This is a genomic window from Ruminococcus sp. 8Y-12, assembly GCF_058119865.1.
Genome location: NZ_CM176623.1, coordinates 634,383 through 749,725 on the forward strand (window position 1 = coordinate 634,383; position 115,343 = coordinate 749,725).

Genomic DNA, 115,343 nt, shown 5'->3' on the forward strand with positions numbered 1-115,343 from the left:
GCACCCAGCTTGCTGCTGGCCCAGATCTTTCCTCCGTGGTCCTCCACGATTTTTTTTACAATGGACAGCCCAATGCCGCTTCCGCCCTTGGAAGAGTTTCTGGAGGCGTCCGTCCGGTAAAAGCGGTCAAAGATATTGGGCAGATCCTTGGCCGCAATGCCTTTTCCGTTGTCCTCTATCTCCACCTGTATAAAATCACCTACGTCTTTTACGCGGATGCTGATATAGCCCTTGGGTTTGTCAATATATTTTACAGAATTTCCGATAATATTATTGATGACCCGCTTCAGCTGTTCCGCATCTGCGATGACCATGGTGTCTTTATCCGCATAGTTGAAATAAGAGAGCTCAATTCCCTTGGCTTCCAGATCCAGCCCAACCTCCTCAATGCAGTCGTCGAAATAGTCCGTCACATTGATCTTACTGAAGGTGTAGGGAATGCGGTTGGTGTCAATCTTGGAGTAAAAAGTCAGCTCATTGATGAGCCGGTCCATCTCATTGGCCTTATTGTAGATGGTTCGGATATACTTGTCCATCTTCTCCGGCGTGTCCGCCACCCCGTCCATGATCCCTTCTACATACCCCTTCACAGCCGTGATAGGCGTCTTCAGGTCATGGGAAATGTTGCTGATCAGCTCCTTGTTGTCCCTGTCATACTGCACCTTCTCCTCCGTGGAGTCCCGCAGCCGCTGGCGCATCTCCTCAAAGTCCTGGCAAAGCTCGCTGATCTCATCCTCTCCCTGGACATCCAGCACAAAGTCCAGATTGCCTTCCTTGATATTCTGGGTGGCTGCCTTCAGATTCTTCAGCGGGGTACTGATACCGTTGTAAATCCAGGTGGTCAGCATCAATGCGGTAAATATCAGGATTACAATGATGGTGACAATCATATCGCGCACCAGGGATTTCACCTGCGGGATAATATTCTCCACTCCTGTGATAATAAATGCGCTCCCCTGCGTTCCATCCGAAAAGTTCATATCCAGTTGTTTTACATAAGACTTTACATCCTTGCCAATATAGATCCCGCTGTCCGAGGCCTTTCCGAAATCCCCAAAGGCCGGAAGCTCTTCAAACAGCTTATCAATCTCCGCCTGGGTCCCCACATAGTAGGGCGCATCTTGCTTTCTCACGATCAAATAGGAGTCTCTTCTCTGAAGCTCCTTGTTCATGGTATCCAGATACTGTTCATCCAAAAATTTATCCGCGTCCGCCTGAACCTGCTTCTGCATATCCCCAAAGGTCTTCTCGGTGAGCTTATTCATCATCTGAAGGGAATTGGACAGAGACTCATAGGTGACATCCGTGATATCGTAGCTCTCCTCAATGGACTTGAGCTGATATTTTCCAAATCCTACAAACGCGATGCAGGTGAGCATAATGGGGACACAGATGATCACAAAAAATGAAATAATCAATCTTGTCTTTAATTTCATGTTTCAAACTCCTTTGTTTCAATCCACGCTCGGTGATTTAACAGAGTACGGCCACATCTTTCGATGCGTTGATTAACTTCATTATCAGTGGGGGATACCGATTTCTCTCCGCCCGCCACTTCCGTTAATCTTGTTTTAGGTGATTCCGCTCGCCAGGCTATAGAGGCCGGAGAATCCCACTTATTCTTGTTGATTACTACTATACCATAAAAGTGTGCCCGTTTCACGTAAACAAAGCGTGGGGTTTCTAAATTTTTTATAAAGGGTAATGGTTTTGGTAGGGCGTTTTGGGCTGAGGGGGACGCTCCCTCCGGCGCAGGGCTATGCTTCGGGGACGCGTGCAACATTCCGATGGACTATCTGCTAACTACAACTACAGAAAACCTGCCACTGGCAGCTTTTCTGCATACTGAGGCATAAGAGACTCAGGAGAACCTTCGTCTCTAAGTTTCCGTAAGCAGAGGATTCCATCTCCACTAAAAACGCACGCTAATTGTCCCCGAAGCATAGCCCTGCGCCGGAGGAAGCTGTTTCCCGTAGGCGGGAGATGGTGCCACTCAGGCGATTTTCTAACAAGCTTTGGGAAATCTCTAGGTTCCAGAACACAGTCACCCGGGCGTTGGCAGCTCTCTAAGCAAACATTTTACGTGCGTTTTTAGCGGCGGGGAAATGAACGTTTACAGAAACTTGGACGCGAAGGCTTTCCTGAGCGTCCTTAGTTGCAGTTAACGGTTAGTTCCCCAGAGCGTTGCACGTGTTTGCGTGAGAGCTGCCAACGCCCGGGTGACGTCCGGGAATTATACAAGTAACTCACCTGACCCGCCTAAACTGTTTCTATAAAGGTGCAGCGAAAAAGACGGCATCTCTGCCGTCTTCCTGTTCTTGCGCATTTAAGGATTTGTTTACAGGTATTTCTTCAGCACATCCACCCTGTCCAGTTTCTCCCAGGGCAGATCCAGATCATTGCGCCCGAAGTGTCCGTAAGCAGCCGTCTGCTTGTAGATGGGCCTGCGCAGATCCAGCATTTTGATAATTCCTGCTGGACGCAGGTCGAAGTTCTCGCGCACGATTTCCGTCAGCTTTTCATCCGAAAGCTTCCCTGTTCCAAAGGAATCTACCATGACAGAGGTGGGCCTTGCCACACCGATGGCGTAGGAGAGCTGAATCTCGCACTTGTCTGCCAGTCCCGCAGCCACCATATTCTTTGCCACATAGCGGGCCGCATAGGCTGCGCTCCGGTCCACCTTGGTGCAGTCTTTTCCTGAGAAAGCGCCGCCGCCGTGTCTGGCGTATCCGCCGTAACTGTCTACGATAATCTTTCTCCCGGTGAGTCCGCTGTCCCCGTGAGGCCCGCCGATCACAAAACGCCCTGTGGGATTGATGAAAAACTTGGTATCCACGTCCACCATCTCAGATGGCAGCACTGGGTCAAACACGTATTTTTTGATGTCCTCATGGATCTGCTCCTGGGTCACCTCCGGGTCATGCTGTGTGGAGAGCACCACTGCATCCAGCCGAAATGGCTTGCCGCTCTCATCGTACTCCACGGTGACCTGGGTCTTTCCGTCCGGTCTTAAATATGTGAGGGTACCGTCCTTGCGCACCTTGGTCAGCTGAAGCGCCAGCTTGTGAGCAAGTGAGATGGGGTAGGGCATAAGCTCCTCTGTCTCATTGGAGGCATAGCCGAACATCATTCCCTGATCCCCTGCGCCGATGGCCTCGATCTGGTCATCCGTCATAGTATTTTCCTTGGCCTCCAGAGCCTTGTCCACGCCCAGTGCAATGTCCACGGACTGTTCGTCAATGGCTGTGATCACTCCGCAGGTATCTGCGTCAAAGCCATATTTTCCTCTGGTGTAACCGATCTCGCGCACGGTGTCACGCACGATCTTCTGAATATCCACATAGGCATTTGTGGTGATTTCCCCCATCACCAGCACCATTCCCGTGGTGGTGGCTGTCTCGCAGGCCACACGGCTCATGGGGTCCTGGGCAAGCAGCGCGTCCAGGATGGCGTCAGAAATCTGATCGCACATTTTATCCGGATGCCCCTCGGTCACTGATTCGGATGTAAATAATAATTTTTCCATTTCTTCCTCCTTTATTTCAATCCATGCTCGGTAATTTAGCAGAGTACGACCACATCTTTCGATGCGTTGATTGTCTTCATGTCAGTGGGGGGATACCGATTTCTTTCCGCCCGCCACTGCCTTTAATCTTGTCTAATGAAGTCCAGAGGACTTTTTTTAGATAAAAAGAATCCTGCGCGCAGGATTCTCCGCCTGCGGCGGGGCTGCCCCGGCAGCCATCTTCCACTCCGCCGCAGTGCGATCCCGCCCGGAGGGCTTTTTATATCATAGGGAATTCCGAAGGACTTTCCTATGATATAAAAAAAGTCCGCAATAAGCGGACCTTCCTATCTATGCTGATAAGCAAATCCTCTTATTGTTCGATTGCTCGCTCAGGTTGGCACCTTCCGTTTAGGGGTTGCCGTGGTTTCACAGATCCTTTGTATCTCCACCACTCTGAATAAGAGAAAATATATTCTATATTTGGTTTACGGATATAATCATATACCTTTTTACAATATACGTCAAGTAAAATATTTACTTTCTCTAAAAAGGAAATAAGACTCTCTGGTACTTTTCATCAAACATGTTCTCTTTCGTGATAAGTGAGGTTGCAGTATCTACCTCTGTTTCTTCAATCGGGAATCCATAGATCAGCTTATAGGCACACTCCACTCCAAGATAGCCCATTGAATACGGGTTCTGTACAATCAGAGCATCCACCTCTCCCGTTTCCAGCATCCCAACCGATATCACATTGCTGTCAAAGGCCACTACCATTGTGCTTTCTGCTAACTGCATATCCTGAACCGCGTAGCCAACCCCAAGGCTTGTCCACTCATTAAAGGTTACAATCACATTGATATCCGGATGTCTGTTCAGCAGGCTGACAGTGCCCTCCCTGGCCGCCGCTGCGGTAGATATGACATTGATGGTTTCAATAATAGTGACACGATCATCCTTTTCCACCCGATCCCGAAATCCCTGTTCACGCTGCTGGCCGTTTGCAGTATTCTTGTCAAAATTTACAATTCCTACATTTAGCTTTTCTTCCCTGCTGGCCAGCACCGCATCTCCTGCCATTCCCCCTGCTTTATAATTGTCAGTGCTAATGCGGCAGCTGACACCATCACTGTTTACCTCACTGTCAACCACCACCACCTTAACCCCCTTTTTAATTGCCGCTTCGATAGGCGGGCGATTTGCATTGTAGTCAATGGCGGAAATAATAATGGCCTCTGCTCCCGCTTCCACCACCTCATTGATCATCTCATTTTGAACCTCATAGTCTTCCTCATTTTCCGGTGCATTCAGCGTCAGATTAAGATTATATTCTGTGCAGGCGGCCCTGGCTCCGGCATAGACGGACTTCCAAAAATCAGAATTACCCGACTTTGTAATAACAGCCGCATAATGCTTTTGTACCTCCCCCCCAACCAGGTCCGTACCCTGGATCATTCGGGTTATGTAAGAAATCCCTAAGTAATAGCTGAAAAAAACGAACACAACCCCCAATGAAAATAAGCATGTTTTACACTTATTCCGTTTCATATTCCTCCCTCCGGATTTTTGGAATCTCGATTATAACACTCGTTCCTTCGTCCAGCTCACTGTGGATGGTAAGACCATACTGGCTCCCAAAATAGATCTTAATCCGATCATTTACATTTTTGATACCGATCCCGCCGTTGTTGCCGCACTCTTTGTGGAGAATTTCCCGGCACATCTTTTTATCCATCCCAACACCGTTATCCCTCACCTCCAAAATGATATCCTCGTCTTTTTGATGGATTCCAATATAGATTTCACCCTGATCTATCATACGGTTCAGGCCATGGTAAATAGCATTTTCAATCAGCGGCTGAAGAGTAATCTTATTGCAGTAGTACCCCAGACATTCCTGATCCGCATCAAGAACATAGACGAACTGGTTTTTATAGCGGAAGCTCTGAATTTTCAGATAGCATTCCGCGTGCTGCAATTCTTTTTCAAGGGGAATCAATTCATGTCCTCTGCTGATGCTGATCCTAAACAGCCTGGCCAGTGTATTGACCATTTCTATCGCCTCACTGGTACGCTCAGCTTCACACATCCATGCGATAGAATCCAGCGTATTATACAGAAAATGCGGGTTGATCTGTGACTGCAGGGCATTCAGCTCCGTCTTTCTCAGTGTCACCTCCTCCTCACGCACCTGCTCCATCAGCTGCTGGAGCCTTATTACCATATGTGCAAAAGAATCGGACAGTTCCGCTATCTCCTTAGTTGTCCCCACGGACTCAAAGTTAAAGGTTTCCGCATTCCCCTCAAATTTCCGCATGGCTTCAATCAGGCGGTTCACCGGTTTAGAAAAAATCCTCGTAAAAAAGAATCCCATGACCACAGCGGTGAGCAGAACCAGATAGATCAGAACATAGGATGTCCGTTTCATTTTCTCCACTTTACTTGTGATCATCTCATCAATATAGGAAACCCCCACTATTTTCCATCCATAGTCTTTCAGTGTCCTGGTATTATAGATAATATCCTCCTTTACCACAGAACCATCCATTGATTTTGCCAGCTCTCTCATATCATCCTCCCGCATTTCCTTTAACCCCGAAAAGATGAGCTGCTGCTGGGGATGATAAATGATATTTCCCTCCTGTTCCATCAGAAAACAATAACCATGCTGGCCAATCCCCACATCATCAATATAACTGGCAATAGAATCAAAGCTGATATTCATAAATACATAAACATCCTCCCCAGCTTCGTTTTTCAGCCTCTGATAGATGGTTACCACCCAGGGGTAATAATTGAGCAGCCCCGTTTCCACATGTGGCTTGGAAATCATCATCTTCCCGTCTAGATCGGTCATATCTTCAATTGGAACGCTCATATCAAACCGGCTTTTCAGCTCATATCTCTCCGCCCAGGAATTGACCAGACGATAATTCTCATCATAGATCAAAATAGATACCAGATCCCCTCTGATTTTAACCAGATCCCTGAAAAACATCTGCTGTTCCTGCTTAGAAGTTTTCATATTTTTACCAATCATTCTCATAATGTTCTTCATGTCATCCAGATAGTTTCTCACTGTATTCTGAACCTGCACTACTGCCTGCTCTCCGCTGGTAACCGCATTTTCTTCTGTAGAGTTCTGATACAGCTGAATAAATATAAGCACAGCGCTTATCCCGGCAATTGTCACAATAATGGTTACCACACCCGTCAGAAGGACTGAGATTGATACTTTCGTATATCTGTATTTCTTATCTTTTTTCCTCATTTTGTCTCCTGCAGCTGTTCGGCGAATACCCGGTGTACTTTTTAAAACTATAGCTAAAATACTGCTGGTCACTGTAACCGCAGAGCTCCGAAATCTCTTTTACCTTCAGGGAAGTGCCCAGAAGTAATTCCCTGGCCTTTTCAACCCGTTTTCTGGTCAGCAAATCAATAAACCTGTTTCCGGTTTCTTTTTTAATCAATGCGCTTAGATAATTCGGGCTGATCCCGATCTCGGCTCCAATATAATTCAGGGATAAATTCACATCCGAATACTGCGTTTCAATGATCTCCAGTGCTTTTTCAATTATCACCGCAGTGCTGGTCTTTCGCTGATTCAAAATCAGCTCCCTGGACCTGAGGCAAAAGTCCATATATTCACTCCAGATATTTTCGTAACTGTCGTAATGAATCTTCCCCTGCATGGGTGATATAAACTCTAAACTCTGTATTTTCTCACTGTCCAAAACCGTGTAGCTGATCCGAAAAACCACTGCCAAAAGCTGAATCATGACAAACTGTACCAGAGCCGGCGATATTTCCTTGCTCACCAACTCTGCAAAAAAAGCCTTCAGATACTCCTCCAGTTCATCCATAGTTCCGCTGCGGAATACTCTCTCAAAACCCTCTATCCTCAATAGCAGTTCTTCGTGCTTAAAGCTGTCACGATACTCTACATCCGCTATAAATGAGATGCTTTCATCGCTGTGCATAGAATACTGGAGTGCATACACCGCCTCCACGTATGCCTCATGGCAGTCTCCCAATTTCTGAATAGGACGGCTTACCCCTATCCTGCCATCCAGTCCCAAAATACGTTTTATATTCTGGATGATGTCTTCTACCAGAATGTGTGCATACCTCTCGTATCCGGAATTGGTCACCACCAGTACAGACACAACTCTTCCTTTGACATAGAAGCTATAATAATATTTGTAATACTTTTTAATAATACTGTTTACAGCCTGTACGCTTCCGGCAATTTTACAGTCTTTCCCCTCCTTATCTAAAATGGAGGTCACCATAATCAAATACTGCTGACCTTCTATGCTTCCCTTTATCAATCCCGTGGAAACTGCCTCCTCGATCCATTCTTTTTCCTCTCTCCCGCTCAGCATGTTGTCCAACACCAGGGGAATCAGGAAAGAATGGATAGATTTCCGCTCTTCTCTCACCTCCGTATAAGCAAATTCATGAAACTTCTGGTCGATCTTCTCCTTAATTTTTCTTAACTCAGCCGTTATCTCCTGTGAAGAAATAGGTTTTAACAAATAGCTGACTACATTGTACTGAATTGCCTGTTTGGCATAGGTAAAATCATCGTAGCCGCTCAGAAAAGCAATCTGGATTGCGGGCCTGATCTCTCTGGTCATTCTGGCCAGTTCAATGCCACTGATAAACGGCATTTTGATGTCCGTAAGCAGCAGGTCAGGCTCCAGCAATTCCACCATCTCCAGCGCTTCTGCTCCATTTTCTGCTTCTCCAACCACTACAAATCCGATTTCTTCCCAATCCACTTTCCGGATCAGTGCACGGCGAATTTCTTCTTCATCATCTGCCACGACCACTGTGTACATTTTTCGCCTCCCGATCATTTACGCATCTGCTGCATACAATACCGGGCGCTGCTCTACCGGCTCCCGCCAGAAGTACAGCGCCCCAAGCAAGCTACTTAACTACTATTTTGATTTTTACAGCTTTTTTATTCATGCATTTTACAGTGATTGTTGCTGTTCCCTTCTTTTTTGCTGTGACCTGTCCATAATTGTCAACCGCTGCAACCGACTTTTTACTCGATTTATAAGTAACCCTTCCTGCCGTGCGAAGCGGCGAAACTTTCGTTTTGATCAAGGCTGTTTTTCCGCGTCTTAAGTTCAGTTTTTTACCGCTGGTTACCTTAAATGATTTTACCGAAGGCACCTTTTTTACAACCTGTATGGTAATTGCTTTCTTCGCCTTTTTATCCGCGGATGTTATGGTAATCTTAGCGGTTCCGGGCCTATTGGCTTTTATCACGCCGCTCTTGCTCACAGCTGCCACTGATTTTTTGTTTGATTGATAGGTCACCTTGGGATTGGCATCCGCTGGACTCACCATCCCTTTTACCGTCAAACGCTTACCCTTCTGCATATAAATTTTGGTCGTTTTCTGGTTGGAAGCAAGTCCCTGTGCTTTTACCTTGATACTTTTAGCATAAGGGTATGTGACCGTTATCTTACATGTACCGGTAACCTTTGATCCGTCTTTTGCGGCAGCTGTGATTATAGTATCCCCAATCCCCTTGGCCGTCACATTTCCATTCTGATCCACTGTCGCAATCCTGGTATTGGAAGAACTCCAGGTAACCGATGGATTGGCTGCATTTGCAGGCAGTACCGTCACCGTAAGCCGCAGTGTATCGTTTTTGTTTAACTTAACAGAGGTTTTGCTAATCTGGATGCTTGTCACTTTAACCGCAGGATTTTCCACATCCGGTTTCTTTTGAATGGAATCCATGGCCTTTTTCAGAACATTTGCCGCAGCATTTACTTCTGATTGGGTAATTGTCCCGGTATTTATTTTACCCATCAGCTCTTTCGCGGATTTCAAAGCACTGTTTACTCTTTGGACACTCTCTTCGGTTGCGGATTCCATGGTACCATCCGCGATCATATTCTCTGCCTGGCTGATCAATTTTTCCAGAGTGCTTGTGTCGGGCCGGTTCTCACCGTCCTGAACAAACTGAATGGTATAAGTTTTTTTATCTAACTGGCTTCCGTTCTCCGGTAAAATCATAATCTTGGCCTGGCCGCCGGGATTTGCTGCCGGCAGAATGGTCACTGCCGCATTCTGATCCACATCCACCGTTATATCTGGCAGCTGATTCTCCGAATGATGGTATGTCATTTTCAGATCCTGATCAAATTTGTCCAAAACCTCTTCATTTCCAATCCTTATTTCGCGAACCGAAAAATCGCTGTGGGCGCTGGCTTCCTGACCATAAACCTCCAGTTCATTCACCCCGAGACATTTGCCCGCCTGAGCGTCCATACGAACCCGGACAAGGTTTGTCTTCACCGGCTTAAAGGTTATATCCGTCATGCTGGTACTGCTCAGAGAGGAGGGAGACGGCTTATTGCTGTAATCCACTTCCTTCCAGTTGGCCGGATCGTTTAAAGGACTGTTCTGCCAGGATTCCACCTGCCCGTTGGTGTCTTGGATTTCATAATCAATGGGTCCGGTATAGTATTCCACATAGTATTCTGCCGGGGTCCGTATCATTTGATTTGCACCTTCCTGGCAGAATCCCACGGAGATCTTATCCACATAGCGCAGTACCCGGATTCCTTCGTATGCGATCACTGCAGACACCCAGTCCCCGGAGCGCTGTGCAGCACCGCCTACCCAATTGCTCCAAATCTTCTTTGACGGCACCATCTCAAAGGACTTTATACTGTCATTCAAGTAATTAGCCCGGTCATATCCGGTATCACTGATGGCGTTATCATTTGTATAGGAGGCAATTCCAATGGGCAAGACATAACCGTTACGGCTTATTACATAACTGGGGCTTTGGTACGAATCCGAAATGCGCACGGATGCTGTTGCGGTTAAACTGGTATCATCCGCTTTTACCGTCCCCTTCACATACACAACTGTATCTTTTTCTTTATTAAAATCAGCTTCCGAAACGTTCTCCCACTGGACAGGAATGTTTTTCAGTTCCGTTCCATCGGAATAATAAGCAGACAATGTTTCCGGCAGCTCGGGAACCATATTTCTCGGTGTGGCTATAGAAACTGCCTCCAGCGCAGTCAAATCCCTGACCACCACTTTCAGCTTTGGCCTGATTGCCGAACCGTTCACATCTCCCTCAATCACGATTTCTCCAAACTGTTCCAGCTGTTCTGCATGTATACGATCCCATGTAACGTCCAGATCCCGCGGGTGTCCGGTATCATAATATGCCCGGATCGTCTCCGGCAGCGCCGGTGCGATCCCTTTTTTTGTATATACTGTAACTTCCTCAAAAGAGACGATTTTTTTGACAGCAGTGTTCTTCGCAATGGTAAAGGTAAGCGCTTCGGAATCCACTGTCTGATCTAAATAGGTCATATGAGCAGTTACTTCCACGGTTCCTGCGTCATATGCCAGAAGGCTGCTTCCCTGGATCAGCGCATATCCGCTGCCTGGTTCTACGGAATAAGTGACCGTGGCCTCCTCCTCCGACAATACCCGCCCGTCCTGAAGTACACCGGTAACGGTCAGCGGTACGGTATCGTCCTCTGTTACCTCAGTGGTTTCCGCAGATATTTCAACGGTTTCAAGGGCCGGTGCCTTTTCCGTAAACTCAACCGTATAATACGCCGTATTCCGGCCATCCTCCGAGAACACTTTGATCTGAGCTGCACCGTTATTCTCCAGCGCCTGCCACACGAATAAAGAGGCGTGATCCGCTGCCTGGGCTGTCACCTTTGGAACCTGTCCCCCATATGGCACTTCCAGAGAATACGAATAATTTTCCGGATCAAATCCTTCCAATTCTTTACCGTCTACTTTTAAAGAGGATAGCCGGGCAGATTTTCCCTTGGAAATACCCTTACCCCAGACCTCCACTTCTGTAATTTTCATCATGTCTTTGCCAGCATTATAACCATTTACAGAAAATTCCAATCGCAGCTTGTTGGTTTTTACGCTGTCAAAAGTGATATCCTCACCGGTATAGCCAGCGCCGCGGCCGCCGAACCCGGTTGTTTTGCTCTGGCCCGGAACATTCACGTACTCTGTGCCATTCCAATATTTAACCAAAATCTGATCCGGTATCTGCCAGGTATTCATGCTGGTCAGCCAGGCAGTAATCCGGTTAATATCATATTCCTTGGCAAACTCAAACGTAACCGCATCGCTGGTCCGGTTATTTATCTGCCAGTTTCCCCATCCGTTTGAGTCACTGGTATCTCCGTCATTGATCTCAGCTACCGGATGTTTGCCTGGCCCCTCCTCATAGGTTGCTGTCACCGTCGTTCCCTGTGCGGCAAGGGCAATATTGACATCATCATCTTCCGCCGCTACCCGTATCACAGCATGGGCCGGCAGGTCTGTGCCATCTACCTCTCCCACTGCATTTACAATGCCCAACTCGCCAAACGCACCCGGATCCAACGTCTCCCATGACACATTTCTGGATTCTGTCACACCATCTGACCAGACGGCTGTCACCATATCCGGCAGTTCTGGCAAGGTGTCTTTTGCTATGGCCAGAGTCACATCCAGGATGCCGATAAGCCCCCTTACCGTCAGATGCAGCTTGACCTTCTCCCCCGTCTCCGTCTGTCCCTGTACGGTAATGATCTTGGGCGCACTTACATCTTCCGGTGTTATTTTATCCCATACTACATGGACCTCGGTATTGCTCTCATCAGCAAGCACCCCTTTGATTGTATCCGGCAATTCGGGCACTTTTCCCACTTCCGTCACAATATCAGGTGTCTCATATCCCAGGATGCGGTCCGGATCTGTCTGTTCGGTCTTTGTGTAGACCGTCACGGAATCTCTGTTTAAGCCCACACCGTTTGCCGTCAGTGTAAAACTGCCCTCTTCCTTGGTGGACTGTACGATCACCAGAGCCTTGCCGTTAAAAGCTTTCCTCTTCCAGATGCCATTGTAGTCTTTATACCGTTCCCAGCTGGAGCCGTCACCGTTGTCGACCCCTACAATTTTACCATTGCCGGTAATATTAAAATTCAGCTGATTCATAGCAGTGGGCATAAAGTTGCCGCTGGCATCCGTCACGTCAACGGTAATATAACAGAGATCCTGTCCGTCCGCCGTGATCACCGAACGGTCCGCAGATGCCTTTAAATTAGCTGCTTCCCCTGCGGTTGTGATCAAATCGGTGGCGATCAAGTTTCCTTCCCTGTCTTTTGCCTTTGCGGTGATCCTGGTCCCGGGAATATACTCATACTCCAAAAGCCACTCCAGATACAGACGGTCACTCTCATCGGACTGCTGCTGATACGTTCTGCCGTCTTCGGTAGTCTTTTGTGCAAAACTCTTTTCACCTAAGGATTCATCATTCAAAAACAACTCCACACTGGCCGCATTGGAGTAGACGCGGACCGGTATTTTCCCATCAATTAAAACCTTGTTTTTTAGGCTTTCATTTTCCCAATTCCAATGCGGGAAAATATGGACCATGGGATCCGTCTCTGCATCCAGCCACTGGCTCTGGTACAGATAGTAGTCGTCCTTTGCAAATCCTGCGGTATCCACAATCCCGAAGTAGGAGCTCTTTGGGATGGATTCCTGGTTAAACGCATAGGGTGTAGGTTCACCAATGTAGTCAAAACCTGTCCAGACAAACTGTCCGCCAATCCACTTCCGATCCCGGTCCGGAATCAGGGAGTTGGTAGCTGTAGACCCCCAGGGTACCGCCCGGTTGTCAAAAGAGGATACCTGATACTGCACCACATCACCTGCGTCTGTGGTACGGTTTGGTTCGGAGTAATAGCCCCGGCTTTTAAGGGCAGAAGAGTTCTCCGACCCATAGATAATCCAGTCCGGATACATTTCGTGATATCCGTCATAGTTCTTTTCCCCGTAGTTGATACCAACCACATCCACTTCCTGGGCGATCTTCACGTAGGGCTGTCCCACACTGTCAGCAGCCGAATAATCCCTCAGTTTATCCTCACCCATGGTTGTGGGCCTTGTTGTATCCACATCCTTCGCCCATTTAACAAGCTTTTTAGCCGTCTCTATGGAATGATCATAACGGCTTTCGTAAACCTCATTTCCCATACTCCACATGATAATGGATGGAAAATTAATTCCTCTGCGGATCATCTGCTGAAGGTCATACTGCGCCCATGGAACACCCTCACCTGCTTCGGGATGGGTACACGGCTGAAAAAAGAACCGGTGATAATCGTTGTTTGTCTTACCTCTGTCCCAGGTATCAAATGCTTCGTCAATCACCATAAGCCCCTGCTCATCACATTGTTTCAGTAAAACATCTGAGGCCGGATTGTGGCTTACGCGGATGGCATTTGCTCCCATTTCCTTCATAATCTTCATCTGCCGGGCAGTTGCAGCTTCGTTTGCAACTGAGCCAAGCGCCCCCTGGTCATGATGCATGCAGACGCCCTGCAGTTTCATATACTGGCCGTTCAGGCTGAATCCTTCATTATTGTCAAATGTAAACCAGCGGAAACCAAACCTGGCATCATAGCAATCCACAACCTGATCGTCCACAAGGACTTCCGTGCGCATGATGTACAATACCGGATTATCCGTTGACCACAGCTGGGGATCTTTGACTTTCATCTCTGATTCAAAGTCCTGTTTTCCCCCTGATGCCACCTGTGATGAGCCAGATTCTACGGATTGGGAGAAGACGCTTTTATCGGCATAGTTTAATATGGTATAGCGAACCTTTGCGTTTACCCGCTCTTTTCCCTGGTTGCGCACATCCGTTTTCATTTTTACCGTAACCTGGCCACTCTCGTATTCCTTTTCGATATCCGGTGTGGTCACAACCGTGCCGTACTGGGCCACATGTACAGGTTCTGTCACTGACAGCTTTACATCCCGGTAAATACCGCTGCCGGCATACCATCTCCCGGTATGCTGACCGGGATCAGTAATATTCGTCGCTTTTACTGCAAGGATATTATTGGTTTTTCCGTCACAGATCAGATAGTCCGTAAGATCAAAGGAAAACGGCAGATATCCATAGGGATAGTTTCCCACTAATTGGCCGTTTAAGTAGATATAGCTATCCATATAAACGCCCCCAAAGTCAATCGATACCCGCTTATCCTTATACTCTTTCGGCAATGTAAATGCCTTTCTGTACCAGCCCGTTCCCCCAGGCAGATGTCCGATCTCAGAACTGACACTGTGGGTGAAATCCTGCTCAATACTCCAGTCATGGGGTAGTGTCAGACGGCGCCATGCACCGTCATCAAAATCCATCTTTTCTGCACCGGAGACATCCCCCAGCTGGAAGGACCATCCCTCATTAAAATCCATACTGCGTTTCACACTCTCACTCTGCGCTTCGCTGCTCTCATCTTTTGCAAATACAGACAGATCAAAAGATGTGCATAATAGTAAAACAATCATGCATAAAGAAACTATCTGTTTAACTTTCTTTTTCATTTCCCACCCTGCTTTCTCTTTCTTGACATGCATACTATAGTAGCTGTTCAGTTCCTTTCTTATTTTCTTACGGTCTGTGCAGTAAATGCACAGACCTGCTGAATCGTTACTCTTTACAGTAATCTCACCTGACCGTAATTTTTACGCTGGCTTTTTTACCGTTAAATGCAGTGATCGTAATGGTTGCCCTCCCTCTTTTCTTTGCTTTTACAATACCTGTTGAGGAAACCGTTGCAATTGACTTTTTACTTGACTTGTATTTCAATTGATAGCTGGCCGTCTTAGCCGGGAATTTAACTTTCACCTTAAAGGTCTTTCCTCTCTTTAAGGTCTTGCTCTTTACAGCCGGGCTTATCTTTTTGGGCGCATTCTTCACCGTAACGGTTATAACCGCTTTTTTGCCATTGGCTGTCACTGCTGTTATCCTGGCTTTTCCTGCTTTCTTTGCAGTTATCTTGCCCTTTGACGTGATGCTTACAACTGACTTTTTACTTGTCTTCCAGCTAACCTTCTGGCTTGCTTGCCGGGGCAGTACGGTTGCTTTTAACTGCAGCTTTTCATTTTTGCCCAGGACAATCCCAGACTTCACATTGAGCTTGACACTGGCTGGATGTTGCACGATCGGATTGATTGATGTATCCTTCTCCGTTCTTACCAGAAGATCCGCAGTCTTAGTCCCTGCCCTGTGTGACCCGGTTGCCCCTATTCTTTGATAAAATTTATATTCCGTATCTGCTTTTAAACCTGTAAATACCACTGTGTTTTTAAATTCCAGCGCTTTCCCCGGAACTTCAACTGCATATTCATAACCCGGCACTGCTTTTAAAGTGACACTGTTTTGTGTCTTTGACGACACGATTGGTTTCACCGGTGTGACTTCTGATACACTGAAACTCACCTCACACGCGATCTCCTCGTCAGCCAGCCATACCTTTACCTGCACTTTTGCCATCCCTGCGTTTTTCGCAGCCACCTGGCCGTTTTCATTCACGCTTATCACATTTGTATCTGTACTCGTATAGGTGATCTTTGCCTCCGACAGGTCCATCTCCTGACCGTTGGAATCCACCGCTGTCACCTCTAATATCTGCGCCGTTTCATCCCACACCAGGACCTGCTTGGAAGCTTTTGCCGTAACGGTTACAACCGGTATGGGGGCTGGTTTTTTCAGTCCGTCAATTGCATCCAGAAGATTTTGCAAAGCCTCATCCACTTCATTCTGTTTCGCATTGTTTTTGTCCATAACCGTCTGCGCCTTTTCAAGGGCTTCTTCGAATTTATCCCAGCTGTCGGCGGTGTAGTCCGCTTTATGGTATTTTCCGGCATCTGATATGGCTTCTTGCAAAGCATCTTTTTCCACCGGTATCTCTACCATTACCTCATCGAGCCAGGCAATCAGCTTATTGGCATTCTCCTCTGAGAAAAATTTCTTAACTGCATGGTTGTACCCTGGGAACAGATCCAGTTTATTTCTGGAATCACCCGTAACTTCCACGAGTTTCTCATACAGGGCAATGCTGTCATGATAATCCACTCCGTCATCAGCCATACCATGCTGCAGATAGGTAGGCGGTGCGTCTTTCGTCACCTGGTACAGGGGACTGGCATTTCGCTGAGCCTCGATGTCATTCTGGGCACCTCCCAATAATGCCGGACGATACTGGGCATTTCTCTCCGTTGTCATATCGGTGATGGCATAGTGGGATACGACTGCCTGCACTTTGCTTGAGTACTCTGCATTTCCCATGGACGGATCATCAAACTCCTCTCTGCCTCCTGTCAGCGCCACATAGTTGGCCAGGTGTCCGCCTGCGGATTCCCCCCAGATGGCAAAACGGTTTTCATCCAGCCCGTACTCATCCGCGTTTGCTCTGAGATAACGGATAGCAGCCTTAATATCTTGCACAGGTGTGGGGAAATAAGAATCCCACGCACAGCGGTAATCAACAAATGCGACCGCGTATCCTTTTTCTACCGCATGCAGAGGTCCCTGAGCTGTGAAAATAAGTCCCTCATCTGAGGAATTTCCGACTTGGAATCCGCCTCCATGGATAAAGATAATCAGCGGATAATTCTTTTCCTCCTTATTTTCCGGCAACACGAGATGGAGCTTCTGTACGGGTGACTGGTTGGCATATGCCACATTCATATACTTGTTGGTATATTTATCCAGGGTGATGGTGCCGCCCGGGTATACGTTATCCTCTGCATCGATCAATTCCGTGGGTCTTAATTGCTTAAATAAAAAGTCAAATGGCTTTTTCTCAGCCTCCGGCAGTCCCCAGTAAAAGTCATTATGTCCCGCATCCGCAGGATAGTAGGTATCAATCATTTCTGGTTTCAAGTATTTTCTTAGCTCTTCCTCCAACATTTTCGTCTGTTCATCCGGAACTAAGTCATCTTTTCCGCCATGTGTGATCAGCATAGGAACCGTATTTTCACTCACATAGCTGATTGGGCTGGCCGCCAGTGCATCTTCTACTGTATAATTGTCTCCCAGCAGCAATTCGGTGGGCGTCTTTCCCGTGGCTGTCAAACCCCGCAGCGCCTCTGTATCCGTATCCCACTTAGACACGTCCGAAATACCGAAGTAAGAGATTGCTGCCTGGATATCACTGGAAACCTCCGCATTGCCCATGGACAGGTCTTCCATATCCTTGTTTCCGTTGGTGGTAGCCAGCATCTGGGCCAGGTGTCCCCCTGCCGATGCCCCCCACACCGCAATCCGGTCCGGATCAATATGATATTTGTCAGCATTTGCACGGATATAACGGATAGCCGCCTTTAAGTCATAGATCTGTGCCGGCCATTGTGCATTCTGAGCCAGTCTGTAGTTCACATTCACCACCACATACCCTTTTTTCAAGGCGTCATCCTGGCCTGAATAAAAGCCTCCCTCGGACTTATCACCCTGCACCCAGGCTCCCCCATGGATAAATACAATTGCCGGATACTGTCCCTGGGCATATTCCGGAAGTACGATATCCAGCATCTGCTCAGAATTATCACTGTTTTCCACATAGGGAATATCCCATAGATTTGGAGCTCCTGACTCATCCAGGAACGTGAATGAATGAAAAGCGAATCCTCCTTCTATCAATTCCACTCTCACATCCCGTACGCCTGTTAAACCGGCATTTTCCGGAATCGCCACATCCACGTCCCGGTCATGGGCGGCATCCCAGCCACCGGTCTTCCTCAGTACAGTATCCACATAATCGTTTTCTCCCTCGCCGTACCAGAATCTCACTTTGGCGTTTGCTTTATTTCCGGCCCACGGATTTCCGTTGGCTCCCCGCAGTCTTAGCTTTAAGGGCTGTTCTGTACCGAAATCCAACCCCCTGAAGACCAGCACTTCTCCTTCGGTAAAACCGCCTATAACCTGGTCCTCTGTCCGCTCAAGAATCACATCTCCCACTGCCACTTCGTCATAGTTTCTTGCATATGTAGTCGTAAAAGCAGACTTTGCTTTGCCAGTGGCTTCCAGATTGTCTATGGCTGTCCCCAGTGTTTCAAATGCCGTCTCAATGGCTGAGATATCATATAGATCTACGGTCCTTGCAGCTTCGTAAGCCTCTTTTAGAACTTGAACGGTTTCTTCTGTATACATCAGAGGGCGGGTCTCAAGTTCTTTCAGAATTCCCTTTGCCTCCTCCAGCTTCTCATAATATCCCTGCAGATAATCGGGCGCTTTTGTAAAAATCAGGGATTCAAAATCAAAGCGGGTTCCAGCATCAAAGGCTATCACGAAATTCTGCACATCCCGGATTCCGATGGCCAGGATTTTTTGACTGAAAAATGCTTCTGCCCCTGCTTCATACGTATCGCCTTCTCCCGCCTTAAATGCAAACAGCAGGGACTGCTCTGCGCCTCTGGCATCTCTATAACGGATTTGTCCGGTTACATTTTCTTTCGACAGGCATCTGCCGCCCATTGTCAGCATGTAACTTCCCTGTTCCTCAAAGTCCATATCCTGAAAGGTAATCTCAACACGGTCTGTGATATTTGCCACATAATCCTGTTTTATTTCATAGGTTCCGCCATCTATGCCTTTGATATCTTCAGCATCTGCCGTTTCCGGCTCAATCCGTTCATAGGGAGTCAGATAAGGAACTTGTGTGCTTTTGAAGACTCTGGCCGCTTCCTTTAATGTTTCCGCTGCCTGCTCGGATTCAATCTGTGTAATCGAGATATTTGCGGCTGTGGTTCTGGCCTCCTCCACCGCCTGCCGAAACACACGGACCCCTTCCTCTGTATACTGACCCCTTTCAGAGCCAATCACCGCATTTTTAAGGAGAGCTTCCGCTTTTGTCAGCGCCTCCCACAAGTTTTTGTGGGTAATATCCGACGTCTCTATATTGATCTCTGCACAGGACGCAAAGGATTCATACCCCTCCAGTTTGATATATCTTGCCTGTACAGCGGAAAAGGATGCGGTCTTTTCCGTTTTATCCTTATTCCATACACCCTCGTCCACTTTTTCAAAATCCCTGCCGTCCATACTGACGGAAACTCTGTAGTTGGTTATGGTGCCATTGTCGTTGTCCTGCCGGGGCAGATAAAATAATTTCTGCACCGACATGGTGTCTCCCAGATCCAGCACAATCCAGTGTGGGGGTGCCGGTACTGCTCCGCTCCACTGAGAATGCCATATGGTACTGTCCTTCCCATCCAGCACATTGGACCCAAGGCTTGCATCCGTGGTTTCCTGACTGGATACTGCTTCCACCTTCATCCGAAACTGCGGGATCAAAACCCCTTCCACGCCGTCTGCATCACCCTTCAATCCTCCTGACGCCAACACGTTGTTCAGCGGTATTGCTGTAAAAATCATCAATAAACTTAGGACTAAAGCCGCCAAACGTTTCCAATTCATCTTCCTCTTTTCCTTCATTGCCGCATCTCCCTCTCCATTGTTTTTACCGGTTATCATAGTGTGAAATGTAACTAGACTAGCATACATAAATGGTATCATTTACACATTTTAATACCAATGTGATTTTCAAAGATCTTTTTTCGAATTTTAACGGTAAATAATACTATTTTTCCCCTTTTAAATAAAAAACTCCACTGGCTGCACCAAACGGATACAGTCAGCGAAGTTTTCTATTTTCTTCATCAATTATCTTCATATATTTATGGTTTATATATTTTCAGGCACTCCAAAAACCTCTCCCCATACTTCTCATACTTAAACTCCCCGACCCCGGACACCCCCAGCATCTCGTCCCTGGTCCCGGGCTTCACAATGCACATATGTACCAAGGTCTTATCCGAAAACACAATGTAAGGCGGCACCTTCTCAGCCCTGGCAATCTCCATGCGCAGGGCGCGCAGGCGCTCAAACAAAGCTTCCTCCCCCTCCCCAAGCTCGGCTCCCGCCGCAGGCCCCTTCTTTTTCTTGGCTTCACCCTTAACTTTGGCGGCATGTTCCTGCTCCTTTGCCATCTTCATGGTAAGCGTCTGTCCGTCCTCAAGGATCTCCCCGGACTTGCCCGTCAGTTTCACAATGGCATACTCATCGTTTGTCACAGTTAAATACCCATTCAGCATCAGGTAGTTCATCACCTGACGCAGCTTGTATGTGGGGATCTTTGCCAGAGCTCCATAGTGGGGATTCTCGTCCATATGATAGTTCCGGATCTTGACCGTGTTGGCTCCGTGGACCGTATCAATCACCACATTCACTCCGTACCTCTGGCGGCAGCTCTGCACACAGCCGGCAAGATGAGCTGCGATCTTAGTCACGTCCACGGTCTCAAACTGGCTCAGACAGTTGGAACAGTTTCCACAGTAGTTGCTGCCGTACTCCCCAAAATAGCGGAGAATATAATCCCTCAGGCATTCATTTGTAAAGCAGTAAAAGGTCATCCTGCGCAGACGTTCCCGGTCCCGCTCCTGGACAATGGTCCTGGTGACCTCATCCAGCTCCTGATTATCCTGATTATTTCCTATGAAAAACTGGTTGGTGATTACATCCTGACCTCCGTACAGAAGGATGCAGTCTGCCGGCTCCCCGTCCCTTCCGGCCCGGCCTGCCTCCTGATAGTAGGACTCCATATTCTTGGGCATGTTGTAGTGGAGCACAAAGCGTACATTGGACTTGTCAATGCCCATTCCAAAGGCATTGGTAGCCACCATCACCGGGCTGCGGTCGTAGATGAAGTCATCCTGGTTCTGTCTGCGCTCCTCATCGTTCAGGCCCGCATGGTATCTGGTAGCCGATACGCCGTCCTTTATCAGCCTTTCGCACACCTCCTCCACAAGCTTTCTGGTTGCGCAGTAAATGATCCCGCTGGTGCCGGGATGACACTCCAGATAATTCTTCACCGCAGCAAACTTATCCTTCGGAGACTGTACCCCGAAATACAGATTGTTTCTGTCAAATCCGGTGGTGAGCACCGTGGGATTCTGAAGCATCAGAATGTCAATGATGTCATCCCTCACCTCCCTGGTGGCTGTTGCCGTGAAGGCGCTGACCACAGGGCGCTGAGGAAGACGCCGGATGAACTCTACGATTTTCAGATAGCTAGGTCTAAAGTCCTGCCCCCACTGGGATACGCAGTGGGCCTCATCCACTGCGATCATGGAGATCTTCACCCTGGAATCCAAAGCAAAGTCCAGAAACTCCTCTGTGGTAAGCCGCTCCGGCGCCACGTAGATGATGGGGTAGCGTCCCGCTTTGGCGTACTCCAGCGCCTTATAATACTGGGCAGCACTTAAGGAGCTGTTTAGGAATGCGGCGTGAATCCCCGCCTGGTTCAACGCCCCCACCTGGTCTTTCATCAGGGAGATGAGCGGGGAGACCACCAGGGTGATCCCCCCAAAGATAAGCGCCGGAATCTGATAGCACAGGGACTTTCCCGCTCCGGTGGGCATGATCCCCAGGGTATCCCTTCCCTCCAGGATGCTGTCAATCAGCACTCTCTGCCCTTCCCGGAATTCATCGTATCCGAAATATTTCTTTAGTATACTCTCACAAGTCATGTGAAGTGAACCTCCTTGAATATCTGCTGTACTCGTTGTAATTACAACGGAATTGATTTACTTATGGTATTATACTGAAGCTGCAAAGTCAACCAAACACTGTGCTAAGGGAAAAATGATACGGAAAATAATTTAGAAAAACGCAGAAAAATCACGCGGTTTGCACCGTAAGGCTTGCAGAAGCTTTTAGAAGAAATGAAATTCAGAATATCACTGTGGTCATATCTGTGATAAATACAATGGCCCTTTACCTATTTATTACCTGTTTTAATACTGCTTCCCATGTTATGGAAGTACCCTCAAGCAGGTTGAAATTTCCGACTTGAGGATACAGTAGTTTATTATATTTATGCTAACATTTTAATTATATATCACCTGCGGCAATTCTGCAACACTAAAAACAGCCGTTCCGGCTCTATTGGCTTCGGAACAAAATCGTTCATTCCCGCTGCTCTGGCAGCCTCCATATCCTCGTTGAAAGAGTTTGCTGTCATGGCTATAATAGGTATGTCCGAATCCTGCCGCCCACTGGCCCGAATAGCGCGTGCTGCCTGGTGTCCGTCCATAACAGGCATGCGTATGTCCATAAGGACTGCCTGGAAATCTCCCGGTTCACTGGCACAAAACAAATCCACCGCTTCCTGCCCGTCAGCGGCACGGCTTACGGCAATACCCTGAGTTGCCAGGAGCTCCTGCGCAATTTCCGCATTGATCTCATTGTCCTCAGCCAGCAAAATTCGCATACCAGCCAGGCTCCGCTGCTGTTTCACCTCTGTGTTCTCAAGCTTTTCCTCTTCCTCCCCCAAAGGAAAACATAGCGTCATATAGAATTCAGACCCTTTCCCCGGTTCACTTTTCACCTGGAGGTCTCCCCCCATCATCCTGGCAAAGCTGCGGCTGATGGGCAGGCCAAGGCCAGTACCTGCACTATTTGATGTAAAAGATACTACTTGTTCAAAAGCTTTGAAAATCCGTTCCTGGTCATCCCGGGCGATGCCTACACCTGTATCCCGTACAAAAAAATGATATTCTGCTTCTTTTCCATCGCAGCCAGTTTCCTCTGCATACAAAATAACCGTTCCTCCTGCCGGAGTAAATTTCAATGCGTTTGAAAGCAGATTGAGCAATATCTGACGCAGACGGATGGCATCTCCCACCAGCCACTCATGCCCGATTTTACATTGTGCCTGAAACTGAATCCCTTTCTGTTCAGCCTGAACTTCGATCATCTCCCGGATATCGGCCAATACAACAGATACTGAGAAATTTTTCTGCTCGACCTCTATTTTTCCGTTTTCAATCTTTGACATATCCAGAATATCATTTATCAGTGAGAGAAGGTACCTGGAAGAACTGCGGATTTTTTCCAATTTTTTCTCCACCTCAGGTGGTATGTCCTTCTCTATCCTAACCAGATCAGTCAGCCCTATGATTGCATTCATGGGGGTTCTTATTTCATGGCTCATCTGCGACAGAAACTCACTTTTTGCCCTGCTCTTCGCCTCTGCTGCCTCTAGCTGGCTCTGCATCAGCGAGTTCTTCATCCTGCTCTTGATAATAAGTAAAAACCCAGCGCCGGAGAGCAGCAGCACTGCCCCGAAAATCAGAACAAATGCAACAGGATTCGCATAAAGCATATCCTGAAGTGACATACTGGTAAAGCCTACAGATACCATATTCCGATTGAGCATATCATTCTTTTCTTCTGTGGAGATACTACCAATTGCTTTATTTAAAATTGTAAGCAGCTCCGGTTCCACCGGCCTGGCTGCAGCCAGAGCAACATCCGTATTGCCAATGACCCGGGACACCTGCTGGACATTCAGATAGCGGTGCTTCTGCATCTCCTGTTCCAGCATAGCAGACATACCGTATATATAATCTACTTCTCCGGCATTGACCGCCGCAATCATCTCCCGGACCGTTTCATAGCGTTGTATACTCTCTGCCTCCAAGCCGGCGGGCAAAGCCCGGCCGTTTAGTATTCCACAGGAAAGCCCCTGGCCGGGATAACTGACTTTCTTATTTTTCAGTACAATATTATTTAGATTTATGTAGGGCGCCGTCAGCGCCAGACCATAAGAAAATGCTTCTTCCTCGTCTCCCAGAAAACCTCCCAGGATATCGGCCTCTCCCCGCTCTACCATTTTGATGCTTTCCCAATAGCTGTCAGCATAGACATAGGAAAACTGCAGACCCGAATATGCACTGATTTTTTCCAGTATTTCAGGCAGTATCCCCTTAGGCTGATCCGGCGGACTGTCAGGGCAGTGAATAGGACGCCAGTCTGCTTGCACCACTACAATAATGGTTCCTTTTTCAGAAATGTATTGAAGCTCCTTATCATTGAACTGGACATCTGCGAACTTCACATCAGGGAAATTGGCATTATAGGACTCCTCCGCAAAATTTGGCGTGGACTCCAAAATATGTTGAAGCGCTGTGTTCAGCTCATCCAAAACCTCATTGTTTCCTACGGTAGTAACAATATAATAGGGCTGTGCCAAAAAAGAAGTCACCATACGAAATTCTCCGCCAATTTCCTGTTCATTTCCCAGCAGCATATCCACTTCGCCATCCCGAAGCTGGCGGTATAGATTTCCAGCGCCTTTCATATCTTCATAGGTAAAATATTTTAGTTTGCAGTCCAGTCCATTGCTGCTGAGAAATTCCTGCAGATACCGAATCTTATCTACAGCCTTCTCATAAACACCAATCGTCTTTCCATTCAGTGTGGATAAATCATATCCCCGCAGATTATCATCCTCTCTTCTGCAAAGAAGTACCGCACGGCTACTTCCTGTGCTATAGTCGGGATAAGCAAAATATTTCTCATATTCAGGGGAGTAAAATGCGCCTCCCATCAGATCATACTGTCCATCCAGGAAATTAGGAACCACCTCCTCATTGTCCACTGGTATATACTCATATTCCCAGTCCGTATATTTTGCAATTTCGTTGAGATAATCCACCAGTAGCCCTGTGTGTCTGCCGTATTGATCTGTTTGGCTGATTCCTTCCAGTTCTGGGAACGCTACCTTCAATGTACGTATCTCTAAAGCCTGGGCATTTGCATTCCCTGCGCTGAGGCAAACAAAGAAGCAAAGCATTATTCCCGCTGCAACATACTGAAACAAAAGAAACCTCTTATTATTCATATTGTTTTCCCCATTCTATTCTCTAGCATTTTGACAGACGGTAACGAAGTCCGTATTTACCTTTTTCATATTCATCTTTATTTCAGTATAACAAAGGAATAAAAAAAGGGCAACTACCGTTATACACATCGGAAAAATTATTAGTAAAACCTTACTTTCTATGATATTATGAATAAAAGAGACAAGCTGCAGCCCGATAAACCATAATGTTTTCATAGGGGATAGATAATAAATGGAATTGCATAAAATCATTTTCGACTTATTAGTAACGCAGATCCAATTCGGAACCTATCGATATTTAGATCTGCTGCCCAAGATGGAAGATGTCAGCCAGTGGTTTTCTGTTTCACTGGATACCGTTAAAGCAGCGTATCACCAGTTGAAAAAAGAGGGTTATATCACTTTAACCAAAAGGACTGGAGCTATAGTAGACATTCAGCTTGAGGAAGCGGAGTTGGAGAGGAATATTCAAACATTTTTTGCACTGCGCAGAGATGCGATTGCGGATCTGTGCCAGTCCTTTGTCCCACTGTTCAGCTGCGCCCAGTGGTATGGCCTGAAAAATGCCAGCCCGGAACAGCTCGACGAATTAGAGCGCCTCTGCTCACAGTCCAAAATACTCAGGCCATACATTATGGTTCAGCATATTCGTCTCATCTACGGCTCGCTCAACAACGTGCTGCTGCTGCGGTTAATCTGGCAGTCGTTCCTTTTTTATCAAGCTCCTTTTATGAGCCTGCCGGCAAACTTAGCGGCTTTCGAGGATTCCGATGCCCCCCTGCTCAACATGGTCCGCCTATGCCGGCAAAAGGATTGGAACGGACTTTGGGAAACGGTTGCATCCTGCCAGGAACAGATTACAACTGCAATCCACTGGTTTTATGCGTACCGCATCACCTCAGTGCCAAACGATGCACCTGTCGCCTTCAATTGGAACGCCTATCAGAACTCTTCCCAGCGATGTTACTCCTTAGCAATCGATATTTTGAAGGGTATCCGCCAGGGCATTTTTGCACAGGATGGTTTTTTGCCATCCCCTGCAAAAATAGCAGAATATATGCAGGTCTCTACCATTACCGTCCGCCGTACCATAAAGCTGCTCAATCAGCTAGGGGTTACCCAATCCATTAACGGAGTAGGCACCAAGCTTTTAAGTATGGAGCAAAGTATGGAGAATTGCGACTTTACCCAGCCATTGGTTCAAAAGCGCCTGCTGAACTTTACACAAAGCCTGCAGATCCTGGCAATGACTTGCGGGGCCTGTATAAAGAGTATCCTGACAAACCCTTCCGCTGTTGACATGTGGAAAAAACGGTTAGCGTACACAAAAGAAAGCTTCCGGTATGAATCAGTAGTGTATGCCTCCATCGAGATTATCCCCCGTTACGCCCAAAATCAAACCATCCGCCAAATATATGAGCAGTTAGTTTGTTTTCTTCTTTGGGGCTATCCCCTGCGCTGTATGCACGGCTCCCGGGAGGACATCAACAGATTTTATCTCCCTTATATTAATTTCTTTTTGGAAAGCCTTGAAAGCTGCGATTGGGATGGGGCGGCTGAATCCTTGGAAAGCCTGCTGTTCTATGAGCTGCAATTTGCGGCAACCCGTTTGGATGAGCTGGGTGTAAAAAATATCACCAGTCTTTTATTTACAGAGCGTGAACCATCCTCTTTTACACCGTCAAATCATTAAGCCATTCTAATCTGCTATATATGTAAGTACCAAAATCTGCAAGAAAAGGTTTTGGTGCTTTTTTAATATGAAAGTTTTTTATTCATTGCTATTTTTATATTCTATTGTTATAATAAAACAATACAGTGGTATGTGATAAAGGTATGGCTTGCCCCATTGCCCATGTCTGAGACAGCACACATTCCCGTTTCGTTACAGAATTGTACAGAAAATGAAAGTGAGAAGTTTCATGATGAAAAATATGAAAATACGTTCCAGACTATTGTTATCTTATGCTGTCATTATCTTCATCAGCATGTTTGCCAGTATCATCTCCTTTTTTTTGCTCAATAAGCTTGGCAATAATTTGACCAGCTTTTATGACAACAATTATACGGTCACAATTAATGTATCAATAGCCAGAAGGGAGATGCAATCAGCACGGGCCTATATTTTGGAAGCAGTCATTGAAACGGACAACAATACTGTAAAAGAGATGGTTGACAAGGCCAGTAACAGTCTGGCTAATATGAGGGCAACCTTTCCAGTTATAAGAGAAAGATTCAAAGGTGACAAAGCACTAGTGGATGATGTGGATGAAATTTTGTCACAGGCAATAATATATCGAGACAAGGTATTTGATCTGCTTCTGGCATTAAAAAGCGACGAGGCTTTTGAGGTGACAATAAACAGCTATATACCACTTCTCGATCAGATGGGTGATAAGCTGCAGGAAATCGCAGATGTTGCGGGACAAAATGCCTTAAAAATGGTACAAAGCGGCCAGCAGGCACAAACAGCGGCGGTTGTGACGATTCTATCAATCACCGTATTAGGAGGGGCTCTTGCTGGGTTTCTTGGAATTTATATCTCAAACGGCATACGAAAGCCAATCAATGAAATTGAACTGGCTGCCCAAAAATTGGCAAGGGGTGAATTGGATTCCATCGAAATCATCTACACGTCTGAAGACGAATTGGGTAAATTATCCGACAGCATCCGCAGCTTAATCTATACACAAGAGAAAATCATACGGGATATTGCGCATATAATGCACGATTTATCAAAGGGTGACTTTACAACCCATTCTAATGCTTTAGAATTTTATGCTGGAAATTATGGTGAAATTATCACATCCATGAGAACCCTCAGGGACAATTTAAGCCAAACCCTTCATCAAATCAACATGGCCTCTGACCAGGTATCTGCTGGCAGCGAACAGGTGTCCTTTGGTGCGCAGGATCTTTCTCATGGGTCCTTTGAGCAAGCTGCCTCAGTGGAAGAGCTTGCAGTTGCCATAGATCAAATATCCTCACAAGTAAACGGAACCGCTGTTAATGCAGAGGCAGCCAGCGGTCAAGCCAATATGGTTGGCAAAGAAATGGTGGATAGTAATCAGAAAATGCAGGATATGATTGAGGCAATGGAAAAAATAAACAAATGTTCCAGAGAAATCGTACATATCAATAAGACCATAGAGGAAATTGCTTTCCAAACGAATATACTGGCACTCAATGCCGCAGTGGAAGCCGCACGCGCCGGAGCAGCGGGCAGGGGATTTACTGCAGTCGCAAGTGAAGTTCGCAATCTTGCCAACAAGTCTGCAAAGGCTTCTAAAAATACAGCCTCATTGATTAACGGGTCTTTAGCTGCCGTTGAAGAGGGGACGAAAATTGCTGATGATACTGCAAAGGCTTTGCATATCGCTGTAAAAGGAGTTCATCAGGTAATTGATAAAATTGATAAAATATCCTTGGCTTCCAAAGAGCAGGCAGATGCAATTTCTCAGGTAACACAAGGAATTAACCGAATCTCTGATGTAGTACAAACAAATTCGGCCACGGCCGAGGAAAGCGCAGCTGCCAGTGAGGAGCTTTCAGCCCAGGCCCAGATGTTAAAAAATCTTGTAGACAGATTTAAGATATCCGATATCAAAGCTCTGGAACGATAGTATTTTATAGATTTTATCCCTTGTTTTTTGCCCAAAAAGTGATATATTTATTATATGGCTATCTATAGTCTGACAAATTGGGGCTTACTGAAAAGGAGATGGGGATATGACACAGTTAAATTTTGAGAATGAAGAAATCGAGAAATACTATCGCCAGATGCGCAGAAATCTGGGGATTGGCCATCCCAGCCACTGGGACCATAAACCAAAGATCACAAAGGAAGATGTGGACAATTACGTGAAGGATGCAAAGAATATCCTGGCCTGCTGAACGTGTCAGGTCTGTTACTAGCGTTACTGCCCGAGCGGTACGATCTTCCGGCTAAAAGAAACAGCTTCCTCCGGCGCAGGGCTATGCTTTGCGCCGGAGGAAGCGTCCGTCTTAGCTTGTAACAGCCCGCCCCAGTCTGAATTGTTACGATTCTATTGGCTCCCCTTTAACTCTGTTTCTTCTTTGAAACAACATCAAAGGCAACTGCCGCTAAAAGCACAAGTCCCTTTACCAGCTTCTGGTAGTTTGCATCCACTCCCATAATATACATCCCCAGGTTTATAACTCCCATCAGGGTTGCTCCAATGATCACTCCGGGTACCGTTCCGGTACCGCCATAGGCCGATGCTCCTCCGATAAAGCAGGAGCTGATGGCATCCATTTCATAGTTTCCTCCAGCGGTAGGATTTGCGGAATTCAAACGTGCTATAGTAACCATGGCTGCAATCGCTGCTAAAAATCCCATATTCATATAGGCCAAAAAGTAGACTCTGTTTGTGTTAATTCCCGATAATGCCGCGGCTTTTTCATTTCCTCCAACAGCATAAAAGTATCTTCCGGTTGTTGTCTTTGATGTGATATATGCATACAGCAGTATCACCACTGCCACCCATATCAGAACGTTCGGAATTCCCTTGTACATTGCAAGGCGGTTGGTGAACCACAGTATTACAACACTGATTAAAACCAGCCGGAAAAGAACTGCCTTAAAATCGACGACTTCATAACCTTTTTTGATCTTATCTTTTCTGTTTTTTAGGGTGAGCATAAAATACAAAACCACCGCCAGAACACCGATCAGCATACATGTGATATTGAACCCTTGTCCGCCGAATAAGTCAGGTACATATCCATTGAATATGCCCATAAAATCATTTGGCAGCGGCGCTAAGGTTCGTCCCTGAAGTACGATGTTCGCCACCCCACGAAACATGAGCATGCCTGCCAGGGTTACAATAAACGGAGGAATTCTGACATAGGCAATCCAAAATCCCTGCCAAATACCAATTAAAATTCCCACCACAATCATTACGACTAAGGTCAAAGGCGTTGAGAATTTCATGTTAACCATCAGCGCGCCGCCGATCGCTCCCACAAAAGCCACAACAGACCCTACACTCAGGTCAATGTTACCGCCTGTCAGGATACATAACAGCATACCTGTGGCAAGAATAAATACATATGAGTTCTGAGCAATGAGATTATTGATATTCTGGGGTAAAATCATACTCCCGCCTGTTCTCACTGTGAAAAATAAAAATACAATTATTAAAACAATAACCATAGTATTTTTTTTCAAACCTTGAATTATTTTTTCTTTTCCCATCTTATTCTCCTTTATCCGATCTTAGTATACAAGTCATGATGGATTCCTGGCTTGCTTCATCCTTTGACAGTTCCCCAACAATCCGCCCTTCGTTCATAACGTAAATACGGTCCGACATGCCAAGTACTTCAGGAAGCTCAGAAGATATCATAATAACTGACTTCCCCTCTGCAACCAATGTATTTATGATCGAATATATCTCATATTTGGCGCTAACATCAATTCCCCTTGTAGGTTCATCCAATATCAAAACCTCAGGATTCGTAAACATCCATTTGGCCAGCAATACTTTCTGCATATTTCCGCCGCTTAAATTCCCTACCTTCTGCTCCACCGTGGGACATTTGGTTCTCAGCTTCTCTTTATACTCTACAGCCACCTGATATTCCTTGTCTTCATCTATGATTCCCAGCGGTTTGCTGCTGATTTCGTCCAGATTTGCCATTGTCGTATTGATTTTAATGGAGTCGGCAAGAACCAGTCCATTCCCTTTTCGGTCTTCCGTCACATATGCAAGTCCACACCGAATGGCTTCTTTCACATTTCGAATCCGTACCTCATTGCCATTCAGCTTCAGAACTCCAGTAACATTACTTCCGTAGCTTTTTCCGAATATGCTCATGGCAAGTTCCGTTCTTCCTGCACCCATCAAGCCTGCAATGCCTACCACTTCTCCCTTACGTACTTTTAGGGAAACATCATTCACGACCTTATGTCCGGCATAAACAGGATGATCCACACTCCAATTTTTTACTTCCATGCTTACACCGCCAATTTTTACATCTTTTCTCTTTGGAAAACGATCCGTTATTTCACGTCCGACCATTCCTCTGATGATTCTGTCTTCTGAGACCTCATTGACATGGTTGTTCAGCGTCTCGATTGTGGAACCATCACGAATAACCGTAATCTTGTCTGCTACGTACGCAATCTCATTTAGTTTATGGGAAATGATAATCATCGTCATTCCCTGCTTTTTAAAAGAAAGCATTAACTCAAGCAAAGCCTTTGAATCTTCTTCATTCAGGGAAGAAGTCGGTTCATCTAATATAAGTAATCTGGCTTTCTTTGCAAGGGCCTTGGCAATCTCCACCAACTGCTGCTTTCCTACGCTTATATCTTTTACCAGTGTTCTGGAAGATTCGGACAAACCCACTTTTTCCAGATATTTATCGGCTTCTCCATAGGTATCGTTCCAATCAATTGCAAGCTTTTTCCCTTTTTCATTTCCAAGATACATATTCTCGCCGATTGTCATATAAGGAATCAAGGCCAGCTCCTGATGAATAATTACAATACCGTCCTTCTCGCTGTCCTTTATATTTGAATACTTGCAGAGTTTGCCATCATAAATTATTTCGCCTTCATAAGATCCATAGGGATAAATGCCGCTTAGTACATTCATAAGCGTCGATTTCCCGGCTCCGTTTTCTCCGCAGAGCGCATGTATCTCTCCTTCACGTACCTGTAAATTGACTTGATCAAGAGCCTTTACACCGGGAAAAGTTTTGGTAATGTTTTTCATTTCTAACAGAATTTCTGCCAACTTTATACCCCCTTCCTTTTATCCACTCATTTGTAAAAGGGCGAGAAGGTTCCCGCCCTTATGTCCGTTCGTAACTATTCAACAGGTCTGCGCATTTACTGCGCTGACCGTAAGAAAATGATTCAGGAGTGCAAAAATCCCATCACCGAAGGTGATTTTAAATGGATTTTTGCATGTAACTGTGAAGTCACCGAACAGTTACGTCTGTTCTTTATTTCAAGTCGTCTTCGCTGTAATAGCCGGTATCAACAAGCAGCTCTTTGTAATTGTTTATGTCAGCAACTACCGGTTCACACAAGTATGTAGGGATCACACCAGTTCCATTGTCATATGTTTCCGTATCATTTACTTCCGCTTCAGATCCACTGATAATCGCGTCTACCATCTTTACGGTCTGTTCTGCCAAAGCACGGGTATCCTTGAAAACTGACATGGACTGTTTTCCTGCGATAATGTTTTTCACGTTAGCGATGTCACAGTCCTGACCTGTGATGATCGGCCATTCACCCGTGTAAGATGCTTCCAATGCATTCTCCACACCAAGAGCTGTTGAATCGTTAGAGCACAGAACAACATCCAGTTTTGTTCCATCTGAGTAGTTGGATGCTAAGATCGCTTCCATTCTGGCCTGTGCGGTTGCGGTATCCCAATTTGCTGTTGCAACTTCATTCTTTTCCTTCTGACCTGAAGGGATTACTAATTTGCCGGACTCAATATATGGATTTAAGACATCCATTGCCCCGCCGAAGAAGAAGTTTACGTTGTTATCTGCAGGGTCTCCTGTGAAGAGTTCCAAGTTAAAGGGGCCTTCTGCGTTCTCCAAATCCAAAGCCTTGACAATGTACTCGCCCTGTTTCTGTCCAACCAGATAATTATCAAAGGTTGCATAATAGCTGATGGCATCAGTGTTCATAATCAGACGGTCATAGGATACCACAGGGATTCCGGCCTCTTTTGCTTTTGCAAGCGGGTCACCCAGTGAACTTCCGTCAATGGAGCCTACTACCAGAACGTCACATCCATTAGAGATCATTGTCTCTACCTGGGAAACCTGAGTTGCCACATCATTCCCCGCAAACTGAAGATCAACCTCGTATCCCGCTGCTTCAAGCTGGTTCTTCATATTTTCGCCATCCTGATTCCAGCGCTGAAGGTCCTTTGTGGGCATTGACACACCAACCTTACCGCCGCCAGCATTGTTCTCTTCCTTGGCATCCCCTTCCTGACTTTCCTCTGAACTGTCGGCTGCCTTTGCTTCTGTACCCTCTGTCACCGCTTCCGTTTTTGCTTCTGTCGCTGCCGTAGCTGCTGTGCCTTCCGTTTCTGCCGGTTTAGAGCCACATCCTGCTGCCATTGCAGCAACCATAGCCGCACATAACAAAGTACTTACAAGTTTCTTTTTCATGCTAATCCTCCTTAAATGAATTATTTTTATTGGTTAATATGACTATATCATTACTAAGTCTGGAATAACTTGCTAACGGCTATAAATTTTTGCTGATTGATAAAAACCAGACGCCAAACTATAGCATTTTTTTGCGTACTCGTATAAAAAGGATATTAACAAAAATACTGCTACTTGGAATGCAGGTAAACCTCATCCCTGAAGTGAAATTGTGAATCAATAATTTCCTCATCTAAATTATCTTTCGTCACTGCTACAGGCTCTAGACAATACGCAGGCACTTTATACAGTCCATCAAACATTGTATTTTGGGTATTTATGGACTTGTCCTTAGCCAAGGCTACGGAGTACTGAGCCGCCTGTTTTGCTAAGATCTGTAAGTCCTTATATACTGTCATATACTGCTGGTCCTCAACGATTCTCTGACAAGCACTGATATCTGCATCCTGACCGATCAGCTTTACCTTGTTGACTAATTTTCTCTCAGACAGAGAGCGGAAGGCTCCGGATGCCAGAGTGTCATTTCCGCATATTAATACGTCTATCTCTCCCTGCTGGTTTAGGCAGGCTTCCGCACATTCATATCCATACTCCGCCTTCCACTCCGGCGCATAATCTTTATACACCAGAAACTGGTTATTGTCCTCCAGCACTTTCATTAGTCCTGCTTCCACCTGGCTTACATTATTATCTTTCGGCGCTCCCATGATAGCTGCTATTTTGCCGTCAGATGATAAATCATCCAATGCATACTGAGCCATCAGCTCACCAACCTTTTCATTGTCAAACGAGATATATAAATCCACATTGGCATTCTTTATCAGTCTGTCATAAGCCACTATCTTAATGCCCGCGTTTTGGGCCTTGTTGACCGCTTTTCGCAAACCTTCTGAGTCTGACTCAACAGCAACCACAACTATGACATCAACCTTTTTTTCCATCAGATATTCAATCTGGGAGATCTGCTTTTCTATATCTCCATTTGCATTTTGAATGTTTATCTCCGCCCCCATCTCTGTGGCTGTTGACGTAAAAACATCCCTGTCCCTTTGCCATCTTTCCAAAACAAAGGAATCCCACGACAGTCCAATCTGAATTTTCTGTACTTCCTCAATTTTACCTGCTTTTTCCAGGTTATCTGACCCGGCGCATCCAGAGAGCAAAAGCATCAGACAGATGGACATTATTTTAAACCTATATCTTTTCATGATCTTTAGCACTCCTTTATTAACACTTGCGGAATTTTTATTATAACGGTTGTCCCCTTTCCTTCACCTTCACTGATAATCTGCATCAAATCATTCTGATGATAGAATAAGCTGAGGCGCTCCATGACATTGCTCAGTCCAATCCCGTTAGAGTCATCCTCTTTTTCTACTGCTTGTATCTTTCCTGCTCTTATATCCTCAAGTCTCTGACGCTCAATCCCTGCTCCATTGTCTTCAATGCGAATCACATAATATGGGCCACTGCTCTCAATATCAAGGGTTATGATTCCCGGCCACTCTATATCCCGTATCCCGTAACGTATGGCGTTCTCCACAATCGGCTGAAGTATCATGGCAGGTACCCGTATATTTGTTATGTCACATTGTACATTTTTACGATACTGTATCTCGTCCGAAAATCTGACGTTCATAATATATAAATAATTTTCCACCAATTCTATCTCATCAGAAAGTGAAACATCCGCATCTGTATTCTTCATGCTATATCGAAAAAAAGCGCTCATCCGCTGGATAAAAGAATATGTACCCTCTGCATTTTCCATCATCGCCATCTGCGCCCCCGCATTTAACGTATTGAAAAGAAAATGCGGGTGAATCTGCGCCTGATAGTATTTGAGCTGTGCTTCTTTGAGACTGGCCTCCATGAGCAGTTCTTTCTCTTTTGCCCGATTCTCATTTTGCAGAGAGTCTTTTATCTGCTCCATATAATCCCGGATATTTATAATCATTTTATTAAAAGCTTTTGTTACAATGCCCACCTCATCCATGCTGTATATATGCAATTGCGGTACCGTAAAATCTCCGTCCGCAACACGGTCAGCCATTTTGGAAAGCTCTCTAAGAGGCCAAATAATTTGACGTATCAACAGGCCCAGCAGCAGCACATTGATAAGCGCCACCGTAATGTTTAGTAAAACCGTTATTCTTTCCAGCATCCTCAAACCGTCTGCCAAAGATTTATAATTGCCCGAATTCACCTCAAACTGGACATTATTTAAGCTAAATATCTGGGTATACAAATAATTATAAATTTTCGTAGCTATATCATATTTAATTTTATACTTGCTAATATCCCGTGCCCTTTTTGCCTCAATCGCTTCTGTTGTTAAGGTGGAATAGCTCTTCGCCAATCCCTTAATATTTTTTTCCATAATTTTTGAGCGCTTATCCGAGATTTCATCACTTAAGCCATCGATCAGGCTTCCGAAAATCTGATCGTAACTGTAATAACTTGTCAGTGATTCAGAGCTTTGGGTATCTAAGTATTCCCGCATACTAACTTGAATCCCATTAAGAGCCGAAGAAATTTCATTTAATTTACTATTCGATGTATATACCTGTTCAATATTTTCAAGGCGGTGGCTGATGCTATTGTTCGTAAACATTGTGACAACAAAAGACAACAGCAATGTAACAGCAAATGCTGACATTAACTTCATTGAAATACTCATATCATATTTAATTTTCTTAATAGCTTTCTTCATCAAACGATTCACCCTGTCTTACATTGGCCATTTTATCTTTATCCAAAATTTCAACCTCAACGGGAATATAATCACTGGAGTATCCATATTTGAAAAATTCTTTGATACTCTCAACCGCTTCTGCCCCCATCTGTTTTGTATTAACAACAAAAACAGACGCTATGATGTCTTTATTGATTGCTTCCTCTATTTCTTCTGAGGTGTAAAAACCAATTATTTTTACTTCTCCAACACAATCCAGATCTACCACGCTCTGATAGGAACAAATCGTCTGAGGCAGGCTTGTACAGACAATGACCTCTGGCCGCGTGTCCTGGTTCCTCAGCAAACTGCGGATCTTTTCCTGAACCTCATAAGTTTCACTGCCTGCTATCAGTTGGGCATTTAAAGACGCTTTACAACCCATTTCATCCAGATATTTCTTCATCCCGGTATTCAGCACCGTATTATCCTGGGAATTGTAATCAATATCCCCATCTTCAAATAATACCATAATTTCTCCATCCGGATTAGCTAAATTTTTATAAACCTCCCTTCCAATGTTATAACCCATCTGAAAATTGTTTACCCCAATAAAGCTTTGTCTCTTGCTGCCCACATTGTCTTTATAGACGGTAATCACAACAATTCCCAATTGATAAGCCTGGTCAATCAAATTCGTTAATCTCTTACTCTTAGTTCCCTCAATGATTATGGCATCTACCTGTGAGGCAATTGCCATCTCCATTTTTTCTTCCAGTGTGTAATTTAACGATAGCGAAGACCCATAGCTTTCCACATAGATTTCCAACTCCCTGCCTCTCTCCTTAGCGCCTTCATAAATGGAGTTCCAGAAAGGATCGTCGTAATTTTCGGAGATATATGCACAATGGTACTGATAGTTCTCACCTGATATGTCATCATTTGTCTCCTTATATTGATTCATTAGCTGCCTGTCCCATATTAATACAAACAATACTGCACTTATGAGAAATGCGATCAGTATCAGCATGATTCTGCTTTTAATATCCTTACCCTGTCTCTTCAACACATTCGTTTCCTCCAGAAAATAACAAGCTGAGCACAAATAATATATTCGTCCTTACTTGCTGTCAAAATTCCCCTCAAATCCATTTTTCCACTCGTCGATACCGCCAAGTCTGTATACGTTGACATAGCCTGATTCAAGCGCCTGTTCCAGCGCTCCCTGACTGCGACCGCCCTTTTTACAGTAAAAGATCAGTTCTTGACCGTGATCCTTATATAGCTCTTCTAATTTCTCTTTGATGTCATCGGCCTCTATCGAAATGCTGCCTGAAATATGTTTCTCATCATATTCCTCCTTATCTCTGACATCTATAATCACAGCTCCCTGCTGCTGCTTTTCATATGCTGTTTCACCGGAAATGCGGTATTGCTTTGCATCCTTGACGGCCGCCTTATCACATCCGTATAACATGGTAAAACAGATAAAACAAATCAAAACAGCAATTATTCTTTTTTTAACCATTTCTCTGCCTTTCATACATAGTGCTTTCCGCGTCAGCGGACATGTCCATTTACTTGTGAAGAAGGGACAATCGGGAGATAAAAGCTTCGGTTCCCCTGTTCTTCTAAATATACTTCCCAATTGTCCCAACACGTAAGGTGATGTTTAAATTACTTCTTTAAAAATTTTTTGTATTGCTTTCTGAGTTTTGTCGTAGGTGCTTTTATCACTGCCTTTTTATGAATATTTTTGAATGCCCCTTTGCCAACAGCGGACAGCTTCAGGCGCTTGGTCTTAAAGCAGATCGTTTTCAGCGTTTTGCTGTTTCTGAACGCATTCTTCCCGATCTTCTTCACATTTTTACCGATTGTGACCTTTTTCAGCTTGATGCAGCCGGCAAAGGCATCGTTCAGGATACTCTCCACATTGCTGCCTATTACTGCACTCTTTAATTTCTTATTGTTTTTAAACGCACTTTTTCCAACGCTTGTTACCTTGTAAGTAAATGTTTGATACTTCACTGTTGGACGGATCGTGATTTTGGCAAAGTTTTTTCGGACAGGTCTTAAAATTTCCACACTTCCCTGTGCCCTCAGCGTGGCCGCCTTCTTTACCTGGTATTTGAATTGGCGTGCTGTGAATTTAGCTCCCTTTTTCAATGGCGTTCTAACCGGTTTATCCGGAGTTATGGGTTTATCCGGGGTGATCGGTTTATCCGGAGTTATCGGTTTTGAGCTCAATTCTTTGATTTTTGCCTCAGCCTTAAGCAGCACGTCTATGTTCTTAATCAGCTCCTTTTCACTTGGCGTCAATTTGTCATATGCTCTCCTGGCATCCTCGACTGCCGCTTTTTTATCAAGGGTAACCTCGCCGATTGCGTTTATTTTATTGACTGCACTCTGTACCGCAGCGCTGGGGTTTACTGTCAGGGTAGCCATGACTTTCCCGCCTGCGGTGTGAGTGGATGTTTCTGCCGTGGTGAGTCCGATAGTAAATGTTCCCGTGGCAGTGACTTTTAATGTTTTCTTATCTGCTCCAATGACACCGGCGCCTGTTGGATTCCCGGAACTTTCAATACTGTAGGCAGGAGCTCCTGCATGATCGTCAATGGTGAACAATCCCCCTACTTTCGACAGGTCGATTGTGCCGCCGTCAGCGTTAAATGGAACGGTCGCCGCATGTCCACTGTTTGTCACCGGAGATTTTACATAATGCCGTATAAACTGCAGCGATTTGAAATAATATCCGCCTTCCGGGAATACAAAATAAATGTCTTGTTCCCCGGTTATCTTTGGAATGTCAAAAGCGTAGGGAACAAACGTATTCCATCCCCCCGTACTTGGAAAGTTCAGGGTGGCGATCACATCTCCTGTGGGCGATCCGCCGCGTATCTCAATCGGAGCATTCCCTGATAATTTGCTGCAGGTTAAGACAATCTGGTCCGCACCGATGTCGCCAAAATCAAACTTTTTGAATCCTACCCAGTCACCGTTTCCGATGTCGCCTAAAGCGTCTCCATTCTCGATGGGGAAAGCCTTACTGGAGTCATCATATGTTTTTGCCAAAGTATTTTTGTATAGATTCCTGCCTGTCTGCTCCTCTGCAAAGTTAAAGTTTATAAATAAAAAGTAGCCGTTCTTAAAGACAAAGTATAAATCCTGGGTACCCTTCAAAGCTGGCTGCGCCGGCAGATCAAAGGTATTGGTAACGCCGCTCGTCCAGCTGCCTGCCGAAGGAAACTCAAGCGTTGTGACCAGATCTCCGTCCGGCGCTCCCTTGCGGATCTCAATGATGGCTGCGGTTCCGTCATCAGCGCCATTACAGCCTGTCAGACTGATCTTTTTAGGCGCGGTCTCTCCGAAGTTTAAGTCTTTAAAGGCAATCCAGTCTCCGGGATTTATGCCTCCAAGGCCGCCCGCTTCCGGCGCCATAGACGCATTTAGATTGGTGCCGTCATTTTCAACCGCTGGCTGCTGGATATATGGATCATTTTCATCTCTGTCCGGAATGTCTGATTTTGTCGTAAAGGTCAACGCCCCGATGACTTGCACGTGATCTGTTCCGTTCTTTGTGGAAACCTGTACCTTAAACGTGCCGCCGCTTCGGTTGAACAGCACCAGCGCTTCGTTTGGAGAACCGGGTTTTAATACAACCGATCCCATTGATGTTGGATTGCCGTCTGCCCCCACAACGCTCCACTCAAGATCAGCCGTGGCTGCTTCTGCGGGAAATACATTCGCCCGTATTTTGGCAGTCGAATCCTTTTCAGGCAATACATCACTGCCCTCTGTCAATTCGAGGCTGATCTTTCTGGCGGGTACGGATGTGGAAGTCTGGCCGCTTATGGCGATATCCTGCTCCCCGTAAACACCCGATCCATCCAGGGCAGCTGCCCTGACCGTAACCTCACCGTCATAATGAGCCTTCAAAAGGCCCCCATTATCGATGGATGCGCAGGCTGCACCGGAGCCGGACTTATTCTCCACCGTCCATTTCACGTCTGTAACCGCCGCTCCATTGGGATTGATGCTTGCAGACATCTGAGATGTCCCCGATTTTGTAGTAATATCTTCACCCGATACGGTCAGGGAAGCCACAGGAGTGAACGCACTTTGATTCGTTATCGTCACCGTCATGCTTGCGCTCGCACCAGATCCATCGGCGGCAGAGGCCGTAACCAAAACCTTTCCGTTTTTGTAAGCTGTCAAAACGCCGTTTTTGTCAATGACGGCCTTATCTGTGGCAGTCACGCCATCTTCTTCTGTGACCGCAAAGTTCATTTTCTGATAATCTGCATTCACGGGTGAAACAGAGGCATTTATTTTCAGTTTTCCCCTGTTCTCGTCAATGGCGCTGATACCATCAATCCCTTCCACCTCGATTCCTGACACCTTCTGCTTATGAACAGCGCTGACCGTAACTGTGTCGGACTCTAAACCGGGCGAGGTGGCAGTTATGTTGATTTCGCCGCCGGTTCCGTCTGATTGAATGATCGCCATGGCCTTTCCGCTGAATAGTTTGCGCTCCGGTCCTTCGTAGGAATCAAAATCCACAGAATCGCCATTGTCAACCCCCACCAGCTTTCCGGCGCCGCTGACCTTAAATTCAACAATGTTGCGGGCATTTTCAACGGCAACGCCTTTTGCATCCAAAACACTTATTTCTACAAAAACAAGGTCTCGCCCATCTGCCGTTATCGTTGTACGGTCCGGTTTCATACTGACCTTTACAGGGTCGCCGAAAGAGGATAGCTGATCCGTAGCGATCACATTTCCATCTTCGTCGTATGCGACAGCCTTCAGGTTTGTCCCCTCATGGAAGACAACATCCCACTCCAAATGCAAAACATCACCCATGAGGTCAAAGTCCTGTCTGCCCAGAGATACGCCGTCTTTAAACAGCTCCACGCTGTCTGCGTTTGTGTAGGCCCATACCGGTATGGTATCCCCCTCGTTCCAGTCCCAGTAAGGGAAGAGGTGAAGCACAGGCTCATCGCCCCAGACACTCTTGTAAAAATAGAAGGCGTCTTTCGGAATGCCGGCGGTATCTACCGCGCCAAAGAAAGAGGTATTGTTCCCCCCAAAGGGAGAGGGTTCTCCCAGATAATCAAATCCGGTCCAGATAAATGATCCTAATACAAACTTGCGGTCCCTGTCCCATTTCCAGGCATCCTCTATGCCGTGGGCATATTGGAGCATCACACTGTTCCCGTAGGACGAACACTGCCTGTCCGGGGATGAGGTGGAATTTATTTCCGGCGGGAAATGATATATCCCGCGGCTCTGTGTTGATGAGGATGTTTCGGAGCCGTATATCGGCATGTCGGGATAGGCTTCATGCTGGGAGTCAAAGGATTCTCCCCGGTTGTAGTTGTAGCCCGCCGCCTCCACGATCTCGCCGCTGATCTTCTGAGCCGGTTTATTCGGATTCACCGGGTTGGAGCTGCTGGTCCTCAGAAGGTCTGTTCCGATGGTAGTAAACGCATTTTTGTCAGGGTCCTCTTCCCGGATATACCTGACCAGGTTCTCTGCAATCTTTATTGTGTTCTGGTCAGACCCCGTCTCCTGTATCTCATTTCCAATCCCCCACATAATCATACTCGGGTGATTGCGGTCCCTTCTCACCCAGGTTTTTGTGTCCTGTTCATGCCATTTCCCAAAAAAGCGGGAGTGGTCATTGGGGATCTTGCCCTGATTCCAGGTGTCGTGCAGTTCGTTTACTACCAAAAGACCCATGCGGTCGCAGATCTCCAGAAGTTCGGGGGTCGGAGCATTGTGAGAAAGTCTTATGGCATTAACACCCATGTCCTTCATAATTTCCATCTGGCGTTCCAGGGCGCGGTAATTAACGGCCGCCCCCAGGGCCCCCAAGTCGTGGTGCATACAGGCTCCTTCCAGCTTTATGTGTCTGCCGTTTAAGTAAAAGCCCTCGTCAGGGTCCATCTCTATTGTCTTAAAGCCAAACACCGACAGGTATTCGTCAACGACTGTGCCATTGCTCTTTATCTGTGTTTCCACCCGGTATACATACGGATCATCGATATCCCAGAGTCTCGGGGAGCTTATCGTGGTTGTCTGCGTATCTTTTACGATCTCCTGAGAAGCAATGTTTTGGGATGTCCCCTCAATGGTCTGGACTACCTTATCCTCCGCGTCAATAATATTATGTACAACGGTTACATTCGCAGCATACGCCGCTTTGTTCACTACTTCGGTCTGAATTTTAACCTCATCTACCCCGTCCGTACTGATATATGTTCCGTCGGGATTGACATGAACCGGATCTGTGACCGTCAGCCATGCATTTCGGTATATCCCTGAGCCGCTGTACCACCTGCTGCTTGGGCCGCCAAAATTGATTTTTATGGCAATAACATTGGGCGTATTGCCGAACTTCACTTTATCCGATACGTCAATCTGGATCGGAAGATACCCGTGGGGTGAAATGCCGTTGATGCGTTCTCCGTTCACATAGATCTCTGTGTTCATATAGATTCCGTCAAACCTGAGTGAAATATTTTTGCCCTCATCACCGGACGGCAGATAAAACGTATTGCGATACCAGGCTGTTTTTACCCATCCAAAGTACTCATGGGCCCTCCTGAAAAGAGACCTGGCGTCTGCATCTTGTATCATCCAGTCATGAGGCAGTTCAACATCCTGCCATGCGGCATCATTAAATGAAGCGCCGCCTGCGTTGTCTTCAAACATCGCAAATTTCCAGCCGTCATTGAAGAGCTGGCTGTTTTTGTTTCCGTTCCTGTAAGTGCTCCTGTCATAGACACCGGAAGTGTCGTCGTTCAATACACCGATGCTGTCAGAGGAGCCTTTTTGCGCAGACACCGTTAATGCGCCCGGAAACCCTGTCAGAATCAGGGCAAAGATCAGAGCCATGGACAGCGCACTTCGGATACTGTGGTTTCTATTTTTCTTCATAGCGTTATACTCTTTACCTTTCCTTTTTCTGCCGCTTAGTTCCATTTCCTTACCGTTGAAAATTTACCTGTTACATATCTGCCGCCTGCTTTTCGTGCGGCGCGCACTTTATAAAAATATTTCTTCCCTGGAGCAAGGCGGCTGTCCCTGTATTTTATCTTCTTTACGGTAGCGATCTTTTTATATTTCCCTTTTGCCGAAGCTGCGCGGTATACTTGATATCTGGTAGCCCCTTTTACTCTTTTCCACTTAAGCTGGCCCGCAGTGGATGAGCTCTTAATGACTTTTAAGGAAGATACCTTCGGCAAGGTCGGTTTGGCGCTGACTGTTTTTGACGCCTTACTTCTGATATTGCCTGTTCCTGTTTCATAGACTGCGTATACTTTATAATAATATCTTTTGCCTGTGACAAGTCGATTGTCTTTGTATCCGGACGCTGTGACTGTTTTTATTTTTTTATAATTTTTTTTCTTGCCGGCAGCGCGGTAAATCTCATAACCGGAGGCATGGTCTGCCTTCTTCCAGCTTAGGGAAAGACTGTTGTATCCCGCCGGTTTAACCTTCAGCGAAGCGGGCGCCGCTGGTACCACTGGTTTGATTTCCTCTGCTGGTGCAAATTCTGCTTTTAAGGTCCGTTCTCTGTTGACTGCAAAAGAGAATTGTGCATTCGCCGAGATTGGATTATTTCCTTCCAGCCAGCGTACAAAGCGGTAACCGGAACTTGGCATGGCCGTCAGGACCGCAGTTGCGCCATGAAAGTATACTCCGCCGCCCTTCACGCTGCCGCCTGTTCCTGCCCCGGCAGTGATCGTGTACTGCCTCTTCTGAAAGCGGGCTTCCAGTTTCCGTTCTTTCAGCACCCTGAAAGAGTACTTCTCATGATCCCAAACCTTGACACCGTCTTCAAACCATCCTTCAAAGGTATATCCCTCCATGGCTCTGGCCGTCAATGCGGCGTTGGCGCCTGTATAATAGCGGCCTGCGCCTTGTACCGTACCACCCGAACCTGCGGTTGCCCGGATCATCCATGAGATTCTTTCCCCCTGTTCATCGTCCCCGGTCCACCCGGTTCCGTTTCCGGCCGGCTCAACGCTGCGTTCATTCCAGATATCGCTTTCCCCTGCCGCATTTTCTGCAGTAACGGCAAAATAATAGGTCTGGCCTCCTTGCAGCCCACTCACGGTAAACTCCCCGTTAGAACCATCCTCTACCGTAATGCCGCTTATCTTTCTTGTATAGATTCCCTTTTCTCTGCCGTAGTAGACATTATAAGAATCTGCCTGGTCACTGCTGTGGAACCATAGCTGTACCTCGCCATCTTCATTTCCCGGCTGTTCCGCGTACAGCAGAGGCGATGTGGGCGTCTGCTCCATCGTAAAGGACCAGATACCACTCTCACATTCTGTGTGATAATTCTTTTCCTTGTCATAAGCGGTAACGCGCCAATAATAAGTCTTTCCAGGTTCCAGTCCATTCTGCTCTAAAATATACCTGTTATATATCATATGATTTCTTTGCAGTACAATATTGGACATATCCGGCTGGTCAGAGATCTCCAGTTTATAAAAGAATGCATTGGGACTCTCTTCCCATTCCAGTATGGCTCGTCCGTTTATATCATCCTCACCGTCTGCAGGGTAAACGAGATGGAAGGGCAGTGGACTGTTTCCCTCTGCTGCAGTGGTAAACGAGAGCTGTGGTCCGTTTATGGGACGTTCGCCGTATTGGTTCACTGCATATACCGTCCAGTAATATTTGGTGTTGTAATCCAGAATCCCGGAGGGTATCTTAAAATATACCTGGGAATTATCACCGAATTGGGCGGTTCTTCGCACACTCGTAATATCGCTGCGCTCAAACACACTGCTGGAAAAATCTTCATCCTCGGCCACTACCAGGCGATAGGACACCGGGGCATCCTCCGGAGAATAGGCCGGACTCCATTGCAGTTCCACCGTTGTGCTTTCATTTTTGGCTTCAGGGGAAGGTAAAAAGGGAGCAAATTGTCCGGGTACCCTGTCATCCTCTTTCACGAGCAGTGAGTATTTCACATCATTGGAAACCGTTCGGCTGCCGTTGGCATTTACTGCCGTTACGCTCCAATAATACCTCTCCCCAATGTCCAGTGAGCTGTCGGGAGTATAGCTTAATTCAGTTAAGCCTTCCTCCATAATCACTGGATCGGATAAATCCTTATTCTTTGACACAGTCAGGGTATAGCTCTCTGCCCCCCTGGACTCCGACCAGGTAAAGGTCGGCTGGCTTTCGGCTGCTTCTCCGTCATCAGGTGTTTTCGGGTGGAAGAATTCCGGCTTGGATCTGTCTGTTTTTACAATCACCATCCAGGCTGTATTCGCTTCCATGTCCTCCCCCTCCAGAAATAGTTCAATATCCTGACCTGCCAAAGCCGGGGTGAGTTCTCTTTGAAACTGCAGACCGTCATTTTCTTCGTCCACAACCTTATACAGATCCACCTCAATACCGCTGGTATCAAAGGGGATATTGTTCAGTTTAAGCGTCACAGGACCTGGTCTGTTGTCCTTGGCTACGATAACCTTGATTAATTCTTCCTTCTCATCCACAGAAACTGCCCCGGTAAAAGTCTGGTTATTGCCCGAATTTGGCACATCCACCTCTACATAATTTCCGGAACGGGACAGTTGGGAAAACATGTAGTACGTCCACCAGATACGGCGCCTTATCCCTGTATTTTGGTTCGTACCCTTTGTGTTGAGCAAGTCGCTCATGCCATTCCAGTTTTCGCTCTCCAGACAGCCTTTGACATTGTAATCCACTCCAACCCGCACTACATTTGACATGCTTCGGGCAAACTCTGCATGCTGGGGTTCGGAAGGCAGCGGGTCTCCGGTACCGGCATTGTTCTCTCCCCAGATAACGTATTTAACGTTGGCTTTTTTATTATCGTTTTTCAGATTGATGATGTGATCATACCAGCTCTTTAAGTCCGTATAATTTGCAAAGTATCCTCCCCACCAGAATTCATGCCAGGCAGGACCTTCTACTGTAATGTCGTTCTGTGCGGCATATGGTACATAGTAATCAGGAACCTCCCAGCGGAACAGGGGATCGGGACCAGTCGCCGGTATAAAATCCGGATACACTTCCCTTACAGCCTCCCACAGTCCATGATAGGTTTTTTCCAGCCCTGTCCAATATTCATTGGTCAGGTTTGTAAAATCCGGCTTTGCCCCGTGGTCTCTCATGTATAAGAGTATGTCTTTTACATACTGTTTAAAATCTGCGTCCTGCTCAGGTGTTTTCAGATGAGTAGTATTATAGGCGTCTACAGGTGTGGGGGGATTGTGGGGGGAGGCCCAGGACGGAGTCATCCCCAACATCATATAATATACCAGCCCGGCATCTTTTGCGCGCCGGTAAGCAGCAAGCGTCCTTTCCTTTATACTGCTTTCATAAGGATAATAATCCGGCGACAAATCACCGATTGCCTGGAAGTTCTGTACAGGAAGGGTCTCCCTGTTTATGATGGGGCCGAGCAAAGACATCCTGCTCTCCGCAACGTCAAAATTTGGTGTCAATATGTAGCCAAACATACTCGGGTTCACCGGCTTTGTGGGTTTGGAGCAATCTGCAATCAGGGTTAGCCCGCTAAAATTCCCTCTTGGGACCGCACCCCCCAAATCTTCCTCCGCACTCGCAATCCCTGCAGGTGTTACGGCAAAACTCAATGCCATGGCAAGCATTATGGCAGCGGCACGTTTTATAACCTTTCTCATTTTCTCCTCCGGAACGTAATTTACGCTCATGATGTGCAGCACTAGTGTCTTTGAATTTTTCCGGGTATAACTCTGCTGGAATTGCCCCTCATACTAAGGCAATTCCAGCAATATAAGCTCCCTTTACTTTACAATTCTAACCGTGCTTTTCTGTCCCTTCCTGCTCAAGTATTTCCGGTATTTCGCATATTTTTTCTTCGGTACCTTAATCTTGGCTTTGCCATTGATGCCTTTAAATGCGTTCTTTTCCACCTTCTTTAATACCGCACTATTGATATAGATGGTTTTTAACTTCGAAGCCTTATAAAATGCATTTTTCCCGATGGTTTTCACATACTTCCCAATCGTGGCTTTGGTGGCAGTCCTGCAGCCCTTAAACGCGGAGGCTCCGATCTTCGTTACCTTGAATTTCTTGCCCCCGATGCTGACGGTGCTGGGTACTTTGATGGTTTTCAGCTTCTTGCTTGTCACGCCCTTAACGGTCACTGTGCCTTTTCCTGCCAAATTTGCATTGGTTACGGTATATCTGTACTTTCCGGATACGTATGTCTTTCCTTTGCGTACCGTGATAGTAAAGGTTTTGGTAAGGGTTCCCTTGTAAGCCAGCTTTCCGGTAATGGTGACGGTGGCGGTACCAATTTTCACATTGTTCTTATATGCAACCGTGTAGTCTCTGTCCTTTACCAATACCTTTCCTGCCATCGTAACGGTAAAGCCCGGGGTCAGAGCCTTTCCGGTAAAGTTCTGAACCGGTATGGCGCTTACGGATGCTTTGGAGATATCCGTTTCTTCCACTTTCACTTCCGTGATAGCTTTATAATCTGCTTCCGCCTTCACCAATGTTTTATAGTGAAGCTCTAGCAGTTTCTTTTGCGCTGCATTCAGCAAGTCATACGCTTTTCTGGCTTCCTCAATCGCCGCTTTGCTCCCTGCTGTGATTGGAGTATTGATTTCACTGATCTTTCTGAGTACTTCATAAGCCTTCTCATAATTTTCCAATCTCTGCAGAGCCTTCATGTTGTTAAACAGCTCTTTCTGCTCCTGGGTCAGACTGCCGTACTCTTCACGAGCCGTCACAATAGCCTTCAGACTATCCAGCATTAACGGTTCGACTGAATCCAGGATTGCAACGACTTTGTCTACCGCCGCCTGATCCTTCAGAACTATAAGCGCTGCTTCTGCAGCCGTTATTTTACCACTGTTATTCGTTTTCTCCGCATCTACTATGGCTTTCTGTTCTTTTGTCAGAGCGTCATATTCTTTACGGGCTTTTTTCACAGCTGCTTCGGCTGATAGCGTAACCGGCGTGGGAATCGCTGCGATGAAGCCAATCACCTTCTTCGCGGCCGCCTGATCCTTCAAGTCTATAAGCGCTGCTTCTGCGGCTGTTATTTTGGAATTATTATTGGCCGGCTCCTTGTCCACTATGGCTTTCTGCTCTTTTGTCAGAGCGTCATACCCTTTGCGGGCAGCCTTCACGGCTGCTTCGTCTGCCAGGGTAACAGGCGTGGAAATGGCCGCTATTAATCCTATTACTCTGTCTGCTTCCGCCTGGTCTCTGAGAGGTTTGACAATAGCTTCCGCAGCCGCTATTTTACTGCCGTTATTTACCTCTTCCTTATCTACCACAGCTTTCTGTTCGCTTGTCAGAGCGTCATACGCTTCGCGGGCGGCTTTCACGGCCGCTTCGTCCTCCAGCGTAACCTCTTCCGGAATGGCTGAAATCAATCGGATAACTGCGCCCTCCGGCAGCTCTTTAAACTGCCACCAGTCAACATTTACCTGTCCATGAAATACCAGATATACATCATGTTTTCCGGTCAGCTTTTCAGGCAGTTCGATTGTGCATGTCTCATAGGTCTGCCAGCCGCCTGTCTTTGTCAGATTCAGGGTATAAGTCTTTGTGGCTGTCTCCTTATCCATGCTGTCAATCATCAGGTCGACTGTGATATCCGCAAGGTCATTTGGGATGGCATAGCGCAGATCGAAGTGGGTTGCGCCAAAGGTTCCAAAATCTGCATAGGCATATTTTACCCAGCTTCCCTCATTGATATATCCGATATGTCCTCCGGCCTCCGCAGAGTTATCAATTCGAACGTCTTTAGAATCGGTAAAGCTTTCTGCGTTATTCTGTGCATAAGGATTCCGGGAATTGTAGAATCTCCACCAATCCAGATTCGCCTGTCCGCTCTTATTAAATACGATGTATAAATCATGCCTTCCGGTCACGCTTTGTGTTATCATCTGGCTGTATACGCCATACTTTGTATAATCGCTGTTTCCAGGGTAGGTTACCGTTCCAACCAAAGTTCCCTCCGGACTATCCAGTCTAAGCTCGAAGGAACCTTCCGTATTGGCTCCGGAAGAGAGCTGTGCTTCAAAAGCAACCGGGCTTTCTTTGCCAAAATCCACATCAGCATACTTGAACCAGTTTCCTTCTTCAACATACTCTAAGGTTGTCTCGCCCTGAACGTTTTCGTTTGGATTGTTTGTCTCATCAAAGAGTTCTGCTTCATTGCGTTTGAATGCATTTCTGGGTTCTGCCTTTTTCGCTGCTGCTAAATCCAGGATTTCCTTGTTGCTTACTACGCCTTCATAGATGGTAAACTCATCCAGAAGTCCGCTGTAGAACTCTCCCTGGTTCCAGTCTGCTCTGGCAATCTTAAAGTCACTGTTATCGCCCAGGGTTTCTGAGATTGATTTCAGGGTTTCCGGCTTCTCGCTCTCATAAGCCTTTGTTCCATTTACATATACGGTCGTCTTGTTTGCTTCATACTGTACCAGTACATGCTTCCACTTTCCGTCATCATTTGCATAGATATCCGGTGTTTCTATCTTTGTATTAAAGCAGCGTTCAACATGTAACCCCTCAGGCTTATCCTGAGCGCCTAAATAATACAGGTTATTTGTATAATCATAGTTACTTTCTGAACCAAAATCCCATTTTCCGTCAGAAAATGCTCTTCTGATATTGTATACCCAGCCATAATATGTCGCTGTGCTGGAGCTCGGTTTACTGTAGTAAGAGACCGCAAAACTTTCCTTTCCGGTCATCAGGGAACTTCCGTCCGCTTTCTTTACATTCAGGAAACCTGTCTTATCTGTGCCATCAAAGGATAAGGATTTTCCACTGTTCTCTGAAACAGCGCTGTCATCAGAAAATGTCATCCCGCCATCCTGGCTTGGCTCTGCGACTACCTCGCCGTCTTTGCCGGTATAGCTAAAGCCTTCCGCCTCATCATCAAAGTCAAATTTTGCAAGGATACTTGCCGGCTGCGGATCAGGTTCCACACCCTTTTGTGTGAATGCAAAGCTCTTAATATTGATCGCGCCATTCTCCGGCAGTTCAAGGATAATGAATACATCATGAGTCCCTGTAAGCTCTGCAATCGCAGCTGTTCGCTTGATATATGGATTAAATCCGTCTCCGGTAACCTCCAGTGTGGCAATCGTTGTGCCGCCTGTAACATCCGTGGAATTGCCAAGATACTTCTCTTCAGGAATGCTTGCATCCTTTATTCCTGTATAGGATGCGTTTTCAGCAACAGTACAGTCCACTTTGACAATAATCTTGCCTGCACACGGTCCCTGGCTTCCCTGTGAGACTCCGGCTGCAACTTCCGCGATAAATTTATCCGCTCCCCTGGAGCCAAAGTTAACATCAGTGAAGACTAACGTATCTCCATTCGTTGTATAGCCTATGTTGGAGTTATTTTCCCATTTCATAGGCTGCGACTGAAAGTTCGGGTTTCTGTCCTTGTTGGGATATACGGCGTCAAATTCATTTGCGATTCGTGTCTCATATGGCCAGCCTGTGATGATTGGCGCCATAGGTGTCGCCTTGACAGTCGCTGCCGCACCGTTTCCGTCAGCGTTTACAGCGCGAACCTGGAAGGTATACTCTGTGCCATTTGTCAGACCTGTAAAAGTATGTCCTGTATTGCTGGCAGCATCTACCCAGCTTTCACCATTGTCACTGGATACTTCATACTTAGTAATAGCGCTTACATCACCACTGTTTGCAGGAGCCGACCATGAAAGTGCAGCCTCACCGTCACCTGCTGCTGCTGTAAAGTTTTGAGGTGCTGTCGGAAGAACCGGATCAGGGGTGTCATTCTTTTCTTTGAACTGCCACCAGTCAACATTCATCTGTCCATTAAATACTATGTATACGTCATGTACTCCGGTGAGCGGCTCGCCGCCCAGATCAATCGTTTTTGTCTCATATGTCTGCCAGCCGCCTGTCTTTGTTAACTCTATGTCATAGGTCGCTGTGGCTTCATTCGAATCACGGCTGTCAATCATCAGACTGATGCTGGTATCCACAAGGTCGTCTGGAATAGCGTATCGCAGATCAAAGCCTGCTGCGCCTAAATCTCCAAAATCAATGTTGGCATATTTTACCCAGCTCCCACTGTTGATCCATCCGATATGTCCCCCCGCCTCGGGAGAGTTCTCAACCCGAACTCCAGACTGTTCAGAAAAACCTTCGGCGTTATTCTGTTTATATGCATCTGTTAGTTCCACTTTTGTTGCAGCTGCTAAATCCTGGATTGTCTTTTCACTTACTACTCCATCATAGACAGTAAATTCATCCAGATTCCCGCTGTAATATTCTCCGGTATTATAGTCTGCCCTGGCAATTTTAAAATCACTCTTATCGCCAAGGGTTTCTGATAAAGTTTTCAGCGCCTGCGTGTTCTCACTCTGGGCAGTCTTTACTCCGTTTACATATACGGTAGTCTTGTTTGCTTCATACTGTACCAGTACATGCTTCCATTTCTCCCCGTTTCCAGCACTATTCAGCGTTTCCGTCTTTATATCATGACAGCGTTCAAGCAATAACCCATCAAGCTTATCCTGAACCCCGATATAATAGAGGTTATTATTAAATCCCCAGTTGCTTTCCGAACCGAAATCCCACTTACCGTCTGAAAATGCTCTTCTTACATTGTAGGCCCATCCATAATACTGCGCTGTGGTTGACCCCGGCTTACTGTAATAAGAGATCGCAAAGGTATTTTTGCCAGTCAGAAGCGGCGATCCGTCTTCCTTCTTCACGCTCAGATATCCGGTTTTATCTGTGCCGTCAAATGATAATGATTTTCCGTTCTCTACTGAAACAGCGCTGTCCTCTGAGAATGTCATATTCTCCTGGCTTGGTTCTGCTACTACCTTACCCTCCGTACCTGTATAGCTAAAGCCGTCCGTACTGTCATCAAAGGTAAATTTCGCAAGGATACCCGCTTCCTCCGGTTCCGTTTCTGCGAGTTTAAAAGAAGCTGTATATGTCACATCTTCTGTAATGCCTGTATCCGTACGGGATGCCTCGGTTTTTCCGTCACTCCATTTGTCGAAGGCATAACCCTGATTCGGCACAGCCGTAACCTCTGTGGTTGTTCCTGTTGTCTTGTCTATCTCCTGTACTGCGGTTCCACGAATGGTTCCGTTTTCACCGGCTGCGTATGTGACTGTGACCTTTTCCACCGGATCAGGGGTGTCATTCTTTTCTGTAAATGCAAAGTTCTTGATATTGAGGGCGCCAGCCTCCATTCCAAGTATGATGTACACATCGTGTACACCTGTAACGTTCTCTGTAATATAGGCAATTCTGTCAGCATAATCACTAAAATCATTACTGTTAAAAATAACTTCTGCAATCGTCGTGCCGCCTGTGACATCGTCTGCAAAACCAAGACACTTCTCCGTTGGAATGCTGCTGTGGGTAACACCGCCTATATAGTCTGCGTCCTCAGCAACCGAACAATCAATTTTGACTGTAATCTTTCCCTGTGTATCTCCGAGCTGACCTCCAGCTGCATTTGCTATAAAGCTTGCCGGTCCTTTATTGCCAAAGTCAACATCGTTGAAAACCAATGTATCATTGTTGCATGTATAACCTAAGTTGGTTCCATTTTCCCAACGTATAGCCGAACCTTCAAAATTTCTCATTTGGTTCTGATACACAGCGTCAAATTCATTTGCAGCTACTTGCGCATATGGCCAGCTTGAAACCATTTCCCCGCCTGCTGCGAAAGCCTGCATACTATTTACCGGAAGCATGCCAAATAACATGGCGGTGATTACCAAATACGAGAAAATCTTTCTGCCTTTTTCTAAAAAAGATTTTTTCATTCTTTTCATTCTTGTCCTCCTAATTTTTTCTCACTGTTTTGACGTAACCATTCTTGCCAAATCTCCTTTTTCCGTTTCTTCTTAAATATTCCAAAATCCCCTCCTTTCTTACGGGCAATCTAATCTAACGGACAATCTTAACCGTTGCCTTCTGTCCTTTTTTCTTCAGCAATTTCTTGTATGCCTTTAATTTGGATGCCGGAGCCTTGATCCGGGCTTTCTTGTAGATGCCCTTTAATGCATTTTTTCCTACGGACTTTAATTTTTTCGTCTGTATCTTGATCATTTTCAGCTTGCCGTCACCGGAAAATGCCTCTTTTCCTATCTTGACTACATTTTTGCCTATTGTCACTTTTTTCAGCGCCCTGCATTTTTTGAAAGCTCTGTCCCCTATGCTCTCCACATAATATTTATAGGAGCCTGACCGGACATCCGCCGGGATGACTGCGGAAGTGAGCTTTTTCTTTAAAGGCTTAACCACCTGAACGGCGCCCGGTTTCTTCCCTACAGCCTGTTTCGTAATTTTAAACTTAAATGCTTTGGCATTGAAAAAGCTTCCCTTTTTGGGTCCTGCATCAGGCGCTGCCGGATTGGCGGTCCATTGGGCGTAGACGGTTATGTCGCTCTCCACCATCATGGCAGTGCTGACCGCGTTTCCGCCCGTCCCGGCTGTATACCATCCGTTAAAGGTGTAGCCTGAGCGGGATGGAACCGGCAGAGCTCCTACCGCCGCACCGTAATTCACCTGTCTCGTCTTCTCCGCTGCCCCCAGTGTTCCCCCGTTGGGGTCAAAGTTTACTGTGTAGCTGTTGATGATCCAGCGGGCGTAGTAAACGGCGTCGCCATTTACGATCGTCCTGGCGTCAACCCGGTCGCCTCCCGTCCTGGCTGTGTACCAGCCGGCAAAGGTGTGTCCGCTTCTGACCGGCCGCGGCAAATTCCCAACCGGATATCCATTCTTTACTGTAAAGGCTGCCGGAGCTTCAAGAACGCCTCCGCATACATCCAGGAATACCTTGTGTTTTTCAATATCCAGAATAGAGAAGGCAGGTATTGTCATAACTGTGCCGCCCTTTTTCAGAGTCACCGTGTAGGCATCATCGCCCTCACAGGCAACTTGGATTTCAACGTTCAGCGCCTGTAACCGCCTGTCTGTAGTAAGGACCTCCAGGGCTTTGTCCGCCCTCTCCTGAGGTGCTGCGGACTCTGTGACATCAACCACAACACTGTCCCCTATGATCTTGGCTGCCTGCTCCAGATCCTTAAGATCCGAGGGAAGCTCCATCAGGACATTGTAATTTTTACTTGCCTCTGAAAACGGGATTCGATAGGTCTTATCCGCTCCGTTATAGTTAAACCTCACAATCGCCACGCTGTCCGCGCCCGTCACGGATGCTGCCTGTGAAACCGTAATTTTTACCTTATCGTCACTGGCAGAGGCTGTCACCACCGGAATCTCCGTTGTTCCTGCCGGAAGGATATGATCATACTGGTAAGTGCCATAATCGACAATGCCGTTGTACGTAGTGGACGCAATCGGCTGGCCCGGAAGGTTGATGGGCTTTCCATCCACAGAGATGCTTACCTCCGGTACGTTCGGAGCGCTGAGCTCTTTGCCGTCTTTGCTGAATCCAATGCCAATCAAATCAAAGAGATTTCCATTTCCGCCTTCCGCCACCAGGTAGATCGCATGTTTTTCATCCAGATTATCCACAATATCTGAGACGTCCAGCTCAAATTTTGTGTTTTCCTGGGCAGAGCCTGCCGGAACGTTAATCTCACCCAGCTTTGTGCCCTTCCATGTGGCATTATCCCAGGGGCCGTCCATCCATACGCTGATCTTAAAGGCTTTCGATGTTTTAGGTATCAGGAAGGCATTAAACTTCGTTTGATTCCCCTGCTCTGTTCCCTCAAAGGGTTTAAGTCCAAGGGTATTCTCCTCCAGTCCTCCAAAACCAAAGTATTTATAGCCTATGACTGCACCATTTCCGACGTTCTTAACGGTCATGTGATTATCCCAGATGTCATAGGATTCCTCAAATGCAGCATTTCCGGTTATATAGCAAGCATAACCTGCTGAATAGTACTGGTACGGATCCAGGCCGAACATATTGAAACCCTCTGAAGTGACCTCCGCTCCGGTATATTCATGGGAACCGCCCTTTGCGGTCCAGATATTTCCATTTTCGTCATTGTATGGGTCATAAGCCCTAATGACAACTTTTCCGCCTTCCTCTACGGATTTTTCGTCCCAGGTGATCTTGAGCGGAGCCACCATCGCCTGGCGGGCAAATCCATTTCCGTTCGGAGGCCTGTGATAAAATACGTACCACTGGCCATTAATCTCAAGGATACTGCCGTGGGTATTATTGTGCCCACCAGTTAACATGATGCCGTCGCCGTTTTGGTTGGATACCGGCGCACGGGAATCTACAAGCACGCCGCCGCTTCTCCAGGGTCCAAGGGGAGAATCTCCGTAAGCATACCGCAGTGTGGAGTTGCTGGTCCACACTCCGTACTCCCCGCCTGACATGCCACTATAAATCAAAACATATTTATTGCCGACTTTTCGTATCGAAGATGCCTCAAAGAAGTTGAAATCATCCGGGTTTTCATCCGGATAGATATAAGGATATTTTGTGCCCGGCGGATCCTTATAGCCGTAGGAATTGGAGGGGATAAAATAGTGGATCGGTTCGGTCCCCGGCCTCACGCTGTACATTGTATTCTGGTCCAGCTCACAGGCCCATGATTTTTCTTCTGTGCCTCCGAAACCCCAGTATGCATAGGCCCGAAAACCAATTTCATAATCCGGATCAGCGGGATCTGTAATGTATTCAATCCAGACGCCCGGATCGAATCCCAGAGGGCTTCCATCCACTACGTTTATGCCGTCCTCATCTAAGTTGATGGGTTCAAAGGGACCCACCGGACTGCTGCCTTTACACACCATGGGAACTCTGTTTACACCCGGATCATATTGTTCATCATCGCCATTCTTGCCTCCCACACGGCTGTGGGGATACAGGTAATAGTCTTTCGTGCCGTCCTTTCGGATAACCTCTGCAATATCAGGCGCATACATAATATCCCATCTGCCATCTACTTCATACTTGAACACACTTCCCTCATCACGCCAGTCTGATAAATCTTCAACCGGCGCTGACCAGGCTCTTATGTCCAAACCGCAGTAGTGATTCCGCATGGTGTCATGCGAACCGTAAACATAGACACGGTATTTCCCGGGATTGTCCGGGTCCTCAAAGATACGCGGCTCGCCGTCCGGCATATGCTCCCAAAGGGGCAGATAGGGGTTGGCCGCCTCGGCTTTTGCCGCAGGCCACATGGTCAATGTCCCCAGGGCCAGCAGCAGCAAAAGCACAAAAGCTGGTATACTTCTCTTTCTCTTCATCGTTCACTATCCCTTCTATTACTTCGTGATCTTAACCGTTGCCTTCTGTCCTTTTTTCTTCAGCAATTTCTTGTATGCCTTTAATTTGGATGCCGGCGCTTTGATCCGGGCTTTTTTATAGATGCCCTTAAATGCATTTTTCCCTACGGACTTTAATTTTTTCGTCTGTATCTTGATCATTTTCAGCTTGCCGTCACCGGAAAATGCTTCTTTTCCTATCTTGATTACATTTTTGCCTATTGTCACTTTTTTCAGCGCCCTGCATTTTTTGAAAGCTCTGTCCCCTATGCTCTCCACATAATATTTAAAGGAACCTGACCGAACATCCGCCGGGATGGCTGCGGAGGTGAGCTTTTTCTTTAACGGCCTTATCAGTTGGACAGCGCCCGTTTTTTTCCCAACGGCCTGTTTTGTGATTTTGAACTTAAATGCCCTGGCATTGAAAAAGCTTCCCTTTTGGGGACCTGCATCAGGCGCTGCCGGGTTGGCGGTCCATTGGGCATAAACGGTCATATTGTCCTTCACGGTTGTGTCAGCGCTCACCGCGTTTCCGCCTGTCCTGGCTGTATACCATCCGTTGAAGGTATGTCCTGAGCGGGAGGGCGCCGGCAGAGCGCCTACCGCCGCTCCGTAATTTACCTGCCTCGTCCTTTCCGCTGCCCCAATCGTTCCCCCGTTGGGATCAAAGCTTACCGTATAGCTGTTGATGATCCAGCGGGCGTAGTAAACGGTGTCGCCATTTACGATCGTCCTGGAGTCTACCCGTTCTCCGCCCGTTCTGGCTGTATACCATCCTGCAAAAGTATATCCGCTTCTGGACGGCTGCGGCAGATTTCCAACCGGGTGTCCTGCTTTCACTTTAAATGATGCCGGCCCTGCAAGAATACCTCCGCACGCATCCAGGGTTACTGCATATTTTTCTATATCCTCAACGGCAAAGGACGGTATGGTCATTACAGTGCTGCCCTTCGTCAGGGTCACCTTGAATACCGCGTTCTCATAATCAATTTGAATGCCAACCTTAAGGGCTTTTATCTGCGGGTCTTCGGTGAGCATTTCGAGTACTTTGTCCGCTTTTTCCTGAGGCGTTTTGAACTCCTCGCCGTCAACGACAATGCTGTCACCAATGATATCCGCCGCCTTTTCCAGATCCTCAATCTCCGCCGGAAGCTCCATTAATGCGTTATACTCCCTGCTGTCCTCAGAAAACGGGATTCGATAGGTCTTAACCATTCCATTGTAGCTAAACCGCACAATCGCCGCGCTTCCTGCACCTGTCAGTGAAGCTGCCTGTGAAACCGTAATCTTTACCTCCTCATCGCTTGCAGAGGCTGTGACAACGGGAATCTCAGTTGTTCCGTCCGCAAGTATATGATCGTACTGATAGATATCATATCCGGCAATGCCGTTGTTTTCATTGGACGGCAGAGGACGCTTTGGCAGGTTTACCGGTTCCCCGTCAATCGCGATGCTTACTGTGGGTACTACCGGGGCTTTGATGGCTGTTTCATCCGAGCCAAAGCCAATGCCCATCAAGTCAAAAAGGTCGCCGGAACCGCCCTCAGGTACAAGGTAGATCGCATGTTTTCCGTCTAAACCATCCACAATATCGGAAACATCCAGTTCAAATTTTGTGTTTTCCCGGGCAGCTCCCGCCGGAACGTTAATTTCACCCAGCTTTGTGCCATTCCACGTGGAATTATCCCAGGGTCCGTCCATCCAGACGTTAATCTTAAAGGCTTCCTGTGTTTTTGGCACAAGAAAAGCATTAAATTTTGTATTATTTCCCGGCTTCGTTCCCTGGAAGGGTTTCAGTCCCAAATCATTTTCTCCCAGCCCTCCAAAGCCAAAATATTTAAAGCCTATTATGGCATTATTCCCTACGCCGGTGATAGGCATATGGTTATCCCAGATATCATAGGAATCTTCCATGGCGGCCTTTCCGGTAACATAACATGCATGTCCTGCGGAATAGTACTGGTAGGGATCCAGGCCAAATATATTGAAGCCCTCCGAAGTAACCTCCGCGCCGGTATATTCATAGGAACCGCCCTTCGCAGTCCATTTGTAATCCCCTTCTTCATTATAGGGATCATAACCTGTGATAACGACTTTTCCGCCGTTCTCCACTGACTCTTCATCCCATGTAACTTTAACAGGTGCCACCATCCCCTGGCGTGCATGCCCATTGCCCATGGTAGGTCTGTGATAAAAGACATACCACTGGCCATTAATCTCAAGGATACTTCCGTGGGTGTTGTGTCCCCAGTTAGCAGCTGCTATCCCGCTGCCATCCTGGTTGGGCACAGGCCCCCGGGAATCCACAATCACGCCGCCGCTCTTCCACGGGCCAAGCGGAGTGTCGCCATAGGCATAGCGCAGCGTAGTGCTCTGATCCCACAGTCCATACTCTTCGCCTGAATAGCCGCTATAAATCACGACATATTTATTGCCAACCTTACGTATGGAGGATGCCTCAAAAAAGTCGAAATCAGCCGGATTCTCAGCCTCAAAGATGCTATTATAGGTAGTATTCGCCGGGTCATTGCGTGAGGGAATAAAACGCTGTATGGGCTGCTTTCCAGGTTTTGGACTGTACATCGTGGTCTGATCCAGTTCACAGGCCCATGATTCCTGAAATCCCCAGTATGCGTATGCCCGGAAGCCAATTTCATAATCAGGGTCCGCGGGATCGGTAATGTAATCTACAAAAACACCCGGGTCAAACCCCAGAGGGCTGTTGGGCAGTATCTGCCCCGCCTGATTCACATTGATCGGCGTAAAGGGGCCCACCGGACTTTCGCCTTTGCACACCATCGCTATTCTGTTCCCCCAGTTGGTGCTGTGCGGATACAGGTAATATTCTTTTGTGCCGTCTTTTTTAACAACCTCCGTAATATCCGGAGCAAAAATCTCATCCCACTTGCCATTGATCTGGTACTGGAAAACAGGTCCCTCATCGCGCCAGTCAGACAAATCTTCCACCGGTGCAGACCAGGCCCTTACGTCCCTGCCGCAATAGTTAGCCTGCTTGGTATCATGAGATCCGTACACATAGACCCTCTTTTTACCCGGATTATCAGGGTCCTCAAAGATTCGCGGTTCCCCATCCGGTACATGCTCCCACAGGGGCATGTACGGATTGGCCGCTTTTGCTTTCGCAGCAGGCAACATGACCAATGTACCCAATACCATAACGAGCGAAAGCACAAATAGCGATACTCTTCTTGCGTTCTTCATTTTCATACTCCTTTCCTTGAATTCAAAACACTGCCTGTCCTTACTTTGTGATCTTTACGGTTGCTTTCTGTCCTTTTTTCCTGAGCAGTTTCTTGTATGCCTTTAATTTTGACGCCGGCGCCTTGATCCGGGCTTTTTTGTAAATGCCCTTTAATGCATTTTTCCCTACGGACTTTAATTTTTTCGTCTGTATCTTGATCATTTTCAGCTTCCCGTCACCGGAAAATGCCTCTTTCCCTATCTTGACTACATTTTTGCCTATTGTCACTTTTTTCAGCGCCCTGCATTTTTTGAAAGCTCTGTCCCCTACGCTTTCCACATAATATTTAAAGGAGCCGGAACGCACCTCTGCCGGGATGGCTGCGGAAGTAAGCTTTTTCTTTAACGGCCTGACCAGTTGAACAGCGCCCGGTTTATTCCCTACAGCCTGTTTTGTGACTTTAAACTTAAACGCCTTTGCATTGAAGGAACTTCCCTTTTTGGGACCTGCATCAGGTTCTGTCTGGTTGGCGGTCCATTGGGCGTAGACAGTTATTTCACCCTTCACCATGGTGGCAGCCGTAACCCAGTTTCCGCCCGTCCTGGCTGTATACCATCCATTAAAGGTATATCCAAAGCGGGAGGGAACCGGCAGTGTGCCTATCGGAGCGCCGTAATCCACCTGTCTTGCCTTTTCCGCTGCCCCCAGCGTTCCCCCGTTGGGATCAAAGGTTATCGTATGTTTGTTGATTATCCAGTGGGCGTAGCAGACGGTATCCCCCCTTACGGTCGTCCTGGGGTCTACCCGGTCGCCGCCCGTCCTGGCTGTGTACCATCCCGCAAAGGTATATCCGCTTCTGGATGGCTGCGGCAAATTGCCAACCGGCTGTCCGCTCTTTATATCAAATCTTGCCGGAACTCCCAGAATACCTCCGCACGCATCCAGAAATACCGTAAACTTTTCAATGTCACGAATGGAGAAGGAGGGTATCGTCATAACTGCAGCGCCTTTTTTCAGGGTCACCGTGTAGGTATCCCTCTCACAGGCAATCTCTATTTCAACACCCAGTGCCTGCAAATCCACATTTGCGTTAAGGGCCTCAAGAGCTTTATCAGCCTTCTCCTGGGGCGTTTCAGACTCCACGCTGTCAATGGCGATGCCGTCCCCTATGATATCCGCTGCCCGCTCCAGAACTCCAATCTCCTCCGGGAGCTCCATCAGAACATTATATTCTTTGCTCTCCTCTGAAAATGGAATCCGATAGGTCTTCACCGCTCCGTTATGGTCAAACCTTACAATGGCCACACTGCCGGTCCCCGTCACGGAATCTGCCTGTGAAACCGTAATTTTCACCTTATCGTCGCTGGCGGAGGCTGTCACCACCGGAATTTCGGTTGTTCCTGCCGGAAGAATATGATCATACTGGTAAGTATCATAGTTTACAATGCCGTTTTCAAGGGTACAGGGAAGCGGCTGCTTCGGCAGATTTACCGGTTTTCCATCAATTGAAATATTTACCTGGGGCACTTTGGGAGCCTCAATTTCTACCTCATCGGAGCTAAACCCAACGCCTATCAAATCGAAATTGGCGCCTCCTTCCGGCACAAGATAGATGGCATGCTTTCCGCCCAGATTGTCAACAATATTCGATACATCCAGCTTAAACTTTGTTCTTTCCTGGGGAGATCCTGCCGGAACAATAATCTCTCCAAGCTTTGTACCGTTCCAGGTGGCATTATCCCAGGGACCGTCCATCCAGACATTAATCTTAAACTCATTTGCTGTTCTCGGTACAATGAATGCATTAAAATTCGTATGATTACCCGGTTTTGTTCCCTCATAAGGCCTGAGGCCCAAATCATTTTCTTCCAGCCCTTCAAACCCAAAGTATTTGAACCCTGTTATGCCGCCGTCTCTTATGCCGTTAATGGGCATATGATCCTCCCAGATATCATAGGTGGGTTCCAGAGAACCGCCAAAACGGTATGCATAGCCTGCGGAATAGAACTGGTAGGGATCCAGTCCAAACATGTTGAATCCTTCCGAGGCAACCTCTGCCCCGGTGTACTCATAGTTGCCGCCCTTCGCTGTCCAGGTATAATCACCCTCTTCATTGTAGGGATCGTAAGCCCGGATCTCAACCTTGCCGCCTTCCTCCACGGACTTTTCTTCCCAGGTGACCTTGATGGGGGCCACCATGGACTGGCGCGCTTCTATGCCATAGGCGGTGGGTCTGTGATAAAAGACATACCACTGTCCATTGATCTCCAGGATGCTTCCATGGGTGTTCCTTAAGTAACCATGTGTTTCTAACCCGGTACCGTCTTTATTGGGAACCGGCCCGCGGGAATCGATCAGCACGCCGCCGCTTCTCCATGGTCCCATGGGTGAATCGCCGTAGCAGTACCGCAGAGACGAGTTGTTTGAATCCACTCCATACTCCGGCCCTGACATTCCACTGTAAACTAATATGTATTTATTGCCGATTTTACGGATTGAGGAAGCCTCAAAAAAGGTGAAATCATCCAGGTTTTCATCCGGATAGATATAAGGATATTTTGTGCCGGGCGGATCTTTATAGCCGAAAGCGTTGGATGGGATAAAATACTGCACCGGCTTCGTCCCCGGCCTCACGCTGTACATGGTGTTCTGATCCAGCTCACAGGCCCATGACTTTTCCCCGCTTCCTCCGAAGCCCCAGTATGCGTATGCCCGGAAACCAATGTCATAATCCGGATCGTCAGGATCGGTAATGTATTCAATCCACACACCCGGGTCAAAGCCCAGAAGACTGTCCTCCGTAACCGTTGTCCCGTCTTCATTCAGGTTGATCGGCTCAAAGGGACCAACAGGGCTGCTTCCTTTACACACCATTGGGATTCTGTTTACATCCGGGCCGTAATACTCATCATCGCCCTCCTCGCCTCCCGCGCGGCTGTGGGGATACAGGTAGTATTCCTTTGTACCGTCTTTTCTGATGACCTCTGCAATATCCGGCGCGTAAAGCAGATCCCACCTTCCGCCGCTGCGATAAGTGAAGACGGGGCCTTCATCGCGCCAGTCTGACAAGTCTTCCACCGGCGCCGACCAGACCCTGATGTCTACGCCACAAAATGCACTTCTTCTGATATCATGGGAGCCGTAAATGTATACGCGCTGTTTCCCCGGATTGTCAGGGTCCTCAAATACCCGCGGTTCCCCATCCGGGATGTGCTCCCACAAGGGCAGATAGGGATTTGCCGCTTTTGCTTTTGCGGATGGCAGCATGGTCAGTCCTCCCAAAACCAATGCAAGCATAAGCAAATATCTAATTATCTTTTTCTTTCTATTCATTGTTTTCCCACTTCCTCTCTGCATTTCTCATTCTGTTTTTTCCAATTGAGTCCATTTTATTTTTTTACCTTCACTGTCACTTTCGCCCTGCCGCCGCGAGTGGTGGTTATGGTAATAACTGCCCGTCCCGCCTTTTTCCCTTTGACCGTCAGCCGTCCTTTCTTTACCGACACACTGACGATTCTCTTTTTGCTGCTCCTGGCTGATTTTATCTTTTCGCCTGCGGGTGCTGACTTCCTCACCTTTATGGCTGCCGACCTCTTCACCTTGAGCGTAAGCGATTTTTTATTTAGTTTTACAACAGGCTTTTTGACCGTCACCGTACAGACAGCCGTTTTCTTACCATCCTGGGCGGTTACGGTTATCTTTGATGTGCCCGCTCTTTTTGCAGTTACTTTTCCGTTCTGGTCCACTGCCGCCACAGAAGGATTTGAGGAACGCCATGAAGTCTTTTTATTACTTGCGTTAACCGGCAGCACCTCTGCAATCAGTTTTTTTGTCCCCTTTACTTTCATGGACAGTTTGGTCTGACGAAGTCTCACCCGGTCTGCCGCCACATGTCTTTCTGCCAATTTGCTATATGCGTCTTTTAAGGCATTTAATGCCATGAGGCTCTCGTTCTGTCCCGCATCGCTATTTCCCCATACACTCTCAGCCTTATCCAATGCCTCCCGGAAAGCTTTAGCTGTAGCATCCGTATATTTGCTGATATCCACAGCCTTCCCTCTTTGGATTTCCAATCCCAATGCCTGCTTCGTCGCCGTGTCTGTTATAGAAGCCAGATTGGAAGCTGCTGCCTGCAGCGCTTTGACGGCTTTCTCAACCGCCTGAACCCAATCTGCCGCTGTGCCAGTCTCAAGTAATTTCTTTGCCTGATCCACTGCCTGCCTAAAAGCCTTTTGGCTTGAAAGCGTGCAGTGATCCGTATTGATCCCCTCAGCTTTTTGGATTTCCCGGGCCAGTGCAAATTCCGCCTCCCCATCTGCCTTTGCCGCTATAAAGCCGTAATAAGCCGGCTTTTTTTCCAATTCCTCAGGAGCCTGCCCGCGCAGCAGCAGCGGAATCGCAGTGGGACGCCATGACAACCCATCCGCCAGCCCCCAGATGGTGACGGAGGTAAGGTTCACTCCCTCATTCTTTGCCACCACCAATTTTCTCATTAACTCATAATAATATTCCCCCTGCCGCTTCTCTGTCTCTTCAAGGTTTGCCTGGACTTTGTCCTCTTCCATCTGTATGTCAAGCTCCGTCACCTGGATTTCTAGCCCCAGCTCCGAAGAATATTTTTTTACGGCTTCGATGTGATCGTCGATGACATATTCCCGGTCAAAGTGGCTTTGCATCCCCATACCGTCAATATTTCCAGCCTCCGCTATGGGCCTCAGCATTTTAATGATCGCGTCCCGCTTCCGGGGGTGGTACTCGTCGTAATCGTTGTAAAACAATTTCACGCCTTCGGGTGCATATCGACGCGCATATTCAAAGGCATATTCTACGAAATCATCCCCGATCGTGTCCCTCCAGCGGCTTTCCCTCATTCCACAGGGTAAGCCCGGCGCTAAGTTGGATGGTTTATCATCCTGCATCACCTCATTGGCCACGTCCCAGGCGTAGACAATTCCCGGATAATTTTCCTCTGTCCACTCTATGACTGTCCTGATGTAATTTTCCATGCGCTTTAACATCAAATCTCTGTCTGCAAGGGGAGCCTTCACATCATAATTCTCATGAAAAAACGCCTCAGGTGTCTGATCATGCCATATCAACACATGACCGCGCACTTTCAAGCCATGCTTTTTGGCAAACTCCAAACCGGGAATCGCTCTCTCAAAAGAGACTCTGGCATTTTCCGGGTCAGGCCCCAGATCCCCGGTCAACAGGAAATCCGGTTTCATTTCATTTTCAAAGGTCATGCTGTTGAAGTGTACCAAAATGGTGTCTAAATACCCCTCATTGCCAATCACACTCCCGTTTGGGGCATACCACACGGGAAGCGCCACACCGATATCAAAGTACTCTGCATAGATGTCCTTTAACGATTCCTCAGGAGCCTTCGCATATGTTGTTTTAGCAGCCCCCAAATTGGCATAATTCGTCAGCATCATGATGACAGCGATACTAACGATTGCCAGGATCCTTAAGCCTTTTCGCAAAAAATTTTTCATTTCATCTCCTTTCTGCTGCATTTCATCACTTTCAATGAATAACAGGGCACCGTCTTGCTAAAGAAGATGCCCTGCCTGTTGTTGATTCCGGAAAATAATTACACGAAAACTTACTTAACGGTAATGGTAAGTTTCACTTTTTTCTTGTTAAAGGTTGTTACCGTAATCTTGGCTGTGCCTTTTCTTACCGCCTTTACTACGCCTTTTTTCGTAACCGTAGCAACACGTTTGTTACTTGATTTATATGTGATCTTATTACTGTACGTTTTTTTGATGAACTTCGGTTTAATCCTAAAGGTCTTTCCTTTTGCCAGTGTCTTTTTCTTTGCATTCAATTTGAATGTCTTGGCGGTTGGCGCCTTCTTCACAGTAACCGTACACTTATAGGTCTTTCCTCCGGCCTCTGCTGTAACAATCGCTTTTCCTGGCTTCTTGGCTGTCACCTCGCCTTTCTGGTTCACTGCCGCAATCGAAGACTTGTTAACGCTCCACTTAATACCGGCTCCGGTTCCGGCGGGCGCTACGGTGGCAATTAACTTGAACTTTTCTTTCGCGCCAAGCGTTACTTTCTTCACATTTAACTTAACGCTGGCTACGCCCGGTTTTACTTTTTCAAATACCGCAGTGACTGTCAGATCGTTCGAAACAGCCGCATCCGCTCTGTCCGCTGTTTTCAAGCCGTCGCTCCATTGCACAAACCGATATCCTGCATCCGCAACTGCTGTTACCTTTTCAGCATTCTGGCCTCTTTCGATTTCCTGCTGTGCCTTTCCCTGAATCCTGCCGCCCGGGGAGGCCAGATAATTGACAGTTACATTATCCACAACTTTCGCAAACAATGCCGTTACTTCCAAATCCTTCATAACCGCCAAGTCGGTTCTCTCTGCGGTTGTGACGTTATCACTCCATTTTACAAATGTATAACCACTTTCAGGTACCGCTACAACCTCGGTTCCATCTTTCCCTCTGGTAATATCCATTTCCACTCTGTCTGCGGCGTATTCTTCATCCCAGTGTCTGACCTTTCCGCCTTCAGACGCCAGATATGCCAGCTTCACTGTATCAAGCTTAAACTTTGCGGTCACTGATATGTTAGCCTGCACATTTTTGTCATGTCTCTCTTCGGTCGCCACGCCGTCGCTCCATCCCGTAAATATGTATCCTGCATTAGCACGCGCACGTACGGGTTCTGCGCTTTGGCCTTTCAGCACCTCCTGTGTCGCGCTTCCCACAATGGTTCCACCCTTTTCTTTAAGGTATCTGACGGTATATGACTGATATACGGTAAAGGTCTTTGTCGCCTTTATACTTGGCTTATCCACAGATGTCACCGTGATTTCAACGGTTCCCTCGCCTTTTCCTGTAAGCCGGCCATCAGCGCTTACGCTGGCTATCTTTTCATCACTGCTGCTCCAGGTTACCGGAGCATCCCATACATCCTCAGGTGTCGGTACTGCTGTTAGCTGCAGATTTCCGCCTACTTTTACTCTGTCCGCATTATCGGCAGCGGTGATCTGCAGGCCCTTCAATTCTCTTGCCGAGGCTGCCGCCAGGGTTACAATGGTTTCCTCACTCACTTTACCGTCAAATACGGTAAACTCATCCATCAGGCCGCTATAGCATTCCTTACCACCCCATCCCCAGTCTGCAGCGCCTATTTTAAAGTTGCTGTTATCCAACAGGGTGGCTGATATCGTTTCCCGCACTTCCTCTTCCGGAGTCTGGGCAGCCTGGATTCCGTTAATATACACCGTGGTGCGTGTTGGCTCATACTGAACCAGTACATGCTTCCACTTTTCTTTATCCATGTCTATAGAAAAAGATTCTGTCCTTGTGTCAAAAAAGCGCTCCACATTTAACGCTCCGTCTGGCCGGTCTGTAATCCCGATATAATACAGATTGTGATGATAGTCGCCGCTTTCCCCATCTAAGTTCCAGTTGCCCTCGCTTAACGCCCGTCTGATGTTGTAAGTCCATCCATAGTATTGCGCATCGGTTGCGCGGGGTTTGCTGTAATATGAGATGGCAAACGTATCCTTACCGGTAAGAAGCGGGGTTCCATCTGTTTTCGTAACCTCCAGCCATCCCGTATTCTCTGTGCCGTCAAATGACAGTGATTTCCCGGTCCCGCTGGAAAAAGCGATGTCATCTGAAAATTTCATCTCCACGCCTTCTTTGCCCGGCGTTGCAACCGCCCCTTCGCTCCTAAATCCTTCCTCAGCATTATCAAAGGTAAAATGCGCGAGTATCGTCTCCGCACCTGCTGCCTGCACCTCTTTTTTAGGCGCAATCGGCAATGCCGCCACCAGAAGCATCATCACTAAGCTTCTGGCAATCAGTTTCCTCATCATAAAAATCCCTCCTCCAATTCATTTATTTAAGTATAATATAACAGGCTTTTAGCTGGATTTATTTGCAAGCATCTGTACAAATTTATGATGGATCTTTTTGTTACTTAAAACATTGTGAATTTGTACTGGTTATTGCAAATAAGTCCAGTTGGAACCCTGTTATATTGTACTTATATAAATATTCAACAGGTCTGCGCATTTACTGCGCTGACCGTAAGAAAATGAAAAGGAGAAGAAAATGTATGAAACGATTTAAAAGCAGCGTGTTAAAGATTTTCGGCATGATGGCTCTCTCTTGCGTGGTAATGATCCTGTATTCGTCAGTGGCTTTTGCAGACAACCCGATTGTGCAGACGAGTCTCACAGCCGATCCTGCCCCCATGGTGTATGACGGCCGGTTATACGTCTATACTACCCAGGATGAGCCGGAGGTACCAAATATGGCGGGTATGAATGACTGGAAATGTTATTCGACAACCGATATGGTAAACTGGACGGATCACGGGACCATACTTACCCGTGAAGACCTTAAGTGGGCCAAAAGCCGGGCATGGGCAACTCAGTGCGTCGAAAAGGATGGGAAGTTCTATTTATATGTTTCAGTGGGTACAACAGAAGGCGGCAATTTAACTTTGGGAGTTGCTGTGGCTGACAGTCCCACAGGCCCCTTCCGCGATGCGATTGGCAAAGGTCTGCTCGAAGGAGCCGGCTACCGCGATGGCTGGTTTCCGGACATTGATCCAACGGTCTTTATCGATGATGATGGTGAAGCCTATTTATACTGGGGAAATGCAATGGTCGGCGGCGGTCTCTATTATGCGAAGTTAAACGAGGATATGATCTCTTTGGATCAGGAGGTCGGGGTGGTTGCCGTAGACTTGAATGAGGAAACCTTTGGATATGGTCCCAATCGTGTCAGTTCATTTGATGAGGCGCCATGGCTTTACAAGCGCAATGGTTTATATTACATGGTATTTGCATCCGATATTGTTTACCAAAAGCAGCGTGTCGCCTATTCAACAAGCCCCAGCCCAACCGGCCCCTGGACCTTCAGAGGAGTGATTATGTCAGAGCAGGGCGACACCTCCACCAATCATCCCGGTGTCATTGATTACAAGGGACACTCCTACCTCTTTTACCATAATGGCTCACTGCCGGGCGGTCATAGTCAGAAGCGTTCCGTTTGTGTAGAGGAAATTGAGTACAATGAGGATGGAACCATCAAACCGGTAGATATGACAAAGGATGGCCCAAAAGCCGTTGATACGTTAAATCCCTATGTCAGAAATGAGGCCGAAACGATTTCCTGGACTGCGAATATCTCATGGCCTTCTGGCGATTATCACGATTCCAATGATTCTGCTCCCCAGGATGTCCGCATTAAAACAGAACCTGATAACCAGGGCGGCATCCATATATGCAATGTCCTTGACGGGAATTATATCAAGGTGAAAAATGTAGATTTTGGGGAAATGAGTCCTGATTTCTTCACAGCAAGCGTGTCATGTGAGGGACTGGGCGGCAGCATTGAGCTGCGTCTTGACAGCTGCGACGGACCGTTAATCGGTACCCTGGATGTTTACGATACAGGCGGCTGGGACGTATGGGAAGAAGTAACGACAGAGGATATTTTAAGCGCAGAAGGCATCCATGATTTATACTTTGTTTACAAGGCCGCAGCGGAACAGGACACCGAGCTGTTCAAAGTAGATTACTGGAAATTTGGTATCAGAGCCCGTGAATTGACGGTTGACCCGAAATCACTCGACCTTTATCCCGGCGCGTCAGAAAAGTTGACGGCCGCTGTAGCGCCCGCAAATGTTACCAACAAGGATGTTTTCTGGAGTTCCAATCAGCCGTCAGTGGCAGAGGTGTCCCAGGATGGAACAGTGACGGCCACAGGAGTGGGAACTGCAACCATTACAGCCAAGGCACAGGACGGAAGCGGAGTATCCGCAAGATGTCAGGTCAGGGTCTCCATACCGGTTACAAACGTCTCTATAAGTCCCAAAACGCTGAAACTTACGCCAGGGGATCAGCAAACGCTGCAAGTGACAGTATCCCCTTCAAATGCCACGAACAAGAACATTGTATGGACCTCGGACCAGACGTCAGTGGCGACAGTGTCAGCATCCGGAACCGTAACGGCAAAAGGCGTCGGAACGGCAAGGATAAGGGCAGAGGCGGAAGACGGCAGGGTACTGGGCGATACCTGTGTGGTTACGGTTACTGACAAGTCCCCCTACAGAATTACATATCAGTTATACGGCGGTAAAAACAGTAAGGCCAATCCTCTGGTTTATCCTGTAAACGAATCCGTGGTTCTTAAAAATCCTACCAGGAAAAAATATATATTTGAAGGCTGGTACGCTGATAAAAATTTCAGGACAAAGGTAACAAAAGTATCCGGAAAAGACATCACACTGTATGCAAAATGGGTGAGAGTGAGTGTTCCCAAGGCAAAGATCAAGAGCCTTAAAAACAAAAGCTCCAAGCGGGTAAATCTGGTAATCCAAAAGATCAAGAAGCCGGGGATCCGCTATCAGATACTATATGCCCAGGATAAGAAGTTTAAAAAAGGGAAAAAGACCGTGGTAGTCAATAAAACTACAGCAACTCTCAAAAGACTTAAAAAGGGAGCCACCTATTACGTAAAAGTAAGAGCATTCCAAAAAGATTCCACAGGCAAGAAATATTATGGGAAATATGGAAAATTCAAAAAAGTGAAGATTAATAAATAGGAGTAAGGGGCTGTCGCAATGATGCGACGCCCCTTTTCTTGTGTCCAATTATTTTGTTATCTTTACAGAACTCTTCTGCCCGGCTTTCAGGAATTTTTTGTATTTCGCCAGTCTGCTCGACGGCACTTTTATCTTTGCATTTTTGTGGATTCCCCGGAAGGCGTTAGCCCCAATCTTCTTGGTTATCTTCGTCGTGTTCACCCTGATCGTCTTCAGCGCCGGTGTCTTGTAAAATGCCTTTGTTCCGATCTTCTTTACACCTTTTCCGATTGTGACACTTTTCAGCTTCTTACATCCCATGAATGCATTTTTACCAATGGTTGTCACGTTGTTGCCAATGGCTGCCTTGACCGCTTTCTTACAATTCTTGAACGCATTGTCCGCTATGCTTGTCACTTTATACTGAAACGTAATATTTGAAGCCTTCGCCGCAACTGTGTTTGGTATGGTGATCTTCGTTATGCGCTTTCCGGACTTGGATGGGCCCACTACTTGCACAGTACCCACAGAGCCTTCCCCAGTTGCCCTCTTTGTCACTTTGTATCTCAAAGCGCCCACATTGAACTGTTTTCCTGATGCAGGGCTTACGATGCTGTAAAACGTCTTTTCCGCTTCTTTTAATTTTCCGAAGTTCGTCACCAGATTCTTCTGTGCGGGCGTCAGCTTGTTGTATGCTGCCATTGCGGATGTTATCTTGTTCCCGCTGCCCGAAGTTATGGTCCCAATTTCATTGATCAGCCTTATGACCTCGTTTGCCGCGATTTCATCCTGAGATATTCCGCCCGACCATTTTGCCCAAAACTTCTTTTCGCCTGAATCCGTCTCTGCGATCCTCACAACAGGCTGTCCTGTCAGTCCGGCGTTGTCGTACCAGCCCTCAAAGGTATAGTTTGCCCGGGTGGGTGCAGTTGGTAGTTCCAGCCCGGTGCCATAGGTATAGCTTCCCCAATGATTTCCCGGCTGCTGTACACCGCCGTTTAAGTTGTAAGTTACCGTGTAGCTGGCCAGCGTCCACTTTGCCCAAAACGTTTTATTGCCTGTGGCGTCGCCCGGAATCTTTGTGACAGGTTCCCCTGTCAATCCCTTGTTGGAATACCATCCCAGAAATGTGTGATATTCCTTTGTGGGTGCGGCGGGCAGTGTCAGACCTGTACCATAGGTATAGCTCTCCCAATCGGTTCCCGGCTGCTGTGTTCCGCCATCCATGTGATAGGTTACGGTGTAGGTGTTCGGTATCCATTTTGCCCAAAACTCTTTGTTGCCTGTTTCCGTGCTTGAAATCGCCGTAACGGGAGTTCCTGTCAGTTCCTTGTTGTCATACCAGCCACCAAATTTATACCCCGTCTTTCTGGGTGTTGTGGGCAGCTTCCGCTCCTCGCCCTTATAGTAGACTCCCCAGCTTCCCGATTGCTGGGTACCGCCGTCAAGATTGTATGTGATGGTATATGAGGTGAGCGCTTCGTAAACAGCCGTTATCTCAACGTCCGCTTCCGGCATGGTAAAAGTGGTGACTTCCTTGTTACTGTCGGCTATTTTAACGTCCTCGCTTTCCCAACGGAGAAACTTATTTCCCGAACGCGGCGTTCCGGTAATCGTCACCTCTGTACCCTTTATGTGAGGTGTACTGCTTATCATACCACTGTCTGACCCTGATCTTGTGAGCGTAACCGTAAAAGGCTCTTCGATTTCCGCAGCTATCCTGCCACCCTTAACGGTGCCGATGGCGTTATCCACATAGAAATCAACAGTTTCACCCTCTACAGTCTCAACCAAAAGCTGGGCTTCCGTTGCACCTTTCGGTATTGTATATTCACTGGCTGCAAGCTGCACCCACTGCCCTTTGAGTCCGTCAGTTGTTGTAATGCGGCCCCACTGCATTTGCCCCGCTTCATCCAAATACTGAAGTGTAAGCACGAATGTCTTCGACGCATCAGCGCCGTTCATGTACATGGCCATTACGCTAAAACCATATGTCTCACCCGGCACAAATATCTGGGGATCCAGCGGACGTGTCACGCCTTGCCAATCTTCGCTGCGTCCGCTTACAAATATAGAATGCTTTGATCCAAGATAGCCAAAATCACTTGTGTTAGCTATCGTACTGGATCTTGCCACCCAGCCCTGCTCTGATCCGTCTTCAAAATCATTGTAGAAAAGATTTTCAGCCCATTTTGCCCAAAATTCTTTGTTCCCCGTATCCTCTGCTGAAATCGTCGTGACCGGCTCGCCGCTCTGCTCAGGATTCTCATACCACCCCAAGAATGCGCAGCCCTCCTTCTTGGGAAGCGGCAGGGTAAATTCCTCTCCCTCCGTATAAGTGTCCCACTTTCCTTCTCCTAATGTGCCGCTGTCCAGATTGTAAGATATCCTGTGAGTGTCTCCCTGAGCGGCATAAACAAACACGGATGAATAGTTAAACAGGGAAAACCCTGCAAGCATCATAAAAACATAGGTACATAATGCAAAAATTCTTTTTTTCATAGATAACACACTTCCCTTCTTCTTTTTCAGTTTTTTATTTAGTGATTTTAACTGATTTACCCAGGCCTTTATATTTCAGAATCTTCTTGTAGGCCTTTAATTTGCTGCCAGGCACTCTTATTCTTGCATTTTTATGAATATTTCTGAATGCCTTTGCCTTCACTGCTTTTAATTTCTTGCTCTTGATTCTTATGTTCTTTAACTTCTTGCAGTTTTCGAAGGCTTTTTTCTCTATCTTTGTGACGCCAGCGCCTATATATACGCTTGTAAGGCTTGTGCACCCACGGAACGCGCTGCCTCCAATGCTTGTAACATTATCTTTGATTGTCACCTTTTTCAGCTTTTTGGCGCCGTTAAAAGCATTGCCCGGTATGGTTACGACTTTGTAATAGTAGCCCTTGCTCTTGACAGTAAGCGGTATCGTAAGGCTGCCGCGTATGCTTTTGTTTTTGTTTACTTTCTGTACAGCGACGGTTCCGGCTGTCTTTTTCGTTGTCCCCCTGGCTGCCGTCTTGACTTTATACCACAGCTTGCCTGATTTGAAAGTATCTCCCGCCTTTGGCGCTGCAATCAATGTCATGTACCTGGCCTCTGCGTCCTTCAAAATATTCAGCTGCGCTGCTGTAATCAGTTTCTTTTGTTCTGCACTCAAAGCATCGTATGCCCTTCGTGCGGCATCTATCTTTGGCTTGGAGGACGTGCTGACATTTCCAATGCCGTTGATCAGCCTGATCACAGCGTCAACCGCCGCTCTGTCTGCTCCCTGTCCGGCCTCCAGCCTCTTGTACGCAGCCTCGGCATCCGTCAATATCTGCAGCTGCTCTCTTGAAATCAGAGTCCGCTGCAATGCCGTCAGGGAATCGTACGCCTTTCTTGCGGCCTCTATCTTTCTCTTGCTTTCCGCTGTAAAGGTTACGGTTCCGATCTCCCGGATCAGCTTAAGCGCCTCCTCGCCTTTCGCCCTGTCGGCTGCTGAGAGTTTTACGGTGACTATACAGGATGCTGTCTTTTCTCCGTCAATGGTTGTCGCAGTAATTGTAGCCACACCCGGCGTTACTGCGGTTACCTGTCCATCTTTCACCGTTGCCACATTTGGATTGGACGTTGACCATGTCACATCTTTGACCGCCGCATTCTCCGGCAGGACCGTTTCTTTTAGTGTCCCTGTTTTTCCTGTCTCCAATATAAGAGTATCCGTATTCACACTGACACTTTCCACATGCTGAAGAGGGGCTCCGTTTACTGCCAGCGGGTATGAGGCCTCCAGTTTCTCATCAGAGGCGGCATTTTCCCATGTCTTGCCGTTTATCGTGACTCTGGCTCTGATTGTGGTAACCCCGTTTCGCAGTGCCCTTACGTCTCCTGTCTGCGCATTTACGTGTGCTATTCGGCTGTTGTCACTGGTGAACTCCACATTGCACTCAACACCGTAGTCTTTTAGCTGATTTAGCATCTCCTGTATTGTTATGGGTTCATGGGGAGTACCGGTTACCTCATTGATCTGAGGTTTCAGCTGTCTTTCATCGTTTTGGAAGAGCGTCTCATCGCTCAAGGCAACGGCCAGATTCGACTTGACATATGCACCTGGTTCAGCCCAGATCTTTGAGCCGGAAAGCGTTGCTGTCTTGAGCCACGGTTTGAAACCGTCCTCAGGGCTGCCGTCAGGATTTGACGTTCCTTTAACGGCAAGCGTCTTCTTCTCAGCAATGTCGCTGTCATCGCTGGATGAAGCCACTTGAATCTCATAGTTGCCGGAATAAACAACGCGTCTGCCTGCTTCCAGAGGTCTGCCGAACTCATTCTCAAATCCCTCCGTCCCTGCGCCGTCAGGCGTGGTGATGAAGAAGAATTCATTTACATCCAGTTCCACTGAAAGACCTGTTTTCTTCTCATTTGGTTCAAGCTCTACGTGCTTGAATCCCTTGAGCTGCTTCACAGGAAAACTATAGTCGCGGTCACCGGAGGATGTGTACGCCTTGGGCGAAGACACATACACCTGAACAGTCTGCGCGCCGGGCACAGATCCCTTGTTTTCAACATCGAACGTCACGGTTACTTTGTCCTTGACACCAGCGGCCGTTTTGTCAATCTGAACATTGGAGATTTCGAAATCAGTGTAGGACAGGCCGAATCCAAAGGGCCACTGTACATCACCTGTGAAATACTGGTAGGTGCGTCCATAATTGGTAAATCCATCGCCGTCCTTTACCGGCCGGATGGAGTAATCGAGTATATTGGGCATCTGGCTTTCATTCGCATACCAGGTGAACGGTAAACGCGCGCTGGGATTATAGTCTCCGAAAATAACCCGTGGAAGCGCCCAGCCCTGATACTGGCCGTTGTAGCTTGTAAAAATAAAGCCGTCTGTTTCATCGATGAACTCATCTACCGCATGGAAACCAACCGACTGCATCACCACAACGCTCCTCTTGGCAGTTTTACAAACCTCGCGCGCCATTATGTCCTGCAGAAGCGGGAGCTTGAGATTCGCCCGGTCCTTTTCCTCAGCGCACAGCTTGTATCCACTCGGAAGGCCGGCTGCCTGCTGTCCGCTTCCCACAAATACTATGGTAAGATCAGCCTCCGTTGCTGCTGCCAGCGCATCATTATAATCCGCCGCCATGTTTGTTTCATCGTAAACAGGGTCAGGGTTGCTGTCGCTGGATACCACCATGCATATTGTCGGAGTGGTTCCCAGTTCTTCTATGATCCCGGCGAGTTTGGCGCCGTCAACATCCGCACTGTAGATTCGATAGTCCTGCCAGTCTGACGTGCAGTTGGTTTTGACGGTTGCCAGCACGGGACCTTTATTGTCTCTGGCACGGAAGTGGATATAAACATCGTTATGCGAAGTGCTTGGTGCGGCAGAACTTACCGTAATCCTTGTAAGGTTGGCTATGTCCAGACCAGTGGCATATGTGGCATAGGAATTATCCGTAATATACCCTAAGTTGCTTCCTTCTCTCTGCATACCAACGACTGTGTTGGCATTGGCCGCTTCCTGTGAGACACTGGTTTTATCTGCATATTCAAATGTAAATTGATTTATGTTTCTCAGATAACCCTCCGCGCCGCCTCCGGCAGTTGATGAGTTTCCGTTGAAATGCTTAAACTGCAGATTCCTGCCCGGATTTTCGCTATTGTAAGTGTCAATATACTCCCTCATACCGTCTTTTATTGTAACGATGTTCTCCGGAGACCCGCTGTAATCACCCAATTCAAAATAGTTGGCAAAGTCACCCACCATTACAATGGTGCCTCCATCCGGCACGCTGTCCAGATCCACCGGCAATATCTTTTTGTCCATAGATTGCGGCGTGGCTGGAACTTCATTTTTCAAAAGCGTCAGGGATTCAAGGGAGGATTGTTTTGAAAGCTCCAGATGCGGCTCTGCTTCCAGCACGTCAGGAATTGTTCTGTACTTATTCTCCTCCGGAGGATCAAACTCACCTGTCCTCATACGCTCTGTGAAAGCACGCAAAAGCGCCCGGTCCATATCATCCTCGGTCATATACCCCGAGTCAATGGCAGCCAATGTGTTGCTGTTATATACATTACTGAAAGAACAGTTCATGTCCGTTCCCGCTCTTATGGAACGGGCGGCAGACATCTGTGCCGGCGATTCCTTTGTGTACTGCCAAAGACCGTTTGCACCGTTGACAATGTCCTGAACCGCGCCGCAATCAGAAACCACATGACCGTTAAAGCCCCATGTTTTGCGCAGAAGGTCGTCCACAAGATACGTATTGGCAGGCGCAGGTACGCGGTTGACTTTATTGTAAGCCGTCATAGTTCCTTCTACATCCGTATTCTCCGCAACCTGCTGAAAAACGTTCAGGTAATATTCCCGGAGCACCCTGTCGTCAATATCCGTCTCACCGCCGTGGCGGTTTCCCTCGCTGTTGTTGGCAGCAAAATGCTTCATCGTGGCTGCTGTTTTGAGGTATTTCGGATCATAGTACGGGTCTAGCTCTGCAGTCCTTTCATCACCCTGCATACCGCTGACAAACATGGTTGCCGTCACGCCGGCCAGATAGGGGTCCTCACCCATACTCTCCTCGTTTCTGCCCCAGCGCGGATCGCGGTGCAGGTTGATCGTGGGAGACCAATAGGTCAATGAGTTGCCGGGACTGGCGTTATGTCCTGCATTGCTGTGATAGCGTCCTTCGTTGGAGATAGCAATACCTATTTTAAGCATGAGGTCTGGATTCCACATGGAAGCCATATTCAGCGGGGAAGGAAAAGATGTGGCTTTTCCTTCACGGCCTATGCCATGAAGCGCCTCTTTCCACCATCTGTTCGCCTGAATGCCAAGCGTGGGTACAGCCCCCCTCGGCTGTCCCCAGAAAGCTAATAGCTGATCCTGTTTTTCCGCCGGGGTCATACGTGAGACGAGATCGGCCGCCCGTTCCTCGAAGGTCAGCGAGGTATCTCCAAATGCTCCGTTTCCGTAGTATTCAAGAATCTCATCGCGGGAAGTTCCCGCAGCGGGCCGTGATAACGGCTCGGTAGCCCGCAGTTGACCAGCCTCAACCCTGTCGTAGGGCAAAGCGAGGCGTGGTAGAAATGACATTGCAATGCAAAGGCATAGCAGTAAGCTGACGAGCTTTTTTCCTTTCATTTTAAGTTTCACATTCATCGTCCTCTCCTTTCGCATATCAGGTTATTTTACGAGCTTCACTGTCTTTTTCTGTCCCTTATTCCTCAGGACTTTCTGATATTTTTTATAGCATTTTTTCGGCACCCGGATACGCGCTTTGGCATGGATACCCTTAAAAGCGTTCTTTCCCGCTTTCTTAAGCGCCGTGCTCTTGATCTGAATCGTCTTTAACTTAGAGGCTTTCGCGAATGCATTTTTCCCAATCGTCTTTACATTCTTTCCAATCACAGCCCGAACGGCGTTCTTGCAGCCCTTAAATGCGGAAGCGCCGACTGCGGTTACCCGAAACTTCCTGCCGCCGATGGTGACAGTGTCGCTTACTTTGATGCGCTTAAGCTTCTTGCTGACTGTGCCCTTCAGTTCAACTGTTCCCTTACCGGTCAGATCTGCATTCGTGATTTTATACGTGTAGCTTCCGGCTTTGCATACCTGTCCCTTTTTCAGTGTAATCGCAAAGGTTTTGGTAAGCGATCCCCTATAGTCAAGCTTTCCTGTAATCGTAACAGCAGCCGTTCCGATTTTGACATTATCCTTATAAGCGACTGTATAATCTCTGTCCTTTGCCAGCACCTTTCCGTCCAGGGTAACCGTAAAGGCGGGCGTCAGAGGTTTTCCGGTATAATTCTGCGCTGTAATCTCACTGACGGCTGCTTTGGAGAGATCCTTAAATTTCGGCGTTTCCGCCATTATGTCAGAATATTCTTTTTCTGCTTTGACCAGCAGCGGATAATATGCCGCAATCAGCTTTCTTCTGTCTGCACTCAGGGAATCATAGGCTCTTCTGGCTGCCTCAATGGCGGTTCTGCTGCCCGCTGTGACCGGCTCTTTCACTGCACAGATCTTCTGAAGCGCCTCATAAGCCGCCTCATAATCCTCCAGCCTCTTTAGTGAACCGCCGGCAGCAAAGAACTCCTTCTGCACCAAAGTCAGCTCGCTGTAGGCACGGCGTGCCTGCGCGATCGCTTCCGCGCTGTCCGGCGTTAAGGTCTGGATTGCATCCAGCTTTTCCGCCGCCCTCATGGCCGCCTCCTGATCATCACGGGGCTGCTGCGGGCCATAGTCCCCCAGCAGGAAGTAGTCGAAATCCACATAGCCTCCCGTTTCCTGCGTGGCAAAATTAAAAATGCCGAAACGGTAACCAACGAAATGCTGCGGATATCCGAAATCCACCTTTCTGGACATATTGGTATTCACCCAGCTTTCCCCGTCCAGGCTGTAGGAAAAGTAAGCTCTTTCATTGCCATAAACCTTATAGTCATTGTAAAGCTTCACGTAAACCCGGGTGACATCCTCCGGAACCGGAGCAATCACGGTCTCTGCCCATTCATCATTATTGTCAAAGGCTCCTGGATTCTCATCATTGACTTTTGTTCTGTAAATGACAGACTTCTGTCCATCTTCCATTTTGACTCCGCAGTAAGCGTACAGGCGGTTAAAGGCTGCCAGTCCGGCCACATCCCCGTCCTTCATTTCACTGATATCCATGGCAATGCTTCCGGTACTTTCCGGGCCAAAGGTTCTGGTTGTCAGGACATTTCGTGCTCCGGTCACAACGCCGTTGGCTGCCAGGCTGCCATTGGTCAGCCGCAGATATCCCGGACGCTCTGTCAAAGACCAGTAACGATTGTCCGGATTATGGTTCCACTCAAAGCCAAGCTTTAAGTTCGAGCCGTTGTAGGTATATCTTCCGGGTTCCTTTCCAGCAGGGTCGTCATATTGATCCTGGCAGGTGTATGAGGGACGCGTCTCGCCATTGTTGAAATCATAGGAATTTACTATGCTCTTTTTCTCAAAGGTTCCCTCAACAGGAATCTTCATGATCCGCTTGATCTTTTTGCTGTCATTTTCCGTCACAACCGGCCATCCCTCTTCATCAAAAACACATTGCGTCAGCACAACGCCCCTGCCGGCTGCCCCGCGGCGGTGCATGAAAAATCCCATATAGCTGCCGTCCGGCATAGGGAGGATACCGCCCTGGGCTGCGCCTTCGCCGCGTCCCATGTCATCGTTGATAAGCAGTTTTCCTTCATAGCCTGCATCAATCGTCTGCGATTTAAAGACGTACTGTACCTTTGTCATTCCGCTCGGCCAGCCGCACATGAAAACATAGTACGTGTCATTTACCTTGTAGGCATGCGTTGCCTCCAGGAAGGTATTCGCACTACCGGCCACCTCTGTAGTCATAGCCGCCGTTATAATGGTTTTGGGGGATCCTTCCATCCCTGAAAAGTCCTGCTTAAGTTCTGCAACAAGAATAGATCCGCTGCCGTAAAACATATACGGCGTTCCATCGTCGTCAAAGAACAGGCTTGCATCGTGAAAAAAGGTATCGCATACGATTTGTTCCCAAACCCCGTTTTCGATATCATCCGTCTTATAGAAGTAGGTTTTGCCGGAGGTATTGGACGTATGTGAGACATAAAAATGCTCATCCCTGGGATTATACGTCAGGCTGGGCGCCCATGAGCCCGCACCGTAATCGTATTTGCCGTCCCGCATGGCCAGGTTGTCGTAATCATCCATTATGTTGTATACATAGTTGACCACTTCCCAGTTAACCAGGTCATAGGATTTCATCACCGGTATTCCGGGTGAAAAATGCATCGAGGTGGAAAGCATATAGAATGCGCCCTCATGACAGATAATACGGGGGTCCGGCGTGTCCGAATCCATCATCGCGTCATTGTCAAAGGTTCCGTCCCCATTGTCGCTGGAGGTTCCATAGTATTTCTCTTCTCCCGTATCCGCATGACTCTCAAGCGGCTCTGCACCGGCTCCCAGCACACAGACTGCCGCTATAGCAGACAGCAGGAATCGTTTCCATGTTTTTTTTACCATAATCTCCCTTCCTTTTCTGTCAAGCCTGAATCTATTGATCTTACTGGCTTTGACGCATCTTATTTATCGTTACTATTCACAGCCCTGCAAAAAACGCAGTTCTGTGAACAGCAACACGCGGAACAGTGGCTGTGAATAGTAACTATTTATCAGTTATCACTCACGCTGAACTCAGCGCCGTCCATAACCTCAAATACAAAACCGCTCCCCGCCGCCAACACTTTATCCTTGCTGACCGCAATGCAGTGCAAGTCTCCATCGGCTGCTTCCGTTATTGTGTCGCATGACGGACAGTCCGTAAGAGTTAAAATCCTGCCCTTGTCACACGCGGCCAGCAGCATATCGTCAAAAAAGCTTAATGCGTTGATTGTCAGTGGGTAATAATCTTCAGGCGGACGTCCGTTGATCTCCTTAGAGCCCTGTACTGACCAAACCTCCCCCCCATTCGATGACAACATAACCGCCGGTGCTTCGGGATTGTCGGCCTGACTTCCGATTATGGTAAAGGTTTCCAGATAATTTTCCATGTTATGAAAGATTTGCTGCGGCGCATAGCCATCATAGACTTTGTTGTAGTTCTCATGATCCCAATTTTCTCCGTCTTTCGTCTTATAAATATCGGTGTCTTCACTTATTGCCATTAAATACGTACTGTCGGCTTTGATGGCAATGAGCGGTTTTTCGGACAGCTGTATACTGGTTTTCCAGGATTCCCCGTCATCCGACATGAGAATTTCTCCACTGTAAGTGCAGGCATAATAGCTTCCTTTGAACTGAGCCAGACCCATGATATGCTCCCTGCCTGTACCGGACGCAGCCTGAAACTCACCGCCGTTGCGGCAAAAGACTACGGTGCCCTCCGCCCCACAAACCAACGTAAGTTCTCCATCGATGAGCACATCGGTCAAATCATTGCCGTCCACTGACAGCGGTATATTCTCCTGCGATCCATCCTCAAAGATCCTGTCCAGGCGGCCGCCCGTCCCACAAGCGAGAAACGCATCGCCTTTAGCAGATGTACCCTCAAATTCGGCATCATAATACCCGGGAGTCATTTTCTGCGTCTGTGCCGCAGCTCTGTCGCCGCATCCGGCTAAAAGCGGGGTGATAACGAATGCACCGATGAACACTCCCAAACATGCCTTAAAGAAACCTGCTGTCCTAAACATTTTTTGTACCTCCTTATTTTTTATCTGGCAGTTGCATGCAAAAATCCATCTAAAAACACCTTATTTCACTCCTTTTTCATTACACCTCCTTCCCGATATTCTGTGGGCGTAACTCCCGTCCATTTTTTAAATATCCTGCTGAAGTAATTGGGGTCACTGTAACCCACATCACAGCAGATTTCTTTGATGCTCTTCCCGCTTTCGTTCAACACCGTCTTTGCATATTCGATCCGAAGGCTGGTGACATAATCGATATAATTAACCCCTTCAATCTCCTTAAACAGCTTGCTCAGATAATAAGGACTGATATCGATCTCTCTTGCCAGATGTTCCAGAGACAGATCTCCGGTAAAATGGGCGCGGATATATTCCTTGGCTGTTTCCACCACATTTCCTGTTTTCTCCCGGTGCTTCATGGCAATATGCACCGCCGCCTCCTCCATCTTCCGGACAAACCAGCGGCCCAACGCTTTATAGGACTGCAGAGAAAGCAGGGTGTCCAAATAACCCCGGCGGTCGTCCAGCCGGTAAACCATACCCCCCTGCATATAGGCCAGATGTTCTGCCCAGAGAATAAATTCGATGACTTTTAACCGTACTGTATTATTTAATTGGGGACTGCAGCTCTCCAGCCACCTGATAAATGCTTCGCTAAAATGCTTTACCCTTTTCACATCCCCCTTTTCTACGGCGTCAAAAATCTGCTTTTCTACCTCAACAGGATACGTTTCCTCATACACACAGCTAACCGGCATATCCTTGGCATGGGTCACCTTCCACACTCCCTGGTGCGCCACTTCACTGGCCTCCCGGTAGGACTCCGCCATCTCGCTCCAGGGACGGACCAGGCCAATCCCCGCCTTGAATTTCAACCCAATCTGCTGCTCCAGCTTACGCAGCAGCGTGCGCATCTTTTCAATCTTCAAAACCCGCTCGTCGTAAGACTCTTCCGCACTCTTGCAGGGGATAATGGCAATCACCTTATTGGCCATAACCTCGCCCACCACTGCTGCCAGCATCTCTTTTATGGTTTCCCGGAAGATCAGATAATTTTTCTGCAGTTTGATTCCTGCACCCACTTTATTGCTCAGATTTCCTTTTTGCAGTTCGTCTCCGCATTCTATGACCACAACACAGCCATATTCCTCATGAATATCCAGCAATTCCCTATAGCTGATCCCCTCCGGCACCGAATAATCAGCATCCTGGTATCTTCCATAGTCTACAGAATTCGAGACATTATTATTTTCCAATATTACACTGTATATAAATCCACTCTCGATAATCGGAATAACCGCTTCCAATTTCTCCTTTACCAAAAGGTCGGAGCTGGCCTTTGCCTTGCGCTCCCGAATCTGCTTCATGGCTTTACGCAGGATATCACATAATTCATCCCGATTGATCGGTTTGGTCAGATACGAAAATACCCCCAGATTAATAGCTGCCTGGCTGTATTCAAATTTGTCGTATGCTGTTAAAACAATGAATACTACATTTTTGTTTTCCCGGCGTATATCCTCCATTGCGTTGATTCCATTGATCCCCGGCATCTGTATGTCCATCAGGATAATATCCGGCCGGAAACTCTCTGCCTGCTCAATGGCGATTCTGCCATTCTTTGCCGTTTCTACTTGGCATTCATTACCAAAGTTTTTATGAATAATAAATGTCAGCGATTCCCGCACAATCCCTTCGTCATCACAAACCAATATCTTTGTCATAGTTTCGTGTCCTCCTGTCTTCGCTCGATATTGGATTACTTCAGCCCTCCGTTAAAGCGGCCTGACCGTAAATATATCCACCTTTATGTCTTTTGTACCAATAAATATTTCCTATTAAAACTATTATAATCGGCTTTGGAGCAGACTTTTTTGCAAATACCAGCACAAATTTATGTCCAGATAAGAATTCCTGGCATTTTGGGACTTGACTACCTTAAATTTGTGCTATATATAAACTATTTTTAGCTTGTTTTTTGCTAAATTTTCGTGAACCTTTTGAGCTGTTAAAAATTGCAGATGCTCCGGAAGCCTATGTACGGGCTCAGATTAGAAAATGGTTGAAGACATACAACATTTTTAGAAAAAGCCGATAACCCTAGTGTTTATGTGGGCTATCGGCTTTTTAGACTTTTTCAACAAAAAAACAGCTTCCACTGTTCTGATCTTCTGACTTTGTATACAATATTTTTTGTTTTTTTACACCTCTTGCATTCTGTTCTTTTCTCCATTATCAAAAGTGCAGATATTTTTACAGAACCATTATAATCCGCTTTGGAGCAGACTTTTTTTGCGAATGTCAGCACAAATTTAAAATAAAAAACAAATTTGGCATTTGGGGACTTGTCCGTCTTAAATTTTTGTTATTTGCCTTTGCAGACAGGTTTCAACCGGACATAAGACACAAAAAAATATCTCCTGAGCTGTCAGCCGCCTTGATAAGGCAGCCAACAGAAACAGAAGATATTTCATTGTCATTTCCCGCAGATCCACTCCTTCACCCACACCAGCATCTCCCCCATCCCCCTGTTCCCCCAGTAGGGATAGGGCACAAAGGTAAGCTCTGTACTCTCAAAATTCATAGTTCTTTCCCGGTACAATTCCCCCTCTTTCCAGTCCTTTTCTGAAATCCGCATCCCCTGTGCCGTCAGCACTGTGGTTCCCCCGAAAAGACCGGGTTCAAACCGCTCCCTGATCTCTTCACCGGATTTTAGAAACAGTGCCGGAAGATTCGGTCCGTTGTCAATCTCCTCCAGGCAGTAGACAAGGGGCCCTCTCTGAAGCGCAGCCTTCCCGCTGTCCGCCCGGACCTGGGGGTTGGCGCGGAGTACTCGGACGAGCATCTCAAAGCGCATGTCCAGGTTCCACTCCCCCTCTGATACTGTAAAATAAGCATATCCCTTTTCTATACGCTCCGGCGCACGGTCGAGTCTGCAGTCTTTCGCATATTCCGGTATCCTCACCGCCAGCTTCATCCCCGGCTTCTCGCAGGAAACCGCAAACCGGATATGGCCGTCTCTTGGAAACTCTGTCTTTTGTACCAGGCGGACCTTCTGAGCGCCCACCCGTGTCTCTGCCTCACTGGATGCAAAGAGATTCACCCAAAGAGCATCTTCGGATACGCTGTAAAGATACTGTCCCAGGGAGGCCAATGTTCTCGCTATATTTGGAGGGCAGCAAGCCACACCAAACCATTTTTGGCGCACCGGCTTTACATGCTCTTTGGATGTCCTGTCCATGCAGGCGGGCGGCCATACCTCCAGGGGATTCACATAGAAGAAGCTCTTTCCGTCCAGGGCAATACCCGCAAGAACGGTATTGTAAAGCGCCCGTTCCACAATGTCCATATAGCCCGCATCTCTGGTGATTTGACTCATTCGCAGCCCGAACAGTGCAAGTCCTATGGAGGCGCAGGACTCAGAGTAATTGTAATCATTTGGCAGATCATAATCTGTGGTAAACCGCTCCAGGATGCCGGAGGAACCGATGCCCCCTGTCACATACATGCGCTTTTCCACCATGTTTTTCCACAGTCTCTCACAGGCTCTCATCAGGGATGTGTCCCCGTAAGCCTCCGCCAGGTCCGCCATGGCGCAGTACATATAAACTGCACGCACCGCATGGCCCTCTGCTGCGGTCTGCTCCCGCACCGGCAGGTGGGACTGAGAGTATCTGGGATCATAGTCTGCAAACTCCGGGAAGATCAGGTGATGGTCCGGCCTGCTCATTTCTTTTAGAAAATAGTTTTCCCCCACTCCCCTGGCATCGATGAAGTACTTTGCCTGGTCCAGATACCGCTGCTCTCCTGTCACCTGCCAGAGCTTTATGAGTCCGATCTCCACCTCCTGGTGGCCAGGATATCCGTAGATCTTCCCCTTCTCTGTCCCGAAGGTGTCACAGATCAGATCCGCAAACCGGCACATACAGTCCAGAAATTTCCTCTTTCCCGTTCCCTGGTAGTAAGCCACTGAGGCCTCCATCAGATGCCCGGCTGTGTACAGCTCATGGCCTGCGCCCAGATCCTTCCACCGCCTGTCCGGCTCCCTGATGGTAAAATAGGTGTTGATATATCCGTCACTGCATTGGGCCCCGGCGATCAGGTCAATGGCCTCATCCGCCGTTTGCTCCAGCTCTTTGTCCGGGTAGCAGGCCAGAGAAAAGCCCACTGCCTCCAGCCATTTTGCCACATCCGTGTCCTGAAAGACCGCTCCGTAAAATTCTCCCTGCGCCTCTTTCGCGGCAATTCGGAAATTTTCCAGGCAGTGGCTGGACTGGGCATCCGGGATACGGTCATTCATGGCCTCCCACTGGTATGGAATGATTGCCTTTCTCACCAAATCCACGTGTTTAGACCAAAACGCGTCCTCAATGTGTATATTTTTTAATTCAACAGATCTGAGTCTCATCTTGTCCCTCCTCTATGCCTTCACTGCGCCGTTTGTGAGACCGCTTACAATGTACTTTTGCATAAATATAAAGATCAGCACCACCGGCAGGATGGCAATGATGCCGAACGCCATGGTGGAATTCCAAAGTGTCTGGTACTGCTGCACATAATTGTAGATACTGGATGTGATGGGCCGCATATTGGGGTTTGTGATAAATGTGATTCCATAGATCAGATCCCCCCACGCGTACACAAAGGAGAAGACTGCCGCCACTACCACCCCCGGCTTTGCAATGGGGAGCATGATCTTCACAAAGGCGGTCAGATGCCCACACCCATCGATCTTGGCCGCCTCGTCCAGTTCCTTGGGGATGGAGAGGAAATACGTCCTCAGTATAATGACGGAAAAGGGTATCCCAAGCGTGGCATCCGCCAGAATGGGCGCCCAGTAGGTATTCAACAGCTTGGCCCCTGAAAACATGATGTACAGGGAGGTGAGCACCAGGGTGGAGGGCAGCATCTGCGTGATCAAAAACAGCAGGATAATCACCTTCTTACCCTTAAACTTAAATCTGGCCAGACCGTAGGATGCCGGGATGGCGAGGATGGTGGAGATCGCCATGGCTCCCAGGCCGATGATAAAGCTGTTGCGAAACCCCCTCAGGGTATCACTGGAAGCGGACAGCTGCTTCTGAAATGCCTCAAAGGTCAGATCCTTCGGCCACAGCGGCGTTGGGATCTGAAAGATTTCCACCTGGGTTTTCAGTGCTGTCACCAGCATCCAGTAAAGGGGGAAGATAAAAATCACAAATATGATCGCCCCCACAATTAAGAGTCCTATTTTTTTCTTTGTCTCCTTTTTCATGCTACATCACCTCATCATCATCTATGGTGCGGATATAGAAAAATCCCACAAACAGCAGAATCAAAAACAGAATGTTGGCCGCTGCCGCACCTTTGCTGAACTGGAACTCCTCAAAGGAAAGCCGGTACGCATAGGTGGAAACCAGCTCCGTGGCATTCACGGGTCCTCCCTTAGTCATTACCCAAACCAGGTCAAACACCTTAAAGGTATACACAAATCCAAGTGTCAGCACGGACATGATTGCGGGTTTAATCATGGGAATCGTGATCCTGAACAGAGTCTGAAATTTGTTGGCCCCGTCCAGACTGGCGCTCTCATAGATCTCCTCCGGAATGGTGGTCAGTCCGGTCAGTATCAGCATCATATTAAATGGTATGCCGATCCATATATTGGCAACCACAATTGCAGTCATGGCTGTATTCCCGTGGAGCAGCCACTCGATGGGCTGGTTCAGGATTCCTATGGAAGTGAGGAACTGGTTGATGATACCGCCGTTTAGCTGGAACATAAACTTAAACAGCAGACCGGCCACTGTCACCGGCAGAAGCCAGGAAATCATGGTCACGCCCCGGAAAAAGGAACATCCCGGAAATTTTTTGTTAAAGAGCAGCGCCAGACCGAATCCAATGATAAACTGGAAAAAGATAGAGGCCACAGTAAAGATAAGGGTGTTTCCTATGGACTTCAGCAGCACGGAGTTGGCGCTGCTGAAAAGCTCCGAATAATTTTTAAGTCCCACAAAGCTCTGGGCTGACTTGTCGGCAAATGTATACACATCCACGTTTTTCAGACTCAATATCAGGTTCTCTATCATCGGATATCCGATGAAAAACATCATATAGACCAGCGCCGGAAGGGCAAAGACCACGCCCAGCCATGCCGCTGACTTTCTTTTTTTAAGCTTCACATTGATCCCTCCTTGTAATGAAAACGGGACTGTTTAAAGGAACAGTCCCGAATCGTCATCTCTATTTTACCGCGTCCACTGCCGCCTGCGTATCTGTGGCAGCCTGATCCGGAGTCTTTGCGCCTGTCATGACTTTCTGGAACCCTGTCTGAATTGCTGTTGAATAGGATGGCCATGATGCGGATGGTCCTCTGGGGATGGATGTCTCAAGCTGCTGGATAAAAGCTGCCTGAATCGGGTCATCGGTCCAGTAGGAGTCCTGTGCTGCTTCCGTCTTGGGTGGAAAGGATCCATACATTTTCATTGCCTCCACCATGATCTCGTTCTGGTCATAGTATTTCATAAAGGCAACTGCCCCTGAGGTATCCTCTTTGTTCACCACGCCGATATTCTCACCGCCCAGAATGGAGGTTGCCTGGCCAGCATTCTCGTCCAGCTTGGGAAGTACAGTAACCCCGTAGTTCAGCTCCGGAGCGTTGGCCTCAATGCCGGGGATCTGCCAGGGACCGTTCTGCTGCATTGCGATGTTGCCTGCCATAAAGTTGTTATTAACGTCAGACTGGGTCCAGTTTACACACTCTTTTGTCCAGGAACCAGCGTCTATCATCTCCTTCATAAGCTCATAGGCTGCTTTTCCGTTCCCGATGTCTGTATAGGAACCGCCTGCTGTGTAGAGCCACTGGAGGCACTGGAAGGTTCCCTCATCCGTACCCACCGCCGCGTTTCCGAATCCTGTCACGCCGTCCTTGGTGAGGGCTGCCGCCATCTCTTTGAAGTCCGCCCAGGTAGTATTCTCATCCGGGTAAGCAAGATTTGCTGCGTCAAACAGGTCTTTGTTGTAAAACAGTGCCGTACAGTTGGTTGCAAAAGGAATGCCGTAATGCTTTCCATCCATCATAGTGGACTCCATGGGTCCCTTTAAGTACGCGTCCCAGTCAATGTCCGCGTCTGACACATCCGCCATAAGTCCCAGCTGGATAAAGGACGCCATTCCGCATCCGTCCATGATTACCAGATCCGGAAGCTCCCCGGATGCCAGACCCAGCGTGAGCTGTTTCTCATAATCAGCAAAGGGCACGTATGTATGGGATGCGGTAAATTCTTCCTGTGAAGAATTGAATCCGTCGATCAGTTTCTGCATCATTTCTTTCTGGGCATCTGTCTCAAAGTAGTCCCAGATCACCACTTCCTTCTTCTCTCCGGAAGCCTCCTCTTTGTCCGGCGCCGCTTCTTCTGTGTCCGCGGCTGACGGCTGCGCTTCTGTGTCAGCCGCTGCTGTTTGGCTCTTCTCTGTCCCTGGCGCTGATGCGCTGTCCGCCTGATTTCCGCCTGAGCCGCCGCATCCGGCCAGCAGGGTGCATGTCATGGCCGCTGCCAGCATCATGGCTGCGATCTTCTTAAACTTCATAGTATAAACCTCCCTTATTTTGTTCTCCAGTATCTTTCCTGGTATCTACATTATAAGAGAGGCTTGGTTTTTCTTTAATTCTAATATTTTAATATAGGTGGATATATTTAAATCATTTTATGCCTATGGCGTTCGCTGCCCGCCTGGGCGTGATTTCCCCTGATATCATGCTGTAAAAGTTGCTGGTCAGGGACTCCGAGATCGTGTTCCACTCCGGTATGGAGGTCCTGGGTATGGCGTACTCCATCTGGTCTGCAAACACCTGAAGCTTTGGCTGGCTCTGGGTCAGCTTCCTGGCGTTTTCCCTTCTGGCCGGAAGAGCCCCCGTATTTTTGCAGAAGTTCTCCATCACCTTGCCTCCCTGACAGTACTGCAGAAAGGCCAGGGCTCCATCCACATTCTTGCCCCTCACAATGCCGATATTTTCTCCTCCTGTGATCATGGCTTCTCTGGCCCCTTCCGGGAACTTGGCAATTCCGTAGGGCACACCCGCCTTGTCCAGCATGGACAGTATCCAGGGACCATTTTCCATCATAGCCGTCTCCCCTGCGATGAACTTGCGCGCCACATCCGTCTGGGACAGATTGATACAGTCAGCGGACATGCTGCCCTCCTCCACCAGGCTGTTCAGGAACGAGTATGTCTGTTCTGTCAGCCTGCCTCCTATTTCATCCGCCTCCTCCCCTGCGCCCAGTATCCAGGGAATGATCTGGAAAGCCCCCTGCTCGGAGGATATGGCGCACATCAAAAATCCGCTCCGCTCCTCTGTGGCCAGCGCCGCCGCCGCTTTGCGCAGCTCCTCCCAGTTCTCCGGGGGATCGATTGCGGCCTCCTCAAGCATCTCCGTGTTATAAATCAAACCCAGATTATTACAGATAAAGGGAATCCCGTAATAACGGCCGTCCAGCCGGACCGTCTCCAGAGCCGCAGGGTAGTACTCCTCCAACAGGTCCCAGTCCCCTATGCGGTCTGTGATATCCTCAAAAATCCCCATCCTCATAAAGGCAGGCATGTCCGGATTGTCGATGAGCACCATATCCGGCAGCTCCTGCTCGGTGTAGGATCTGGAAAGCTCTTTGTCAAAATCCGTCATGGGGACGTATTCCCATGTCATGTGATACTGGTTTTGGGACTGATTGAAGCCCCCGATCAGGGCGCTCAGTCCCGACCTCTGCGCATCTGTTTCATAGTAAGACCAGAGAATCAGCTCCTCCCTGGCCGCCTCTGTCTGTGCCTCATCTGCCGGCTGTCTGCTGCATCCCAGCAAAATCATGCCTGCCGCTGCCAGCAGAAACACCATCTTTTTCTTTTTCATTGTCTCCTCCTACGACTGCCTGTAGTCCCCCGGGGATACCCCCACCTCTTCCCGAAAGACCCGGTTGAAGTACTTGGAATCTCCGTATCCCACCGCATTTGCCACCTCGTAAATCTTCATATCACTGCCCTTTAGAAGCCGCTTTGCCTGACTTACCCGGAACTTCTTTAAAAAGGTGGAGAAATTGATTCCCATCTCCCTGTTAAACAGGGTGCTCAGATATTCCGGTGTAATGTCCAGCCTGCCCGCCATCTCCTCCAGGGAGATCACCTCCTGGTAGTGTTCGCGTATGTAGCTGATGGCCCTGTTGACAGTATAATTGCGGATATCTTCTTTTTTATTGACCGCGTTCTCCAGCACCTCCGTCACCCTAAAAAAACACTCCTGCATCTCAAACAGGGTCACTGCTCTTCCCAGTTCGTGGATAGGCCCCAGCTCCTGCATCAGCCGGTATCCCTCCTGTGCCACCTCACTGGACAGATTTAGAAGGAAGTTCACCATACGGATATAGCTCTCGCGTATGTGGAAAGGGCTGCATCTCTGCTGCCCCATCAGGGCCACAAATTCTTTGGCGCACTCACTGATTTTTTCCCGGTTTCCTTTGCACACCTCAGCCTTTAGCCTGTTCTCCAGTCCCACGGGATACTGAAATTCCTCTGCCTTAAAGCAGTCAATCTCCTCCTCCGTTATCAGATGGTCATAGCCCAGGACCATGGCCCAGGTGTACCAGGTGCGCATCTTGCTGACGCTCTCCCTGAGCTCTGCGGGGTGCTGTATACAGGTGGTTGTCCACAGAGGCATCCCTCTTTTGCTCTTTTCCATAAAAATCCGGTGTTCCATCATACTGCATATGCGCTCTTTAGGAAGGTCCGCCTGGATCAGACAGAGATACTCCTGGGTATTCTCAATAAAGGTGGAGTAGATCCTGTGCTGGGTATACTTCTTCTGAAGGACCTCAAAGTTCTGCCTGCACCCCTCCAGATAAGAGGCATCCGTCCCTCCCATATAGCCCAGAAACAGCCAGCTTTTGCGAACCCCGGACAGAGCGCCTGTCTCCAGCAGCAGCCGAAGGCTCCTGGCCTCCTCCTCCCCGCTGCCCAGAAGCATGGTGCGCAGATATCCCTGGGGCGTCCCTTCGATCCGCCCCTTCTCCTCCAGAATCTTTTCCTCAACCTCCACAATCAGTATCCTCATGCTCGTTCTCTCCTGTCTTTTCTTCTGTCGGTATTCTCAAGGTAACCACGGTTCCCAGTCCCAAGATGCTGCTGATGGTCCAGCTGGCCCGGTCTTCATAGTACATATGCATTCTTGCAAATGCATTGTGCAGGCCAATGCTGCGCCCGTCGTCCAGGATGGCGCGTTTGGGGTCATTGAACTCCTCCACCCGCTCCTGGGGCATCCCTGCCCCGTTGTCTTCTATTATAAAAATGAGGAACTTCTCTTCCTCAGAAAAACGGCACTCCACATGGAGATATCCCCCGCTCTCCATCTCATCAAACCCATGGATAATGGCGTTTTCCACAAAGGGCTGGAGAAGCAGCTTGTGGATCTTTGCCTGAAGGGTGCTCTCATCGAAATGGATGTCATAGGTAAATGCATGGTTGAACCGCATCTGCTGCAGGCTGATGTACTTGTGCAGCCAGTCCTGCATCTCCCACAGCGCCACCAGCTGATTGCTCTTATTGACACTGTAGCGCAGTATGACTCCCAGGTTTCTCAGCATGGTGCTGATCTCATACTCCCCCCGCTCAATGGCCATCCAGTTGATGGAGTCCAGGGTATTGTACAGGAAGTGGGGGTTGATCTGCGCCTCCAGAGCCCGGATCTCCGCATCCTTCTGCCGGTTCCTGGCCTCCTGCTCCTTCTGGATGGATTCCCTGATTCTGGCTGTCATGATATTGAAATTCCTGGCAATGACCCCGAACTCATCCTCTGATTCCTGGGGCACTATAGTGTCCAGATTCCCTTCCTGCACCTGAAAGATCCCCTGCAGCAAGGACTGTACGGACCGGTTTACCATGTATATGGTGTAGATCATGATCAGAATCACAATCAGGACAGCCGCAGAGCCTGCCAGCAGCAGGATCATCTGGGCTCTCAGCAGATCCTTCAGCATATAGTCCTGGTCGTACACATTGTAAAAGATCCACCCGGTCTCCGGGTCTTTGTATTGATTCACTGCCGTATTCTGCTTCTGCAGAAACCCGCTGACTCGCACAAAGTCCGCGATATCCAGCTTCGGATTGATCCCCAGGCCCGCAAAGGAGGCGTCCGGATAGGTGACCACCCTCCGCTCCTCGGTGACAATAAAGTTCAGGCTGTGCTCATCCAGCTCCTGGTTGCTCTCCTCACCCGAATTGCAGATCTTTTCCAGCATTCTCTCATCAATGGACATGATTACTGTCCCAATGCTTTCCATATCCAGATGCGCAAAATCAAATAGGCGCTTTGACATATGGAAGTAGTACTTTTCCCTGCCCTTGTCCACGAACCGCATGGTGGGGGTCAAAACCATATTGGGCTGCCCTATGCAGTTTACGTACGGCTCTGTCTGCCGCAGATCGGGATAAGCAGTCCAGATATTGTCCAGCACAGAGTCCGTCTGAAAATCCGCTGTGATAGATGAGCCGTCCACACACACGATACAGATGCTTCGTATGCCCAGGCTGCTGTTGTTGTACTGCTTTAGTTTATTGTAGATTCTGTTGTAGGCAAACGCGTACTCCTGCCTGGTGTTGTCCGTCATGATACTGATATTTTCAATAATCTCGTCATCCGTATAGATCTGGTATAAAAGGCTGGAGTATGTCTCAATATTCAGATGTACCCTCTCCGCAATCTGAGTCAGGTTGTTTACCATAAGCTGGTCGATTTTCTTGCTGAGGACCTCCCTGTTTACACTGTATCCAATAGTCAGGATTACGAGAAGAGGGATGATGGAACCCATGACAAACCCAAACAGCAGTTTGGTTCCCAGCTTCCAGTTGTTATATTTTCGTACAATTTTTTTCCACATAGTTTCTGTTCCCCTGGCTCCACTTCCACATTCTACCTTGAAATACACCGCTCCGTCAATTTTACCACTCTCTGGCGTACTTGTGGGCATCTTGGCTGAACTGTTACGGCTACGCAGTGCAGAGTCGGGAAAGGGACAGCCCTGTATCGGCCTGCCCTCTCCCGTATTTCACTGACTATTTGATGTTTACTGTGCTGCTCTGTCCCTTGTTTTTAAGTACCTTTTTGTAAGCTGCACGTTTGCTGCTGGGTACCTTTATCACTGCCTTTTTGTTAATTCCCTTCAGCGCCTTGCTGCCCACACTCTTGAGGCTCTTGGTCCTCACATTGAGGGACTTCAGAGCGCTGTCCCCGTAGAATGCCTGCTTTCCAATCTTAGTCACATTGGCTCCTATGGTCACTTTGCGCAGCTTCTTAAACTTGTAGAAAGCCTTTGCGCTAATCTCTGTCACCTTGCACTTGACACCATTTAGGGTAACAGCCGGGGGAATAACCACCGTCTTTGCTGACTTGGACTTTGCGCCCGTGACAGCTGCCTGTGCTTTGCCCTGTGCAGGGTTGGTAACTATATACTTCAGCCCCTTGTAGGTAAAGGTCTGACCCTTCTTTAATGCAGGTTTCTCCGGAACAACCGGTTCTGCTGCCTTTACTACCAAGTTTGCCGCTGCATTTATCAGCCTTGCCGCTGCCTGGTCGATCTCCGCCTGGGTGGCGTCTGCCCTGGCCAGCAAGTCTTTTGCGGCTTTTTGGGCACTCACCATCTCCGTCCCGGTGGCTTCCGTGTAGGAGCTTACATCCAGCGTCTCGTATGCCTGAACCAGTGTTCTCAGCACTGTGTCATCCGGCTTCGTCTCCGGCTGTGGCTCCGGGTCTGCAGGTACTTCCTGTAACCCTGCCGCTGCCTTTACAATCTGTGCCGCTGCCAGATCTGCTTCCTCCTGGGTTGCATCCCTGCTTTCCAGCAGACTCTTTGCAGCCTTAAGCGCATCTCTTAGCACCTCTGCTGTCTCCTCCGTGTAACCTGTCAGATTCATATCCCTGTATGCCTCATAGAGAATGCCAAGGATTGTGAGGTCTGTCTCCTCCACCGGAATCTCCTGCCTCAGTTCCAGCTTTATTGCTGCCTTCAGGAGATCGCTTGCCGCTTGATCTGCCTCCTCCTGAGTTGGGTTTTCTTTGTTCAGGACCTTATCCAGTCCTGCCATGGCGTCAGTAAATGTCTTTGCTGAGCTCTCTGTATATTTACTGGTGTCTATGTCTTTGTATGCTTCCTTCAGAATCCGCACCATCGAAAGATCAACGCTTTCCTCTTTGGTTCTCTCCAGTCCTGCCAATGCAGTGAGAAGTTTGGCCTCCGCAGCTGCCACATCTTCTTTTGAGGCTTCGGGATCATCCGAAACATCCTGGGCATCCTTTAAAGCTGCCTTAAACACAGCCGCGCTCTCCTCGGTATATCCCGTGACATCCATCTCCCCTGCTGCCTTTATCAGCGCCTTCAGAGAGGTTTTGTCTGCGGGTATCTTCAGGCCTTCGATGGCTTCTCTAAGCGCCTGGATCTGAGCTTTGCATCCCTCCGCTGTGACTTCCCCTGCCAGGAATCTCTTGGCTGCCTCAATGGTTTCCTGCAGCTTAGCGTAGCTTTCAGGTGTATACATACTTTCCTCATACGCTTCTGCCTCTGCCACAGCCTTCTCCACATCCTTCACCGCAACCTCTGTGTACATAGCCTCCACATCTGCTGCCGGAAGCACGCCATTGTAGATTCTCATATCATCCAGCTGAAGATTTGCCGGATACTGGGCATCGCTTGAATATCCATTCTTGCCAATCCGGTTGACTGCTGACTCCGTACCTGTGATAGTGTCTGGGCTGCCCAGTGTGGTGATCTTCTGCTCCACGCCGTTCTTATAGATCTTACCCTCATTTTTATCCGAATCCCAGGTTACCGTAATGTAGGTCCACTCGTTCAGAGGCAGGAAATCATTGGGGTTCTCCGCCACGTAGAAGCCGTTAAATCCGTCCACTACAAAGAAGGAGGAATACCGGTCTCCCACCGGGTAATTGGTATAGAAACCATTTCCGTTGTAAGCGGATTCATTCTTAGCCCACAGCAGGGAGTTATTTCCCGTCAGTGTCCCTGTTCTCTTAAACCAGTAGCTTAACGTAATATCGCTGGTGGCCAGATCCGCTTTTGCGGGAATCTCAAAGGAAGTGTCTTCCCCTCTGAACTTCAGAGCTGTTCCCGCTGCCCCCTCCACAAAGTCATCCGCCTTAAGGCCAGGTACCTGAACAGTGTATGCGCTTGCGGACTCGTCTTTGATCTGTGTGATATCCTCCTGCTTGTCAAAGGTGTAGTGGAGGATCAGTTCTGCCTCCGTCACTTTTTCCAGCTTCTCCATAGCATCCTGAAGCGCTTTCACAGCATCTGCGATTGCAGTGTCTGCTGCCTCACTGTCTTCAATCACAGCTTCGGCACCTTTGATTGCCTCTTCCAGTACTGCGTAGGATTCCGCTGTATATTTCTCCGGCTCCAGTGCCTTCGCCTCGGCAAGCAAGGACCTAAGCTGGGCTTTTTTCTCAACCAGTCCATCAATTGCATCATTGATTGCTGCCACGGCTGCGTTTATCTGTGTATTCGTTGCTTCCGGGTTTTCCAGCAGGTCTTGGGCCTCAGCAATGGCTGATGCCAGTTTGCCATAGCTCTCTGCTGTGTAATCTTTCTCTGAATACTTCTTTGCATTTTCCAGCGCTTCTTCCAGTTTGCTCGTATCAACCGTATCCCCCATTACATGAACGGTAAGCCTGGCCTTTGCGGAGGTTCCTTCCACATCTCCTTCCACGGTGAAACTGGCTCCCGGTTTTCCTACTTGCTCCAGGGTGATCTCCGGCCAGGTTACCTTCACGGATACGCTGTCCTGGGCTCCATTGTTGTAGCCTACCTTAACGGTCTTCGGAAGGTATGGCAGATTTCCTGCAATGGTGGATACTTCCACAGCATCCACGGTGCTGATGGTTGCTTTGTCCATATCGGACCGGGCGATTACCGTTGCGGTCACGATATCCCCTGTTGTTCCATTGATGCCCGTCACCTCAAAGGTTCCGTCCTGTGCAACCATTTCCTGGGTAATCTCATTCCATCTAACCGTCTGTTCCTTCATCTCCCCGGTGGAGAGCACTACTGTCACATACTCTGGAAGAGTGGGGATTACTCCCGTCTTTGTGGCTGCATAAACCGGATGAATCTCTTTTGCCGGTGTCTCATAAGTTTTAAACCGGTAGATTCCCGTTCCCGCTGCGCTCAGTGTCACATAGAGACGCAGTTCTTTTGTGGTAACAGGCTGAATCTCAATGGTATTGTAGGCATTTTTCCTGCTTGCATTCTTAATGTCTGTCAGAATCTCTGCGTCTGTCCACTCACCTGCATCGTTCTTATACTGGAGCCGGTATGCCCTGGGAACCCTGGTTCCGCCGCCATCATCATACCAGTAGATCGCCAGCTCATTGATGCTCACCTTTTCATTCCAGGTATATCCAATCCAGTGTTCTGATCCTGTGCCTCCGGAGCAGCCCCAGTTTCCCCAGCCCTTGTTGGTTCCCACATTGGAGCTGGACGGTTCAAAGGTCGGATCATTGACTCCATTTAAGTTCTCCCAGCTTGCTGTAAAGTCTGAGCTGGGCTTTGCATTCACAGCCGCATCCACCCTGGACACTTCCATCTCCCTGATCTCCACACCGAGTTCTTCGGAAGCGGACTTTTCACCGTCATTTGCCGTAAACCTAACTGTGTAGGCCCCTGCAGCAGATGCCACCAAGGTGGTGTTCAGAGACTGTTCATTCAACAGGAAGGCGGATGCCCCTTCAGGTTTTCCGATCACTTCCCACTTATAGGTCAATTCCTTGTCGTACGGCATGCCGTCATCAATGCACTCTGCAGTCAGCACGGCCTTCATATTTTCCGCCTTGCTCTCGTCTACGGAAACCTTAACCTGAGGAGCCTGATTCTCCACAACCTCTCTGTCTCCGCCCTCGTTAAAGAGCTGGATTTCTGTGATTGCGGTATAGTGGTTCTCCTGGTTTGTGACCGTCACCCTCACTTTGCTTGTGGTTACCTTGCTGAACTTATCCTCATTGTAATTCGCCTTTGGAACCACCGGTGTCCTGGACTGGTTCTCAGCGTGTTTCCACTGTGTTCCATCCCAGTATTCCAGCGTATATTTCGCGGGCTCCGCATATCCATCCTTCTGTCGGTCATTGTAGAAATAGATGTCCATCATATCAATCGTCTTTTCTTCACCCAGATCAATCACCAGAGCGTCCGTCTTGTTTGGCGACTGGTCATTTCCCCAGAAAGGCATGTTCACGGTAGTTCCGTCTGTCACTGCCTGTGGGTCTGGTGCAGTCTCATTGACTGCCTTGGAGGTGCTGTCGCTGCCGTCCGCCCTGTGCTTCTCCGCCCAGGCAGCCTCTCTCGCCTTAGCCGGTGTATAGGTAGCTTCCACGTCCGCACCCTCGGCCATGTTCTCCAGTCCGTTGATGCCAGCTTTCTTGAGCATCTCCGTAACCTTTTCATCTGTGAGCGTCACTTCCTGTGCCTGGGGGATTGCCGAAGTGGCCGCCTTTGTAATTACCTCCGTGGTCTCGCCCTCCGGGAACTCCAGGTTTCCGGTCTTTGCGTCGTAGATCACATGAACCAGGTCTTTTACATGAAAGGCCAGTTTTCCGTCCACCCACACTGCGAATCCATCGGGTACCTTCTCTCCGTAATAATCCGTACCGTCCGTGGGGTCGTCCCAGCTGACCGTGATATCCTTGCCATGGTAACGGATGTTATTCACCATAAAATGGTCATAGCTAAAGTCTATGGGGTCCAGTTCCAGCTTTTCATCTGCCCTGGGCCGTACGCCAGCCATATCCTCAATAAAGAGATAAGTATAGTTACCCAGAATATTGTGGTAAATCCAGGAACGATAGTAGGTGTCATTTGTCCTGCCGTCAATGTTAAAGAACTCGTTGTTGTTGGGATAGCTCACATCTCCCCCGTCCGGGTACATGTTCCATGCGCACCACTCTATCATCAGTGCCAGCATATCATCCGTCACATACTCCTGCTCCACATCATAGGTGCGCAGGGCTGCCTCATAAGCGCGTGCCTGAACTGTAAAGTTGATGTTTGAGAAGTTATTCGATCCCGGCAGCGTCTTATTGTGCACCTGATTCGCTGTGTAGTACGGGAATATCGGGAACTCTTCTCCATTGGTAAAGGTTTTCAGGGCTTCCTTGTATTTCGCAATGGATTCCTTGTCCGTGGGCACGGCGCCCACTGCGAAATAGTTGTAGTTGTTGGACTCTGTCAGCTCAATCAGATTGGGCTTGTCCGGATTGTGGGAGACAAAGCTGCCGGAAGGGCTCACTGCCCGTGTCTCAAACTTCTGGCACTTGTCACACCAGAGGTACTCTAAAATATCGTCCTGGATATTTTTAGCCAGCGTGTTTAACTCTTTTGCTTTGGCCGTATTTCCAATAGACTCGTACATCTCGGCTGCCGCTTTAGCTGCTGCATAGACGTAGGCGTTTTCCCCGTGTGTCTTCCAGGTGCCTGCCCCTGACACATGCATGGAGATGGTGTCCGCATCGTTTCCGGTCATATAGTTGTTCCGGTAGTCTATCAGATAATTTGCCGGTGTGGTGGCGCTGGTGTGGTTTCCGTAGTGCTCGATCTGGCCCTTGGCGTCATGCTCAAAGTAGTAGGCCAGATTTTGGGCCAGCTGTTCGCTTCCGCCGATTACGTTGAAAGCCTCCACGCCTGCATCTGCGATATACTGTCCGTAGTGGTTGTTCCAGTTGGAACGGTTGCCCGGATTGTCCAAAAATGCGCTGCTCTGTGAACTGTTTCCCACGGATAACAGCTGCCCGTAGGGCAGGTAAGCGTTTCTCAGCCACTTGGTATCCTGCAGGTGCATGGGCTGCGTCAGCGCGATTGCATTGTTGTATCCAAGGACACCCTCAATGGTCACGGGATACTGGTAATCATATCCCGGAATATTGGCATCCGCGGTATTGAACCGCTCAAGCCACCACCTGTAGTCAATGGCTTTCTGGATTGCCTTGTTGGGCACATCAATGTAGGGAAGATTCTCTGCCCAGTAAGCATTGTACTCTTTCTTCTGGGTCTTCAGAGCCGTGGTCCCGTCCATCTGTGCAAATCTTATGTAGTCTTCTGTGGAACCGGGAAGTTCCTCTGTGGTAAACGCCATCACCACTTTGATCTCCTCTGTGGCCCCTGCGGGTATGGTTACGGTCTTAGAGAGGGCATTGTTGGCGCTCTGCGAATAGTCAAAGCCCTCTCCCGTAAGTCTGGTGGTAATCTTTGTCAGCTCCCCGGGAGAATTGACGGTCCCGGTGAGCTCCTTCTGGCTCTTCCCGCTGATGTCCACCTGGCTTTTATTATTTACAAACTCGGATGCTGCCGTGGCTGTAATAGTCTGCTCTGCGTCTGTGGGGTTGGTCAGATAAACCGTAGTCACCGCCACGTTCTCATTGCTGATAAACTTTTCTACCTTTGCAGTCAGTTCCCCCACAGTGTACTCACTGACCCAGTTACTGGGACTGTTGACGCGCTGGCTGGTATTCTCCTTTGCGGTGAGCCTTCCATTTCCACCCTCAAAGGTAATGGCATACATATTCCCACCCATGCTGGTGCCGGAGGCTCCGGGTCCATAGGTGGTTTTTCCTCCAAACCCGATCACGGACGGGGTACTGGTGTACATATAGAGCGCCCGTCCTCTAGTCATAAATGTATTTCCGTCATTGTTTCCGTTTCTGTTGGGATCTCCGTTTGCCACCCCATATCTGGCCAGTATCCGGTCCATGTAAAAGGAGTCTCCCCCGTTATCCAGATCCTGCTGGTAGATATCCTTCATCATCTGTTTTGAGTCATACCCCACATCCCCAAGGTTGTACACCTCATCCAGCTGCTCGGTATTCTTAAACATAGGATGTCCGATATCCAGCGCCGCAGGCGGCGTTACCCCATCTGTCCCCGCTGCCATGGCCGTCAGGCCGGCTGCGGGAAACATAGATACCGCGGTTACAACTGCCAGTATCTTAGCTCCGATACCTCTCTTTCTTCTCATGCTTCACCCTCTCCTTTTCTATAATAGTGTATTTTCATTATAGATTAGGGAACAGAGCGGATAAATTCTAAGATTTTAAGGTGGGTGCATTATTTTAAACTCAGACGAATACATAAAAAGGAGCTGCCACACTGAGTAAAAATGCGACTGCTCCGTATAGATCTATATTATGAAAATGAATATTATGTATATGTATTAAAGCAAATTTAACTAGGCATACCTGTCTGCTGACGCAGCACATCTAACAGCCGTACACAGTCTATAGGCTTGGACACATGATCATTCATCCCCGCGGCCAGCGTCTTTGTGATATCCTCCGCAAACGCATTGGCCGTAAGCGCAATGATAGGGATCGTCCCCGCCTGAGGGTGGCTTCCAGTCCTGATCCTCCTGGCAGCCGTATAGCCGTCCATCACCGGCATCTGCAGATCCATGAGGATCGCATGATAAGTGCCCGGCTCTGAGTCCTCAAAAGCGTCCACAGCCTCCTGCCCGTTCTTTACCCCATGAACGACAAAGCCCATGTTCTCCAAAAGCGTCTGAGCAATCTCCATGTTCAGATCATTGTCCTCCGCCAGCAGAAGGGTTTTCCCCACAGGGAACTCCCTGTCCTGACCACAGCAGTCTTTCTCACAGCCCTCCGGCTCCTTCTGCTCTGTGTCCTCTCCCCGGAAGGTATCGTCGATCCTCAGGTTCAGTGTGATGGTAAAGCGGCTTCCGCATCCCAGCTCACTCTCCACCTGAATATCCCCCTCCATAGCTGTGATAAGCTTCTGGGCAATGGACATGCCCAGTCCGTTTCCCTGTATGCTCTGAACCCGGGAGTCATCGGCACGCGCAAAGGGCACGAACACATAGTCCAAAAAGTCTTTACTCATCCCGATTCCCGAATCCTCTATTGTAAAAACAAAGCTTGCATACCCCGGCTTGCGCTGTGACACCTCCTGGGTATTCAAACGTATCCGGCCCCCGTTGGGCGTATATTTCACTGCGTTGGTAAGCAGATTCAGCAGAACCTGGCGCAGACTGCGGGTATCTCCAATCAAACGGTCGTGTGCCAGATTGCAGGCATTGAGTGACAGCTCCTGTCCCTTTCCCTCCGACTCCGCACGGATCATCACACCCACATCCTCTATCAGCTTTCCCAGTGAGAAGGATTCCTCCTCCAGCTTGACCTTACCCTTCTCAATCCTGGACAGATCCAGCACCTCATTGACCAGGGTCAGCAGATGTCTGCTGGACAGATCAATTTTTTTAAGGCAGTCCTCCACTTTTTCTGAGTCGTGAACCTGTGAAGCTGCAATCGCGGTCATTCCTACAATGGCATTGATGGGGGTCCGCAGGTCGTGGGACATCTGTGCAAGGAAACTGCTCTTGGCCTCATTGGCCGCCTTGGCAGTCTCATAGGCCGCCAGCAGAGCCTTTCGGTTTTTCTCCTGCTCTTCCTTTTCTTCATCCACGCTGTGAGCGGCAAGGATGATTTTAGCAGGAATGCTGTCCCGGCTTTCGGCAAGGATCACGTGAATGCGCATCCATCCGCAGTAGCCTCCATAATCCCGCTGGTACTCCAGAGCATAGATGCTCTCACCGCTTCCAATGCGGCGGCGGATCTCAGAGATGTCCAGCTCCCGTTCAAACCGGGCGCGGTCATCCGTTCCCACAATCCCCCTGCTGCAGGTCCGCTTCAGCAGCTCATAGTCATGTGCATCCCCTATCTGCTTTACCAGGTCATCCTCCGCCTTAAAGGCCTGAAAAATCCGGTTATTCAGATCCACATAGAAGACAGAATGATAGAAGGCAGACAGGCCCTGCACAATATTCTGGTATTCAAAGTACAGCCGTTTGCGCTTCTCCTCCTCCAGCTCCTCCAGCTTCTGATCTGTAATATCCATATTTGCAAATATTACCTTTATGACTCTCCCGTCCAGCATCTCAGCCACGCTGAAGCGGGAGCGCACCCAGGCCAGCCGGTCCGGGTAGATGCGCCTGAAGTCAATCTCATATACCGGCTGTTCCTCAGACAGCACCTGGCGCAGAAAGTCCGGGCTGCCTGCACGGCGCATCTTGCTCTGGTCAGCCTCGTACACATAATTACGGATAAACTTCTCATAATAGGTGTCCAGCCTCCCCTTGGGGAACTCCTGATTGTGGTAGATAAACTCCTCCTGCCAGATAGCTTCCTGCGTATTGTCCTCCAGGTTAAACAGATAGATGGAGTAGTAGCACTTGCACAGGTTGGACAGAATGAACTCTCGCTGTTTCGCCCCCTCGCTGTCGTCCACATTCCGGATAGTAAGCAGAATGCGCTCCCCCATCTCCTCCCGGATCAGGGATGAGTAATAGCTGTAATAGTGCAGCGTACCGTCCCCGGCAATCAGCCTGATCCCGCCGTCCCGGTACCTGTACTTCTCATATTGGCTTGGGTCTAATATCTTCTTTAAAGTACGCTGATCCTCCAGGGGCATCCTGCCGGACATCTGCCTATTAAAATCTGACAGCATCCCCCGTTTTTTCAGATTCAGCAGTTTCCCGGAATAATGTATGCAGAAGTACTCCTCCCTGACCAGATCCAAGCTGACTACCAGTGTATAGATTTGAGAAAGAGCAATCCGCGAGGTAGCGTCACCCAGCTTTCGGTCAACCTCCTGGTCCTGCTCGCTGAATGCCACGATCACCAAAGGGCGCTCCAGAGTATACTGGTCCGAAGGGATCACCTTGATCTTTCTCCAGAAGTTCTTTTTGCTACGGTAGTATACTTCAATCTGCTTTTCCCCCTGGGCAAATCTTTTCACAACCCCGCCATCCTTTACCAGTTCCATCACCATGGACTGGTATTGGGGTGCAACCTCCCGGTCCACATAGCGGCTGAGCAGCTCCTCACAGTCTCCGTTTGCTTTGGTCAGCGGAAGGAACTCGTCCATAATCTTCACTATCTTATAGCTCTTATCCGACAGATTGCACAGAAAGATGCTATGGTAGCTGGCGCTCAGGGACTGAATCACAGAGTTGTAGTCCTGCTTGAGCATGACCGTATTGGTGATATTCTGGTGATATCCCCTCAGGCAGATGCCGTTTTGGTAGCTCCAGTCCCGCACTCCTCCGCATCTGACATAAATCTTGCCCCATTTGGGGTGCTCCCAGGGGTACTCCACCTCCGTGCGGTCATCCTGTACAATCCGCTCCACAGCAGTCTGGACAATGGGATAATAGCTCTCCTCAATGCGCTCATACCAGTGCTGATAACATACCTCCGGCGTAGGCTCAGATGCAAGTCCGAGAAGTCCCAGCATGGAGCTGTCCGCGTACATGCGGGGTGGGCACCCCTCGTCCAGCTCAATAGCCCACAACCCTGTCTGGGCCTCCTCCAAAACTTCCTGTATTTTATGTACATCCTTAAAATGCTCCAGCATAGGTGCCAGCCTCCTTCTCTCTAGTGCGCGCAAAAGTATAAAACCCGTTTATAGTAGTATAACAAAAGAACCTTGAAAGGGCAACCGCCAGCCGACTTTCACTTTGACACAGCGGCCTGTTTATTGGTATACTGTTTCAAAAGCAAAAAGGAGGTGGCTCATGCTGACAACACTGACACTCATTGCCATTGTGATTGTGGCCTGTGTTCTCTGCAACAAGTTAACCAACAAAATCGGCGTTCCCATGCTTCTCGCCTTTATTCTTCTGGGCGTTCTCTTTGGCTCGGACGGACTCTTTAAGATCCCCTTTGATGATTTTAAATTTGTGGAACAGGTGTGCACAGTTGCACTGATCTTTATCATGTTTTATGGAGGCTTTGGAACCAGCTGGAAAAAAGCCAGACCCGTAGCGCCCAAAGCCATGCTCCTATCCTCAGCGGGAGTGCTCATCACCGCTGTGCTGGTGGGGGTGTTCTGTCACTATATTCTACATTTCCCGTGGCTGGAAAGCCTTCTGGTAGGGGCAGTCCTTGGGTCCACGGATGCAGCCTCAGTATTCTCCGTTCTGCGCTCCAAACACCTGAACTTAAAATACGGCACCGCCTCTCTGCTGGAACTGGAGAGCGGCAGCAATGATCCCTGGGCTTACATGCTGACCATGATTCTGCTCTCCATCCTGCGCGGTGAGAGTACCTCTCCCCTGGCCATTGCCGGAAATGTGTTCCTTCAGGTATTTATCGGTGCTGCCTTCGGGTCCCTGATCGCCTGGGCCGGACTTTGGATCATCCGCCACATCGAATTTGAAGCCTCAGGCTACGACACCATCTTCACGGTAGCCCTTGCCCTGACCGCATACACCATGCCCTCATTTCTGGGCGGAAACGGATATCTGAGCACCTACATCGTGGGCATTGTCCTGGGCAATTCCCCTCTCCCCGCCAAAAAAGAGATGGTTCACTTTTTCGACAGCGCAACGGGCCTGATGCAGATGCTGATCTTCTTTCTCATGGGACTGGTGGCCTTCCCCTCCCAAATCCCCCAAATCCTTGGATCAGCCATCGCGATCTTCCTGTTTTTGACCCTGATCGCCAGACCCCTTGCCGTCTGCCCCATCCTGACCCTCTTTCACGCAAAGCTCTCCCAACAGGCAGTGGTTTCCTGGGCAGGCCTCAGAGGGGCTGCATCCATCGTGTTTGCCATCATGGTGAGCGTGGACGAAGCGTACACAAAAAGCGATATCTTTCACATAGTCTTCTGTGTGGTACTGCTTTCCATCGGACTTCAGGGAAGCCTGCTTCCCCTCATATCCAAAAAGCTGCACATGATTGACGACACCCAGGATGTCATGGCAACCTTCAACGACTATGCGGAAGAGTCCGCTCTCCAATTCATAGTACTGACCCTGCCTGAGGACCACTCCTGGACCAACAAGAGCATACAGGATCTCCCCCTTCCGCCCCAGACCCGCATCGCCTATATCCGCCGCACCGAAAATCAGGTCATACCCAAAGGGGACACCATCCTAAAGCCCGGAGACAAACTGATCATGAGTGCCCCAGGCTATCAGGGCCACCACCCCATATCCATGAAAGAAGTATATATCACCAAAAAACACAGATGGGAAGGCCTAAAGCTCCAAGACCTCACCTTCCCCCGCTCCACCGTAGCCCTCATCAACCGCTCCGGCCAGTCCTTCGTCCCCATAGGCACCACCACCATCCAGGAAGGCGACACCCTAATCCTCCTCACCGAACCCACCTAACCCCCCGCTCTTTATCTTTCTCTTCCCCCCTCCTCACCACTTCCCCCCGCTTAAGCTCCCCCAGCCTACCACAGCGTAGTGGAATGCCTGAGGGAGGGGAGTGGGTCCTACGGCTGCATATAGTGAGCTGAGGACTTTCTTAAGGGCTGGGGACTGCGATCAGTAAAAACGGGTCCCCGGACCCGAGAGAGGCATTGTCTGAGGCGCGTTTGCATCAAGCAAACGCACCGAGTTGCCGAACGCTTTTTACGCCCCAAGCAGTCCCCAGCCCTTTAGAAAGCCCCAGCGACACGGTAAAGCAGCCGTAGGACCCACTCCCCTCCCTCAGGCCTCCAACAAAAAACGCCCCAAAGGCCAAAGCCCTCAGAGCGTTTCCCAACTATCCTATTTATAAAGCGGACCATAAGCCTTGCAGGCTCTATAATCCTGGCCTTCCTTATCCATACCGAAAGCATTCCAGGCAGCCGGTCTGAAGATCTTCTCCTCCGGAACATTGTGCATGCAAACCGGGATGCGGAGCATGGAGCACATGGTAATCAGGTCAGCTCCAACATGTCCGTAGCTGATTGCGCCGTGGTTTGCGCCCCAGTTGTTCATCACGTCGTAAGCAGTCTTGAATGCGCCCTCTCCGGTACATCTCGGTGCAAACCATGTGCAGGGCCATGTGTAGTCTGTTCTCTTCCACAGCTTGTCGGAAACCTCTTCCGGCAGAGCAACGGTCCATCCCTCAGCAATCTGAAGTACAGGTCCAAGGCCCTTCACCAGGTTCAGACGGATCATGGTAGCCGGCATCTCAACCTTTGTCTCAAAACGTGAGGAGTATCCGCCGCCTCTAAAGTATCCCACATCAGCCATATTCCAGGTGGTAGCTGCCATGATGGCATCCTGGTCTTCCTGGGTTACATTGTACCACTCTTTCATAACAGCGTTGCCGTTTTCGTCCTTTGCCGCCCCGTTTGCATCCAGGCAGGCAGCGCCGGAGTTAATCAGATGGATGAATCCGTCCGCTTCTTTTGCAACGCCCTCAATCTCATATCCGGTAGCTTTCTTTACCGCTTCTCCGCTCCAGTATGTACGGACATCCGCAAAGATCTGTGCTCTGTTGGTGAGAAGCTTCATGAACATCATACCAAGACCATTTAACACGTCATTTTCTGTTGCCAAAACATACGGCTCTCTGGCTCCGTTCCAGTCAAAGGAGGTGTTTAAGATTGCCTCCGCAAAGTCACCGTTGGGATAGAAATCTGTCCACTGTCTCTGTCCCTGGAAGCCCGCTGCCAGAGCATTATGTCCGATTCCCTCCTCAGAGAATTGCGCATCCAAATTCTTGTTTCCACACATCAGATCCTTGATGATAACAGCCATTTTTACAACAAATTCAAACTGCTCTTCTTTTTCCTTGTCTGTCTTCTGAAGCTCTTCCGGGTTCTTGTCAAAGCCGATTACGCATTTCTCCTTGGCCCAGGCAAGGGCTTTCTGGAACTCAGCCTCATCGTAGATACCCTCTGTCATGCGGCGGATGATTTCCACCTCATCAACAGACTCCACTCTCATACCCAAGTAGGACTCAATAAAGTCGGAATCAATGATTGATCCGCCGATACCCATGCAAATGGATCCGATCTGCAGGTAGGATTTTCCTCTCATGGAAGCGGCTGCCACAGCGGCACGTCCGAATCTGAGCAGTTTCTCTTTAACATCCTCAGGAATGGATGTGTCATCTGCATCACACACATCATGTCCGTAAATACCAAATGCAGGAAGTCCCTTCTGTGCATGTGTAGCCAGAACGCTTGCCAGGTATACAGCCCCCGGTCTCTCCGTTCCGTTGAAGCCCCATACGCCCTTGATGGTCTGGGGGTCCATGTCCATTGTCTCTGCTCCGTAGCACCAGCAAGGTGTCACAGTCAGAGTGATGTCAACGCCTGCTTTTTTAAATTTATCAGCACATGCTGCAGACTCTCCTACGCGTCCAATGGTGGTATCCGCAATTACTACCTTTACCGGCTCGCCGTTGGAATATCTTAAGTTTTCCTCAAACAATTTTGCAGCGGATTTCGCCATATTCATGGTCTGCTCTTCCAGTGACCCTCTCACATCCAGAGCGCCTCTGCGTCCGTCAATGGTTGGTCTGATACCGATTACTGGATAATCACCGATCAATCTGTTCTCTGCCATTTTTAAAATCCCTCCACTTTCTAAAAAAATCGTTAGACATTTTCGACAATGCAGTTCTAAGTCCCCTGCACTTTATGTACCAATTATACAATACTTTTTTTTGGTTTGCACGCAAATTTCTATTATAATATGGACATTTTTTGTCATTTAGAGTAAAATACCTACAAGACAATCGGCAACGCGGCATGAAAGGAGGATATTCATGAAAGCATTTCACGAGGTACGAACCTATGACTCTGATTTTATGGTATGGCACTCTTCCTACGAAGACATCAGTTTTCTGGCTCACTGGCACCAGGAGATTGAACTCATCTATCTGCGTTCCGGTTCCGCTCACCTGAGCATCAATGACCACACGTTTACCGCACATCAGGGTGATCTGGTGGTGATCGACACCGGAGACTTTCACTATAGTGACTCCTCTCAGATGAAAAATACTCTGGACTTTATTATCTTTGACCCCAGTATCATCAGCTCCATCTACCACCATACCCACTTTGAACATCCCCTGGTCACTGCCGGGATGCTGAAGACTTATGGCCTGGATGAGGAGCTGGCCGCGCTTTACGAGACGGTTTCCAAGGAGCTGGACCAAAAACAGCCCTACTATCAGGACATCGTCAAGGCCTCCCTCCGGCAGTTTTGGTACCGGCTAAAGCGTATGCACCCCAGAAGCAGCGGCGAGATGCAGAGCCAGAGCCGGCGGGAAACCATGCTCTATGACCTCCAGCAGCTCCTCTCATACATTGATGACCACTATGCGGAAAATATTACTCTGGCCTTTGCCGCTGAAAAGATGGGATTCAGCGACAGTCATTTCTCCAAGGTATTTAAAAAGCTCATTGGCATAAACTTTATCACTTACCTGAATATGGTGCGGGTGGAGCAGGCGGCCGCTGACCTGAAAAACACCTCCAGGAAGATCACGGATATCGCCCTGACCTGCGGCTTCAACAATGTCCGCTCCTTTAACCGTACCTTTAAAGAGATCACAGGCTACACCCCCAGCCAGTTTATCGATCTGCAGGACCCAGACTCCTATAATCTTACCTATTATAAGCGGAAATCCTCAGATCAGGAGTTTGTCAAAAATGACTCCCTCACTCTAGTCAAAAATATTCCCTAAGAAAGGCGCGCTTATGAAAATCCCAGTCTTATACCGGAAACGTCTGATTCCCGCGGAATGCCTCCTTTTAAAGGATGACATCGTCCTCCACCGGGATGAAAAAACCATCGTCACCAAATGGAACACCATCCGACCGAAGAAATCTCTGGATCACGGTTACTCCTGCTATCTCCTTGACCGCGGTGTCAAGGTGAGCAAATTTTATGACAGGGAGAACCATCTGGTCTGCTGGTACTGCGACATTGTATCCCATACCTATGAGAAAGCCACAGATACCTATGTGTTCACTGACCTGCTGGCCGATGTACTGGTGTATCCCAACGGCACCTTTAAGGTAGTGGACTTAGATGAGCTGGCCGATGCCTGCGATCAGGGGCTTCTCTCCCCCTCACTTCTTTCTGACACGCTGCGCCAGCTCAACTGGCTGCTCACCCAGATCTACCAGGGTAACTTCTTTTCCCTGGGCAGACTTTTGGAGGAGCAGGAATCGCTCTACGCAAATACATAGATAAACCGAAACAGTTGGCGCTTCACAAAGGACAGATCCCTGTATACCTCAAGGCAGATAAAGTCATACATCTCCTTCAGATACAGGGTCTCTTCCTTTGAGACTGGTTCTCTTGCGTAATTGGCCCTCATGGCCACATCCAGCATCCGGCCAACGCTTTCTATCTCAATCCATGGAAACCTCTCCCTCACCGCTGCCTCAAACACCTCCTGCTCCAGCTCCGTATTCTTGGGGAGCCCGGCAAACTCAAGCACAGCAATGATATCCCAAAACACCTCCCTGGCTCCCTTTGCAGTGCGCCTCTTTAGAATCCACCTGCGCCGCCCCAGCACAATCAGTACCACAAGAGCTGCTGCCGCACAGACCGCCAGTATTCTGGTTATCCATGCCAGCACTGCTGCGGACACTGGCTCCTTTTGAATCTCTTTCTTTCCGGCAGCGGACTTCTGTGGAGCCTCCGTCTGTGTATCCGGCTGTTCCTGCTCTGTGTCCTTCTCCGGGACGTCCTCCTGCCAGCCCTCCCCGCTGGAGTACCCGGGTGTGGCTTCCACCGGAATCCATCCCCGCCCCTCCATATAGATCTCAGCCCAGGCATGTGCGCGCAGATTTTTTACAGAGGCTGTGTAGCCATCCTCTGATGGCACAAAATCGGCTGCGGGTGCGATATATCCCGTTGCGTAGCGGGAGGGAACCCCGTACATGCGGAACATGAGGGCCGCTGCTGTAGCAAAGTGCACACAGTATCCCTCTTTTCTCTCAAACACGAAATACTCCGTAAACTCGGAATTCACCGGGGACCTCCCCACCTGCAGGTTGTAGCTGCAGGTAGTTCCCAGGGTTTCCACAATGTAGTCGCGGATCTGTAAAAGGTTTTCCTGAGGATTTTCCCTGCACAATTGCTCCAGCCTTGAGAGCTGTTCCGCGGGATAAGACCGGTAATTGTCATAAACATACTGTGTGTAATTAGCATCCATCTCCCAGAGAAGGCCATCCCGGGCAAAGGTCTCCGCCAGTCCACGGGGATAGTATTCATAGGATAACCGTCCCCCCTCCTTGGACTGCAGTTCGGAAAAATAAGGGCGGTAGTCAAAAGAATCATCGGAATCCAACAGTAGGATATCCATAGCCCGTCCGGGTACCTCGTACGCCAGCGCCATGCTGTTCAGCAAATCGTAGTAGATCACCTCTGATTCCTGATCCCACTCACCGCCAGTGTGCATCCACTCCCGGCCCGTGTACTCTTCCCCCACATAGCAGCGCAGGTACACCGTCTCCTCAGGCTTCTTGTCTGTGGTAACACGGAGGACTTCCCGCTCGGTACCGGAAAAGGTGTCCGCATTGTCCAGCTCTCCGGTACCCACCCCCGCGGTTGCCCACCCTCCCCTCCAATTGGGAAGCTGGCTTATGAGCTCCTGAACCAGGGAGGTACTCTGTATACGCTCCCTGGTCTGTTCCGCCCCGGCAAACCAGGGTGTAATGGCAGGAGCTATCAGAAAATGTCCGGCTGCCAGGAGGATCAGACTCAACAGGCCAACGGCAAGTCCGCCGTCCCTCTGCCCCCTCACATCTCCGATACCACAGGTAGAAAAAGTTCCCAGCACGCAAAGTCCCATCAAACATACGGGCACAAACCCCGGGACAATGCCCAGGGCCAGCCCCGCAGCCACGATGATCTCCATGTTCAGCAAAGAGAGCAGTTTCCCTCCCTTTCCCATTATGCTAAAAAACACGATCCCTGCCCAGACAAAGATCACCATGATGAAAAACTGGGTGGTATTTGCCCTGTTCACTCCCACTGTGGAGAGTACCTCCTGACCGGCTCTGCCGTAGGAGTTTACCACCTCCGCAATCTGTCCGGCCACAGCGCTTGCCCCGTCTCTGAGCAATTTTGCTTCATTGTGCACCAGAAAAAGGTAGGTGGCTCCGGTCAGGGCCAGCATAATCCGAAACCGGCTCCCTGAAAAGTACATCAAAAGGTAAAACAAACCGATCAGCAGGATTCCCGCAACAATAATGGACCTGTTTAGGTCTACCGGAAAAATGCTCAGAAAGCCGAACACACTCCCAAAAATACCCGCATAGAAATAAAGGACCAGTACCAAAAGCCCCAGCCCTCTCTTATTCCACCTGCGCTCCTCTTCCCCTGTTCCCGAGTAGACAATAACCCCTGTCTCTCTTCTTCTCCAAAGTTTCTTCAACCTTCCACCTCCTGCCTTACACCTCAAGAATCAGACTTTCCACCTGATGCTTGAGTTCCTGGACCGAGAATACTGCCTCCTGTTTTCCATTGACCCACAGGCACAGGTCCGTGTCCAGACGCAGAACTGTGCTGTAACCCCCTTCCGGAAACTCGGCCTTGTATCCCTCCTCCAGATCATAGATCTGTCGGTAGCAGGATGCCCTCAGAAGCTGGCCAATCACTTCATACACCTGCTGCTCCTGGCCCATAGGGCACCGGACAAGGCTTCCCTGACTCTCATCATACCAGGAAATATAAAACAGCACATTTTCCTGACACATACTCCAGGCTATCGAAGCCACCGTCTCCATAAAAGCGTCCATCTGCTGTATGTCAGGACCTCCTGACCGGCCGCAGTGCAGATCTGCCAAAAACAGTACACTGTATCCCAAGGGTCTGCTGAACTCCTTTGTCATCAGCTCATCCGCCTTGGCGCTCAGCTTCCAGTGTACGCGCTGAAGGGTGTCTCCGCTGCGGAACTCCCGCACCTGAAATATCTCAGAGGGGTCATCGCCGCTTCTCAACTTGTCATACTCATCCCCATCCACAGGAAAATTCCGGGTTCTCTCACTGATTTCGACCTGCATCTGGTGTATAGCAGGCAGAACATTCACTACCGTTTCCCCTAAACACTTAATCCTGCATGAGAAGATCCCCAGGTAATCCCATATCCTCCCCTTTTTCACCGAAAAATGGACTCTTCCGCAATATTGGGCAAATGCGTGGTATGGCAGCTTGGTGTCACTCCTGGCGGACGCCGAACAGGCAACGGGTTCTCTGCCTGCTTTTCTTGCGAACTCATTTTCATAGGCAATCCAGAGCAGCACCCTCGTTGCCGGCAGAAATCCTCTGTTCCGTATGTGGATTTCCAGCTCTATATCTTCCTCTTTCTGCGCAACCGGAACTCTTACCTCCAGGCTGGCATCCAGCTGAAATTTCATATACCAGGAATACAACAGCATGACAACCCCAATCAACAGCTCAAAGGCCAAGAAAGTAACTGCCATGGAATTATCGTACATAATCTCAACGTAAACTGTGATTGCCACCACAAAAAGATAAAACAGAAAGGTTTTCATACTATCTCCTCTTTGGCGTGGGCTTGGGAATCTTCTCCAATATAATATCCAGCACAGCGTCCCCAGTCACCTGGTTCACTCTTGCCTTGGAATTCAGCTTTATTCTGTGCAGAGCTACATCCTTCATAACGCCCGCCACATCGTAGGGTGTCACATAGCCGCGCCCGTCTAAGTAGGCGGCCGCCTTCGCGATCCTGGTCAACGCCAGAGTGCCCCTGGGGCTCACGCCCAGTTCCAGCATGGGGTGCTCCCTGGTGCCTGCCACCAATTTTGCAATGTAGCTGTAGATGGCATCGTGAATAAACACCTGCTCCACCTCCTGCTGCATAGCCAGAAGCTCGTCTGCCTCTATCACAGGCTGTATCTCGTCAATGGGATTACCGGTATCCCTTCCCTTGATAATGGCAATCTCATTTTCAATATCCGGATACCCCATGGACATACAGATCATAAAACGGTCCAGTTGGGACTCCGGCAGCATCTGGGTTCCGGCGGACCCTATGGGGTTCTGGGTGGCCATCACCAAAAAGGGCCTGGGCACCTCCCTGGTCACACCGTCCACGGTCACATTTCCCTCCTCCATCACCTCCAGCAATGCGGACTGTGTCTTGGGGGAGGTGCGGTTAATCTCATCCGCCAAAAAGAGATTGCACATGGCCGCCCCCGGCTGATAGGTAAAGGCGCCTGTCTCCTTGTGGTAAATGGAAAAACCAGTTATATCCGACGGAAGCACATCGGGTGTGAACTGGACCCTGTTCTGCTTCAAGTCACATGCCCTGGAAAATGCCAGCGCCAGAGTCGTTTTTCCCACACCGGGAATATCTTCAATCAGAATATGGCCGCCTGCCAGCATAGCCATCATAACCTTGCGAATGCATTCGCTCTTTCCGATCACTGCTTTTTCCACCTCCGCAATGATCTTCCCCGCTTTCTGCATATACATGAATGTTGCCTCCTTTTATTCTCATTTCGCAGCTGCTTTGTACAACCACGTGTACCTGCCAAACATCTAAAAAAGAATCCCGCCCGGAGGGCTTTTTATATCATAGGGAATTCCGAAGGACTTTCCTATGATACAAAAAACAGTTACTGTTCATGCGTTCACAGTAACATGCATAAATCCATGCATAATCGCCTTTAGCCATGGGATTTATGCACCCCTGAATCATTTTCTCACGGTCTGAGCAGTAAATGCTCAGACCTGAGTGAATCGTGACAAAAAACTCCTATGCTTTCCATTTTAGCATAGGAGTTTTACATGATCCACTTAAATTTTCCTTATACTTCGTAACAGTTCAGCTAAGCTGCCCTGTTACTATACTTCAAACTCTATCTTCCGTCCCGTGCGCTGATACTGGTAATACCTCACCCCTGCCGCGTCCATCATCCGCTTGGATGCCACTACAGAGGGCGTACCGCAGTATTTGTCACAGTCGTACACCACTGTCTTGATCCCCGCCTGAATAATGGCCTTGGCGCACTCGTTGCAGGGAAACAGAGAAACGTAGAGCTTCGCTCCCTCCAGACTTCCTCCCCGGTAATTTAAGATCGCATTGAGCTCGCTGTGGGTGGTGTAGAGATATTTATTGTCAATCTCACTCCCCTCCCTGGCCCAGGGAAATTCATCATCTGAACATCCGATAGGAAATCCATTGTAGCCGATGGAGAGAATTTTGTTGTCCGCGCTCACAATGCATGCCCCCACCTGAGTGCTGGGGTCCTTAGAGCGCATGCCTGCCAGGAAAGCCACTCCCATAAAATACTCATCCCAGGAAATATAGTCTTGCCTTTTGTCACTCATTCTTTCCGCCCTCCGGTCCTATTTGGTGCCGAAAATACGGTCCCCGGCATCTCCCAATCCGGGAACAATATAGCCGTGGTCATTGAGCCTCTCATCCAGAGCGCCAATATAGATGTCCACATCCGGATGCTCCTCCTGCATCTTCTTAACCCCCTCCGGGGCCGCAATAATGCACATAAACCGGATGCTCTTCACCCCTTTTTTCTTGAGCATGCGGATGGCAGCTGTGGAGGAACCTCCAGTGGCCAGCATGGGGTCCACCACAAAGACCTCCCTCTCAGAGGAGTCAGCGGGAAGCTTACAGTAATACTCCACGGGCAGAAGGGTTTCCGGATCGCGGTAAAGGCCGATATGCCCCACCTTGGCTGCCGGTATCATGGCCAGCATTCCTTCCACCATTCCCAGTCCCGCGCGCAGAATGGGGACCACGGCCAGTTTCTTCCCCTGAAGCTCTTTCGCCGTCATGGGACAGATCGGTGTTTCAATCTCTACGTCCTGAAGCTTCAGGTCCCTGGTTGCCTCGTAGCACATCAGCATGGCAATCTCGCCAATCATCTCCCGAAAGTCCTTGGAGCCCACTTCCTTTCTCCGGATGATGCCGATCTTGTGCTGTATCAGCGGGTGATCCATTACTGTAATTTTTGCCATTTCTATGACCTCCTGTTTGTATTTTTATCAGAAGCAGTTCCGCCCCCATTTTCTCAAATTTTGCCCTGTTCTGCATTTATAATAATACTTTTCCCTGTTTTATGCAAGGAATTCACACATCCAACAGCTCCTGTTCATTCAGAATAACCACCAGCCGGGTGATCAGTTCTTCCAGGTGCTCAAAGCACTCCCCATAGTCCGCAAGGGTACCTCCCAGTGGATTTGCGATTTCTCCCGGGTAGCTGATGTACTCTGTCAGCAGATACACGTTCTCTATATGGTCAAAGTCCTCATATATCTTCTTTTTCAACGAATTCTCCATCACCAGAATCAGAGTCCGCTCTCCAAAGTCCTCCTCCGACAGCTGCCTGGAGGTATGCTCCTTCATAGAAAGCCCATGGCTTACCAGTACGGCCTCGGCCTTTTGGTTTACCGGTTCCGGGAAAAGCACGA

52 protein-coding genes and 1 riboswitch (2 of these 53 cut by a window edge) are annotated in these 115,343 nt (G+C 48.4%); of the genes, 7 read left to right on the forward strand and 45 right to left on the reverse strand.

Going from position 1 to position 115,343, the window contains the following annotated elements:
- The 9 genes from AC0THY_RS02405 to AC0THY_RS02445 all read right to left on the reverse strand — a co-directional run.
- Positions 1–1,436, reverse strand: the 5' portion of a protein-coding gene (locus AC0THY_RS02405; RefSeq protein WP_489992874.1) for a sensor histidine kinase. Its footprint begins 58 nt before the window's first position; the window shows 1,436 of its 1,494 coding nt (coding positions 1–1,436); its start codon is at positions 1,434–1,436; its stop codon lies off the left edge, out of view.
- A 902-nt stretch (positions 1,437–2,338) separates the two neighbouring features.
- Entirely contained in the window at positions 2,339–3,526 is a 1,188-nt protein-coding gene (gene metK, locus AC0THY_RS02410; protein WP_489992875.1) for a methionine adenosyltransferase, read from the reverse strand.
- A gap of 349 nt (positions 3,527–3,875) precedes the next feature.
- A riboswitch (SAM riboswitch) is annotated at positions 3,876–3,972 on the reverse strand.
- A gap of 79 nt (positions 3,973–4,051) precedes the next feature.
- The gene (locus tag AC0THY_RS02415; RefSeq protein ID WP_489992876.1) at positions 4,052–5,056 is read right to left on the reverse strand and encodes a substrate-binding domain-containing protein; all 1,005 of its coding nucleotides are present in this window, start codon (positions 5,054–5,056) and stop codon (positions 4,052–4,054) included.
- Positions 5,043–6,779: a cache domain-containing sensor histidine kinase gene (locus AC0THY_RS02420; RefSeq protein WP_489992877.1), complete on the reverse strand. Its 1,737-nt coding sequence runs from the start codon at positions 6,777–6,779 to the stop codon at positions 5,043–5,045. The genes AC0THY_RS02415 and AC0THY_RS02420 overlap by 14 nt, the downstream gene beginning before the upstream one ends.
- The gene (locus AC0THY_RS02425) at positions 6,763–8,352 is read right to left on the reverse strand and encodes a response regulator transcription factor (RefSeq protein ID WP_489992878.1); all 1,590 of its coding nucleotides are present in this window, start codon (positions 8,350–8,352) and stop codon (positions 6,763–6,765) included. The genes AC0THY_RS02420 and AC0THY_RS02425 overlap by 17 nt, the downstream gene beginning before the upstream one ends.
- A 91-nt stretch (positions 8,353–8,443) precedes the next feature.
- Positions 8,444–14,917 (reverse strand): Ig-like domain-containing protein, encoded by a 6,474-nt coding sequence (locus tag AC0THY_RS02430; RefSeq protein WP_489992879.1) that lies wholly within the window; start codon positions 14,915–14,917, stop codon positions 8,444–8,446.
- Positions 14,918–15,041: 124 nt separating this feature from the next.
- The gene (locus tag AC0THY_RS02435; protein ID WP_489992880.1) at positions 15,042–19,811 is read right to left on the reverse strand and encodes an alpha/beta hydrolase fold domain-containing protein; all 4,770 of its coding nucleotides are present in this window, start codon (positions 19,809–19,811) and stop codon (positions 15,042–15,044) included.
- Between the two features lie 242 nt (positions 19,812–20,053).
- Entirely contained in the window at positions 20,054–21,904 is a 1,851-nt protein-coding gene (gene recQ / locus AC0THY_RS02440) for a DNA helicase RecQ (RefSeq protein WP_489992881.1), read from the reverse strand.
- A 371-nt stretch (positions 21,905–22,275) separates the two neighbouring features.
- Complete coding sequence (locus AC0THY_RS02445) at positions 22,276–25,041, reverse strand: ATP-binding protein (RefSeq protein WP_489992882.1); 2,766 nt, start codon at positions 25,039–25,041, stop codon at positions 22,276–22,278.
- 253 nt (positions 25,042–25,294) lie between these two features.
- Between AC0THY_RS02445 and AC0THY_RS02450 the strand changes: the two genes are divergently transcribed.
- The 3 genes from AC0THY_RS02450 to AC0THY_RS02460 all read left to right on the forward strand — a co-directional run bounded on the left by AC0THY_RS02450 (position 25,295) and on the right by AC0THY_RS02460 (position 28,956).
- Positions 25,295–26,755: a GntR family transcriptional regulator gene (locus tag AC0THY_RS02450; protein ID WP_489992883.1), complete on the forward strand. Its 1,461-nt coding sequence runs from the start codon at positions 25,295–25,297 to the stop codon at positions 26,753–26,755.
- A 229-nt stretch (positions 26,756–26,984) separates the two neighbouring features.
- Complete coding sequence (locus AC0THY_RS02455; RefSeq protein WP_489992884.1) at positions 26,985–28,685, forward strand: methyl-accepting chemotaxis protein; 1,701 nt, start codon at positions 26,985–26,987, stop codon at positions 28,683–28,685.
- A 106-nt stretch (positions 28,686–28,791) separates the two neighbouring features.
- Positions 28,792–28,956: a hypothetical protein gene (locus tag AC0THY_RS02460; protein WP_489992885.1), complete on the forward strand. Its 165-nt coding sequence runs from the start codon at positions 28,792–28,794 to the stop codon at positions 28,954–28,956.
- Positions 28,957–29,122: 166 nt separating this feature from the next.
- Here the strand turns inward: AC0THY_RS02460 and mmsB are convergent, their stop codons facing one another.
- The 15 genes from mmsB to AC0THY_RS02535 form a co-directional block, all read right to left on the reverse strand.
- Complete coding sequence (mmsB, locus tag AC0THY_RS02465) at positions 29,123–30,283, reverse strand: multiple monosaccharide ABC transporter permease (protein ID WP_489992886.1); 1,161 nt, start codon at positions 30,281–30,283, stop codon at positions 29,123–29,125.
- Position 30,284: 1 nt separating this feature from the next.
- Positions 30,285–31,829, reverse strand: coding sequence for a multiple monosaccharide ABC transporter ATP-binding protein (mmsA, locus tag AC0THY_RS02470; RefSeq protein ID WP_489992887.1), 1,545 nt, complete (start codon positions 31,827–31,829; stop codon positions 30,285–30,287).
- A gap of 211 nt (positions 31,830–32,040) precedes the next feature.
- On the reverse strand, positions 32,041–33,234 hold the full coding sequence (gene chvE, locus AC0THY_RS02475) for a multiple monosaccharide ABC transporter substrate-binding protein (RefSeq protein WP_489992888.1): 1,194 nt from the start codon (positions 33,232–33,234) through the stop codon (positions 32,041–32,043).
- 170 nt (positions 33,235–33,404) lie between these two features.
- Positions 33,405–34,442: a sugar ABC transporter substrate-binding protein gene (locus AC0THY_RS02480; protein ID WP_489992889.1), complete on the reverse strand. Its 1,038-nt coding sequence runs from the start codon at positions 34,440–34,442 to the stop codon at positions 33,405–33,407.
- Between the two features lie 5 nt (positions 34,443–34,447).
- Positions 34,448–35,902, reverse strand: a complete 1,455-nt coding sequence (locus tag AC0THY_RS02485) for a sensor histidine kinase (RefSeq protein WP_489992890.1) — start codon at positions 35,900–35,902, stop codon at positions 34,448–34,450.
- A 28-nt stretch (positions 35,903–35,930) separates the two neighbouring features.
- The gene (locus AC0THY_RS02490) at positions 35,931–36,977 is read right to left on the reverse strand and encodes a substrate-binding domain-containing protein (protein ID WP_489992891.1); all 1,047 of its coding nucleotides are present in this window, start codon (positions 36,975–36,977) and stop codon (positions 35,931–35,933) included.
- 51 nt (positions 36,978–37,028) lie between these two features.
- Complete coding sequence (locus AC0THY_RS02495; protein ID WP_489992892.1) at positions 37,029–37,436, reverse strand: rhodanese-like domain-containing protein; 408 nt, start codon at positions 37,434–37,436, stop codon at positions 37,029–37,031.
- Positions 37,437–37,585: 149 nt separating this feature from the next.
- Complete coding sequence (locus AC0THY_RS02500) at positions 37,586–42,850, reverse strand: carbohydrate-binding protein (RefSeq protein WP_489992893.1); 5,265 nt, start codon at positions 42,848–42,850, stop codon at positions 37,586–37,588.
- 35 nt (positions 42,851–42,885) lie between these two features.
- Positions 42,886–46,605 carry a fibronectin type III domain-containing protein gene (locus AC0THY_RS02505; protein WP_489992894.1) on the reverse strand — a complete coding sequence of 1,240 codons (3,720 nt, stop codon included), beginning with the start codon at positions 46,603–46,605 and terminating at the stop codon, positions 42,886–42,888.
- Between the two features lie 123 nt (positions 46,606–46,728).
- Positions 46,729–52,749, reverse strand: coding sequence for a carbohydrate-binding protein (locus AC0THY_RS02510; protein ID WP_489992895.1), 6,021 nt, complete (start codon positions 52,747–52,749; stop codon positions 46,729–46,731).
- Between the two features lie 115 nt (positions 52,750–52,864).
- A complete protein-coding gene (locus AC0THY_RS02515) occupies positions 52,865–56,152 on the reverse strand; it encodes an InlB B-repeat-containing protein (protein ID WP_489992896.1) in 3,288 nt (1,095 codons plus the stop codon).
- A gap of 18 nt (positions 56,153–56,170) precedes the next feature.
- Complete coding sequence (locus AC0THY_RS02520; protein ID WP_489992897.1) at positions 56,171–59,392, reverse strand: InlB B-repeat-containing protein; 3,222 nt, start codon at positions 59,390–59,392, stop codon at positions 56,171–56,173.
- 40 nt (positions 59,393–59,432) lie between these two features.
- On the reverse strand, positions 59,433–62,705 hold the full coding sequence (locus AC0THY_RS02525; RefSeq protein ID WP_489992898.1) for an InlB B-repeat-containing protein: 3,273 nt from the start codon (positions 62,703–62,705) through the stop codon (positions 59,433–59,435).
- A 56-nt stretch (positions 62,706–62,761) separates the two neighbouring features.
- Entirely contained in the window at positions 62,762–64,870 is a 2,109-nt protein-coding gene (locus AC0THY_RS02530) for an endo-1,4-beta-xylanase (protein ID WP_489992899.1), read from the reverse strand.
- 110 nt (positions 64,871–64,980) lie between these two features.
- Positions 64,981–67,221, reverse strand: coding sequence for an InlB B-repeat-containing protein (locus AC0THY_RS02535; RefSeq protein WP_489992900.1), 2,241 nt, complete (start codon positions 67,219–67,221; stop codon positions 64,981–64,983).
- Positions 67,222–67,463: 242 nt separating this feature from the next.
- Here AC0THY_RS02535 and AC0THY_RS02540 point away from each other — a divergent pair, with 242 nt between their 5' ends.
- Positions 67,464–69,962: a family 43 glycosylhydrolase gene (locus AC0THY_RS02540; protein ID WP_489992901.1), complete on the forward strand. Its 2,499-nt coding sequence runs from the start codon at positions 67,464–67,466 to the stop codon at positions 69,960–69,962.
- 48 nt (positions 69,963–70,010) lie between these two features.
- Here the strand turns inward: AC0THY_RS02540 and AC0THY_RS02545 are convergent, their stop codons facing one another.
- The 14 genes from AC0THY_RS02545 to AC0THY_RS02610 all read right to left on the reverse strand — a co-directional run bounded on the left by AC0THY_RS02545 (position 70,011) and on the right by AC0THY_RS02610 (position 103,549).
- Positions 70,011–72,443, reverse strand: coding sequence for an InlB B-repeat-containing protein (locus tag AC0THY_RS02545; protein WP_489992902.1), 2,433 nt, complete (start codon positions 72,441–72,443; stop codon positions 70,011–70,013).
- 34 nt (positions 72,444–72,477) lie between these two features.
- Positions 72,478–77,082, reverse strand: coding sequence for a glycoside hydrolase family 3 N-terminal domain-containing protein (locus tag AC0THY_RS02550; protein ID WP_489992903.1), 4,605 nt, complete (start codon positions 77,080–77,082; stop codon positions 72,478–72,480).
- A 24-nt stretch (positions 77,083–77,106) separates the two neighbouring features.
- Positions 77,107–79,941 (reverse strand): beta-xylosidase family glycoside hydrolase, encoded by a 2,835-nt coding sequence (locus AC0THY_RS02555; RefSeq protein ID WP_489992904.1) that lies wholly within the window; start codon positions 79,939–79,941, stop codon positions 77,107–77,109.
- Between the two features lie 149 nt (positions 79,942–80,090).
- The gene (locus tag AC0THY_RS02560) at positions 80,091–81,110 is read right to left on the reverse strand and encodes a beta propeller repeat protein (RefSeq protein ID WP_489992905.1); all 1,020 of its coding nucleotides are present in this window, start codon (positions 81,108–81,110) and stop codon (positions 80,091–80,093) included.
- Between the two features lie 65 nt (positions 81,111–81,175).
- Entirely contained in the window at positions 81,176–82,831 is a 1,656-nt protein-coding gene (locus AC0THY_RS02565; protein ID WP_489992906.1) for a response regulator, read from the reverse strand.
- Positions 82,832–83,583: 752 nt separating this feature from the next.
- The gene (locus AC0THY_RS02570) at positions 83,584–85,515 is read right to left on the reverse strand and encodes a glycoside hydrolase family 127 protein (RefSeq protein ID WP_489992907.1); all 1,932 of its coding nucleotides are present in this window, start codon (positions 85,513–85,515) and stop codon (positions 83,584–83,586) included.
- Between the two features lie 12 nt (positions 85,516–85,527).
- Entirely contained in the window at positions 85,528–86,361 is an 834-nt protein-coding gene (locus AC0THY_RS02575; RefSeq protein WP_489992908.1) for a carbohydrate ABC transporter permease, read from the reverse strand.
- A 1-nt stretch (position 86,362) separates the two neighbouring features.
- Complete coding sequence (locus tag AC0THY_RS02580; RefSeq protein WP_489994137.1) at positions 86,363–87,274, reverse strand: carbohydrate ABC transporter permease; 912 nt, start codon at positions 87,272–87,274, stop codon at positions 86,363–86,365.
- Positions 87,275–87,329: 55 nt separating this feature from the next.
- On the reverse strand, positions 87,330–88,676 hold the full coding sequence (locus tag AC0THY_RS02585; protein ID WP_489992909.1) for an extracellular solute-binding protein: 1,347 nt from the start codon (positions 88,674–88,676) through the stop codon (positions 87,330–87,332).
- Positions 88,677–88,788: 112 nt separating this feature from the next.
- The gene (locus AC0THY_RS02590) at positions 88,789–89,991 is read right to left on the reverse strand and encodes a sugar ABC transporter substrate-binding protein (RefSeq protein ID WP_489992910.1); all 1,203 of its coding nucleotides are present in this window, start codon (positions 89,989–89,991) and stop codon (positions 88,789–88,791) included.
- A 9-nt stretch (positions 89,992–90,000) separates the two neighbouring features.
- Positions 90,001–91,185, reverse strand: coding sequence for a helix-turn-helix transcriptional regulator (locus AC0THY_RS02595; RefSeq protein WP_489992911.1), 1,185 nt, complete (start codon positions 91,183–91,185; stop codon positions 90,001–90,003).
- A complete protein-coding gene (locus tag AC0THY_RS02600; RefSeq protein ID WP_489992912.1) occupies positions 91,160–93,007 on the reverse strand; it encodes a sensor histidine kinase in 1,848 nt (615 codons plus the stop codon). The genes AC0THY_RS02595 and AC0THY_RS02600 overlap by 26 nt, the downstream gene beginning before the upstream one ends.
- A 175-nt stretch (positions 93,008–93,182) precedes the next feature.
- On the reverse strand, positions 93,183–100,139 hold the full coding sequence (locus tag AC0THY_RS02605; RefSeq protein ID WP_489992913.1) for a LamG-like jellyroll fold domain-containing protein: 6,957 nt from the start codon (positions 100,137–100,139) through the stop codon (positions 93,183–93,185).
- Positions 100,140–100,345: 206 nt separating this feature from the next.
- Positions 100,346–103,549 carry a hybrid sensor histidine kinase/response regulator gene (locus AC0THY_RS02610; protein WP_489992914.1) on the reverse strand — a complete coding sequence of 1,068 codons (3,204 nt, stop codon included), beginning with the start codon at positions 103,547–103,549 and terminating at the stop codon, positions 100,346–100,348.
- A gap of 160 nt (positions 103,550–103,709) precedes the next feature.
- Here AC0THY_RS02610 and AC0THY_RS02615 point away from each other — a divergent pair, with 160 nt between their 5' ends.
- Positions 103,710–105,311: a potassium/proton antiporter gene (locus tag AC0THY_RS02615; protein ID WP_489992915.1), complete on the forward strand. Its 1,602-nt coding sequence runs from the start codon at positions 103,710–103,712 to the stop codon at positions 105,309–105,311.
- A gap of 384 nt (positions 105,312–105,695) precedes the next feature.
- Here the strand turns inward: AC0THY_RS02615 and AC0THY_RS02620 are convergent, their stop codons facing one another.
- Positions 105,696–107,489 (reverse strand): L-fucose isomerase, encoded by a 1,794-nt coding sequence (locus AC0THY_RS02620; protein ID WP_489992916.1) that lies wholly within the window; start codon positions 107,487–107,489, stop codon positions 105,696–105,698.
- 202 nt (positions 107,490–107,691) lie between these two features.
- Between AC0THY_RS02620 and AC0THY_RS02625 the strand changes: the two genes are divergently transcribed.
- Positions 107,692–108,615, forward strand: a complete 924-nt coding sequence (locus AC0THY_RS02625; RefSeq protein WP_489992917.1) for a helix-turn-helix transcriptional regulator — start codon at positions 107,692–107,694, stop codon at positions 108,613–108,615.
- Between the two features lie 13 nt (positions 108,616–108,628).
- A complete protein-coding gene (locus AC0THY_RS02630; protein WP_489992918.1) occupies positions 108,629–109,123 on the forward strand; it encodes a ribonuclease FAU-1 family protein in 495 nt (164 codons plus the stop codon).
- On the opposite strand, the gene AC0THY_RS02635 is transcribed toward AC0THY_RS02630, so the two are convergent.
- The 6 genes from AC0THY_RS02635 to AC0THY_RS02660 all read right to left on the reverse strand — a co-directional run.
- Positions 109,108–111,321 (reverse strand): transglutaminase TgpA family protein, encoded by a 2,214-nt coding sequence (locus tag AC0THY_RS02635; protein WP_489992919.1) that lies wholly within the window; start codon positions 111,319–111,321, stop codon positions 109,108–109,110. The genes AC0THY_RS02630 and AC0THY_RS02635 overlap by 16 nt on opposite strands.
- A gap of 16 nt (positions 111,322–111,337) precedes the next feature.
- A complete protein-coding gene (locus AC0THY_RS02640; protein ID WP_489992920.1) occupies positions 111,338–112,441 on the reverse strand; it encodes a DUF58 domain-containing protein in 1,104 nt (367 codons plus the stop codon).
- A 1-nt stretch (position 112,442) separates the two neighbouring features.
- A complete protein-coding gene (locus AC0THY_RS02645) occupies positions 112,443–113,384 on the reverse strand; it encodes an AAA family ATPase (RefSeq protein ID WP_489992921.1) in 942 nt (313 codons plus the stop codon).
- A gap of 372 nt (positions 113,385–113,756) precedes the next feature.
- On the reverse strand, positions 113,757–114,242 hold the full coding sequence (locus AC0THY_RS02650) for a deoxycytidylate deaminase (RefSeq protein WP_489992922.1): 486 nt from the start codon (positions 114,240–114,242) through the stop codon (positions 113,757–113,759).
- An 18-nt stretch (positions 114,243–114,260) separates the two neighbouring features.
- Positions 114,261–114,890: a uracil phosphoribosyltransferase gene (gene upp / locus AC0THY_RS02655; RefSeq protein WP_489992923.1), complete on the reverse strand. Its 630-nt coding sequence runs from the start codon at positions 114,888–114,890 to the stop codon at positions 114,261–114,263.
- A gap of 112 nt (positions 114,891–115,002) precedes the next feature.
- A protein-coding gene (locus tag AC0THY_RS02660; protein ID WP_489992924.1) for an arsenate reductase/protein-tyrosine-phosphatase family protein crosses the window boundary here: on the reverse strand, positions 115,003–115,343 show its 3' portion. 124 nt of this gene lie beyond the right edge of the window; only the last 341 of its 465 coding nucleotides appear in the window; its start codon lies beyond the right edge, outside the window; its stop codon occupies positions 115,003–115,005.

Bases quoted from the DNA above. Each gene is read 5' to 3' on its own strand.
- AC0THY_RS02545 (WP_489992902.1), bottom strand. From the start codon at position 72,443: ATGAAAAAAAGAATTTTTGCATTATGTACCTATGTTTTTATGATGCTT.
- mmsB (WP_489992886.1), bottom strand. From the start codon at position 30,283: ATGGGAAAAGAAAAAATAATTCAAGGTTTGAAAAAAAATACTATGGTT.
- AC0THY_RS02555 (WP_489992904.1), bottom strand. From the start codon at position 79,941: ATGGTAAAAAAAACATGGAAACGATTCCTGCTGTCTGCTATAGCGGCA.
- AC0THY_RS02540 (WP_489992901.1), top strand. From the start codon at position 67,464: ATGAAACGATTTAAAAGCAGCGTGTTAAAGATTTTCGGCATGATGGCT.
- chvE (WP_489992888.1), bottom strand. From the start codon at position 33,234: ATGAAAAAGAAACTTGTAAGTACTTTGTTATGTGCGGCTATGGTTGCT.
- AC0THY_RS02525 (WP_489992898.1), bottom strand. From the start codon at position 62,705: ATGAATAGAAAGAAAAAGATAATTAGATATTTGCTTATGCTTGCATTG.
- AC0THY_RS02565 (WP_489992906.1), bottom strand. From the start codon at position 82,831: ATGACAAAGATATTGGTTTGTGATGACGAAGGGATTGTGCGGGAATCG.
- AC0THY_RS02625 (WP_489992917.1), top strand. From the start codon at position 107,692: ATGAAAGCATTTCACGAGGTACGAACCTATGACTCTGATTTTATGGTA.
- AC0THY_RS02415 (WP_489992876.1), bottom strand. From the start codon at position 5,056: ATGAAACGGAATAAGTGTAAAACATGCTTATTTTCATTGGGGGTTGTG.
- AC0THY_RS02430 (WP_489992879.1), bottom strand. From the start codon at position 14,917: ATGAAAAAGAAAGTTAAACAGATAGTTTCTTTATGCATGATTGTTTTA.
- AC0THY_RS02505 (WP_489992894.1), bottom strand. From the start codon at position 46,605: ATGAGAAAGGTTATAAAACGTGCCGCTGCCATAATGCTTGCCATGGCA.
- AC0THY_RS02450 (WP_489992883.1), top strand. From the start codon at position 25,295: ATGGAATTGCATAAAATCATTTTCGACTTATTAGTAACGCAGATCCAA.
- AC0THY_RS02455 (WP_489992884.1), top strand. From the start codon at position 26,985: ATGATGAAAAATATGAAAATACGTTCCAGACTATTGTTATCTTATGCT.
- AC0THY_RS02615 (WP_489992915.1), top strand. From the start codon at position 103,710: ATGCTGACAACACTGACACTCATTGCCATTGTGATTGTGGCCTGTGTT.
- AC0THY_RS02460 (WP_489992885.1), top strand. From the start codon at position 28,792: ATGACACAGTTAAATTTTGAGAATGAAGAAATCGAGAAATACTATCGC.
- AC0THY_RS02535 (WP_489992900.1), bottom strand. From the start codon at position 67,221: ATGATGAGGAAACTGATTGCCAGAAGCTTAGTGATGATGCTTCTGGTG.
- AC0THY_RS02520 (WP_489992897.1), bottom strand. From the start codon at position 59,392: ATGAAGAACGCAAGAAGAGTATCGCTATTTGTGCTTTCGCTCGTTATG.
- AC0THY_RS02640 (WP_489992920.1), bottom strand. From the start codon at position 112,441: ATGAAAACCTTTCTGTTTTATCTTTTTGTGGTGGCAATCACAGTTTAC.
- AC0THY_RS02590 (WP_489992910.1), bottom strand. From the start codon at position 89,991: ATGAAAAAGAAAAAGATGGTGTTTCTGCTGGCAGCGGCAGGCATGATT.
- AC0THY_RS02425 (WP_489992878.1), bottom strand. From the start codon at position 8,352: ATGTACACAGTGGTCGTGGCAGATGATGAAGAAGAAATTCGCCGTGCA.
- AC0THY_RS02510 (WP_489992895.1), bottom strand. From the start codon at position 52,749: ATGAAAAGAATGAAAAAATCTTTTTTAGAAAAAGGCAGAAAGATTTTC.
- AC0THY_RS02515 (WP_489992896.1), bottom strand. From the start codon at position 56,152: ATGAAGAGAAAGAGAAGTATACCAGCTTTTGTGCTTTTGCTGCTGCTG.
- AC0THY_RS02620 (WP_489992916.1), bottom strand. From the start codon at position 107,489: ATGGCAGAGAACAGATTGATCGGTGATTATCCAGTAATCGGTATCAGA.
- AC0THY_RS02630 (WP_489992918.1), top strand. From the start codon at position 108,629: ATGAAAATCCCAGTCTTATACCGGAAACGTCTGATTCCCGCGGAATGC.
- AC0THY_RS02585 (WP_489992909.1), bottom strand. From the start codon at position 88,676: ATGAAGTTTAAGAAGATCGCAGCCATGATGCTGGCAGCGGCCATGACA.
- AC0THY_RS02595 (WP_489992911.1), bottom strand. From the start codon at position 91,185: ATGAGGATACTGATTGTGGAGGTTGAGGAAAAGATTCTGGAGGAGAAG.
- AC0THY_RS02480 (WP_489992889.1), bottom strand. From the start codon at position 34,442: ATGAAAAGATATAGGTTTAAAATAATGTCCATCTGTCTGATGCTTTTG.
- AC0THY_RS02600 (WP_489992912.1), bottom strand. From the start codon at position 93,007: ATGTGGAAAAAAATTGTACGAAAATATAACAACTGGAAGCTGGGAACC.
- recQ (WP_489992881.1), bottom strand. From the start codon at position 21,904: ATGACTTGTGAGAGTATACTAAAGAAATATTTCGGATACGATGAATTC.
- AC0THY_RS02420 (WP_489992877.1), bottom strand. From the start codon at position 6,779: ATGAGGAAAAAAGATAAGAAATACAGATATACGAAAGTATCAATCTCA.
- AC0THY_RS02560 (WP_489992905.1), bottom strand. From the start codon at position 81,110: ATGTTTAGGACAGCAGGTTTCTTTAAGGCATGTTTGGGAGTGTTCATC.
- AC0THY_RS02500 (WP_489992893.1), bottom strand. From the start codon at position 42,850: ATGAAGAAAAATAGAAACCACAGTATCCGAAGTGCGCTGTCCATGGCT.
- AC0THY_RS02610 (WP_489992914.1), bottom strand. From the start codon at position 103,549: ATGCTGGAGCATTTTAAGGATGTACATAAAATACAGGAAGTTTTGGAG.
- AC0THY_RS02650 (WP_489992922.1), bottom strand. From the start codon at position 114,242: ATGAGTGACAAAAGGCAAGACTATATTTCCTGGGATGAGTATTTTATG.
- AC0THY_RS02570 (WP_489992907.1), bottom strand. From the start codon at position 85,515: ATGAGACTCAGATCTGTTGAATTAAAAAATATACACATTGAGGACGCG.
- upp (WP_489992923.1), bottom strand. From the start codon at position 114,890: ATGGCAAAAATTACAGTAATGGATCACCCGCTGATACAGCACAAGATC.
- AC0THY_RS02435 (WP_489992880.1), bottom strand. From the start codon at position 19,811: ATGAAGGAAAAGAGGAAGATGAATTGGAAACGTTTGGCGGCTTTAGTC.
- AC0THY_RS02495 (WP_489992892.1), bottom strand. From the start codon at position 37,436: ATGGTTAAAAAAAGAATAATTGCTGTTTTGATTTGTTTTATCTGTTTT.
- AC0THY_RS02530 (WP_489992899.1), bottom strand. From the start codon at position 64,870: ATGAAAAATTTTTTGCGAAAAGGCTTAAGGATCCTGGCAATCGTTAGT.
- metK (WP_489992875.1), bottom strand. From the start codon at position 3,526: ATGGAAAAATTATTATTTACATCCGAATCAGTGACCGAGGGGCATCCG.
- AC0THY_RS02575 (WP_489992908.1), bottom strand. From the start codon at position 86,361: ATGAAAAAGGAGACAAAGAAAAAAATAGGACTCTTAATTGTGGGGGCG.
- AC0THY_RS02550 (WP_489992903.1), bottom strand. From the start codon at position 77,082: ATGAATGTGAAACTTAAAATGAAAGGAAAAAAGCTCGTCAGCTTACTG.
- AC0THY_RS02605 (WP_489992913.1), bottom strand. From the start codon at position 100,139: ATGAGAAGAAAGAGAGGTATCGGAGCTAAGATACTGGCAGTTGTAACC.
- AC0THY_RS02645 (WP_489992921.1), bottom strand. From the start codon at position 113,384: ATGTATATGCAGAAAGCGGGGAAGATCATTGCGGAGGTGGAAAAAGCA.
- AC0THY_RS02485 (WP_489992890.1), bottom strand. From the start codon at position 35,902: ATGAAGTTAATGTCAGCATTTGCTGTTACATTGCTGTTGTCTTTTGTT.